Raw genomic sequence first — 115,343 nt, 5'->3', positions numbered from 1 at the left:
CCGCGGCGCTCATTCCAGACCGGCTGCGGCTTTCAGGGCCGCGACCAGATCGGGGTAGTCCTCGGCGTAGTCGTCGTAGACCGAGGCGGTCGCCGCCTGGAAGGCCGCCGTGTCGGCTTCGGCGAACTTGGCACCTTCTTCTTCCATCTTCGGGCGCAGGGTCTCGTCGCTTTCGAGAACCATCTGGCGCTGCATCTCGCCGGCCTCGGCCGTGGCGTCGAGCGCGCATTTCTGAGCGTCCTCGCTCAGGCCCGACCACCACGATAGCCCCGCGACAACCGGCGTCGATTCATACTTGTGGCCGGTCATGGTGACGTAGGGCGTGATCTCGTGCAGCTTGGCCGAGTAGATGTTGGTCAGCGGGTTCTCCTGTCCTTCGAAGACACCGGACTGCAGCGCGGTCGGCAGTTCAGACCAGGCCAGCGGCGCCGGGTTGGCACCGAGCGCCTCGAAGATCGCCAGCGTCATCGGATCCGGGGGCGTGCGGATCTTCATGCCCTTCACGTCCTCGGGCGCCGCGACGTGCTTGCTCACGTGGGTGATGTTGCGGATGCCGTTGTCCCAGAAGCCCAGCACCTTCAGCCCGGCGTTCTGCGCGCGGGTGTCGATCATCTCGCCGACCTCGCCGTCGAGCACCTCCCAGGCGGTCGGCAGGTCCTTGAACAGGAAGGGCAGGCCGAGCAGACCGACCTCAGGCACCACCTGGCTCATCGCGCCCTGGCTGTTGGCGGTGACCTGGATGACGCCCGCTGCCGCCGAAGTCAGCATCTCGGCATCATCGCCCATGGTGGCGGCGGGGGCGTGGTTGACCTCCTCCCCGGAGCAGGCCGCGTAAAGCTCGGCCCATTTCTCCGCCGCGGTGTAGCGCGGGTTGCCGGGGTTGGAGCCGTGGGCAAAGATCACCTCTGCTGATGCGGCGCCGGTGAGCGCCGTGGTGGCGACGATGGTCGCGAGAATGGTCGTTTTCATGATGTCCTCCCTATCGAAAACGAAGTGTGGCCCGTCTCCCCTCGGGCCGTAGGATGGTCAGTGGATCAGCGAGCCTCCGTTCACGTCGACCTCGGTGCCGGTGCAATAGGCCGAGAGGTCCGAGGCCAGGAACAGCGCGCAGCCGGCGACGTCCGAGGCCTCGCCGGCGCGGCCCATCGGGATGCCGGCCAGCACCTGGGCGCGCATCTCGTCGGTGAGCTTGCCGGCGGTGATGTCGGTTGCGATGAAGCCGGGGCAGATGGCATTGGCCCGCACCCCGTCGGGAGCCAGTTCGCGCGCCATCGCCTTGGTCAGCCCCAGCACACCGGCCTTGGCGGCAGAGTAGTGCGGCCCGCCGAAGATGCCGCCGCCGCGCTGCGCCGAGACCGACGACAGGTTGACGATGGAGCCCGCGCCCTGCGCCCGCATTGTCGGGATCACCGCCTGGCTCATATAGAGCGTGCCGCGCAGGCTGACGTCAGTGACCGCCTCGTAGTTTTCGGGCGCGATCTCCATCAGCTTCAGCGGCTGGGTGATCCCGGCGTTGTTGACCAGGATGTCGATGCGCCCGAGCGCATCGGTCACGCTTTGGGCCACCGCCTCGCAGTCAGCCTTGTCGGTCACGTTTCCCACCAGCCCGATATGTCCCGCACCGGGCAGATCTGCTGCGGCGGCCTCGGCAGCGGCGAGGTCTAGGTCGGTGATGACCACTGTCGCCCCGTGCTCGGCAAAGAGCTGCGCCGTGGCCTTGCCCAGCCCGCGCGGGCTGGCCGCGCCGGTGATGATCGCGATCTTGCCGTCCAGCAATCCCATGAGTGTCTTCTCCTCCCTTGTCTTGTGTCCGGGCCTCGTCTGGCGTCCGGCCCGGCGGGCTCAGAGCCAGCCCTTAACCTGCTCGACGACCCTTTTGGTCGAGAGCCCATACATGTCGTGCAGCGTCGGCAGCGCGCCGGCCTCGAGAAATTCGTCGGGCAGGCCGATCATCCGGAAGGGGGCGCTGACCCCGGCCAGCATCAGGGTCCGCGCCACCGCCTCGCCCAGCCCGCCATTCACCGAGTGGTTCTCGGCGGTGATCACCAGACGGCCGCCCTTGCGGGCCTCGGCGACGATGGTCTCGGTATCGAGCGGCTTGATCGTCGGCACGTGCAGCACCGCAAGGCCGATACCGTCGGCCTCCAGCGCCTCGGCGGCATCGAGCGCGCGCATGGTCATGATACCCGAGGAGATCACCAGCGCGTCGCCGCCGTCGCGGATCAGCTGCGCCTTGCCCAGCTCGAAGCGGTAGTCGGGCTTGTGGCGGGTCAGCACGCTCGGCACCTTGCCGCGCAGCAGGCGGGCGTAGACCGGGCCGTCGTGAGCCAGCATCGCCGGGACCATTCCCGCCACGTCGCAGGCGTCGCAGGGGTCGATCAGCACCATGTTCGGCAGACCCCGGAAAATCGCCAGATCCTCGAAGGCCTGATGGCTGGGACCGTAGCCGGTGGTCAGCCCGGGCAGAGCGCAGGCGATCTTGACCGGCAGGTTCTCCTCGGCGATGGCCATGGCGATGAAGTCATAGGCGCGGCGCGCGGCGAAGACGGCGTAGGTGGTGGCGAAGGGCAGGAACCCCTCGCGCGCCAAGCCGGAAGCGGCGGACATCAGCAGCTGCTCGGCCATGCCCATCTGGTAGAAACGGTCGGGCATCGCCTGTGCGAAGACGTGCAGATCGGTGTATTTCGCCAGATCCGCCGAGAGGCCGACGATGCGCGGATCGCGCCGGGCCGCCTCGACGAGCGCGTTGCCGAAGGGGGCCGAGACGGTCTCGTATCCCTCGGCGGCAAGCGAGGCGATCATCGCCGAGGTCGCGGTCTTCTGGGCCGGGCGGGTGCGGCGCTCGTACTTGCGGGCCATCGAGTCCAGGGTCATGCGGGTCGTCCCTCTTCCAGCTTGTCGAGGGCCATGGCCCATTCCTCCGGCTCGACCCGCACAAAGTGGGTGATCTCGCGGGCTTCGAGGAAGTCCACGCCCTTGCACATGGTGGTGTTGCAGATGATCACCCGCGGCTTCGGCTCGGCGAGGCTGCGCGCGGCGTCGAAGGCGGCGACCAGTGCGCCGAGGTCATTGCCGTCGACTTCCTGCGCGTGCCAGCCGAAGGCTTCCCATTTCGGCGCCTCGGCGCCCACCGCCAGCGCGTCGCGGGTCGGCCCATCGGCCTGCTGGTTGTTGAAGTCGACGATGCAGATCAGGTTGTCGAGCTTCCACTGCACCGCCGACATCACCGCCTCCCATGTCGAGCCCTCGCCAAGCTCGCCATCCGACATCAGGTTGTAGACGAAGGCCGGGTTCAGCTTGCGCTTCAGCCCCAGCGCCATGCCCACGGCGATGCCGAGACCCTGGCCAAGCGAACCGCCGGTGATCTCCATGCCCGGGGTGTAGGAGGCCATGCCCGACATCGGCAGGCGGGAGTCGTCCATGCCATAGGTTTCAAGCTCTTCCTCGGGCAGGATCCCGGCCTCCATCAAAGCGGCATAGAGGGCGATGGCGTAGTGTCCGATCGACAGCAGGAAGCGGTCGCGGCCCTCCCATTCGGGATCCTCGGGCCGGTAGTCGAGCGCATGGAAATAGGATGTCGCGAGAACGTCGGAGATCCCGAGCGCCTGGCCGATGTAGCCCTGGCCCTGCACCTCGCCCATGAGCAGCGCCTTGCGGCGGATGTTCCAGGCGCGCTGTTCCAGGGACACGTTTGACAACGCGCCAGTCGTTGGCTGGATGCTCATCCTCTCCTCCCGATGATCGCTCGGCATCAGGGGTAGCACGCCAAATCCCGCTCGAAGATTTCGAAATCTGCAAGAGCTTGTTAGTTTTTCTAAACATACTCAGGGACCTTCTGGACTTAGCCTCACGTGGGCCGCGCGCCGTGCCAGCGCCGGCGCAGGGAGGAAGACAATGGCCGATATCCAGTCGATGGCGCATGCCATCCGGTTTCTCGCGATCGACGCGATCCTGAACGCGGGGGAGGGGCATCAGGGCGTGCCGCTCGGCATGGCCGAGATTGCCGCGACGCTCTATGCGCGCCAGCTGAAGGCCGATCCGGCCGATCCGCTCTGGCCTGACCGCGACCGGGTGGTGCTGTCGAACGGCCACGGCTCAATGCTGCTCTACGCGCTGCTTCACCTTTCGGGCTACGAGGCGGTGACGACCGAGGCACTCAAGAGCTTCCGGCGTCTCGGGTCGGTCTGTGCTGGCCATCCCGAGATCGAACAGCACGCGGGGATCGAGATCACGACGGGTCTGCTTGGACAGGGCATCGCCAGTGCCGTCGGCATGGCGGTGGCCGAGGCACGGCTGGCGGCGCGCTTCGGTTCGGGGCTGGTGGATCACCGCACCTGGGCCTTCGTCGGAGACGGCTGCCTGCAGGAGGGTATCGGGCAGGAGGCGATCTCGCTGGCAGGGCATCTGCAGCTCGGCAAGCTCACCTTCCTTTGGGATGACAACCACATCACCGATGACGGCGACACCGCGCTGTCGATCAGCGAGGATGTCCCGGCCCGTTTCGCAGCCGCCGGATGGCACGTGCAGAGCCTGGACGGCCACGATATCGACACGATCTCGGACGCGCTCGAGGCCGCCTGCGCGGACCCGCGCCCCTCACTACTCGCCTGCCGTACCCGCATTGCCCGCGGCCTGCCACGGCTCGAAGCCACCCGCGGCGGCCATAGCGCGCCGCTGACCGCCCAGGATGCACAAGAGGCGCGGGCGGCCCTCGGTTGGGATGCGCCGCCCTTCGAGGTGCCTGCAGCGGTGCTCGGCGACTGGCGCGGCGCGCTGCGCCGTGGCGCCGAGGTGCGGAGCGCCTGGCAGGACCGTCTCTCGGGGACGGCCGACCGCGCCGAGTTCGAGCGTTGGACATCGGGAGAGCTCCCCGCGGACTGGCCGAAAGTCGCCGCGCGGCTGTTGGGGGTTGCCCAGAACGGCGCCCCCGGTCCAACCATCACGGCATCGGGTGACGTCTGCGACGCCCTCGCCGACACGCTGCCCGAACTCATGGTGCTCTGTGCCGACCTCGAGGCACCGACCAACCACAAACGCGCGCGCACGGCCTTCACGGCGCTGGAGCGTGGCGGCAGCTACGTACATTGCGGCGTGCGCGAGCATTTGATGGGCGCGATGACCGGCGGGATCGCGGCGCATGGCGGGCTTCGGCCGGTCAATGTCACCTACCTCGCCTTCGCCGACTACGAACGCCCGGCCATGCGCATGGCCGCACTGATGGGGCTGCCGGGGATCTTCGCGTTCAGCCATGATTCCATCGGCGTCGGCAGCAACGGCCCGACACACCAGCCCGTGGAGATCCTCGCGAGTTTCCGCGCCATGCCCAACATGCGGGTCTTTCGCCCGGCCGACGCGGTGGAAACCGCCGAGGCCTGGCAAATCGCGCTGGAAACGCAGGAGGGTCCAAGCCTTATGGCGCTGTCGAGACAGCTTGCGGACCTGGTGCGCGACGGCGCAGGTGAGAACATGTCCCGTCGCGGCGCCTACCTTTTGCATCCTGCCGAGCCCGAGCGCGACTTGACGCTTCTTGCCACCGGCACCGAGGTCGCTCTCGCGGTGGCGGCCCGCGAGCGACTCGCAGCGCAGGGGATCCGCGCCGCCGTGGTGTCGATGCCGTGCTGGGAGCTCTTCGAGGCGCAGCCCGAGGCGTACCGCGCCGAGGTCCTGGGCGAGGCGCCCCGCATCGGCGTCGAGGCAGCTTTGGCGTTTGGCTGGCAGAAATGGCTACGCCCGCGGGACGTCTTCATCGGCATGACCGGCTTTGGTGCCTCGGATCGTGCCGAACGCCTCTACGCGCATTTCGGTATCACCGTTGAAAGCATCGTTGCGGCAGGCAGGAAACTGGCCGGTTGATCCGAGCCGGGGTCCAACGAAGCAGTAGCGCCACGGGCGCGCGACCGGGACTGTCCGTGGCATCAGGTGCTGGCCCTTGCGAGGGGCGCAGGACGCGCGTGCCCTGATCAACCGGAAGCGGCGTGCCTGAACGGGAATGGGCGGCTTTGGCGGACGCTGATCTCATGGCGATCGTCGTCACATTTCTGACGCTGATCTAACTGCCGATTTTGCCAATAGGGGCGAAATCCGTGGAAAGGCCGGTCAGTTGCCGCTTCGTCTGTGCTGCCGTTTCCGAGGTCGTGCCGGTTATCCAGGAGCTCGGCCGCAGGGCCGCGGATGCCCGTGATTGCCGCGGTCGGCGGGACTTTCGGGCGGCGTTCTGTGGTGACGCTGGCACACCGACGGTAGACTGTATCGGGCAACGATCCTTGCAAGCGGCGTGCCGAAGGCCCGGCTCAGATCGTACTGGATGTGACTGGAACCTGCGGACGCCGGTGCGCCCGCTGTTCGCGGTGGATCAGATAGAGCCCGGACCCGACGATCAACGCAATCCCCGCCCAGACCATCGGCGCGGGGAAGTCGCCGAACACAAGCCAGCCCAGCACGGTTGCCGAGGCGAGCTCCAGGTAGCCCAGGGGCGCGATCAGCGCGGAGGGTGCGAGGCGCAGCGCATAGGTCAGGAAGATATGCGACAGGCTCGCCGCGAGGCCCATGCCGCCGAGATGAAGCCAGGCCGCACCCTGCGGCCAGGCCGCGCCTCCGCCGAGACTGTCGGGCAGGATCCACAGGAAGGGCAGGCCGAGGACGACCGCGGCGATGGCGGTTGTTGCCTGCTGCGCCACAGGCGCCAGGCTGCGCAATTGCCGCGTGACCAGCATGTAGCCGGCGAAGGCGACCGCGGTGATCAGCGGCAGGATCGCTGCCACCCCGTGGCTCGCGAGCCCCGGCTGCACCACCAGCAGCGCCCCGCCGAACCCCACGATGGAGGCGAGGATGCGCCGCGGACCGACGCTTTCGCCGAGCAGCATCCAGCCAAGGAACATCAGGACAAAGGGTTCGATCTGGGCGATCGCCAGTGCGTCGGCGATCGGCATGCGTACCATCGCCCCGACAAAGCCGATGGTCGCGATCAGCGACAGCGCGGCGCGGGCAACGGTCAGGATGAGTTCACGCGGTGTCAGGCGCAGGCGGATGCGCAGGACCAATGCGAGCGCCACCATGAGGACGCCCTGCACGACGAAGCGTGCCACGGTGATCTCGGCCACGGGAAGGCTGCGTGTCGCGAGCTTCGAGCCAACGTCGATCAGCGGCGCCGTGGCACAGAAGCCGAGCATGAGCACCGCGCCCAGCAGCGGGCGGTCAACCTGTGGCACGGCGATGGAGGGTGTGGAGGACGCGTCGCTGGTTTGCATCCGAATGCCATGCGCAGCGCGCCGTGATTTGGCAAGAGGCTACGTGCGTTCGGACCGGCAGGGCGGCGCTTTCGGCGTGGATCAGACGCGGATGCCGTATCGGCTGATCTTGTCGTTGAGCGTCCGCCGGGCCACCCCCAGAACCTTGGCCGCGCGCTCGGTGTTGCCCCGGCAGCGTTCCAGCGCGAGGCGGATCTCGCGGGCCTCGAAGGCGGCGACCCGGGCGGCGAGGCTCTCGGGCTCGGCTGCCGGGGGGGCGGGTACATCGGGGATGTCCAGCCCGAGCGCGAAGCGCTCGGCGAGGGCCTTCAGCTCGCGCACGTTGCCCGGCCAGGACCGGCGCAGGAGCTGTTGCTTCAGCGCGTAGTCGATGCCCGGCATGTCGCGTCCGTAGCGGGCGGCGGCGAGCGCGGCGTAGTGGCTGAACAGCAGAACGATGTCCTCGCCGAGGCCGCGCAGCGGCTCCACCGCGATCTCGGCTCCGGCCAGCCGGTAAAAGAGATCGGCACGGAAACTGCCGTCGAGGGTCAGCGGCCGCAGGTCGGTCTTCGAAGTGGCGATCACCCGCAAGTCGAGCGGGCGCAGCCGGTTCTCTCCCAACCGTTCGACCGCGCGCTCCTGCAGCGCGCGCAGCAACTTGGGCTGGATGGCGGCGGGCATGGCCTCGACCTCGTCGAGCATCAGCGTGCCGCCCGAGGCGGCCTCGAGCTTGCCGGGCTTGTCCTGCGCGCCGGGAAAGGCGCCGGCGACATGGCCGAAGATCTCGATCTCGAACAGGCTCTCGGGCAGGGCGGCGCAATTCACCGCAACCAGCGGCCCGGCGGCACGCGGGCTGGCGCTGTGCAGGGCGCGGGCGACCAGCTCCTTGCCGGTGCCGGTCTCGCCGGTGATCACCACGTCGAGATCGGTCGGGCCGATCGCCGCGATGCGGGCGCGCAGCGCGGTGATTGCCGCAGATTGCCCAAGCAGCCCGCCCTCGTCGCGGCGGGTGATGCGCTCCTGCAGGCGCCCGATCTCGGCCCGCGTCGCGCGGCTGCGCAGGCCGCGTTCGATCACCGTCATCAGGTGCATGCCGTCGTAGGGTTTCTCAAGAAAATCCTCGGCGCCGGCGCGCATCGCCTGCACCGCCTGCGCCAGTTCGCCATGCCCCGAGATCAGAACCACAGGGCAATCGGGATCGCGATCGCGGGCCGCTTCGAGCAGCTGCTGGCCATCCATGCCGGGCATCCGTAGGTCGGTCAGGATGAGGTCGGGACGGCTCTCGGCGGCCATGGCGGCCCCGCCGTCGGCGAAGGCCTCGGCGCGATAGCCCGCAGCTTCGATCAGGTCGCAGAGCGCGACGCGGTGGTCTCGGTCGTCCTCGACCACATGGATCAGCGGGCTCATTCGGCGGCCTCCTGCGTCTCTTCGTTGCCTCCGTCGTCGTCGATGAGCAGCGGCAGGATTACCGCGATCTCCGCACCCTCGCCGCGGGTCGAGCGGATATCGAGCCTCCCGCCGAACTGCTGGACCACCTCGAAGCTGATCGCAAGGCCAAGCCCGAGCTTCTCGCCGCCGAGCTTGGTGGAAAAGAACGGCTCGGTGATCCGTGGCAACACGTCGGGAGCGATGCCGGGACCGTTGTCGCTGACCAGCAGCGTGACCTCCCCGGCGCTGCGCTCGATAGAGAGCGTCACCTCGCCATGGCCGGGCTCGACCGCCTCGATGGCATTGTGCAGCAGGTTGACCAGCACCTGTTCGAGCCGGGCGTGCCCAGCCCGCACCATCGGCACGGTTCCGGGGGCGTCGAAGTGCAGCTGCACCCCCACCGCGTCGGCGCGCGGCTGGGCCAGCGCCAGCGCCGAGCGCGCGACATCGGTCACCGCGACCGGCGACAGCGGAGCGGCCTCGCGCCGCGAGAAATTCTTGAGGTGCTTGGTCATGCGCTGCATCCGGCGGATCAGCCCGCGCGCGGACTGCAGCCGCGCCGCGGTTTTCTCGGGTGCATGGGACAGGCCGAACTCGGCGGCGGTCAGCGTCGCCTCCATGGCGGCGAGCGGCTGGCTGACCTCGTGGACGATGGCGGCGGACATGCGCCCGAGCGCCGCCATCTTCTCGGATTGCACCAGCGTCGCCTGGGTGGCGCGCAGATCGTCCTCGACCTGCCGGCGGGCCTCGATTTCGCGCGCCAGCTCGGCGGTGCGCTGGCGCACCTTGCGCTCCATCACTTCGGTCTGGCGCAGCCGCAACGCGATCAGCCGCTGGCGGTGCCGCCGCATATCGGCCAGCCCGAGACCAAGAAGCCCGGCCAGAAGCACAAGTGCAGTTGTGGCAAGGGCCGCGGCGCGGGCGGGCCAGACCGGCGTTGCCGCCAGCAGCCGCCAGCCGGTCTCGAAGGGGGTGCCGCGCAGGGTTGTCGCGCGGCCCGCACCACCGATGCCGAGCTCGCTGCCCTTGGGCAGCAGCGGGTCGGCGGCTTCGAGCGCGGCACGGGCATAGAGCCGCGAGGCCTCGAGCCGGGCGAGCGCATCCTCGGGCAGCGGCATCAGCGGGCGGTAGCGCCATTCGGCGACCGAGGAGAGGAACACCACGTCGTCGCGGTCGGTGACGGCGATGCGCTGACCGGTCTCGGCCCAGGCCTGTTCCAGCGGTCGCAGGTCGATCTTGACCACCATCACCCCATGCACCCCGAGGCCGGGATCGTCGACCCGGGCCGAGATGAAATAGCCGGGCTCGCCGGTGGTCACGCCGATGGCGTAGACCGCGCCGTTGCCGGTGGCGCGGGCATCGGTGAAATAGGGGCGGAAGCTGTAGTCATGGCCGACGTAGCTGTCGGGCTCGTTCCAGTTCGACGAGGCGATGGTCACCCCGGCGTCGTTCAGCAGGTAGAGCCGCCCCGAACCCGTCTGCGTGGCGATCTTCTGGAGATAGCGGTTGGCAGCATCGATCGCGGCGGCATTTCCGGGTGCGTCCAGCGCAGCTCGGATGCGGGCGTCTTCGCCGGCGACACGCGGCAGGTAGCGGAAGCGGTCGATCTCGGTCTGCAGGGCACGGTGGCTGACCAGCAGCGCCTGTTCCAGCCCCTGCCGCAGCTCGGCCATCACCAGCTGCCAGGCCAACACGCCGCAGAGCAGGGCGCCGAGCGTGACCAGAACGAAGCGCAGCCTCCATGCAGAACGCAGGCGTGGCAGCAGGGCGGCGCGGCGGGGCATCAGCCCGCGTCGGGGCAGGGCGCGACCTGCACCGGCTGGCCGGAGGTGGCGCCGAGCTGCGTGCAGTCCTCGCCGCAGAGCGTCCATGCCGAGGGCGTTTCGCCCGAGGCGGCGAGGGTCAGCGCGGGCACCGGCGGCAGGTCCGGAGCCCAGACCCACCAGCCGTCCTCGAAATGGCCGCCGGGGCCGGGTTCCATGCCCGCCCCCGAGCCCTTGACCGCCGCCTCGGTAAGATGGAGGCGGTGGTCCTCGGTGACTTCCCAGGTCTCGCGCCAGTCTTCGCGCTCGACCGAATGGGTCCACTCCAGCGTGAAGCTGCCGCCGTCGGCGAGGGCGAGCATCATCGCCCCTGCCATCAGGCAGCCTGTCATGCCGACACCGGGGCCTTGCGCCGCCACAGCAGCAACCCGAAGACCACCGCGAGGGCAAAGCCGATCTCGTCGGTGATCGGCAGCGCCGCGACGAGGGTGAAGGCGGCCGCGACGGCGATCAGCCGCTCCCAGACCGCCAGCGGGCGACCGAGCCAGCCGATCACGCTGGCGCCCCAGAGCGCGAGCGCGATCAGCGCCTTCAGCACGATGTAGGCGACCGCGGGCCAGTAGCCGATGGCACCCGCCAGTGCGCCGCCATCCTGCAGCATCAGCGCCGGGGTGTAGACCGCCATGAACGGCACCACGAAGCCCGCGGCGGCGACCTTGATCGCCTCGAAGCTGATCTTCAGGCCGCTTTCCTTGGCGATCGGCGCGGCGGCGAAGCAGGCCAGCGCCACGGGCGGGGTCAGGTCCGCGAGGATGCCGAAGTAGAAGACGAACATGTGGCTGACGATCAGCGGCACGCCGAGATCGAGCAGCGCGGGTCCGGCGATCGACGAGGTGATGATGTAGTTGGGGATCGTCGGGATGCCCATGCCGAGGATGATGCAGGTGATCATCGTCAGAACGAGGCTGAGGAACAGGCTGTTCTGACCCACCGAGACGATGAACTGGCCGAAGGTATTGGCCGCGCCGGTCAGGGTCATCACACCGATGATGACGCCGACAAGGGCGCAGGCGATGCCGACCGGCAGCGCGGTCTTGGCGCCATCGGCGAGGCTGTCGCGGCAGACCTTCAGCGTCTCGCGCCCGCCCTTGAATGCGGCGCAGGCGGCGATGAGCAGGGCCAGCACCAGCAGCAGCGCGTTGATGCCGAACTTGAAGAAGGCCGAGGCGCAGACACCGAGCACGATCCAGAAGATCACCCGCACCGCGGTCGAGGGCATGCCCATGGCGATCGCCGCTCCGAGGATCAGCATCCCGGTGAGTGCGAGGCCGATGGTGCCGGCAAAGAGCGGCGTGTAGCCCGAGAACAGCAGCCAGACCAGCACGGCCAGCGGCAGGATTAGGTACCAGCCTTCCTTCAGCGCCTTGCGGGCCGAGGGCATCTCGTCGGCGGAAAGGCCGCGCAGGTCGCGCTTGCCCGCCTCGAGGTGGACCATCCAGAAGGCGCCGGCGAAATAGAGGATGGCCGGAACCAGCGCGGCCTTGACCACCTCGATGTATTGCACGCCCAGCGTCTCGGCCATGATGAAGGCGACGGCGCCCATGACCGGGGGCATGATCTGCCCGCCCATGGACGCGGTTGCCTCGACGCCGCCGGCGAAGGCCGGGCGGTAGCCGAAACGCTTCATCAGCGGGATGGTGAACTGGCCGGTGGTCACCACGTTGGCGACGCCCGAGCCCGAGATCGTGCCCATGAGGCCCGAGGACAGCACCGAAACCTTGGCGGCGCCGCCCATGCGGTGTCCGACGAGGCCCAGCGATACGTCGGTGAAGAGCTTGATCATCCCGGCCTTCTCGAGGAAGGAGCCGAAGAGGATGAAGAGGAAGATGTAGGTCGCCGAGACATAGGTCGGGATACCGTAGATCCCCTCGGTGCCATAGGCGATCTGCTCGACCACCTGCTCGAAGGCGTAGCCGCGGTGGTTGAACGGCGAGGGCAGATGCTGTCCGAAGAGCGCATAGGCGAGGAAAAGCCCGCAGATGATCGGCAGGGCCGGGCCCATGAGCATCCAGGCGGCGATGAAGACGGTGACGACGGCGATGCAGCCGAAGACGAGGTCGGTGAGCGTCGGATCGCCCGCGCGCATCAGCAGCGGCGTGTACTCGATCCACTGGTAGGCGGCGACGGCGACACCCGCGGCGGCGAGCAGCCAGCAGAAGGTTCTGAGCGGCGCGCCGAAGCCGCGGCCGAGCGCCAGAAGCGGGAAGCCGAGCGCCATCAGGAAGCCGACGTGCACCGCGCGCATCACCTGGCTGGGCAGGTCGATGACGTGGGCGGCGATGGAAATCTGGTAGAGCGAAAAGGCCACCGCCAGCCAGAAGAGGAAACGCCCGGTCAGGCTCGGCGGAAAGCTCGAAGCCAGCGGGTCATGCAGTTCGGCCAGTTCCTCGGCCCGGCCGTGCTCGGCCGCAGTTTGTCCGGTCATGTGGTCCTCCCGTCGTGCAGGCAGCCCGGCCTTGGCCGGGCCACCGCACAGGTCTGCTTACATCAGACCCTGTTCCTTGTAGTACTTCTCGGCGCCCGGGTGCATCGGGATCGGCGAGTTCTTGATCGCGTTCTGGATGTCGATGGCCCCCGCGGCCGCATGCGCCGCCTTGAGCTGGTCGAGGTTCTCGAACAGCAGCTTGGTCATCTGGTAGGCCAGCTCGTCAGACACGTCGGTGCTGGTGACCAGGATGTTGGTGATCGCCAGCGTCGGGATGTCCGCGTCCTGACCGGGGTAGGTGCCGGCGGGGATCACGCCTGCCGCATAAGGCGCGCCGAGCGTGTCGGCCACTTCTGCGGGGATCGACACGTAGGACACGTCCTGCGTCGACGAGAGGTCCTTCAGCGCCGCCGAGCCGAGGCCCGAGCTCTGCAGGGTGGCGTCGAGCTGGCGGTTCTTCATCAGCTCCACGGATTCCGCGAAGGGCAGGTACTCGACCTTGCCCAGATCGTCGTAGCTCATGCCGAGCGCGCCGAGGATCTTGCGGGCGTTGACCTCGGTGCCGGACTTGGCGGCACCGACCGAGACGGACTTGCCGGCCAGTTCGGTCGCGGTGGTCACACCGGCGTCGGCCGAGGCAGCGATCTGGATGTAGTTCGGGTAGATCGCGGCAATGGCGCGCAGCTTGTCGAGCGGCTTGGAGAAGCCGACGTCGGCATTGCCCTCATAGGCGTCTTTCACCGAGTCGCCGAGCGCGAAGCCGATCTCGCCGCGGCCCTGCTGCAGCAGGTTCAGGTTTTCGACCGAGGCTTTGGTCGACTGCACCTGCGTGCGCGAGTCGGGAATGTTCTTGGCGTAGATGTCCGCCATCGCGACGCCGAGCGGGTAGTAGACGCCCGAGGTGCCGCCGGTCAGCACGTTGACGAATTCCGTCGCCATCGCGGCAGGCGCGGTGACGGCGAGGCTGCCGGCGATCAATGCGCCGAGCCCGAAAGTTCTGATCATGATGGTCCTCCCAAAGACACATTCGCGACAGCACACGTACATGCAATGCCGCTGAGTGCCAGAACCATGGGCAAGCGTGTTGCCCGGGGCAAGATGCTAAGCCTCGCTAGAGCAAAACTTTGTCGCAAAGATCTGCCTCGAGGCTGGCAGATCTTCGCCCCGGTCCGTTCCGCGGGCCAGGAGCCGACCGCCAGCCGGTGCACAGACCGACACCTGCGCAGGGCGCTTCGGGAGTGTCGCGGGACCATGGTGGGCGAAAAAGCGAATGGCATCCATCGCAGTAGGAGTGATCGGCACCGTGTTTTGCCGGGCCGGAGGGGATGTCGTTGTGCGGTAGCGATCCCGCCGAAGCCAGCGCACGAAATTGACCACTGCAATGAGGCACCATTGATCTGGCGCATATATTACGTCCGCCCGATGTGTTTTCGTGTCCCGACGTCGAACTGACTTCAGTCACGGTGGCAAAGGGAGGATGTGCCATGGTTACGGAGCTCAAGGTCGTATCGGTTGAACGGGTTTCCACGAACAGCGATGGGGAAGAGGGCGACGGCTCGCACGGCGAAGCGACCCTCTCGGATGATGGCACCTGGATTGGCTTCCACAGCTTTTCGTCCAACCTGATCCCGGGGCTCGAAATTCCCGAGAGCAATCCCAACTACGGCCAAATCTACGCAAAGAACCTTGTCACGGGCGAAGTGGTACTTGTATCGGCCAACGCGGAAGGCGTGCCGCTAAGCGGCCACGCGCCCGCGATATCACCTGACGGCACGAAGATCGCCTTTCAGAGTGGTTCCGACGCTTACCTCGCCTCGGACACGAATGGGCAGTCTGACATTTTCCTGAGGGACCTCGAGAGCGGCGAGATTACGTTGGTCTCGAGTAACGTCTACGGAAATGAAGGGAATTACTCGAGCCTTAGTCCGGTATATTCTCCGGATGGGACAAAGATTGCCTTTAGTAGCCTGTCGTCGAACTTCGTGGCAGGGGATACCAACGGTGCCACTGATATCTTCGTCAAGGACCTTGCCACCGGCGAGATCACGCGCGTGTCTACAGGGACGAATGGCGAGCAGGCCAACCAGCGGAGCTTCTTCCCGATCTTTTCGCCTGACAGCAGCAAGGTCGCGTTCATGACCTACGCCAGCAACCTGGCTCCGAACGATGACAATGGCCGGGGCGACATCTATCTCAAGGAACTTGAGACCGGGCAATTGACCCTTGTGTCGACCGACAGTGACGGCAACGTCGGCAATGAGGACAACCTGCCGGACGACATCTCTGAAGATGGCACTCGGGTGCTGTTCACCACCTTCACCAGCAACCTTGTCGAAGGCGACACAAACGATGCGCTGGACCTGCTTCTCAAGGATCTGACGACTGGTGAGACGACCCGGGTTTCAGTGGACACCTTCGGGCAGCAATTGAATGGGTCGAGTGTGGATGCACGGTTTTTCCCTGATGACGAGAGCAAGATCTATTTTCTCAGCGAAGCCACCAACCTGGTCGCTCTGGATGGAAACGGGACGCTCGACATCTTCCTCAAGGACCTTGTCACCGGGCAGGTGACCCTGCTCTCCACGACGGATTCCGGAATTCAGGCGAATGGCTTCAGTTCCGGTCCAGTATTTCTGCCGGGTGCGCAGAGCTTCATCTTCGGCAGCTCGGCCACCAACCTCGTGCCTGACGACACGAACGGCACAACAGACATCTTTCTCGCAACGCTTCAGGAGTTTGACGTCGGCGATCTGGTGCAATGGAAGGTCGAAGACGGTGGCAACGGGCACTGGTACGAATATGTGGAAACGCCTTTGCCGTGGGAAGAAGCAAGGGCGGATGCCGAGGGTCGGGTCTTCATGCGCATGCCCGGCTACCTGGCGACCATCACCTCTCAGGCCGAGAACGACTTCATCAATTCGATCACGCCGCCGAACGTCTGGGCGGGAGGCTCGGATGCGGAAGTGGAAGGGACCTGGCGTTGGGTGGGCGGACCGGAAGCGGGCCAGGTTTTCTGGACGGAAGCCAATGGCACGATCACCTATGCCGACTGGGGCGGTCAGGAGCCGAACAATGCCTGGTCGGAGCCCCCGGGTGAGGACTACCTGACGGCGCATGCGCTCTACGCGGATGGGAGTTGGGCCGACAACGGCGTGCCGCCAAACCCGAACCAGGCCTTCGGCTACCTCGTCGAGTACAGTGACCCGACCCCGGTTGTCGCCGACATCGCCGTCGGGCGCACCGAGGCGGAGACGCTCGATATCGAAGCCGGGTTCGTCGTGCGGACCAACCCGCATCCCTCCGGAGATGCCTACCTGCAAGCCTCGGGCGCGGGCGAGCAGAGCGCTTACGGCAGGTTCTCGGGAGAGGCCGGTCTCTACACGCTCACGATTGGCTACTTCGACGAGACCGACGGCGACAGCACCATGTCCGTCGCCGTCAACGGCGAGGTGATCGATCAGTGGGACTGGGACGCCGATCCGGCGGGCGCCATTGTTACTAAAGAAGCGGCCATGAAGCGTCTGATCACCTTCGTCGAGCTGGATGAAGGGGACATCATCACCTTGTCCGGAATGGCCGACGGGGGGGAGCCCCTGCGGACCGATTTTCTCGATATCAGAGAGGCACCGCCTCAGGCGGGCGGCTTCCTCGTCGAAGCGGAGACTTTGGAAATCGTGAAGGATTTCCAGATCGTCACCAACAATGTCGCCTCGGGAAGGGCCTATCTGCAGGCCGGCGGCGGGCCAGAGCAGATCGCGCTCTATGATTTCGACGGGCTGGCAGGCAGCTACGATCTGACGATCGGCTACTACGACGAGAACGATGGTGTCAGCCACATGAGTGTCCGGGTGAACGGCGTCGAGGTCGATGACTGGCTCTGGGACAGCACCACCGGCGATCGGATCGTGACCGACGCTTCCGCCGCCGAGCATGTGATCCCCGGCCTGATGCTCGCACCCGGGGATGTCATCGAGCTTGTCGGGGAGCCCGACGGAGGCGAGCCCCTGAGAACCGACTTTCTCTATTTCGACCCGGTCGACGAGCTTCTTCTCATCTGACCAGTGCCGGTCCTCCCTCCCCTTGCTTGCTCGGGGAGGGGGCGGTGCTGCAATCACACCGAGATGCTCGGGCGCCCACCGAGCGACGTTCTTGCTCGGGGTCTGTGCAGATTTAGCGCGGGGCCTGACAAGCGGCTTGAGGCCGGCACGGCTGACAACCCCGCATCGGAATGCGCGGCCCGCCGTCCATGATCGAGAGCAGAGAGCCGCATTCAGAGCCGCCGGTCAAAGTGAAGCCGAGGCGGCACAGGCCTTCTGCGTCTCTGTCGCTTGGTGCGCAAATGGTCGCAACCTTGTTGCTGCGTTGGATGTGGGGCGCTGAAGAGCTGCTCGTGCCCCACGGGTCAGGTGAGTGCGTGCCTGATCAGGCGCGCCCTCGTTCTGATCGCCCGACGGTGCTGGCGGGTGACCGGCGGGCCATCGCCTGCAGGCTGCGCCATCCGCCACATTGATGCGCAGCGCTACTTGCCAAGGACCAACGGCTCGGCAAAGCGGTACATCGAGCAGAATGGTCACGTCTGAAACAAGGCCGTAAGAGATCCATGTGAGGTTGGGTGGGGAGAAGGATCCTCGATGCGCGTGCATCCCTGACGACGTGTCGCAAACTCTCCTTCCGGCGTGACTGCCCCGTATGAAAGCGAGGCAGCCTGCCACGCACCGCGGCGGTCTTGATACGACTTCAACACGCCCTGAGCGATATGAAAGCATGCTTGAGAGGCTCGATTTGCAAATGCTTGAGGTTTGCAGCGCTTCCGAGGCCGACTTTCGCCCTGAGCCCATGCCGGCTGCGCATTTCATCGAACGGTACCCAGGCAGGGGGCCGTTTTAAATGGGCCGGCTCAGTCGATCATCAGTGCGTATCCCGCGGCCACCGCGAGAATGGAGGCAAGCACGTAGCCGGCGACGATCACGCTGGTCGTCGGATACTGCGGTGCGAGGGGCGTCGCCGAAGCTGAAACGTTGCTGGCAACGACGTCGACATCGGTCTCGACATCCAAGGGGTTCATAGCCATTCCGCGTCTCATAGCTTCAGGGAAGATACGCTGGTGGAACCGCAGGCATCGCCTGTTGGTTCCGCGCCAAAGCTCAGTTCCCGGGATGACCAAGGGTCACCCGTCTTACAGGGACGGCGCAGCGGAAATTTTGATGCGCGCGGAACTTGTGGCTCCCTGATCTTGTTCAGCCAAAAGAAGATCCACATCTTGCTGCTCAGCGAGGCTTCAAATGGCGATCGAACAGCCCATAAAGGCGTCGCACCCGGCTGTCCGGGCGCACGCGTCTTCGGCACATCGCGTAGCGATCGTCGGAGCTGGTCCGACGGGTGTCTACACGCTGCGGAGGTTGGTGACATCCACGTCTGCGCCACTGCACGTAGACATTTTCGAGAAGGCCGGGCACGCGGGGCCCGGCATGCCCTATTCAGAGGAAATGAACGACCCCTGCATGCTGTCCAATATCGCCAGTCGGGAACTCCCGCCGGTGGTGCAGGGGTTGGACGCTTGGCTGAGGGCGCTGGATGTTCGAGAGTTGGCGCGTCTGGGGCTGGCGGTGGATGTTATCAGCGAGGAGGCGTTCTATCCGCGCATTGTCCTCGGCACGTATCTCACCGCCCAGATGGCCGAGCTCGTGGCGCTCGGTCGTCTCGCCGGACATTCGGTCGAACTCCACCGGCGTCACAGGGTGGAGGACGTGTGTCCGGTGCAGGACGGCATCGAGGTGGCCTGGCAGTGTCCCTCCGGAGCGGGCAAGGCTCTCTATGACGATGTGGTCCTGGCGACGGGGCACGCTTGGCCGGATAGCAACCTCGAGGGCGGGGTGCGGCTTGTCTCGCCATGGCCTGCGGAAAAGATCAGACGCCTGCAAGCGCTGAAGGTGGGGGTGCTGGGAACGTCTCTTTCGGCGGTCGACATTGCCGCGACGCTTGCCTCTGCACGTGGGGTCTTCGTCGAAGCAGAAGGCGGCCTCGAGTACCGACCTTCGGCGCAGGCGGGCGACTTCGAGATCACGCTCATGTCTCGCAAGGGGCTGCTTCCAGAGGCCGACTACTGGTACGAGTTGCCCTTGCCTGAGCTGCCGCGGTTCGCCGCCATCGCCCAAGATAGCGGAGGCGATGGAACTGTCGGTCTTTTGGACGACGCGTTCCGTGCCTTTCTGACCGATCTCGAAGCTGCGGACCCGCAGTATGTGGCAACGCTCGGTGCGCAACCATTCTCCCCGAGGCAATTTCACGCGGCCTATTTCGCCGAGCGCCTTGCCTCGGACGCTTTCGACTGGGCGCGGAGAAACCTTGCGCAAGCGAAGTTGAAGAACGCCAAGAAAGAGCCGACGCCCTGGCGCAGTGCGTTGCTCAGGGCGCATGAACTCTTCGAGGAGATGACGCCCCGCCTTGCCGAGGAGGATCTCGTCAGGTTCCACGAAGACCTCAAGCCGGTGTTCACCGATTGCTATGCCTGCGTGCCGCATTCCTCGATCGAAAGGCTCCTTGCCATGAAGCGCGCCGGGGTTCTGAAGGTCGCGCGGATTGGAGAGAACCATGAAATCCGGAAGTCGGGAGCAGGTGTGGTTGTCGCGTATCAGGGTGAAGAGGCGGCGTTCGACACTCTTGTCGACGGTCGCGGCCAAAAGGACCTGACAATCTCTGACCTGGGTTTTCCGTCTCTGTCGATGCGCGATCTCACTCCGGGCTCGCCGCGCTTCGAGACATATTCCTTGCCCCTCAGGGCGGACACGAACGGGCGAATACACTGCCTGTCGCTGCCGGTTCTGCTGCGGCGCCACCCCTTTGCCCAAGGTCTCGTCAATGCCCACGAGATGGGTGAAGCGGCGGCCGGCGTCATCCAGCGTGCGGCGGGCAAAAACAAAAGTCGGCGAACCCTTGCCGACAAATAGCCTGTGCGCCAAATCCTCGCGGAACCAGACCGGAGCGCCGCTGCTTGTGATGATGATACTTTCTAAAAACTGGAGCCGGGTCGCATGCCCTCTGTCCTGATTTGCGAAGACGAAGCCGTGGTAGCGCTCGATCTGCAGTTCATTCTTGAAGACGCCGATTTCCAGGTGATGGGGGCCTACCCGTCGCTGAAGCGCGCGCAATCTGCACTGGGCACGAAGACGCCCGACCTTGCGGTTCTGGACGTGCGGCTTGCGGACGGAGAAGTTTTCCCGATCGCCGAGCGCCTGCGCGCGATGGGTGTGGGGATCGTGTTTCACTCCGGCCACCTGCGGCAGAGCGAAATCTCGGATGACTACCCGGACGCGGAATTCTGCATGAAGCCAGTCGCGCCGGGCACTCTGATCGCCGCGTTGGAGCGGCTAGATGCGCGCAAGTCGCAGCGCGTGGGGTGACTTGCGCGAGGTTGGCTCGGAAAGCGTGACAATTCGGGTACAGGAAGCAAGAGCGCGGTATCCGCTTCGAGCTATCGCTCTATGTTGACCGGCGTCGTCCCTTTGAAAGTCAGACCCTGCGATGCGATTGCCGTTCTACCCCAAACGGAAGCCGGACAGAGCGTCGGGTGCCGACATCTCCGACGACTATGATCTCGCCCAACGAGAGGCCGGCCGCAAGGCGCTCTTCGAGATCATCGATGATGGCTTTTGCATCATCCAGTTCATCGATGGGCCTGACGGCCCGCTCTCCGATTACGTTCATATCGAGGCCAATAGCGGCTATGAGCGTCATACAGGTATCAAGGGCATCGTCGGCAAGACCGTGTTTGACGTTTCTCCGGACGATGGCCGCGAGTGGGTGAAGATCTACGGCGCGGTGCTGGAGTCGGGCGTTCCCATCCGCTTCGAACGGGATTTCGTGGAAGCAGGCCGGTTTATCGAGGTTTCGGCTCGGCGGCTCGAGCCAAAATCGCTGGGGCAGGTCGCCGTGCTTTTCCGGGACATCACCGCACGCAAGCAGGCCGAGGCGGAGCTGCGCGAAAGCGAGAAGACTGCGCTCGAAAATGAGCAGCGCGTGAATATGGCTCTTGAGGCCGGTGCCATTGTCGGAACCTGGGTTGGCCATTTTCCCGAGGAAACATTCATCGTCGACGAGGGCCTTTCGGTCGCCATGGGGTTCGCGTCGAATGACGAGCTTAACAACTCCAAGCTTCCCGAGCTGACCGAGAACGTTCACCCCGAGGACAAGCCTCGCCTGCATGCCGCCGTTGACGCCGCGCTGAAAAATGGTGGCGCGTATTTTCAGCAGTTTCGCGTCATGAGGTCGGATCGCAAGTATCATTGGATCGAAGCCAGCGGGAAGGTCACGCTCGGAGAGCAAGGGCAGGCCGTGAGCTTCTCGGGTGTACTGATGGATATCAGCGGGCGCCGAGAGATCGAAGCCGAGCGTGACCGGGTGAGCGCAGAGCTCTACCGCTTGAACGAGACCCTCGAGCGGCGCGTGGAAGAGCAGACGGCGGAGCTCATGGCCAAAGAGGAAGTCCTGCGGCAGTCCCACAAGATGGAGGCGGTCGGACAGCTCACCGGCGGTCTCGCCCACGATTTCAACAACCTTCTCGCGGCGATTTCCGGTTCTCTCGAGATGGCGAAGTCGCGCCTTTCGGAAAATCGCTACGATGAAATCGAGCGCTATCTCTCCGCGGGCAAGAGCGCAGCACAGCGCGCGGCGAATGTCACACAGCGGCTCTTGGCATTCGCGCGGAAGCAGACCCTCGAGCCAAAGGTGACCGATTTGTCGTTGCTTTGCGAAGGTCTGAGCGAGCTCATCCAGCGCACTGTCGGGCCGGGGGTCGACATCCAGACAAGCTTTGTCCAGGACGCCTGGCCCGCTCTGGTTGACCGGAACCAGCTCGAGAACGCTCTGCTCAATCTCTGCATCAATGCCCGGGATGCGATGAATAGCAGTGGCAGTTTGAAAATTCATGTGTCCAACACGAGCATTCCGGCTGATCGTGCCGAAGGGCTCGATCTGTCGGGTGGCGACTATGTGCAGATCAGCGTGGTCGACACGGGCACTGGCATGACCCCGCAGCAGATCGACCGGGCCTTCGATCCGTTCTACACAACCAAGCCAATGGGGGAAGGCACCGGGCTTGGTCTGTCGATGGTCTACGGTTTTGCCCAGCAATCTGGTGGTGCTTCTGAAATCCAGTCCGAGCCGGGCGTCGGGACTACGGTGACGCTTTACCTTCCGCGTAGTCTCGCGGAGACGGAGGTCGTTCAGGAGCAGCCTTCGGTGAGCGAACGAACGACGCGCGAGGGTGCGAAGAGATCGATCCTCGTGGTGGAGGATGAGGTTCTCGTGCGCATGGTGGTCGTCGATGCGCTCGAGGATCGCGGATTCATGGTGTTCCAATCGGGCACCGGAAGCGAGGCGCTGGAAATCCTGAGGTCGGATGTCCGGGTGGATGTTCTTCTGACGGACGTCGGTCTGCCGAAGGGGATGAATGGACACCAGCTGGCGGAAGCCGCCCGACTGGAGCGGCCTGACCTCAAGATCATTTTCGTCACCGGGTATGACGAAACGGCGGGGCTGGGCAGCAATCTCCCGCCGGGTGACGTCGAAATCGTCCACAAACCCTTCGATCTGGAGGTGCTGATCGGCAAGGTCAGCCGCCTCTCTCATTCCGGGATCTGACGCAGATCGGCAACAGACGTCGCGGCAAGTTACGTGGCCATTGCCGTTGACTTCATCTCCGCTACTTGGCTTACCTGCCACATCAAAATGAACTGGGGTTCCCGCATATGCCGCAAACAGCGACGGCAAATATTCTGACCATCCTCGAATCCGATTTCTCCGGGGTCGTGGAGGAGTGGCTCGGCACCCAGGTGAAGGAGGGCGTGAAGCGCTCCGACCTGTTCTCCGACTCCGAAAGTCGCGCGCAGAACCAGGAACTCCTGAAAGCCTTCGGCAAGGGCGTTCGGGCCGGTGTCGTGAACGAGGAATTCAGCCTCGACGATGACGCCTGGGAAGACCTTCGCGCGGTTCTGGCCGACGTCAGCAAGGAGCGCGTCGGTCGCGGCGTCACGCCGACCGAGATGGCGACCTTCGTGCTTGCGCTCAAGGCCCCGCTCTTCAAACGCCTCGAGGCCATGCCCGGCGTCGAGGGTGGAAAGCTCATTCGCGACGTGCTCATGGTGACCCGCCTCGTCGATGCCTTCGCAATCTACACCAACGAGATATTCATCGGCGAGCGCGACCAGATCATCGAACGTCAGCGCCAGGAAATGCTCGAACTGTCGACACCCGTGGTGGAGCTCTGGGACCGGGTTCTCACGTTGCCACTGATCGGCACGCTGGATTCCGCCCGGGCCCAGGAGGTCATGGAAAACCTGCTCCAGACCATCCTCGAGCGTCAGGCCGAGGTGGTGATCATGGATATCACCGGCGTCGGCACGGTCGACACGCAGGTTGCACAGCACCTTCTGCGGGCCGCCGCCGCCGTGCGCCTGATGGGGGCCGAATGCATCATCAGCGGCATCAGCCCGATGATCGCCCAGACCATGGTGCAGCTCGGCATCGACGTCGGCACCGTGTCGACCCGGTCGAGCATCCGCACCGCGCTGTCCGACGCGCTGCAGAAGGTCGGCTATGTGATCAAGACCAGCGAGGCCTCCTGACGTGTCGGGAGTGACGTCCATCAACCTGGTCGAGAACGCACTTCTCGTCTCCATTCAGGACGACGTCACCGATACCGAGATCGTGGAGTTGCAGGAGACCCTCTCGAACCGGATTGCCAAGGAAAACGTCAAGGGCGTGATCCTCGACATCAGTTCGCTGGAGATCGTCGATACCTTCGTCGGGCGGGTCATCGCCCAATTGGCGGGTATCTCGCGTCTGCTGGCGGCCGAGACCTACGTTGTCGGGATGCGCCCTGCGGTGGCCGTGACGCTTGTCGAGCTGGGGATGTACCTGCCCGAGACCCGAACGGCGCTCAGCCTGACCCACGCGCTTTCCCAGTTGCGGCGTGCCTGATCCCAAAGGGACATCAGGCACGCCCGCGCTCGCGGAGATCACGCTCGCAACCAGTCGGGACGTCGTCATTGCGCGTCAGGCGGTCGCGCGAATTCTCAAGGAACGCGGGCTTTCGGTAATGCGCGTCACGCGTTTCGCGACGGCGGTGAGCGAAATTGCTCGCAACGCCATCGTGCATGGTGGTGGTGGCCGGATTTCGATTTATCTCGATAGTCGTAACGAGTATCTGCGCGTCGAATGCCGGGACGACGGTCCGGGGATCGAAGATGTGACGCTGGCCATGACCGAGGGCTACACGACCGCGGGAGGGCTGGGCAGGGGGCTTGGCGGCGCCAAGCGGCTCTCACATGGGTTCGATGTCCGGTCTGCGCCCGGGAAGGGTACAACCGTTTCCATGAGCGTGAAGCTATGAACCAGTGGGTCGAGATTGATGATCGGAGCGCCATTGCCGTGGTGCGGCGGCTGGCGCGGCGCCATGGCGCCGAGATCGGCCTTCCCGAGACACGGCTGGACGAACTCGCGATCGTCGCGACAGAGGCCACCACGAACATCCTGCGCTACGCCGAGCGCGGCCGGGCGTTGATCGAACTCGTGCGGGCCCCCGGTGCCGAGCTCATCACCATGATCTTCACCGATCGCGGGCCGGGCATCCCGGATATCGACCGGATGTTCCAGGACGGTGAAAGCTCCACGGATTCCGCGGGGCTTGGCCTCGGGGCCATCGTTCGTCTGTCAGACACCTTCGACATCTTCAGCTCGCCGGAGAACGGGACCACCATCGTCTGCACCTTCGGCGGGCGCGGTGACGAGGCGGACATCGGCGTCGAGGCGGTCGGCCTGCGGGTGTGCCATCCGCACGAGGACTCCTGCGGCGACGATTTCCAGATCCGGCAGACCCCGCGGGCGACCGACGTGCTGCTTTGCGATGGTCTCGGCCATGGCCCCGCCGCTGCTGAGGCCGCCGCCGAGGTCACCGATGCCGCCTTCGCCGCGGGCGGGCTGTCCTCCGAGCCGGGCAAGCTGATGCGCCAGATCACCGAGCAGCTCGTCGGCCGGCGCGGCGCGGTGGCGGCGCTGGTGCATGTCGCGCAGCCGCAGATGGAACTGCGCTACACGGGTCTCGGCAACATCTCGACGCTGCTGATCGGGGCACAGGGCGTGCGCCGCATGGCGGTTCGGGACGGCAGCATCGGCGGTGCCGCGACGCGCGGCTACGAGGAGTCGGTGCAGCTGGAGATGGGCGACATGGTGATCCTGCACAGCGACGGGCTGAAAACGCTTCGGGAAGCGCATTTCCCGCCGGGGCTGCTCAAGAAGAGCCTGCTGCTGATCGCCGGCTTCTTTCTGGATCGGGCCTTTCGGGGCCGGGATGACGCCAGCATCGTCGTCATTCGCATCAACCGGGAGCGCGAGCAATGAAGGCGGCCAAGCTTACCACGGTGACGCTGGAGAAGAGCGCCGACGTGGCGCGGTTGCGCGAGGTAGCGATGACGCTGACCAACGTCCTGCAATTCGGCTCGTTCGAGCGAACGCGGACGGTGACCGCTGTCGTCGAGCTTGGCCGCAACGCGATAGAGCATGGCCAGAAGGGGCGCGCGACCTTCTCGCTTACCGAGGTGAACGGCAAGCCGGCGCTGGGGCTTCTGGTGACCGATCAGGGGCGCGGGATCCCGAAAGAGAACCTCGAGCCGGACGGCCCGCGATCTTCTTCGGTGGGCATGGGGCTGGGGCTCCGCGGCGTGCAGAGGATTGCCACGCGTTTCGACGTCGAGACAGGGCATGAGGGCACGCGGATCGACGCGGCGTTCCTGCCGTCGGCAATCCTGCCAGCCAGCCCACAACTGATCGATCAGGCGACGGGCGCTTTGAGCGCACTCAAGGCCAAGGACCCCACCGCCGCGCTCAGCGAGCAGAACCGCGAACTGGCCGAGGGGATCGCCGACCGCGACCTGCTCATGCAGGAGCTTCATCACCGGACCGGCAACAACCTGGCGCTCATCGTCGCGCTGATCCGGATGAGCAAGTCTCAGGCCGAGCAGGAGGAAACCCAACAGGTCCTGACCGAACTCGAGGTTCGCGTCGGATCGCTCGCCAAGGCCCATGAATTGATGCAGCGCGGGACTGACGCCAGCCAGGTCGACCTGTCGGAGATGCTGGACGAAGTCGCGAGGACGTCGGAACGGGCCTTCAGCGGCGGCGGGCTCACGGCCAAGATCGACGTATCCTGCGAAGCGCTGCAGCTCGACAGCAAGTTTGCTGTCGACATTGGACTTATCGTTGGCGAGCTCATCACCAATGCGTTCAAGTATGCCTTCGTCGGCCGCGACAAAGGGCTCATCCGGGTCGAGGTGTCCGGCGATCTGAAACAGGGCATCGCGCTGCTCGTGTCAGACAACGGTGTCGGCCTGCCGGCGGATGCCGAGCGTCCCGAACGGTCGAATTCTCTCGGCTGGCGGATGATCCGGACCCTGACCTTCCAGCACGACGCGACTTTGACCGTGGACGGCTCGGATGGACTGCGCGTGCACATCAACTTCCCTGCGCAATCCTGACGGTTGCCATGACCTTGCGCTGCGGGCGGCAGCACTGCGGCGCTGCGACGCTTGCCCCGCGAGCCGTGCTGTCAGCTCGCTACAGGCCCTGATGTCCGCCCAGTATGGGCGGCGGGCCCATGGCGGTCTCATGCTGAACTGACGGGCGGTCTCCCACAAAGAACTGGCGCGCCGCCCGGACCTTGCTCGGGCCGCGGTAGGGGGCACCCCGCAGCATGGGGCTGTATAAAATGTCCACCACTCGGCGGGGCATCGGGCAGCAATATTCCGAGAGAAGGTGCGGCAGATCTGGTTTGGGCGCGCGATCACCATGCCCTGAGCAGATCAGAAAGCCGCGATGCTCCGGGGGTGGCATACCGGGGCGGGGGAGGTCAGCGCGGGCCATCCTCGCCATCGTTGGCGGCAAGACTGGTAGCGCAGTTTGCGGCGACCACCTCGCCGGGAGGCGTGGTCGCAATACAAGCTGAAAGTCCTCGGCGTCGACGGTTGCTTCTCTGAGTGACGCCGGCTCGAAAGGCGAGGCGGCAGATATCGGAGTAACCTCGCAAGATACTTCTCACAGTGACGTTTTTTTGGGCCCTGAGCGTCACGAAAACCGTGGCTTAGTTCGAAAGTGTCCGAGATCAAGGCATAATACCGCCGTCAACCACGGTTCGTCGATTTTTGTCACGGCCAGACCATAAATTTCCCACTTTTTCTGTGCTAACCGTGCAGCGAGCGAAGACCACCCCTAGAACCCTCACGACTAAGGATTGTAGTGGCAATGGTCATAAAAATAGAGGCGGGGACTTCCTCCGCCGAGATCCAGAGAGCAGTGGATTCCGCTTCCGAAGGGACGGTGATACAACTTGCTGCTGGCGAATACAGGTTCACTTCCACGGTGAAGATCACCACCGATGGCGTGACGATCGAGGGCGATGCCGCTGGCGGCACCGTCATCACTTTGGACGACTCGATGGCGGGAGACCCCGCGTTTCAGGTCGGCGAGAACCTCTTCGAAGAGGACCTTGGGGCCGAGCTCTCGGTGTCGACCGCAACCAAGGGTGCGGACAGCCTTACGTTGGCCAGTGCAAGTCATGACCTTCAGGTCGGCGACGTGATCTGGATCACCATGCCCAACGACGATGCGCTGTACGACGACATCGGGGACACCGCGTGGCAGAAGGACAGCAAGGACCTGCGCACGCAGTTGGTGACGATCACCTCTGTCGACGGGCGGAAGATCGGCTTCGACAACGAGCTTGATTTCGACTTCGACAGCTCTGCGACGGTGCAGCTCGTCGACACCGTCGATGATGTTGCGATCCAAAACCTGTTTCTGGAGGGGGACTACGGCAGTTCCGACCCCACCGATTTCTCGAATACGATCTCGGCCGAAGACGATGGAATGATGATCCTCGTCAACACCTCGTCGGGGTTCTCGCTGAGCAATGTCTCCATGATCGAGGCCGGCTCCAGTGGTCTGGTCATCGCCAAGTCCGTCGACGCCGATATCGATGGTCTCACCGTAGAGGGCTCCCATAACAAGGGCTCGGACGGAAACGGCTACGGGGTGTGGATCCGGGATGTCTATGACAGCAGTTTCAGCGACCTGACGATCATGGACACGCGCCATGCGGTGCTGTTCGCCTCCTACACGTCGGCCTCGGGAAATGATGTCCACGTCACCTACACCAACCGCGACATCAATTTCCACGGCGGCCTCGACACGGACAACACCGTGGTCGTCGACAACTCCATCCGGGACACCGAGGCCGAGCAGCGATCGCTGGGCCTGACCTATTTCGTCAACGACGGAGGGAAGAGCTACGGCGCGCCCACGGATCGGGATGCGAACACGGTGCTGTTCACCAACGTTCAGGGTACTGTGCGGGCCGAACAGATCGAGCTGACCGACGCCGGCGGAGTCGCGTACATGTACGGCAGTGCCGACACGGTCACGGGCGGTGCCGGCGACGATTGGATCGACATGGGAACCGGCTCGGACGTCATCTACGCCTCCGGCGGCAACGACACGCTGATCGGAAACTCGGGCAACGATACGGTCATTCTTGACGGGAGCATCGACGACATTTCCGTCTCTGCTAGCGGCTCCGGCGTGCTCGTCACACATGCCGGTGGATCGATGCTGCTGGATGGCGTGGAGGTGCTTCAGCTTGGCGGGAAGAGCTTCTCGCTCTCCGACAAGCTTGACTGGCTGATCGCAAACGGCGGGTGGTCGGAAGACCGTGCCGATGATGACGTCTCTCTCGATGATGAGGTGCCCGGAGATGTTTCCGAAGATCTCCCAGGGGACGAGGATGCCGCGGAGGGCGAGGGTCAATCGCCGTCGGATGGGTCCGGCGACATCGAAAGCGACCAAGACGCCACCGACGAATCCGTTAGCGTGCCTGATGCGGGGGCTGTTGCGGTCTTCACCGGAACCTCGAGCCGCGACACCCTGGTGTTGTCCGGTGCTGCGACCGAGGTCGATGCGCAGAGCGGTCCTGATACCGTCATTGGCGGAGCGGGGGATGACTATGTCGTCCTGGGGTCCGGACACGATCGTTTCGAGGCATCACCCGGCGACGATACCGTTTTCGGTGGCTATGGAAACGACACGGTGTCCGTCGGGACGGACCTGGGGCCGGTCTCAGTCTCTGAAACCTCGGCTGGCGTGCTGCTCGAGTACGATACCGGCTCCCTGCTGATAGATGAGCGCGTGGAATTCGTAGAGCTGGGCGGCACGGAGTACCGTGTCTCCAAAGACCTGGCCTCTCTGATCTCCGCGAGTGGCTCCGAGACTGAAGCTTCCTCCGGAAGCGGTGCACAGCATTCTGGCCCATCAACCGACGACGATGGCGAGGCTGTTGAGAGTGCGCCGACCAAGGAGGCGGAGAGCTCCAATCTCCCGGCCGAGGTTCCGACAAGCGACCTCACGGGCACGGATAAGCTCACAGGCACGGCGAAGGCCGAGCGGCTGGTTGCCGACGAGGACCAGACAGTTGTCTTCGCGCTTGGCGGCGACGACACGGTGTCTGCATCCGATGTGTCGACCTGGATTGACCTCGGTGCCGGCGATGATCGCGGGCAGGGGCGCAATGGCGCCGACACCCTCCTTGGTGGGGAGGGCGCCGACAACCTGCGTGGCAATAACGGTGACGATTACCTTCTTGGCGGATCTGGCAACGACACCATTTATGGCAACGCTGGTAACGATACGGTTGTTGGGGGCGATGGCGACGACAAGCTCAATGGTGGCTCTGGGGATAATACGCTTGAAGGCGGAGATGGTTCCGACAAATTTGTCATAATTGAGGGCAACACTGTCATCACCGACTTCGATGCCGGTGATGGTGATGTTTTCTACTTTGAAAATCAATCGGATAGCGAGATTCTGGAGAGCTTCTATCGCTGGTTTGAAAGCGGTGAAAGCGCCACGGGTTTGCAGTTCTCCGTGTCGGATGGTGGTCTGACGGTCACTGCCGAGGCCGGGAGCCTCTACCTGGAGAACGTAACCATCGATAACCTCGCAGACTGGTACGAACTCGGCTGACAGGGGCGAGCAGCGCGCCACGCTGCTCGCCGACCAGCGGCACCGGTAGAACCACGCTTCTACCGGTGCCAACCATAATCAATGCCACCCATGCAGAACGCGCCCCATCATGGGGGCGTGAACCGAGTTCTGTTTCAGGTTTGGGCAAATGCGGATGGGCCCGCTTGGCGCTGCCGGATGCACTGGCGGCCTATGGACTTCCCAGTCCGACGCCCGCAGGTCCGGGTAGCTGGAACCGCGCCGACCATGCCTCATCGCCGCGAAGCCGGCGCTATCGATGCGCTTCCTGCTTACATTATCTCAGCGGATCGCAGCCTTATCCCCGCCTCGTTTGGAACATTTTGCGGATACCGCATGCATCCAATAGTTGAAATTGTCGCGAAAGATCAGCCAAATAGGGTGAGTCTGCCGCGAGTAATGCAACCTATGGTAGTGAGTCGAAAAAATTCCAAAATTTAACCTAAGTTTAACAATGACGTGGGGTGAGGTCGCCGTTCTGTTGCTTGATTTCTGCAGGCGCGAGATCACATCGTCCCCCTGCGATATACGACAAGCTCTTGGTGACTTCTAAGCTGCTGCCATTTTAGGGGTCATACTTCTATGAACGAGTACAATACGATCCATAATGTGCTCATTATGGACACAAATCCGGTTTTGGTTGCCGGGATCTCGATGCTGCTCCAGGAAGACGGAAGTGTGGCTGCAAAGGCGCTGACTGTGTCCACAGGTCAGTCCATGCTGGGTGATCTGCTTGCGGCGAACATCGATCCGGAAACCGATCTGATCATCATTGATCCGTGCCAGTTCGGTGACCAGCTCGAAGCTGCGATGGACATCATCGGTGCCGGGCTCTCGAAGAAGCCGCGGTACATTGCTTATTGCGGCGTGATGAAAGCCGGTGACCAGGAGACGGTGCGGTCGCTGCTGACGCTTGGTTTCAGCGGGGTGGTGTCAAAGCAGGTTGACCTGCAGGTGGTCAAGATTGCGGTGGCCTCGGTTCGCCATGGGCTGGTTCATGTCGAACAGGCCTTTGCAGAGGCAATGTTTCAAGCTGCTCCTGACGTCGACGCTGATCCGATCCTCATCGACCGGATCCGGAAGTCCCCGATGGAGGCGGAACTGACGGAACGTGAGGCCTTTGTCCTGCGCGCCGTCGCGTTCGGCAAAAGTATGAAAGAGATTGGTCACGAGTTGGACCTCTCCTCCAAGACGGTGGAGACCTACAAGGCCAGGGGCGCATCGAAACTGGGATTGCGGACGCGCAAGGATATCGTCGGACATGCGCTCCGGTCGGGATGGGTCACCCAGCAGTAGGGCCATCACTCAGAAAAAATATTGATTTGAAGAAAGGCGCCTTTGGCGTCTTTTTTTTGTGCCTGCGGCGGCGCGAAATATCCCTAAACACGCCAGATGCCGGAAAGTTCCCGCCTAAGGATTTTCCTGACATGATTTCGTCATCTTGTCAGGGAAATGGAGCTCTTGTGGGAAAAGTTACCACAAAAAATAAGCGCAATCCTGACACAAAAAGGGTTTCTCCCGACTGTTTTGCATCTGCAGCAAGAATACCTTGATCCTGCAACGTGAAGGCGTGTGGCGAAAATTCGCTGAACCGTGTGAGGCGCAAATGCGTGATGAAACAGTTTCCGGGTAGGCGAATATCTCGCAAATTCGGGTCTGATCAAACCCTGAAAGGAATGCCGAATGGCAAACATCGCAGTAATCGGAATTGGGTATGTCGGGGCAGTTTCGGCCGCCTGTCTGGCACGCGACGGCCACAATGTCGTCGCCGTAGATGTCGACCCGGGAAAGGTCGAAGCCATCAATGCCGGCATGTCGCCGATCGTTGAAGAGGGCCTCCCGGAACTGATCGCAGAAGTCGTGGCCGCTGGAAAACTCGTTGCGACCACGTCCATCGCCGAGGCAGTTGCAAAGACCGAAGCATGTTTTGTATGTGTCGGAACCCCTTCGGCTCCCGACGGTTCGGTCGGTCTGGACTACGTGGCAGCCGCCTGCACCCAGCTCGGAGAAGCGATCAAGGCTCAGGATACCTGGTATTCGGTCATCATGCGCTCGACCATCGTGCCGGGCTCCATGGAAGGCACCTGTATTCCGACCCTCGAGGCAGCATCTGGAATGAAGGCTGGCGTGGATTTCGGCGTAGGTTACTATCCAGAATTCCTGCGGGAGTCGACCGCAATCGAAGATCACAAGGAGCCTGGACTGATCGTCTTCGGGTCCTTGGATAAGGTGACCGGTGCATTCCTGACTGCGCTGAACAAGGATATCAAAGGGTCGATCAATTCCGTCGACCTGCGTACCGCGGAAATGGTGAAATACACCTCCAATTCCTGGCGCGCCGTGAAAGTGTCCTACGCAAACGAAATCGGAAACATCGCCAAGGCGAATGATATCGATGGGCAGTTGGTGATGAAAATCCTCTGCTCCGACAACAAAGCCGCGATGAGCCCTTATTTCATGCGTCCCGGCTTCGCATTCGGTGGTTCCTGCCTGCCGAAAGATGTCCGCGCCCTGCGTGCCCTGGGCGACGCGAAGGGTCTCGATACGCCGATCCTCGATGCAGTTCTGATCGCCAACGAGGCGCAGATCAAACGCGCCGAGCAGATGATCGAGAAGAGCGGTGCCAAGAAGGTCGGCATGGTGGGCATCAGCTTCAAGCCCGGGACCGACGACCTCCGCGAAAGCCCGCTGGCAACGTTGGCGTCGAAGCTTCTGGGAGATGGCAAGGAGATCGCGGTCTACGATCCGTTCGTCAACGAGGCCTATCAGAACAATCACTCCGCGGCCGGTCGCGGCAATGACTATGGACTCGACCTGAAGGACAAGATGGTCGGCAGCATCGATGATCTGATCGCCACCAGCGACATCATCCTTGTCGGCAACAAATATGCCGAAACCGTTGCTCCGCTGGAGACGGCAATGGCAACCCGTCCGATGGTCGATCTTACCCGGATTTCGGCGAAGGCCCGGTCCAACGGCACCTACGAGGGGATCTGCTGGTAAGATGGCCCGGATCGCTGCGCATATTACCTACCTCGCGGTTCTGGTTTGGCTGAGCGTGTTTGTGCTCGCTGCCGATATCAGTTCTGTCTCGAAGGGCCTCGTGGTGGTCGGTCTGATCGGCATCTGGCGCTACAGCTGGGCGGCGGTGAATTTCACGCGCGCAGCGATCTATCTCAACTACGTCTTCCCGCGCCTCCGGGCGCGGGCGGAAAGAGCCTACGGCGCGCTGCCCGCACCGGCCCATGCCTATTTCCTGGTGACGTCCTTCAAGATCGAGCCGGATGTTACCACACGCGTCTATCGGTCGATCTTCCGTGCCGCGGCTGCGTCGCGAGGCGGGGCAACGATCGTGGTCTCGGTTGTCGATCTGGCCGACGAGACGCTGATCCGGAAAATCTGGGACCTGATGCCCCGGGACGTGGACCTGTCGAGGGTGCAGCTTCACCTCGACCGGATACCGGGTACCGGCAAGCGGGATGCCCTTGCGCGCTCTTATCGACTTATCTCCAGGATGAGCCCGACCCGGCATGACATCGTCGTGGTGGCCGATGGCGACACCTGTGTCCCGGTCGATATCGTCGAGACCTCGGCCCCGTTCTTCACCGATCCGCGCGTGGGTGCTCTGACGACCGACGAGATCGCGGAAACTCCGGAACCCGGCCTGTTCCGCGATTGGTACAATCTCCGATTCTCGCAGCGGCAGATGATGATGTCTTCGCAGGGCCTTTCCGGGCGGGTGCTGACTTTGACCGGGCGCATGTCGGTATTCCGCGCCGATCTGCTGACCGACCCGGGCTTCATTGCCCAGGTGCAATCCGACAGTATCGAACATTGGCGCCTCGGCACTGTTAAGTTCCTGACCGGTGACGACAAATCCACCTGGTTCTGGTTGCTCTCCAACGGGTATCTGATGCGCTACCTGCCGGATGTCGCCTCGGTTTCCATGGAAAGCCAGCCCAAGCCCGGCTTCATGGACAGCGCGATAACGCTGATGGTGCGCTGGTTCGGCAACATGCTGCGGACCAACGGCCGGGCCCTGGCCCTGAGCACCTCGACCATCGGATACTACACGAAATGGGCGCTTCTGGATCAGCGCCTGGGCATCTGGACGACCATCGCGGGCCCCCTGTCCGTGATCTGGGGGACGCTCTTCGTCGATGTGATGGTCCTGCCAGCCTATGTCGCGTGGGTCCTGTTCACCCGCTACGTGTTCTGCTGGATCCTCTCGCTGGTCCGCGAGCCCGGGTTTCCGATCACCTACCCTTTCCTGCTTTGGTTCAGCCAGGTCTTCGGAGCCACGGTCAAGAGCTACATCCTGTTCCGGCTCGACCGCCAGAAATGGACCCGCCAGCCAGGGGGGAGTGCCGGCAAGGTGGCCCGTCCTCCACTCGGACAGCGCGTCCGGGCCTACTCCTCGACCTTCGTTCACTCTCTGGCACTGGGCTGGCTCGCGCTGGCCACCCTGTTCCTCTCCGGCGTCCTGCGCTGAACGCCACCAAGACCTTCAAGTCCTCAAATTGCCGTAGCCCGCAAAGGGAGAACCCACCATGTCCATTACACACGCAGAATCCGGCCAAATCGACGGGGGCAGTGGTCACCTGCACGACGTGCCGGCGACAAGTCTGCCCAGCGATCACCCGATGATGGAGCTTCCCTTCGCGGCAGAGATCGACGGACGGCAGTACCAAGGGGCGGGCGTTTCGCTGACCGGCGTCAAGCTGACCGGCCTGGCCGATCCGAACCTCGTCGGGCATGACCGCCTGCTGCGTCTTTCGTTTCCCTTCGAGGCCTTTCAGCTGGCCATCGCGGTCGAGGGGCGCATCACCGACATCAATCCCGGCAACGGCGAGATCGAGGTCACCTTCACCGATCCGACCGGCCCGCATCTGCCGCAGCTCCGGCATGTGCTGAACTCCTATATCGCAGGAGACGTGGTCTCGATGGGGCGCGTTCTGGGGGTGGCTCTGCAGCCGAACAAGCCGTCGAAAGGTGGCAAGCAAGCCGCCAGCGGCGGCGGCAGTACGCTTCGGACCATCGGCAACGGCCTGCTGGTCGCGACCGCGACCATTGCGCTGATCGGCGGGGCTGCATGGCTGGTCCATGACCGCTTCTTCGTCGAGCATGTCGTTGCCCCGGCCCGGGTCGAAACGGCGGGTCGCGCTCTGACGGCAATCGATGCCGGCCAGATCGACTATCTCGATACCGAAGCCGCGATGGGGGAGGTGGCCTTCTCGATCCGCGCAACCTCTGGCGAGACGCTGTCGGTGGCGATGCCCTGCGACGATTGCACCGCGGTCTCGGCGGGTCCGGAGCTGGGCGCTACGGTTCAGGCCGGCCAGCCCGTTCTGCAGATTTCCCAGGCCGACGCTCCGCTGATCCTCAAGGTGCGCGTGGAGCCGGAGCAGCTGTACTCACTGGCCGAGGCGCGCGCCATCGAGGCCCGCTTTGCCGATGGCACGTCGATCACCACCCATGCAGACGAAGCCTCTCTGTCGTCGTCGGCGGCAGACACCTCGGGCCGTCCCCTGTTCATCGACCTTGTTCCCGAAGCCAGCATCGACGCCGGTCGCGCCGGACAACTGGCCCGCCTGACGATCGAACACGATTACCCCTTTGCCAATGGTCTCGACGGGATCCGTGACGCAATCGCAACCAAATTTGCAAGCGTGGAGTAACAAATGACCCATCGTATCATTCCGACGATCCTTTGCGGGGGCATGGGCTCACGCCTCTGGCCGATGTCGCGTATCGATCAGCCCAAGCAGTTCCAGTCCGTCAACGGGGCCGGCTCCAACACGTTCTTTCAGGAAACCATGCTGCGCCATCACGTCGAAGGGTTCGGGGACCCGATCGTCGTGACGAATGCCAAGCAGACGGCCATCGTGGCACGCCAGATGCGCAGCATCGGCATGGATGCGACCATCGTCGGTGAGCCGATCGGCCGGAACACGGGCCCGGCGGTACTGGCGGCAGCGCTCTTTGCGCTACGCAATGATCCGGACGCTCTGCTGCTGGTTCTGCCGTCCGATCACATCATCACCGGCGACATCAACCGCATCATCATGTCGATGGCAGATGCTGCCGACAACGGCCGCATCATCACCTTCGGTGTCGAGCCCAGCTATCCAGAAACGGGCTACGGCTACATCACCGATGGCGGTGCCTTCGGAAATTACGCCGGTCTGCACCACGTTTCGAAGTTCATCGAGAAGCCGCCTCTGGAAGACGCGACGGCGCTGCTGGATGCAGGCGGGTCCTATTGGGCTTCGGGCATCTCCATGCTGCGCGCCGATCTGCTGGTCAGCGAATTTGCCCGCTACGACCAGGGCACGCTTGCGGCCGTCTCCGAAGCGGTGGCCAAGGCGCATTTCGATGAGCTTGGTGCGTCGATCCTCGAGGAGCTGGCCTTTGTCCGGTCGTCGAATGAACCGACTGAACGTCTGATCTTTGAACGCTCCGACCGCATTTCGCTGGCACCGCTGCCGGGGATCAAGTGGGACGACGTTGGTGCGTGGAACTCCGTTCATTCGATTTCCGAAAAGGCCGGCAACGGCAATGTCACCCAGGGTGATGTCATCACCCACGAGACCTCCAATTCGCTGATCCGCTCCGAGGATCGCCTGGTCGCCGTGATCGGTCTTGATGATGTGATCGTTGTCGACACGGCGGACGCGCTGCTGCTGGCAAGCCGCGACCATAGCCAGGACGTCAAGAAGATCGTCGAGCAGCTCAAGGAGCGCAAGCGGGTCGAGGTTTCCAGCCACCGCCGCCGTGACATGCCGTGGGGCCAGATCGAGCGTTTGCGAGATACCGGCAGCTACGAAATGGACATGCTGAGCGTTGAAAAGGGCGGCAAGCTGATGGTGAACGGGACCGGCCACGGGCTCTCGATCCTGACGGCGGTTTCGGGGAATGCCGAATGCGAACTGCCCACCGGCGTCAAGCGCCTGAATGCAGGGGTCTCCGTAGTCATCGATCCGGACTACTCCATGCCGCTGGTCAATGACGGTGAAGAACCCTTCCTCCTGCTGCATGTCACCGTCCCCGAGCTGAAGGCGCTTGCCGAGCAAGCTGTCGAGGTCGCGAAGACCGAAGCCGAGATCGAGGAGCTTGGCCAGATCGAGGCGAAGCTCGACGACCTGACGACCCGCAGCGCTCCCAACGGAACGCTCGGCGCGGCCTGATCGCCCGGGAGGAAAGAGTGATGCAGCAGCGATTGTCCCCCATGCCGCCCTCCATGATCGGCGCGGCCCGCGCCCGCCAAGGGACCTGTGGGGTTCTCATGGGCTTGATGATCGGAACCGCGGTGGTCTTCGGCGGCACAGCTGCTCTGGCCGCCGAGAGATTGGTGCCGATCGTGACCACGCCCAAACCGAGCCTTCAAATGGAGGCTCGCAAACCGGCGGCTGCGTCGCTTGGCGCTCTGTCGAGCGATCGTCTCACGGGCCTCGTGCTCCCGGGGGTTTCCTCCGGCGATCTGTCGGCTCTGTCCCAGTCCTCCGACGCGAACAGCCTTCGGGAAGGTGCGCGCCTCCTGTGGGGCGAGCTCGGCCTCGAAGGGGACGGCGGTGATACGACGGAGCACGCGCCGTCGCAAAGTGTGGCATTCCCGACCATTTCGGGGGTGCCGGAGGTCTCGACAGGTTCCGCGGCCCTGGCCCTGACCCGCTTCACGTCGCTGTCGGGTCCGGTCGCGACCGGAGCAATCGAGTCCGCATCGGACGGTGATGACGCCATCTACCTCGAAAAGGGCGCGGCGACGATCGACGGCTTGGTTGAGGCTCGGACACCGGGGATCATCCGTGCGCAAAGCGGCGTCATCCTGACGCGACCGCTGGTGATCTGGCCGGGGGCCAGCCTGCAGCTCAGCGAGGGCGAGGCTCTTTATTTGTCGCGTGAAGACGGCGCATACCTGCTCGCATTTGGTGAAATGTCGGTCGATGGCGCAACGATCGCGTCGACCACATCGCACAACCCTCGGGTCTCACATTTCGCACCGTTTGTCGCGGTGGCGGGGCAGGGCGTCTTCCGGTCGAACCATGCCCGCTTTGTTGGCCTTGGCGCCGTTTCGGACCGGGATGCCGGACAGGCCGACAGCATGTCGGGGCTCTCGATTTCCGCCGGGCTGCTGTACCGGCCGGATCAGACGTCCCGCATTCTCAACAGCCGGTTCGACGACGTCCATCTGGTCGCAGTCAGCGGCGTTCAGGACACCGTCGTGAGCGGCAATGATTTTGCAGGGCAATACGCTGGCGGCCTGAAGGTCGAAGACAGCCCGCGGGCGCTTGTTTCAGGCAACCGCATGACGACGCCCGGTCTCTATGCGGCGATGCACCTGAGGAACCTCTCGGAAGCGCACATCGAAAGAAACACAATCGCCTCGGCCAAGGGCAAAGGCATTCTGATCGACGGTTTCAGCCGGTCGCTGACAATCGACGGAAACGTGGTCGCCAGCGCCGCGGGGGCCGGGATCGAATTGCGCGGCACAACCTGCAGCGAGCTGACCTCGAACCTCGTCCTGGCATCCGGCGGCAATGGCATCGAACTGAGCCGGACCGGTGATGTCGAAGCACGTCGGAACGTTGCGCTGTTCAACGGCGCGGCGGGTGTTGCGATGTCGGACCAATTGCCGGGAAGCAAGCTGGCTCTCGCGAGCAACCTGATCGGGCGCAATCGCGAAGGCGTGCGCGGCGCGGGGCTGTCCGACCTCACGCTGAAAGGCAACCGGCTGCCGAACCAGATGCCCCGTCTTCTGGGGGGGGAGCTGGGCCTGAACCAGAGCCCATGGCTGGCGGCGCGCAAGGAAAATCAATCTTTCAACTTCTCCAACGGCACACGGCAGGCCGCATCCACCGCGTGTGAAGGGATCTGACAATGGTCTTCGCTTCCGAAACCTTCCTCTTCCTCTTTCTGCCGCTCTTTCTGGTGGCCTACTACCTGACGCCGTCCAAAGGTCGTAACCTTACAATCCTTCTGGGCAGCTACGGCTTCTATGGCTGGTGGCGGATCGACTTTTTGTTCCTGCTCATCGCGACCACGGTCTTCACCTGGATCTGCGGGCGCATGGTCGACAAGCGTCGGGACGAGGGGCGGGCAAAGCCGTGGCTGGTTCTGGGTCTCGTCGGCAATCTCGGTGTGCTGGGGATCTTCAAGTATCTCGGCTTCTTCATGGACAGTCTGACCGGAGCGTTCGGAACAACGCCGGATCAGATCGGCTTTCACTGGCAGATCATCCTGCCGATCGGCGTCAGCTTCTATGTGTTCCAGTCGATTTCCTACCTCGTCGATGTATGGCGCAAGGACGCGCCGGCGGACACCGGCCTGATCGACTTCGCGGCCTTCATCGCGCTGTTCCCGCAGCTGATCGCCGGACCCATCCTGCGCTTCAAGGATCTCGCCGACCAGTTTCGCGACCGTCGCCATACGTCCGAGATGTTCACCGACGGCATGGCGCGCTTCGTGATCGGCCTGTCCAAGAAGGTCCTGTTGGCCGATGCCGTGGCACCGCTGGCGGACCTGGCTTTCAACAATCCTGACCCGGCCTCCCCGCTCGCCTGGCTCGGCGCCGTGGCCTACATGCTGCAGCTCTACTTCGACTTCTCGGGCTACTCCGACATGGCGATCGGCCTCGGCATGATGATGGGCTTCCGCTTCACCGAGAACTTTGCGACGCCCTATATCTCGCGGTCGATCACCGAGTTCTGGCGCCGGTGGCACATCTCGCTGTCGGTCTGGCTGCGCGACTATCTCTACATCCCGCTCGGCGGCAACCGTCACGGCACTGCCCGGACCTACTTCAACCTGTGGATCGTGATGGTGCTGGGTGGCATGTGGCACGGCGCAAACTGGACCTTCCTGGTCTGGGGGGTGTGGCACGGAACCTGGCTGGCCCTGGAACGTGCGCGCTTCGTGCCGCGCGGGGATGGCCCCCTGTCGCTGGCGCGCACCCTTCTGGTGGTGCTGATCGGCTGGGTGTTCTTCCGGGCGGCGGACATGGGGCAGGCCTTGGATGTGTTCGCGGGCATGGTCGGACTGCACGGCATGGTGATGCCCTTCGACATCGCGGTGCAGATCCGGACCGAACAGCTGATCTTCCTGTGCATCGCGCTGCTGATCGCTGCCTTCGAGCCGAGGTTGAACCTCTGGGTGCGGTCCATCTGGGCCAGTGCACCGGGCGGCACGATGGGCGGCGGCGCCCCCGAGGTGGCCGGATCGGGAGGCGCGGCCAGCGTCGCTTCGACCAATACCCTGGGCGCGGTTCTGTCCAGCTTGGTGATCGCAGTTCTGCTGGTCGCCTGCGTTCTCCGCATCGCCGAAGCCTCTTCCACCCCCTTCCTCTACTTCCAGTTCTGAGGCGAGACCTATGATCGTAACGATAGCACGCATGGCCATACCCGCAGCTCTCGTCGCCTACTCGGCGTGGAGTGCCTCGGAAGCGCTGCCGAACGTCGGGGCGCGGATAGAGCAGGCGCATTGGACAGCCAGATCCTGGTTCGACGGAAAGGCAACCGCCGCCATCGACTCGACGTGGAGCGATGCACTGCCGCATCGAGACTTTGCCTCCGGGATCGTCGGCGCCGGGCGCTGGCTGGCGCTGGGAGAAGGCAAGGAGGGTGTGGTGCCCGGCCGCGACGGCTGGCTGTTCACCGCCGAAGAAGCACGCTCGATGCCGGAGCCGCTTTCGGCGAGCCTCGCCCGCATCGAGGTCCTGGAAGAGACGCTGCGCGAAATGGGCGTCGCTCTTACGATCGTTCCGCTTGCAGGCAAGGCCGACATTTACCGCGATGAAACCCGCAACCCGTCGATGGCCAATGATCTGGAAGCCCGCTACGACGAGGTGCTGGCCTCGCTGCGTGCGATGGGCATCGACACCGTCGACAGCCGGACCGCGCTGGTGATCGAAGCCGAGGTCTCGCAGGTCTTCTACGCGTCCGACACGCACTGGACACGCGACGGCGCGGCAGCGGTGGCGCGGGCGATCGCTGCCGACCTTCCGAGCGGCGACGCCGTGTTCGAGCCTGTCGAAACCGGGACGGTCGCGTTCCATGGGGATCTGACCAAGTTCATCACCACCGAGAATTACGCCAACGCAATCGGTCTCAAGGAAGAAACGGCACGCCTGTTCAAGGCCGAGGCCGCCGCGGCGGACAATGGGGAGGATATCTTCGGCTCTGGTGATGATCTCTTTGCGGCCTCTGCCCTGCCGACTGTGCTGGTCGGGACGTCCTATTCGGCGAACCCGGACTGGTCCTTTCAGGAAAGCCTCAAGATCGCGATGCAGAGCGACATCGTGAACTATGCCGAAGAGGGGCGCGGCCCCGTGAAGCCCTTCCTCAAGATGCTCGCCGACCCTGCGTTCCGCGATGCGCCTCCGCAGCGCGTCATCTGGGAAATTCCCGTCCGCTACCTGTCCGACCCCGGCATCTGGGAACCGGAAGAGGCCCAGAAGGATCAGGCGATCCTCGCGGGTGGCATGCTGACCGACGAGTTGGCGCGCATCGACGCGGACGCGCCGACGAGCCTGCAGATCGCAGAGACCCTGCAGGCTGCCTTGACCGACGCCGCAGGGCAGACCGGCCAACTGGCCTCGCTCGATCTGAACAACAAAGGAGAAACCCATGTCGACTGAGACAATCCTGACCCATCGGACCGTCGCGACATGGTCCTCCTTTCCCGAACACACCCGGTCTACTTGTCGGAATAATCCGACCGGTCTTCGCTCAAGGTCGGGTGTGGTGCTTCTCCTCGTTGGTCTGGGCTTCGGCCTCATGGTCAGCCCGGCCAGCGGGGAGAGCATTTCATCGCCATTCGGTATCAATGCGACACGGGAGCTGCCGAGCGCCCGGTTGCGACAGACCCGCCGCGACATGCTTGAAGACCGGCATGTAAGCTACGGACGGCTTCGGAACCTCGCGGATGCGGGCGACGGGCTCGCGGCATGGGCCGTTGGTCAGAAGCTCGAGGCGATGGACCGTCCCGAGCTGGCGTCCGACATTGCGCATTACTACGCCACTTCCGTGATCAGCGGACGCCTTTTCGCGACGTCCCGGCTCGTTGATGCGCTCGATGTCGGGCTCGAGGCCAATGCGTTCGAGAACCAGCCGGCCCGTTTGCGCAGCATCGGCAATGCGCTCGAGTTTGCGGCCAGCAACGGCGAAGCCAAAGCGGCGGCACGGCTTGCCCGCGCCTGGCAGGACGGCGACGTCTTCGGAACGACCGATACCGAGAAGAGCGAGCGCTATGCACGCATGGCGGCAGCCGACGGGCAGAATGATGCCATCGAGCTGATCGTCCGCCAGAAGATCGCGGCGCGCGATATCGAAGGCACCAAGGAAGCCATCAACCTTGCCGGTTCGGTGAACGATCTGGGAATGGTTGCGCTGGGACAAAACCTGCTTCGCCAAATGCAATCTGATCAGGCAGGGGAAATCGAATGACCCTCACTCACCGTTCCAATCTGACCGTTTTCGCCATGGTCGCGCTCGGGCTATGCGGGGCCGCTTCGGCGGCCGCTGCGCAAGAGTCCAGCTTTGGCTGTGCCGGCCTGGAACAATCCAGTCTGGTGCGTGCCGAAGAGGGCAAGGATGGCGTGTTCTATCGCGTCGCGACCGATCTCACGATGGGACAGATCATCAACCACCGCGCAGCTGATGCGGTCGCCCGCATCGCCCGCGCCCTGGAAGAGCAGGGCACGACCCTGATCTTCGCGCCGGTGCCGACGAAAGGGCAGGCCATGCCCGAAGACCTCCCGTCGAAGTTCGTCACCACCGGGTATGACGTCGAAAAGGCCCGTGCCGAATACGCGGTGTCAATCGAGAACCTGCGTGCGAGCGGTGTCGTCACCGCCGACCTCCTGACACGGATGCTGGATACATTCGATCCGGCGGAGGTCGCCAAGTACGGGACGGAAAACACGCCGTTGTTCTTCCGGTCCGACTACCATTGGACCTCTGAAGGCGCGCGCCGTGCGGCGCGGGCCGTGGCTGATCAGATCGTCGAACACCCGGGCTACGGTGATCTTACCCCGAGCAGCTATCAAACGCGGCAGGTCGGCGAGCTCGAAGGCTTTTCCAACATGCGCCGTGCGATGCAGCGCCAATGTCGTGAACCCCTGCCCGAAGTGGAAACCTTGGGCTTTGAAACCAATGCGGACACGACCCCCGAGCAGGACGACGCCGGCCCGCTCGACATCTTTGCGGATGCCGAAGAGCAGAGCCAGGTCGTTCTGCTGGGGACGTCCTTCTCGGACAACCCGACCAACAACTTTGCGGGCTGGATTTCCCAATACTCGGGTCTCGAGGTGCTGAACTATGCTGTGACCGGTGGTGGCCAGTACGGGGCGTTGATCTCCTATCTGACGTCGCAGGACTATCTGGAGCAGCGCCCCCGCTTCATCGTCTGGGAAAACCCGATCTACACCGATCTGCTGCAGTTCGGCACAGGCCCGGTCGAAGAACTGACGGCGGCTGCTTCCGCGGCCTGCTCCGATCCCCTCAAGGTCACCGCCACCTCGGAAACCCTCGAAGCGGAGCTCGGTGGCGCGACGTTCGACACCGATGATGCGATCCTGGCCCGCTTCGGGTCCGAAGGGCCGCGGAACGCGGAATTCACCCTCGTGACCACGGATGGCGTGTCGCGCCGCTACTTCTCGAACCGTGATGACCGCCTGCGGGCGACCGGAAACTTCTGGCTGGGGCTCGGGCCCTACGTCGATCTGCCGATCGAGAGCATCAAGGTTGCTTTCGATCGCCCCATCCCCAACGGCGCAAGCCTGAGCCTCTGCCCCAACTTTGGAGAATGAAGATGAGCGACTTCACCTCGACCAAAATCCGCACTGTAGCTTCCGCGATTGCCATGATCGTATTCGGTCAGGCCGCGGCGGCGCAGGACTCCCAGCTGTATGACAACGCCGCAAATCCCGACGCGGGCTACCTGCGCGTCGTCGCCGTGCGGGATGCGTCGGCCATCATCGCCGGCGAGAATTTCTCGGACCTGGGGGAGGGTGTTTCTCCATATGTGACCATCGAAGAGCCCGGCACGGTCGACGTCTCTGCCGCGGGCATCGACGGAACTGCCGAGATTGCCAAGGGCAGCTGGAACAGCTGGTTGGTCACCGCAGACGGCAAGGGTGTTCTGGTCACCGATCCGCTGGGTCACAGCCCGGCCCAGGCCGACCTGACGTTCTACAACATCTCCGACAAGCCGGCCGTCGACCTTTACGTCCCTGCCGCCAAGCGCGTGGCGCTGGAGGGGGTAGGCGAAGGGAGCGGCGACTGGGTTGCCCTCAAGGCCCCGCTGTCTCTCGATTTCGAGGCGCGCAGCGGGGACGAGACGCTGGCGGCTGCGTCCGACGTGGCGCTGGCACGGCGCGAAGGCACCACCTTGGTGTTCAGCGGGACCAACGGAAACTACGAGCTCGTGGCGCTGAAAGCGTCGCAGGTCAATTGAGCCAGGGGTGGAGCGAATGATGAACGTTACCCCGATGCGCATCAGGCCGCTTCTGCAGAGCGCGCGGTCTGCCTTGCTGGCTGGAACATTCCTGGCTGTCGCCGCCCCGGCGATGGCCGCGGCACCGGTGAAGGTCGATTTCGAACCGCCGCAGATCGATGCGCAGCCGGTCTGTGAAATCCGGGCGCCCGACAGCGTGATCACGACCCGTTGGGACGGTTGGGATGGTCAATCCCTCTCTGGCATGGACTCGACGCTTGTCCGCCGCGACATGCGCCGTCTCATGGCGATCGACCCCGTGAAATGGCTGCCGGTGGGTGAAAAGGTCGTTGCGCTCCTGCCGACGATCGACGCGACCTACGACGGCGACAAGCAGTTGATGGAAACCATCGAGATGCGGCTCGAGGCTGGCCAGGCGGCGGACGTCCGCGCCGAGGGGCTGATCGAGAAAGCTCTAGCCTCGACGGCTGCCGAACAACCGCAGAACCAACGTCGCCTGGGCGAATGGCTGATGCAGGGCAAGGGTGTCGCGCCCGACCGGGACCGGGGTCTGCAACTGATCGTTGCCGCCGCCCGTGGAGGAGATGCCAACAGCCTGCTGAGCATCGCCAGCTTCCAGCAGCGCGGCATCGACGTGCCGAACTGGAACGTCGAACCGAAGATGACGGTCATGATGGGCTTTGCGTCGCAGGTCGGTCGGCTGGACGAGACCATTTGCGATCGTGTCGTGAACATCGCACGCGCCTACCGGAACGGCGACATCGTGCAGGTGGACAATGAGCTGTCCGAACGGTGGTTCCGCTTTGCTGCGGACCTCGGCAGCCCCGACGCCGCGTGGAGCGTTGCGGACATGCACCTGCGTTCGGAGGAGATCTCGAAGGACAACGAGGTGATGCTGCACTACCTTGGCATCGCCGCGACGGGCGGTGATCCGAATGTGCTCATTCAACTCGGTCGCCTGTATGAAGATGGCGCGTTGCTGGAGCGCGACCTGACGCAGGCCGAGGAGCTTTACCAGCGCGCAGCCGCATCGGGTGATCGTGCCGGCATGGGCCGCCTGACGCTGTTTCTCGACAGGCTGCGCGAGGGCAATCCGGCCCGCACCGAGGACTATGACAAGGCGCTCTCAGCGCTTATCGAGAGCGAAAATGCGCCTGGCTGGGCCTATCCCAAAGCCGCGGATCGCGTTTTGGCACGCGAAGGTCGCTGGGCGGGTGAACAGAAGGCCATGGACTATTATGCCAAGGGTGTCGCCCTCGGTGATCCGGAAGCGATCCGGCAACGGGCCCTGCTCAACATCGGCCTCGGGGATGCAGAGTCCTTCTATTCGGGCATCGACGACCTGATCTTCTCCGTGGAACAGATCGGCCGCTCGGGTCCCGTTAACGACTTGGTTCAGGCAAATCTGTGCAAGGCACCCGATGCGCCTCTTGTCGATCGGGTCGGCTATTGGCAGTCGCTGGCCGGGGCCGAAACCGAGGCACCGGACCCCACGCTCGGGGAAACGCTCGTCCAAGCCAAAGATGGCGTTGCCCCCACCTTGCCATTCCACATGATGAGCACGGTCCTCGACCATGCGCAGGCCGTTCTTTCGGTGGATGCCTCGGCCAGCGACCTGATTGCTTTGGCGTCAAACGAGGCAATCTCTGCCGAAGAGCAATCCTACTGGTCCTTGATCGCCGCCCGTGCCGCGGCCGTCTCGCCCACGGATGGTAAAGGATGGGTCGATGCGCTCGGGGACAATCTGGCACTGCGCTTCGTGGACCGCTTCCCGCAAGGCAAGGACGCCGAAGCGATCGCGCTGCAACTGGCCGACCAAGGATACGGTCGTGCCATGACTTTGCTGACGACGATTAATCCCGAGACTTACCCGGACCCCACAACGCTCGCGAGAACCTTTGCCCCGGTGATCGAAGCGCGCGGCGATTTCGAAGCGAGCCTTCTTGGTCTGCGCTACTTGGACAGCCTCTCGGACGACCAGAAGGCCAGTCTGATCCGTCATGCGCGCGCGGCAACCACCTGCACCTTCAGCGAAGGGCTGCAGATGGCCGAAGTGCTCGCGGAACACGGCTCGCCGGATCAGTTCGCGCAATGGGTGCGGATCTCGAAAGAGCTGGTGAAAACCGAAAGCGCATGGTCGCACACGAATCTCGGGGATCTCATCATGGCGCACGCCGATATGCTTGGTGACGATGCCGCCGAGGATGCCCGCAACCTTTGGCTGGCCGGGTATGAAAAAGGTGATCGTCCCGCCGTGTTCCGCCTGATGACCGAGGTCGAACAGCCGGAGACGCCGGGCTACGATCCCGAAAAGGCCGCGGAATACTATGTGGCCCTGGCGGAACGTTCTGCCCCTGATCAGCTGCCTTCGGTGCTGGACAAACTCGCGAATGCGCAGGCGGACATTCGGCAGGACGTCGAGACGCGGGTCGATACCAGCGCTCTGTGGCTCGCGGCTGCAAAAGCCGGCTCTTCGGAAGCCATGCTGCACCATGCGCGCGAGTTGCGTGCTTCTGCGAGCAATCAGGCGGATATCAGCGAAAGCGGCGAATGGCTGCGCCGCGCCGCGAACGCCGGCAGCGCTGCCGCGATGGTCGAGCTTGCCCGTAGCCTCGCCTTCGGCATTGGCGCCGAGGCCGATCCCGAGGCGGCGCGCGACTGGCTTCAGAAGGCTGCCGCCCTAGGTAACGAGGACGCTGTTTCACTGATGAACTCGATGCAGATCGCGGAGGTCGCTACACAATGAAGGGAACTGCACTCACAACGCTGGCGGTTCTGGCTGCGCTCCTGCCAATGAGCCCCTCATTCGCGCAGGAGGACGAAAAGGCCCCCGGGATCGATCCGGTTCAACTGTCCGATACGGACGCGTCGGATCCGGAAACGGAGGAGGAGGCGACCGCGGATGCGGGCGATGAGTCCGATTGCATGGCGCCGGTCGACCCTGTCGTGTCCCTGAGCTACGGCAGCCGATACACCGAAGACAGCGAAACCCGGTCGGATTTCGACGAAGACGCCAATGCTGCGGTGAACGCGGCGCTGGAGCCGGTCGATGATTTCATTTCGGACCTGACGCGCGAAAGCAATCGGGCTCTGACCCGATCGGGAGACCGTGGCGTTGCGGCCGCGGAATGCCTCTACGAACGCCTCTTGCCCTGGGCCGAAGCCGACGCCCTGTCGGATTTGACCACGATGAACGCGAACATCTCGGCTCCGAGCCGATTGGGCGGGATTGCCTTCGCCTACAGCAATGCGCTGACCGTGGCTGAACCGACCGAGGAACAGCAATCGGTCATCGAAGGCTGGCTCGAGGATCGAGCGAAGGCGACCATGACGTACTTCGACGAGGAAGCGCCCCCCCGCGCGTCGCGGAACAATCTGCGGCAATGGGCGGCGATGGGCGTGACCCGGATCGGCCTAACGACGGGAGACGAGGACCTCGTCGAGTGGGGGCGCGAGACCGTCGAATATTCCGCCTGCATGGTGGAAGAGGACGGCGCACTGCCCTTGGAAATGGAGCGTGGCGATCTTGCGCTGCACTACCAGATGCACGCCGTACAGGCGCTGGTAATCACGGCAGCCCTGCTTGCAGAGGAAGATCCCGAGATCTTCGACGCCTGCGATGGCGCGATCAAGAAGGCTGTCGACTACACGCTGGACGGTTTTGACAACCCTGAAAGGATCGAGGCGCGGACCGGCCGCGAGCAAAAGATCGATGACGCGCCGGAGAACTTCGAAATGGCTTGGGCCGTCGCCTATCTTCGCTACCAGAGTGACCCGGACCTCGAGGAGCAGATCGCCGACATCGACAATCTGTCGAACTCCAAACTCGGAGGCGACCAGCGTCTGATCTGGTGATCTGCCACCGGATCCGGATGATGAGGCCCGCGTGAAACTGCCGTCCCGGCGACGGCAGTTTCAAGAATGTCCGGAGCACGTCGCCAGTTTGTTCTCAGTTCCTGTCGACCCTGCAGCGGGGCTTAACCGGGACCACGCGTCGCCTTCATGTATGCGCACCTCGAAACGCGATCCCTATCGCCTGCGTCCGCAGGGGGGAGGAGCTGGGACGAGGTGCTTGGCATGGCGCCCGACACCTTCGAAGCCGAGCCCTTCTGAACCGGATTTCTCCGCGATCTCGTCCGTCGTGGCCTTGGCTGCGTGAAGCTCGTGGGCCGCTGCTCGGCAAGCAATTGCGCGGCGATCTCGCGTGAGAAAGCGCTGCGTATGAGGGCATCAGGGCCGCCACCATCCGGCTCCTGTCCACGACCGTGCAGCGCCGCGTTCGCCACTGGTCTTGGTCTTCATTGCTTGTGCCTTCGCCCGGCCTGGGCCTGCGGCGGGGCAGGCGCAGTTGCGGCTTGTGGCGGACCAGATGCGCGGCAAGCTCGCGAACGCGGCTGGGGGGCATCCTGGCCTGCATGACCTTCCCGACCGAGCCTTGCGCCAAGCTTCCACGCACCACCCCCGATCAAGCGGCAGAACGGTGCCTCAACCGAGAAGCCGTCGCGCAGATCACGCAAAGGGGGCGGTCAGGTCAGGGAGGTGGCCGAGCGGTTGAGTGCAAGGCAGGGCTCGCGCTTTCCATCGAAGAAGTTCGTGAAGACGTCGTCAGGTGACGCTGAGATGGCCGCCGAAAGACGGCGACCATTGCGCCTTAGGGAATGCGCGCTCTTTCGACGAATTTGCGCAGGGCAAATTGCGTGCGCACGTTGCGGACGCCGGGGATCTTCATCAGCTTGTTCTGCAAGACCTGCTCGTACTCCTCGAGGTCCCGGACCAGCACCTCGAGCAGGAAATCCTGAGACCCGGTCATGAGCATGCCCGTCACCACCTCCTCAATCCCGGCTGCGGCCTTCTGGAACCGCTCGACGTCCGCCGCATCGGAGCGCTCCAGTTCCACCGAGACGAAGGCCGTGACACCGAAGCCCGACGCCTTGCGATCGATCTTTGCGACATAGCCGCTGATCAGGCCTGAGTCCTCGAGCCGCTGCACCCTCCGCTTGCAAGGCGTCGGCGACAGGCCGATCTTCTCGGCGAGATCGACGACGGTGATCCGGCCGTCGTACTGCAGGGCCCGAAGGATCCTCCGATCGAGCTCATCCAGCGCTATCGGCATGACATCTCTCCCGTGCGTGCGTCAGGCGCAGAGCGCGTGGCGGTGATTCCGCTAGCCATGGCGACATCTGCGCGCCTTCTGGCGCATGATGGCAGCTAGTGGAGAAAAGGTCTCTACGAATTTCATGTTTCGTGGAGAAAACCTGCCAAGCTTTGGAAATAGCCCCACCACTTTGGCGGAAAGCGCCGCACAGCTCATGCGATACTAAGTGCAATCACCGGCAGAGCGGCTTTGGAGGATCACATGGCACTGAAACTTGTCGAGGAACTGGCCCCCGCGGGCTACGAGCGGCTTGTCTATATCGAGGACGAAGAAGCCGGGCTGCGCGCCTTCGTCTGCATCCACTCCACCGCCTGTGGCCCGGCGGTCGGCGGCTGCCGGATGTGGAATTACGCCACCCTGGACGAGGCGCGGACCGACGTGCTGCGGCTAGCCGCCGGCATGACCCACAAGAATGCCATGGCCGGCCTCGGCCTGGGTGGGGGCAAATCGGTCATCCTCGGAGATCCGCGCAGCGACAAGACCGAGGCGCTCTTCCGCGCCTTCGGGCAGGCCATCGAGAGCTTCGGCGGCAGCTACTACACCGCAGAGGACGTCGGCATCTCGCCCGAGGACATGGCCATTGTCGCCAAGGAGACCTCCTACGCGGTAGGACTCGACGACGGTGCCCACGCCAGCGGCGACCCCTCGCCCTTCACCGCCGAGGGCGTGTTCCAGTGTCTGAAAGTCGGCGCGCGCGCGGTGTTCGGCACCGACGATCTGACGGGCCGCCGCGTGCTGGTGCAGGGCCTCGGCCACGTCGGCTGGAGCCTTGCGGAAAAGCTCCATGCCGCTGGCGCGCAGCTGCTGGTTTCTGATGTCAACGTTCAGGCCGTCGAGACCGCCCGTGACACTCTGGGTGCGGAGGTCTGCGCGCCGGATGAGGTCTTTGCGCAGGAGATGGACATCTTCGCGCCCTGCGCCCTTGGCGGTGTGCTCAACCGCGAGACCGTGGAGCAGCTGACCGCCCGGCTCGTCTGCGGCGCGGCGAACAACCAGCTGCTGGAGCCGTCGGTTGCCGGTGACCTGCTGAAGCGCGATTGCCTTTACCTGCCGGATTACGTCGTCAACGCCGGCGGCATCATCAGCGTGGCCAGCGAAGTGCACCGCGCCGGTCCCGAGTATCGCACCGAGCGGCTCGCCCAGATCGCCAGCCGCGTCGCGCAGATCATCGAGATCAGCCGCAAGGAGCGCATGACGACGATCGCGGTGGCGGACCAGATGGTTGCCGAGATCCTGGCCTCCGCGAAGGGCAAGGTCGCGGAAGCCGTCTGAGGCGAACATCGGGTCTTGCGCGGACCTCATCTGTGGCCCCGTTGCTCCAAAGGCGGCGGGGTCGCAGGCATTGGAGCCAGTGACCGACCCGGCCCCCGGTGCGGCGGGCGCCTGACGACATGGAGCTAGGTCGGACCTCGGTTCTGCGGTATCATCGCATCCGACGTTTCAACCCCGTGGATCGCCGGGCGACGCGCCCGTACGTCCGCGGATGAAAGGAGCCCAAGCATGTCCGAGGGGATTTCCGGCCGCTGGGGCGCGGCCATGTTGAGTGTGCTGCGCATTGTCTCGTCACTCATCTTCCTGCTGCACGGTGCGCAGAAGCTGTTCGGGTTCCCGCCGACGGAGCAACGGCCGCCCTTGTTCTCGCTGATGGGCCTTGGGGGTGTTCTGGAGCTGTTCGGCGGGCTGCTCCTGCTCGTCGGGCTCTACACGCGGCCGGTGGCCTTCGTCCTCTCGGGCATGATGGCGGTGGCCTATTGGATGTTCCACGCGCCGCAGAACCTGTTTCCCACGGTGAACGGCGGCGATGCCGCGATCCTCTATTGCTTCCTGTTCCTCTACTTCGCGGTGGTGGGCGGAGGCACGTGGAGCCTCGACGCGGCGCGCAAGTCCTGAGCTATGGCCCCCCGGGCGCCAAAGCCGGGGTTGGCCCCTCAGGGAACTCCGCCCGTGTCTTGCAGGTGCCGGCGTTACTCAACGCGACTCCAGGTCTGCCCGCGGCAGATGCCGAAGACACAGCCATAAACCTTCAGCCGGTCGCCGGTGAGTTCCATCCTGGAGTTGTACGTCCTGTCGCGGTCGGGGGCCCAGATGCGGCCGGAGTCGTATTTCCCCGCGCCTTCGGGCTGCATGTCCCAGACGATCTGCCGCCCGACCGTGTCGGAGGGGATCGTCGAGCCGTCCGCGCCGAAGGCGCGGCTCAGTGTGCCGCAGATCTTGCTGCCGCAGGGCGCGATGGTGACGAAGCCGAAGTGGCCATCGTCGCCCGGCTGGGTCTGCCAGGTGCCGAGCACCGGATCCGCGGCGAGGGCAGGGGTCGCGACCAGCGCAAGGAGGCAGGCGAAAGAGGTGAAGCGTTTGATCATGGGCAGTCCCCGGAAATCGAGCGTGTGATGCGGTCAGCTGTCTGACGCGACGAAGAGATCGGGCAGCAGCGGCTCGGAGGGGTCGACGGCATAGCCCGAGAAATCCTCGACGCCCTGCGCGCGCAACACCTCCTCGTCGATGAAGAAGTTGCCACTGCAGTCTTTCGCGGGGCGGGTCAGGATCGCATGGGCGGCATCGGCGACGATCTGCGGCGTGCGGCAGTTCTTTGGCTGGACCGCGCCGCCGAGCATGGCCAGCGCGGCGGTGTCGATGACCGTGCGGGGCCAAAGCGCGTTGGCGGCGATGCCGAAGCTGCGGAACTCCTCGGCCCAGCCGAGCACGCAGAGGCTCATCCCCATCTTCGAGATCGTGTAGGCGACATGCGGCCCGTACCAGGCCGGGTCGAGCGAGGGCGGCGGCGAGAGCGTCAGCACATGCGGGTTCGCGGCCTTCTTCAGCGCTGGCAAGCAGGCGCGGGTGACCGCGAAGGTGCCGCGCATGTTGACCTGCATCATCAGGTCGAACCGTTTCATCTCGGTGTCGGGGGTCGGCGTAAGGGAGATGGCGCTGGCATTGTTGACCACGATGTCGATACCGCCGAAGTGGTCCTCGGCCTTGCGCACGGCCTCGGTCACCGCCGCGTCGTCGCGGATGTCGAGCTGGAGCGGCAGGGCGCGCCCGCCGTGCGCCTCGACCTCGGCCGCGGCATCCTCGATGGTGCCGGGCAGCTTGGGGTGCGGGGTGACGGTCTTGGCCGCCAGCACCACGTTGGCGCCGTCACGCGCGGCGCGCAGCGCGATGGCCCGGCCGATGCCGCGGCTGCCGCCGCTGATGAAGAGTGTCTTGCCGCCGAGATTTTCCATTCCGTTCACTCCTTGTCCCACCTGTTCCCGTCCGGCGCTTTCCGGCACCTCGGGCAGGGCACTGCTCCGGTTTTCTGCGCGCCGCGCGGTGAGCGGCGCGCCGGCTGCGCGAGACGCGGGAACCGAGGCTTTCGCCATTCGGTTCCCGCGTCCGGCTCCCCCTTCAGAAGGCTGCTTCGTCCAGCGCCATGAGGGTCTGGCCGCCGGCCATGATCTGCGACAGCAGCGCGCCGGTCTGCGGCAGGACCCGCTCCATGTAGAACCGCGCCGTGACCTGCTTGGCGGCATAGAAGCCGTCGGCATCGCCGCTTTCCCGGCTTTTGGCCATCGCGGTCTCGGCCATGCGGGCCCAGAGATAGCCGAGCGCCGTCAGGCCGAAGAGCCGCATATAGTCGGTCGCCGCGGCCCCGGCCTCGTCCGGGTTGGCAAGCCCCCGCTGGGCGACGGTGCCGGTTGCGGTCTGCAGGCGACCGAAGGCCTTGGCCAGCGGCGCGATGTAAGGCGCCATCTCGGGTGTTTCGGCGTGGCCTTCGATGTACTCCGCCACCGGGTGGAAGAACCGCCGCAGGTAACGCCCGCCGTTCGCACCCAGCTTGCGGCCCACGAGGTCGAGCGCCTGAATGCCGTTCGTGCCCTCGTAGATCTGCGTGATGCGCGCATCGCGGACGTATTGCTCCATGCCGTGCTCGCGGATGTAGCCGTGCCCGCCCAGCACCTGCATCCCGAGGTTGGCGTTCTCGAAGCCGAGGTCGGTGAACAGCGCCTTCACGATCGGGGTCATCAGCGCCACGAAATCCTCCGACGCCTTGCGCACTTCGGGCTCGGGGTGGCGCTCTTGCTTGTCGAGCTCCTTGGCCACCCAGACCGCCATCGCCCGGCAGCCCTCGGTCGCGGCCCGTTGCAAGAGCAGCATCCGGCGCACATCGGGATGCACGATGATCGGATCGGCGGGCTTGTCGGGCGCCTTGGTCCCGGTCAGCGACCGGCCCTGCAGACGCTCGCGGGCATAGGCGACCGAGCCCTGGTAGGCGGCCTCGGCCAGCCCTAGCCCCTGCCCGCCGACCGCGAGGCGTTCGTTGTTCATCATGGTGAACATCGCCTGCAGCCCCTTGTGCGGCGCACCGACCAGCCAGCCCTGCGCCTCGTCGAAGTTCATCACGCAGGTCGAGGAGGCCTTGATCCCCATCTTGTGCTCGATGCTCGAGCACATCACGCCGTTGCGCTCGCCCGGGGTGCCCTCGGCGGTGGGCAGGAACTTCGGCACGACGAAGAGGCTGATCCCGCGCGAGCCCTTGGGGGCATCCGGGAGCCGCGCCAGCACCAGGTGGATGATGTTCTCGGTCAGGTCATGCTCGCCGGCGGAGATGAAGATCTTGGTGCCGGTGACGCGGAAGCTGCCATCGTCCTGCGGCTCGGCCTTGGTGCGCAGAAGTCCCAGGTCGGTGCCGCAATGCGGCTCGGTCAGGCACATGGTGCCCGACCATGTGCCGTCGACGAGCTTGGGCAGGTAGGCCCGCTTCAGCTCCTCCGAGCCGTGGCTGTGCAGCGCAAGGTAGGCACCGTGCGACAGGCCGGGATACATGCCGAACGACAGGTTTGCCGAGCAGATCATCTCGGTCACCAGCACGTCGGCGGCGGCGGGCAACCCCTGTCCGCCATATTCCGGGTCGCAGGTGATCGCCGTCCAGCCACCTTCGCGGAACTGGCGATAGGCCTCGGGGAAGCCGGCGGGGGTGCGGACGACACCGTTCTCCAGCCGGCAGCCTTCCTCGTCGCCGGAACGGTTGATCGGGTGCAGCACCTCGGCGCAGATCTTGCCGGCCTCTTCGAGGATCGGATCGATCAGGTCGGCGGTGAACTCCTCGAACCCGGGCAGCTCCGCCAGATCGTCGCAGCCCAGCAGCTCGTGGTAGACAAAGCGCATGTCGCGCAGGGGGGGCGTGTAATCGGCCATCGTCGTGATGTCCCTCTTGTCTGTGGCCCAAGGCCGGGGTTCAGTTCCGGAGCGGCTTGCCGGTCATCAGCATGGTCTCGATGCGGTCGAGCGTGCCGGGTCGCTTGACCAGCGTGAAGAACCGGTCGCGCTCGAGTTTCAGCAGGTCCGCCTCGGTGAGCGTGTCGATCGGATCGGTGTCGCCGCCCGACAGCACCTCGGCCAGCGCGCCCGAGACGATCTCGTCATAGGGGGTGGCCTTGCCCACCTTGCGGAACTGCTGCACCGCCATCTCCATGGCGACGAGGCCGGACGGCCCCGGCAGCGTGTAGTCCCGCGCCTCGGGAGGTATGTAGCCCTCGACCATCGCGAGCGCGCGCGCCTTGGCGTCGGCCAGCAGCCGGGCGCGGTTCATGGTGATCCCGTCCTCGGGGCGCAGGAACAGCAGCTCCTTGGCCTCGGCGGCGGATTTCGCCACTGTCGCGGTGCTGAGGATCTCGAAGACCTTCGAGGGTGCCGGCATCGGCCCCTTGGGCAGGCGGCCGAACTTCTGCCAGCGGTGCAGCATCTCGGTGCAGCCGCCCCAGCCGGGGATCAGCCCCACGCCGACCTCGACGAGGCCAATGTAGCTCTCGGCATGGGCCTGCACCGCGTCGCAATGCAGCAGTACTTCGCAGCCACCGCCAAGCGCCATGCCGGAGGGCGCGCCGACCACCGGGAAAGGGGCGTTGCGCATATCCTGGAAGGTCTTCTGACCAAAGGACACAAGGCTCTCGATCTGGTCCCACGCCGCGATGTTGGCGGCAAAGAAGGCAAGACCGAGGTTGGCGCCGACCGAGAAGTTGGTGCCCTCGTTATGAATGACGAGCGCCTTGTACTCGGCCTCCACCAGCTTCAGCGTCTTCGCCAGGAGCGCCATGATCTGGTCGTCCATCGAATTCATCTTGGAGGTGAACTCGAAGCAAAGAACGCCATCCCCGATGTCCCAGACCGCGGCGGAGCCGTTCTTGAGCACCGGCTTTGCGCCGCACTTGATGTCGGAGAGCAGCAGCACACCCTCGGGGCGGGTCACCGGATGGTAGGCACCGTCGAGGCCAAGCTGCTCGAGCTTGCCCGCCTCGACGCGGTAGAAGCTGCGCCCGCGGGCGAGGTCGAGGATCGGCGGCACCGTCTCGCCCTCGGCCTCGAGCCGCTCCGCCAGCCAGTCCGGGCCGATCTTGTCCATGAGCGCGAAGGGGCCGTCCTTCCAGCCATAGCCGAGGCACATGGCCTCGTCGATGTCGGCGATGCTGTCCGCGACTTCCCCGGCCAGTTCGGCGGCATAGCGCAGCGTCGCGCCCATGACGTCGGCGGCATAGCGGCCCTCGGCGCTGTCATGCGCCATGAGCGCGCGCGGGCTGCGCCCAGCCTCGTCCATCGCGTCGGACCGGGGTTTGCGGGCTTTGGCGTAGTGCCCGCTCGACAGGTCGACCGCCTCTTTCACCTTCTGCCCGCCCTCGCGGTTCAGACGGTAGAAGCCACCCTTGCCCTTGCGGCCGGTGTAACCCTCGGAGATCATCTTCTGCACGATCGGCAGCGGACGGTTTGCGGTGTGGAAGGCGTCGCTCTGCGGCAGCGCGGCGGCGAGGCTCGCGTTCACGTGGGGCATGAGGTCGAGCCCGACCAGATCGAGCAGCCCGAAGACACCGGTCTTCGGAATGCCGAAGGGCTTGCCGATCAGCGCGTCGGCCTGCTCGACCGGGATGCCGCGCTCGGCGGCCTCGATCACCGCTTTCTGCAGCCAGTAGACGCCAAGTCGGTTGCCGATGAAGCTGGGCGTGTCTTTCGCCCGGATGACCGTCTTGCCGAGGCGCTTGTCGGCGAAGTCGGTGATCACTTCGGCGGCCTCTGCGCGGGTCGCGGCACCGGTGACCAGTTCCATCAGCCGCATGTAGCGGGGCGGGTTGAAGAAGTGCGTGATCAGGAAGTCCTGCGCAAAGCTCTCGGAAAGCCCGCCCACCAGCGTCGCCAGCGGGATGGTCGAGGTGTTGGACGAGACGATGCTGCCCGGCTTCCGGGCGCCCTCGATTCTGCGATATAGGCCTTGCTTGATGTCGAGCCGCTCGATCACCGCCTCGATGATCCAGTCGGCCTCGGCGAGGCGCTCCAGATCATCCTCGAGATTCCCGGTCTCCATCAACCGCGCCGCCTTGCGGCCCATGAAGGGGGCGGGGTCGGCTTTCTGCATCCGGGCCAGCGCGCCATCCGCGAGCGCGTTCCGGTTCGCTGCGCCCTCGGGCACGATGTCGAGCAGCAGCACCTTGGTGCCGGAATTGGCGACATGGGCCGCAATCGCGGCACCCATGACGCCGGCGCCGATGACGGCGACTTTTTCGATGCCGGCCATCACGCGGCCTCCAGAATGGTGGCGATGCCCTGACCGCCACCGATGCACTGGGTGGCCAGCGCGTAGCGTCCGCCCTCGCGTTTCAGCAGGCTCGCCGCCTTGCCGACGATCCGCGCGCCGGTGGCACCGAGCGGATGGCCGAGCGCGATGGCGCCGCCGTCGAGGTTGACCCGTGCCGGGTCGAGATCGAGATCGCGGATGCAGGCGATGGACTGGGAGGCAAAGGCCTCGTTCAACTCGATCACGTCGAGATCGCCCGCCGAAATCGCAGCGCGGTCCAGCGCGGCGCGGGTGGCGGCAACCGGGCCGATCCCCATGACGTCGGGCGCGCAGCCTTTCACCGCCACGGATTTCACGTAGGCGAGGATCGGCAGCCCGGCCTTCTCGGCATAGGCTTCCGAGCAGACAAGCACCGCCGCGCAGCCGTCGGTCAGCGGCGAGGAGGTGCCGGCGGTCACCACGCCCTGCGCGTCGAAGGCGGGCTTGAGCTCGGCCAGAGCCTCCAGCGTTGTTTCCGGGCGCAGGCAGCCGTCGGTCTCGACAACACCGTCCCGGCCGGTGATCGGTACGACCTCGTCGGCGAACAGGCCCTTCTGCAGCGCGGCGGCGGCCTTCTCCTGCGAGCGCAGGGCGAATTCTTCCTGCTCCGCGCGGGTGATCTGCCAGCGCCGGGCCACGTTCTCTGCCGTCTCGCCCATGCCCATGTAGGCCTCGGGGTGGCTGCGGGCGAACTCGGGATGCGGCATCGGGTTGAAGCCCATCATCGGCACCCGGCTCATGTTCTCGACCCCGGCGCAGACGAAGGCCTCACCGGCACCCATGGCAATCGAGCCGGCCGCCACGTGGACCGAGGTCATCGACGAGCCGCAGAAGCGGTTGATGGTGGCGGCGCCCACCGATTGCGGCAGCCCGCTCATCAGCCCGACGAGACGGGCGAGGTTCAGACCCTGTTCCCCCTCGGGGAAGGCGCAGCCGAGCAGCAGATCCTCGATCGCCTCGGGCTCGATGCCCGAGCGCTCGACCAGCGCGCGGACCACTTGCGCGGCCAGATCGTCGGGCCGGACCTTGGCCAGGGCGCCTTTGCGGGCAAGGGTAAAGGGCGAGCGCATGTAGCCCGCGACAACGACACGTGTCATCGGTAACTCTCCGGAGTTGCATGTGGAATGTGATGAGACGGAACCCTGGGGGTTCCGGTTGGCGTCAGGAGGTCCGCGACGCGGTGCGCGCGGCAGCGTTTTCGTGGCGCTCCAGCGCGTCGAGCGACATCTGCTCGATCTCGCGGAGCTCCTTGAGCGTCACACGCAGCGTCTCGAATTGCTCGTCTAGCTCGTGGATGCGCTGACGCACCTTGACCAGAAGCGCATCGATCTGCTCGCGCTGCGTCGGATCGGCGTCGTAGAGGTCGAGGTACTCCCGGATGTCCTTCAGCGTGAAGCCGAGCCGCTTGCCGCGCAGGATCAGGATCAGGCGACCGCGATCCCGGGATGTGTAGACGCGGTTGGTGCCGACGCGCTGCGGCAGCACGAGCCCCTGTTCCTCGTAGAAGCGAATGGTACGCGGAGTCACGCCAAGCTCTTTCGAAAGGTCCGAGATCGAGAAGAGCTTGTCCATTTGAGACCTGTCGCAACTTGGGGTCGGGTGTAACCGGTGTCTGCAACCCACGGAAAAGACTAGCACCAGCGCGAGGGCCACGAACAGAGCCTTCCGTGCACGGAATGACGTTTACGCAGCTCATGAAGCATCCGTGCCCGCAGATTGGGCGGCTTCGGCCCGCAACCGTTCGCCTTCCACGAGGTCCTTTTTCGACAGCTTGCCGACCGAGGTCTTGGGCAGGCTCTCGCAAATCTGGATCTGCTTGGGCATCTCGATCGGCGAGAGATACTCCTTGAGGAAGCCATGCAGCGCATCCTCGGGTGCGTCGAGCGGCGTCTTGAGCACCACGAAGGCCTTGGGCGCGCTGCCGCGATACGCATCTGGCACGCCGATCACCACCGCCTCGGCCACCGCCGGATGCTGGTAGAGCGCCTCCTCGATGACCCGGGGATAGACGTTGTAGCCGCTGCACAGGATCATGTCCTTGATCCGGTCGACGATGAAACAGAAACCGTCCTCGTCGACATATCCGACATCCCCGGTACGCAGCGCGCCGTCAATGAAGGTCTCGGAGGTTTCGTCGGGGCGGCTCCAGTAGCCCTGCATGACCTGCGGTCCGCGCACGCAGAGCTCGCCGTTTTCATGCGGTTCGCAGACCCGGGTCGGATCCGTGAGATCGCGGAACTCCACATGCGTGTTTGCCAGCGGCGTGCCGATTGACCCGTCTCGCGCGCTACCATCGAAGGGGTTGCAGCAGACGACCGGCGAGCTTTCGGACAGGCCATAGCCCTCGCTGAGGCGACAGCCGCTGAGGGCTTCGAACCGCCGGCGGACCTCGCCGGGCAGCGGTGCGCCGCCGGAGATGCAGCAGCGCAGCGAAGACAGGTCGGCAGGGCGCTCCTCGAGCGCACGATTGATCGCCGTGTAGAGGGTCGGAACGCCGGGAAACAGCGTTGGCTTCTGGCGCTCGATCACCTTGATCATTCCCGCGATATCGAAGCGCGGCACCAGGATGATCTCTGCGGCGATGCGGACGGCGAGGTTCATCGCCACCGTCATGCCGAAGACATGGAACAGAGGCAGCACCGCAAGCACCCGCTCGCCGCCGATCTCGGGATCGGGGAGCCGCTGGAAGATCTGCTCGGCATTGGCGACGATATTGGCATGGGTCAGCATCGCGCCCTTGGAGAGCCCTGTTGTGCCGCCGGTGTATTGCAGGGAGGCTAGATCGGTCATCGGGTCGATCGGGGCAGAGGGCACCTCCCCCGCGGTCCGGATCAGCTGGCGGAACGGGATGTGGCGCGCGTCGCGGGGCACGCGGGCGAGGTCCCGGCGCTTCAGCAGCGGGAAGAGCAGCCCCTTGAGCGGCGGCAGCATCTCGGCCATGGGGCAGACGACCAGCCGTTTCAGATTGCCGTGCCCCAATTGCGCCGCCACTTTCGGGTAGATCGCGGCCAGATCGGTGGTCACCATGAGCGAGATGCCCGAGTCCTCGACCTGGTGCTGCAACTCTCGCGGGGCATAGAGCGGGTTGAAGTTCACCACCGTCCCACCGGCCTTCAGTGCGGCGAAATAGCAGATGACGAAGGCGGGCACGTTCGGAAGGCATAGCCCGACGCGGACGCCCTTGGTGACGCCCTGTCTGGCAAATCCGGCTGCCGCGCGGTCGACGAGGGTGCCGAGCTCGCGGTAGGTGTAGCGGCGCCCGAGAAAGTGCATCGCCGGGCGGTCGCCGTGCAGGCGCACGGCCTCATCGAGCAGCGCCGGGATGGGCCGGGTGTATGCAGGCGGCAGGCTGGTCGGCGAGAGAGCGGGCGCGCTCTCTGTCTCCAGATGCGGCATCAGGGTGTCAGGCGCGATGTCATTTGGACACATGAGCAAGGGCTCCGGGTATAGGACGGCTGGTCCGGCGCTCTGGGAACGCAGGCTGCAGGTCTGTCTCGGGAACCAAGACAGGTCACTTGTCTTCGGGGCGGCCGGTGTCGGCCGGGCGTCGCGCATCGCATGTGAAGTGCGTGCGCAAGGCCCGGCAGATAGATCAGAACCGGTAGGTCAGGCTGGCACTCAGGATATCGGCATGGCCTTCGTAGGTGCCCTTGAGGGTCCCGGAGGAGGTGGTTTCCTCGATGTCGGCCTCGTCGAAGAAGATATGCGTGTAGCCGAAGTTGATGCTCCGGTCCGGCGCGAACTCGTAGCTATAGCCGAGCGACGCCCAGTAACGGTCGGCATCCGGGATCCGTGCGGTCCGGTAGTCCTCTGGCACCGGGCTCTGGTCGAAGGCGATGCCGAAATGGATCGTGTGGTTCTCGCGCGGCTTGTAGTCCGCGCCCAGCGAGACGAACCAGGAATCGTGCCAGTTCTCTTCGGTCACGCTGTCGGCCGAACCGTCGTCGAATTTCACCCGCAGTTCTTCAAAGGTCGACCAGTTGGTCCAGGAGACGTCTCCCATCACCGTCCATTGCGGGTTGATCTCGTGATAGGCGCCGATGGACACGACATCGGGCATCGTGACCTCTGCCTCGGCATCCACGCTGCCCCTTCCCGGTACCCCGGTGAACTTGGCGGTGCCTTCGAGCGTGTAGTGTGCCTGGGAGCGGTAGCTCAGGCCCACGCGCGTCGTCGGAGAGACCTCGTAGAGCATGCCCAGGGTGAAGCCGTAGCCGAAACCATCGCCGGTCAGCTCCGATTTGCCGTCCGGGAGACTGTAGAGCGAGAGATTGAGCGCGTTCGACAGCGTCGCGTCGGCATGGCCGATCTGGATCCCGGCCCCGAGCGAGAGCTGCTCGGTCGCCTGCCAGGCGATGCTCGGCGTCAGGACGATGTTCTCGATCTCGCTCTCGATGGCGAAATAGCGGCCCTTCCAGTCGTCGTCGTATTGCGTGGCCAGGCCGAAGGGCACGGTCAGCGACAGCCCCGCCTTGATCGTCGGGGTGAGATCGATGAGACCGTAGAAGGCCGGAACGAGCTTGTTCTCGCCGGCGTCACCGCCGCTGCCGCCCGAATACTGCGAGGCGCCGATCCCGGCCTCGCCCGAGAAGCGAATGGTCGGGACAACATAGTTCAGATCGAACTGCGCCCCTGTTCCCTCGATGCGCATCATGCCAGCGGGGTTGGTGTAAATCGTCGAAAGATCCGTCGCCTTGGCGGTCGCACCGGAAAAGGCCGAGCCGACGCCTTCGGCGCTCATTTCACGTAACTGGAAACCGGCCGCATGGGCCTCGTTCGTCCATGGCAAGAACGCACAGAGCGCCCCTGCCGCCACAATAGCGGAATGCTTCACGCATTCAGACATTGATCGCTCCTCCCTAAAAAACGATCGGATTTCTGAAGTCCGTAGCCTTTGGTATCGACGCATTACGAATGCGTCAACAGGTTTACGTAAACGGTATGCTACGTCATCCTTCCCGGTCAGGTTCGGGACCCGTTGACTGTGCCGGAGCGGGATGGCTCTTCGCGCGAGATCAGCGCGGCAATTTCGGATCTCTGCTGGTTGAGCGACGCGCCAGCAGCCTATGGCCCTTGCAAGACAGGGTGTGAATGCGGCGGTCATCACACCCCCGGGGACGAACGAGGTCCGGTATGTTGGCCTCATGGGCTAAAGCCGTGAGGAAAACAACCTATGGAACACCATACGGGTCTGGAAGTTTCGCTTAAAGGGAATTCGATTTGCGTTGTGGACCGTGATGGCAAGACGATCACGCGCGGTGCTTGCCCGTCCGATCCCGAGGGTGTGGCGGGCTGGTTTCGAAACCGCTCGCGCGTGCCGCGCCGGATCGTGCATGCGAGTGGGAACTTGCCGATTTGGCTGCAGCGCGGAATGACCCGGCTCGGACTCCCGGCCACCTGTATCGATGTGCGCAAGGCGCACAGGAACCTCTCGGCCCGGCTCAACAACTCCGACGCCGCCGATGCCGACGGGTTGGCGTAGCTCGCCCGAACTGGCCGGTTTACTGCGGTGCATATCCGCAGCGAAGAGGCCGACCGGATGCGGTGCCTTGTCGGTGCCCGCGAGAGGTTCATCCGGTTGCGCAAGGACCACGAAGGTCACATCCGTGACGCCCTCAAAACCTTCGGCATCCGCATGGTCGGTACCGACGAGGGACGGCAGAGGCAGGCGTTCCGCGAGCAACTGGCGGCCCGTGAGCGCGTCGCGACGCTGAGCTCTCCGGTGTGGCCCGGCTTTGGTTGCGGCGGGCGCGCTGTGCGGCGTCGCATCCCTCCGGGGTGCCGCAGCTTTCGGCACTTCGAGCCGGGATGCCAAATGAATGCGCAGAAGCGCTGCGCCCGAAGGTGTCTGTTGTTGCCAGACAGCCCCTTCCTGCCTTTAGTGGAGGGGCAAAATAACAACAAACGATGAGAAAACCTATGAAGACCTTCGATGCGGGCGTCGCGCCCGTCCTGTCGGTGCGCGAGCTATCCGTCGCACTTCCGGGAAATCACGACCGTCCTTTCGCCGTGCAGGATATCAGCTTCGACCTGATGCCGGGCGAAATTCTCTGCATCATCGGCGAATCCGGCTCGGGAAAGTCGGTGACCGCCAACACCATCATGGGGCTTCTGCCCGAGGTGATGTCGGTGTCCTCCGGCAATATCGACTTCAAGGGCCGGGCGTTGCTGACGCTTCCAGAGTCCGAATTGCGCAAGCTGCGGGGCAGGGCGGTGTCGATCATCTTCCAGGATCCGCTCTCGGCGCTGAACCCGCTGATGACCATCGGCGATCAGATCCGCGAAGTGCTCGATGCGCATGCCGTCGGGGCCCCGGAGAGCCGCGCCGCGCGCGTCGTCGAGATGCTGACCGAGGTGGGGCTGCCCGATCCGGCGCTGATCCAGCACCAGTACCCCTTCCGGCTTTCCGGCGGCCAGCGGCAGCGGGTGATGATCGCCATGGCGCTGGCGCTCGATCCCGATGTTCTTATCGCGGATGAGCCGACCACCGCGCTGGATGTGACCACGCAGGCGCAGATCCTTGAGCTGATCAGCCGTATTCAGCAACGCAAGGGCATGTCGGTGATGTTCATCACCCATGATTTCGGCGTCGTGGCCGAGATCGCGGATCGGGTGATTGTCATGGAAAAAGGGCTGCTGGTGGAGCAGGGCGATGCGCGGGCGGTGCTCGATGCGCCGCAGCACCCCTATACCCGGAAGCTCATCGCGGCAGTGCCGAAGATGCGCGAGGCGGACCGCCAGCGCGAGACCAAGCGCCCCGTGGCGTTGGAGGTCAGGGGGCTGCACAAGACCTACCGCACCCGCAGCGGCTTTCTGGGCCGGATGCGCGAGGTCAAGGCCGTCGATGACATCAGCTTCACCCTGCACAAGGGCGAAACCATCGGCATTGTCGGCGAGTCCGGCTCCGGCAAATCCTCGATGGGCAAGGTGCTGATGAAACTGATCTCTGCCGACAGCGGCGAGATCCGCTTTCAGGGCGAGAACACGCTGGCGCTGGACGAAGAGAACTTCCGCGCGCTGCGTCCGCGGATCCAGATGATCTTTCAGGATCCCTATGCCTCGCTCAATCCGCGCTTCACCATCGGGCAGGCGATGACCGTGGGGCCGATTTCACACAGCCTGCTGACCCGGCACGATGCCCGGCGCAAGGCCGAGGACCTGCTTGCGCAGGTGGGGCTGGATCCGTCGGCCTTTGACCGCTACCCGCATGAGTTCTCCGGCGGACAGCGCCAGCGCGTGGGCATCGCCCGGGCGCTGATGTTCGATCCCGAGGTGATCGTGGCGGATGAAGCGGTCTCTGCGCTCGACGTGTCGATCCAGGCGCAGGTGCTGGAACTGCTCGACAGGATTCGGCGCGAACGCAAGCTAGCGATGATCTTCATCACCCACGATCTGCGCGTCGCCAGCCAGATCAGCGACGAGATCCTCGTGATGCACCGCGGCAAGATGGTGGAATACGGTCCGCCGTCGCAGATCTTCCACGCGCCGCAGCATTCTTACACCCGCTCGCTGGTCGATGCGATTCCCGGTGCTGCCGCTGCCTGACCGTGCCAACGTATTGAGTTCTCAAGAGGGGCGGCATCTGTCGCCCCTTTTCTTTCCGGACATGCTCCGGAGTCCGAGTCGCATAGATTGCGCGGGCCTAGCCGGCGTGCGGCAGGGCCTCGACCCCTCCCGCGCTGCTTGAATTTCGTATCGAACGTCGCAGGCTGAGTGCGTTCATTTTTTGTGCATTGATTGCTTTTCACAACTATCTAATTGTGAATTACAACCTTTTGCTTGCCTCAGGGGCAACTGTTCGGGTGTCATGAAAGAAATATGACACGGACAGGTTTTTTGCTCCCATGACTTCCCCCGGCGCACCGCAGGACGATCCGATAGTCGAGATCTGCGGCCTCAAGATCGACGTCCTCGAAGGAGCCTTCAGCTGGTACATCCGATCGATGGACGCGGTTGTCTCGCGCGATCTCGACAGGCGGATGGCGCACCTCGAGATCGCCAAAGGCAAAGGCAAGATCACCACGCTGCTGCTGGTCGATGACTACCCCGGCATCCGCCCGTCGCAGATCGCCGAGGTGCTGATGCGCGACCGTCCGGCCACCGGTCGGATCATCGACCGGATGGTCGCCTCCGGCGTGATCCGCCGCGAGGCCGCCTCCGACGATCTGCGGGCCCAGGCCCTGTTTATCACCGAACGCGGTCACGCGCTGTCGCAGGAAGTACGCGAGATCATTCGCCAGCAGGAAACGGAGTTCTTCGACTTCATCGAGCCGGAGGACCGCGAGCAATTCATGCGCATGCTCAAGCGCGCATATCTTAAGATGAGGGCAAAATGGGACTGACTTCCGGACGTGTGGCGCTGATCTCAGGCGCCGGCCGCGGGATCGGCGCAGCCGTGGCAAAGACCTTGTTCGATGCAGGCTGGAGCGTGTCGCTGGGCATGCGGCGGCCGCAAATGCCGGATTGGGCGGCGTCGGCTCCGCAACGTGTGCATTGCTTTGCCTACGAGGCGTCCGACCCCGAGTGCGCCGTGGGCTGGGCCGATGAGGTCATGGCGCGTTTCGGCAGGATCGATGCGCTGATCGCCAACGCCGGCGTGATGATTCCGAAGACCGCGGTCGAGATCAGCGATGCCGAGATGGCGCAGCTGCTCGAGATCAACGTCCAGGCCCCCCGGCGGCTCGCCGCATCCTGCTGGGAGCCGCTGGCGGCTTCGGGGCGGGGCAGGGTGGTGCTGCTCGGGTCGCTCTCGGGCAAGCGGGTGAAATCGCCCGGCTCGGGGTCCTACGCCGTTTCGAAGTTCGCCGTCGTGGGGCTGGCGCACGCCTTGAGACATGCCGGGTTTGATCGTGGGATCCGGGCCGTCGCCGTCTGTCCCGGTTTTGTCGCCACCGACATGGCGGCGGGGCTCACCGACCGGCCGGCGGAAGCGTTGACGCAGCCCGAAGACCTGGCGCGGGTGATCAACTTGCTGATCGACCTGCCCAATGAGGCCAGCGTGGCCGAATTCTGCGTGAACTGCCAACTCGAGGAGTCCTACTGAAATGCCCGGTCCTTTTGTCGTTCCGTTCCATGGTGATGCCGAGCTGCCGGAAAAGGTGGATGTTGTTGTGATCGGCGGGGGCATCATCGGTGCGTCCACCGCCTTCGAACTGGCCGACCGCGGCATGAAGGTTGCGCTCTGCGAAAAGGGCGGGATCGGGCACGAGCAGTCGAGCCGCAACTGGGGCTGGGTGCGCATCACCCGGCGCGATCCGCGAGAGATCCCGCTGATGGCCGAAGCGCTGCGCATCTGGCCGACTCTGGCCGAGCGGACTGGACGTGATCTTGGCTACACGCGCAGTGGCATCGCTTTTGCCTGCGCGACGGAGAAGGAATACGCGCAGCACGAGAAGTGGCTCGACAACCTGCGGGACTATCAGGTCGAGAGCCGCATGGTGACGGCATCGGAACTCGAAACGCTGTTTCCGGACTCACGGCTTGGCGCAGCGGGCGCGCTCTACACCGCAGCCGACGGCCGGGCCGAGCCGCAGCGCGCGGCTCCTGCAATCGCCGAAGCCGCCCGTGATCGCGGCGCGCATGTGCTGACCGAATGCGCAGTGCGGGGGATCGAGACCAAGGCCGGGCAGGTCTGCGGCGTAGTGACCGAGCGCGGCACGATTGCCTGCGAGCAGGTCGTGCTTGCCGGGGGCGCCTGGTCGAGCCTGTTTGCCCGAAACACCGGGCTGCGCCTGCCGCAGCTGAAGGTGAAGAACTCGGTGATCCGCACGAAGCCGCTCGAGGGCGGTCCCGAGAGCGCGCTCTGGACCGAAGGCTTCTCGATCCGCAAGCGCCAGGATGGTGGCTACACGATCGCCGACGGGTTCCGGAACATCGTCGATATCGTGCCGGACAGCTTCCGCTACATGCGCGACTTCCTCCCCGCGCTCGGCGCCGAATGGAAATCGCTGCTCCTGCGCTTCGGTGGCCGCTTCTACGACGAGGCCCGGATCCCGAACCGCTGGTCGCTGGATGAGGCGAGCCCCTTCGAATACTGCCGCGTGCTTGATCCCAAGCCTGCCTTCTCGCTGCAGGACAAGGCGCTCGACGCCCTGCGCAAGGCCTACCCGGTCTTCGAAAAGGCGGAGATCGCGCAACGCTGGGCGGGAGCCATCGATGTCACACCCGATGCGATCCCGGTGATTTCGCCGATCGATGCGGTCCCCGGTTTCTATATCGCCACGGGGTTCTCCGGACATGGCTTCGGCATCGGCCCTGCCGCCGGTCGCCTGGCAGCTGACCTGGTCTCCGGCCGTGCCCCGGTCGTCGACCCCACACCGTTCCGTTTCGGCCGTTTTGCCGATGGCTCGAAGATCGAGATTATCAGCGGCTTCTGATCCGTTCCTGCCCGGCAAGCCGGGCAGGGCGCAGTCTGGCGCGTGAATCGCAAGCGCGCGCCGTCCTTCCTCACCCTTGCGAGACAACAGGGAACGACATCATGACAGACAAGAAGAAAACAGGTCATCTCAACCGCCGCTCGGCGCTGACCCTGATGGGGGCAGCGGGCCTGATCGGCCCGTCGATGATCGGCCGCGACCGCGCCTTCGCAGCCAATGCCGACGCGACCGGCCAGCTGGTGCTCGCCTTCTCGCAGGAACCGACTGTGTTCAACCCGCTCATGCCGCACATCGAGGTGGACGAGGGTGTATACTACGCGGTCTTCGACACGCTGTTCGACTTTGATCCCGACGGCGAATTCTTCCCGATCCTCGCCGCCGAAGTGCCGACCGTCGCCAACGGCGGTATTTCCGAGGACGGCCTGAGCTGGACGTTGAAGCTGAAGGAAGGCGTCACCTGGCACGACGGCACGCCGTTCACCGCCGAGGATGTCAAATTCTCGCTCGAGCTGACCATGGACCCCGATTTCCGCTCGTTCCGTTCGACCGGCTACAAGTTCATGCGCAACATCACCGTCGTGTCGGACACCGAGCTGACCTGGGAGATGAGCGAGCCCTTCGCGCCGATGGCGGCAATCCTCGCCTCTACCTACATCATCCCCAAGCACGCCTTCGAGGGCGTCGAGGACAAGAACAGCGCGCCGTTCAACAACGCGCCGATCGGCACCGGGCCGTTCAAGTTCAAGAACCGCATGGCCGGGGATCACATCGAGCTCGAGGCCAACGCCGACTATCACATGGACGGCCCGTTCCTGAAGACCCTGATCATCAAGTACGTGCCCGATCTCAACGTCATGTACACGCAGTTCAAATCCGGCGACATCGACGTCATCGGCCTGCAGTACATCACGCCTGATCACCTCGCCGAGGCCGAGACGCTGGCAGGCAAGGTGGTGACTGTTGCCGGGACCGCGACCTTCGAGTCGATCGGTCTGAACATGACCCGTCCGCAGTTCCAGGACCTGGCGGTCCGCAAGGCGCTCTATGCCGCGCTCGACAAGACCTCGATCATCGACGCGCTCTACTACGGCGTGCCGACCCCGACCGAGACCTACATGCCGCAGCAGTCCTACTACTACAACGACAGCCTGCCCAAGCATGAGTTCGACCTCGAGAAAGCCAAGGCGCTGCTCGACGAGGCGGGCTGGGTGCCGGGCTCGGACGGCATCCGCGAAAAGGATGGCGTCCGGCTCGAGTTCTCCAACTCGACCACCGCGGGCAACCACCTGCGAGAGCAAGCGCAGCAGTTCATCCAGCAGACCTTCGCCGAGATCGGCGTGAAGATGGAGATCAAGAACTTCCCGCCCGCCGTCATGTGGGGCGACTACTGGATGAATTCCGAGTTCGACTCGGTGGTCGTTGGCCTCAATACGCTGGCCGGCGCCGACCCCGACACCTCGGACTACTTCATGTCCACCATGTCGCCGACCCTGGGCGGCGCGGGGCAGAACACCTTCGCCTACCAGAACCCCAAGGTCGACGAGCTGCTGGTCAAGGGGGCCTCGAGCTTCGTGCCCGAAGAACGCAAGGCCATCTACGAGGAAATGCAGGCGGTCATCCGCGAGGACCTGCCGTTCCTGCCGGTGTTCCAATACGCGGTCATCAAGGGCTGGAAGGACGACGTGACCGGCCCTGCGCCGAACGTCAACAACCGCATCGACACGTGGAACGTGCGCGACTGGAAGCGCGGCTGAGGCCGGAGGCCTGACCTGGCGCGCGGCGGGGCATCGCCGCGCGCTCCCTCTCTCGATGCCGAGAGCCGCCGCCAGCGGTGCCACGGCTTCAATACTCAACGCACATAAAGGGCACCCGGCATGCTGCGCTACCTCGCTTCCCGGCTCGGCCAGAGCCTGCTTCTGCTTCTGATCGTCTCGTTCATCGGTTTCGCCGTGCTCAACCTTGCCCCCGGCGGACCGCTGTCGCAATTCGCGCTGAGCCCGGGAATGACGCAGGAGCAGATCGACAAGATTGCTTCGCAGATGGGGCTCGACCGGCCCTTGCCGGTGCAATATCTCGATTGGTTCTCGCATCTTGTCGTCGGTGACTGGGGCACCTCCTACCGCGACGGGCAGCCGGTGCTGCACGTGATCGGCAGCCATCTCTTCGCCACGCTGCTGCTGATGGGCACCGCGACGGTGATCTCGGTCAGCCTTGGCAGCACCATCGGCATCTTCAGTGCGCTGAAGCGGGGCTCCACCTTCGACTACACGATGACCGTGCTGGCGATGATCGCGCTGTCGATCCCGACCTTCTGGTTCGGCCTTATCGCCATCTACGTCTTCTCGCTCAGCCTCGGCTGGCTGCCGGCGGGCAACATGTACACGGTGGGGGACGGATCGGTGCTCGATTACCTGCGGCACCTGATCATGCCTGCCGTGGTGCTGGCGCTGGTGGATGTGGCGATCTGGAGCCGCTACATGCGCACCTCCACCCTCAACGTGATCAACCAGGATTTCGTCCGCACCGCCCGCGCCAAGGGTCTCACCCGCCGCCGGGTGCTGCTCAAGCATGTGGTCGGCAACTCGCTGGTGCCGATGATCACGCTCGCCGGCCTGCAACTTCCCATGGTGCTGGGCGGTGCGCTGGTGACCGAGACCGTCTTCACCTGGCCCGGCATGGGCCGGCTGTTTCTCGATAGCCTCGGCTACTCGGACTACCCGGTGGTGATGGGGCTGCTGATGGCCTCGGCGCTGCTGGTTCTGATCGGCAACCTCGCCGCCGACCTGATCGTCGCGCTGATCGATCCGCGCATCCGTCTCGATTGAAGAAAGGGTTCCAATCATGACCGCAGCCACAACCGATCCCGCCGCGCGCCGCCCCTTTCTGAAATCCCGAGCCCTGCGCCGTTTCCTCAACCACAGGCTGGCGCTGATCGGCCTGGTGATGGTGCTGACGCTAACCGCTGCCTGTTTCATCGGCCCGCATCTGCTGCCCTATGACGAGCTCTACATCGACCTGCGCGCGCGCTTTGCGCCGCCGGGCACCGGGGCGCATATCTTCGGCACCGACCCGCTGGGCCGGGACATCGCCGCGCGGCTGTTCCACGCCGGGCAGATCTCGATGGCCGTTGGTTTTGCCGTGATGATCATCGCCACCGGCATCGGGTCGGTCGTGGGGGTGGTGTCGGGCTACTATGGCGGCAAGGTCAGCGCGGTGCTCATGCGGATCGTCGATGCTTTCCTGTCGTTTCCGTCGGTGTTCCTGCTGCTGGCTCTGGCCGCCTTCATCCAGCCCGGTCCGGTGATGATCGCGCTGATCATCTCGGCCACCAGCTGGATGGAAGTGGCGCGTATCGTCGAGGCGGAGGTGAAGTCCCTGCGCAACCAGGACTTCGTGCAGGCGGCGCACATGCTGGGCCTGTCGAAGCGCTGGATCATGTTCCGCGAGCTTCTGCCCAACGCCATCGGCCCGATCATCGTCGCCGCCACGCTGACCGTCGCCCGCGCCATCCTGCTGGAAGCCTACATCAGCTTCCTCGGCTACGGGATCCAGCCGCCGCTGCCGAGCTGGGGCAACATGCTCAACGGCGCGCAGCAGTACCTCGCGTCTGCGCCTTGGCTGGCGATCGTGCCCGGCCTTGCAATCACCATCGCGGTGACCGGCTTCAACTTCATCGGTGACGGGCTGCGCGACGCCTTCGACAGCCGTACGCAGGGGCACTGACATGGCGCGCCGCTTCTCCGAGTTCACCGATACGCTCTGGTACGCCACCGCGCCTGAGGGCCCTGACACCTCGGTGCTGCAGGGCGAGGTCTCGGCCGATGTCTGCGTTGTCGGAGCGGGCTATTCGGGGCTGACCACGGCGCTCGAGCTGGCGCGGCAGGGGGTGTCGGTCGTGGTGCTCGAACGCGAGGAGATCGGCTTTGGCGGCTCGGGCCGCAATGCCGGTCATTGCACGCCGACCTTCACCCACTACAGCCTGCCGGAGCTGCGCAAGGTGCTCGGCGCGCCCTGGGCCGAGCGGCTGATCCAGCGCCAGACCCGCGCCAACGACAAGGTCGGCGAGATGGTCCGGCGCTATGGCATCGATTGCGAATGGGAGCAGAACGGCTACGTGCAGGGCGCGCTCTTTCCGTCGCATCTTGAGACGTTGCGCGGGCAAATGCAGAGCTACAACGCCGTGGGCGCACGCACGCGGATGCTGGACCGCGACGAGGTTCAGGCGGTCACCGGCTCGAGCCGGTTCTACGGCGGCTGGCTGCACGAAGAGGCCGGAGGCCTCAATGCGCTCGGCTATGCGCGCGGATTGGGGCGAGCTGTGCTCTCCGAGGGCGGTCGCATCTTCACCGGCTCTGGTGTGTCTGGCTGTCGGCGCCAGGATGGCACGTGGCGGGTCGAGACCGCACAAGGGGCGGTGAAGGCGGAGAAGGTGATCTACACCACCGGCGCCTACACCGTCGCGGGCTGGCCAAAGCTCGAAGAGACCTTCCGCATCATGCGGGTCTTCGTCGCCGCCACGCAGCCGCTATCCGAGGAGAGCCAGGCGGCCGTGCTGCCGCAACGCACCACGATCCAGGACGGGCGCGGCGACATCTACGTCTACAAGTACAACCGCGAGAACCGCATCGTCGCCTCGATGTTCCCCATGGGCGCGCGCGGACGGGACCCGGCCTACACGCGGCAGGTGCTGTCCGAGCGGCTGAAATGGCTGCACCCGGGGCTTCGCGAAAAGCTCAACTGGGACTTCTTCTGGTTCGGCGAGCTCGACATGCAGCGCCGCACGGTGCCGCGGCTCTACGGCCTGGCTCCGGGCGTGGTCGCGATGACCGGCCTGTCCGGGCGGGGGGTACCTACGGGCTCGATGATCGGCGGCATCCTGTCGGACTGGGCGATGGGCGTGCGCGAGCAGGACCTCGACCTGCGCCTCGAACCGCTGAGCAGGCAGCCGCTCTACATGAACGTCGCGCCGCAGGTGGCGCTGCGTGGCTATCGGCTGCGCGACAACCTGCGAGCCCGCCGCCAGAAAGCCCCGCTTCCTCCGCACGCATGAAACCAAGACCAACGGCATCCGATGCGGTGCCGAAACAAGGAGCAGACCAATGCCTGGACCGAAGCCGGATCCGGTAGAAAACAGCGCGGCGCTGCCAAAGCACGCAGACGTGGTGATCATCGGCGGCGGCATCGCCGGTGTCACCGCCGCCCTTGAACTCGTCGACAAGGGCCTGACCGTGGCGGTCTGCGAAAAGGGCCACATCGCCGGCGAGCAGTCGAGCCGCAACTGGGGATGGGTGCGCCTGACGCATCGCGACACCCGGGAGTTGCCGCTGATGGTGGAGTCGCAGCGCCTCTGGCAGGGCATGGACGCGCGCATCGGTGGCGACACCGGCTACGTCCGCTGCGGGGTCACCTATACCGCGGCTACCGAGGCGGCGCTCGAGGGCGAACGCCAAGCGCTCGAGGAGCTGCAACAGTACCAGATCCCCGCACGATTGCTCAGCCGCGAGGAGGCGCTCGCGCAGTTCCCCGGCCTGTCGCTCGACATCAAGGGCGCCTTGTACAATCCGTACGACGGCCGGGCCGAACCGCAGAAGGCGGTTCCGGCCATCGCGCGGGCGGTGCAGGCGCGCGGAGGCAGCGTTCACCAAGATTGCGCCGTGCGGGTCGTCGAAACCGCGGCGGGCAGGGTCTCGGGCGTGGTGACGGAAAAGGGACGCATCTCCTGTTCGGCGGTCCTCGTGGCGGGCGGGGTCTGGTCGCGGCTGTTCCTGGGCAACATGGGAATCGAGCTGCCGCAGTTGCGCACCAAGGGCAATGTGCTACGGACCGATCCGGTCCCGGATGGGCCCGAGGGAACGCTGAAGTTTCGCGAATTCACCATGCGGCGACGTACAGATGGCGGTTACACGATCGCCTCGGCCATGCCGAGCCGCTACCAGTTGACCCCCGACAGCTTCCGGCTCTTCAAGGATTTCCTGCCGACACTCAGGAACGAGTGGCGCAACGTGAGCCTCGGCATCGGGCCCGCATTCTTCGAGGCATTGCGCACGCCGCGGCGATGGTCTGGGGTCGAAGAGAGCCCCTTCGAGCGGATGCGGGTTCTCGACCCCGTGCCTGACGAGGCTCGGATAGATCACGCCCTGGAGGTGGTGAAGTCTGCCTATGCCCCGTTCCGCAATGCCACGGTGGCCCAGAAATGGGCCGGCTATATCGACGTCTTGCCCGACATCGTTCCTGTCATCTCGAGCACGGAAGGTGTCCGCAACGGAATCCCCGGGCTGTTCGTGTCTTCGGGATTCTCGGGGCATGGTTTCGGTCTGGGAACCGGCGCGGGGCGGCTTGCGGCGGACCTCATCACTGGCACAACCCCGGTTGTCGATCCGGAACCGTTCAGGCTGCACCGGTTCAGCGACGGGTCCGAGATCCGTGCCAAGGAGGGCGTGATCCAGCGGTGACCTGAACCCCGCGGGTCGAAGAGCGACCTGCGGGTGTCAACCGTTCCATCGCTTGGCTTTCATCTCTCTGCCAGCGCTTCGTTCCGAATGGGCAATATCGACTTCCGTCTTCCTCGGATGTCGGCCCCGACGAACGAGAGGTTGGGCGGAACGCCTTGCGACGTCGCGACAATTGCCCGACGACAGCCCGACGAACTGGGCTCGCCTCGGTTTGCCCGGGGCTCCTATCAATTGGTTGGTGCACGTGCGACTCCGAGCGAGGGCAGGGAGGTCGCGAAGGCTGTCAATCCACGGCTTCAGGAGCTCGCTGTCGACCCAGTTCCGCAAAGGAGCGGCCGGGCTCCTCGCCATCCGGATCAAGCAGAATGGGGGGAAGAAAAGACCAAGCCGGGCGGCACTCCGCCTCCGCATTGCGTCAGGTTTCACGCCTTGAGATGTCGCCGCGCGCGGAGACCTTTGCTCTGCGCACACCTCATGCGACCAGATCTGGCGTGCGAGTTGGTAGGCGTCGAGAAGTGCCGAGTGCAGGTCGCGCGAGGCGATGCTATTGCCGACACGCAGCATGGCGAGCCCGTGGCAGGCGGCGAGCAGAGCAGAGGTTCCCGGCTGGCTGTTTCGCTGCTTCGAAGAGCGTGACGCCGTGGCCGCGTAGGGCGGAGACGCGAGCGGGCTCGCGCCCGGGGTCTTCTCGCGCAGCCGCCGGTGAACCACTCTCTGGCGGCAGAGAGTGCCGTCCCCATCCCTACACGCGGCAGACGCACCAGCACCTCTGCGCCGATCCCGTGCGGGTCACGGTGGCGCTGCCGGCTACGACCGTCCGAGCATCCTTTCGGTCGGCCCGCCGGGACCGCGCATGGGGCAGGACGTCCTGATCCGCGCGCTCTGCCACGCATCGCCACGCCAGCGCGATACTGGGGCGATCATGGGGAGGGTGATCAAGAGGCCTCGGACCCACACTCGGGCCCATGAGGCGTCCTTCTCCTGTGGATAACGTGCAACATCCGCTTTCACAAAGATTGCGCCCCTTGAATATCTTTGCGCGAACTCCGGTGCACGACTTAGCCTTGGAAGATGGGGGACAGGTGAGACAGGGAGTGTGGTATGAAGAGGATCGTGGCGCTTTCAATGATCCTGGCGCTTGGCGCGTGTGAGAATGCATCGTTCAGTGACCGGACATTGTCGACGAAGGACACTTCGAGCCTGAGCTTTTATCCGGATGATCAGCTATTGGTTTCGGCCAAGATGCAGTTCCGGGACGGCAATTACGGTAAATCCTACAAGATGTTCAAAGAGGCGCTGGACGTGGTGCCCGACGACACGGCGGCATGGCTGGGCTTTGCCGCAAGTGCGGACATGCTGCGGCAGTTCGAACGGTCGGATTACGCCTATCGCCGGCTGCAGCCAGTGATCGGCCACCGCGTCGAGTTTCTCAATAACTATGGCTACTCGATGCTGCTGCGCGGCGAGCTGGTTGCCGCGCGGAAATACTTCCTTGCCGCCTACGAGAAGGACCCGTCCAACCCGGTCACGGCGAACAACCTCGAACTTCTGCGCAACTCGGTGAACTCGCCGAAGCGCGCGTCCGGAGACCTGCGGGGCATCTGACGGGCAGGGCGCAGCATGGGAACGCTTTCGCTGATCGCGCAGCTTGCAGCGGCCGCGCTGATGGCGGGGATCGCGCTGCGGGATGCGAAACAGTTTCGCATCCCGAATGCGGCGGTCTTGGCGATGTTGGCGCTCTATCTCGTGGCACAGGGCGCGCTGCTGTTTCCCGATTGGTCGGGTGACCTCTTTGCCGGTGTCCTGCTCTTTGGACTCGGGCTGGTGATGTGGCTGCTGCGCGCGCTCGGAGCCGGCGACGCCAAGCTGATGTTTCCGCTGGGCCTTTCGCTTGGCATCAGCGGTCTGATGCCCTTCGCCGTCCTGCTGATGCTGGTCTCGATCCTGCTCTACGCCGCGATCCTCACAAGCCAGATGCTGAAGGCAGAGCGCGGACTGGGCGGGTGGTTCTCCCGCATGAAAACAGACGGGCGCGTGCCCTATGGTGTGCCGCTTGCGCTGGCCTCGGTTCCGGTACTGATCGCGCAGGCACTCTGGATCAGTTGAAATTCGTAAAAACTCGTGTAAGGTATTCGGTGTTTTATATGTGATTTGCACGGCCAGCTGCGCTCTGCCTCGCTCGCCTTGCGTTTGAATGAGTTTTGGGAGGGGTGATGCTTAAAGAGTTTCACGAGTCGGAAGACGGGGCGATTGTGATCCTGTCTCTCCTGCTTCTGCCGATTTTGCTCGGCTTCGGACTGATCCTCATCGATGCGGGGCGGGGCAACAGCGCCCATGGCGATCTGCAGGCTGCTGCGGATGCGATCGCGCTGGCGGGCGCGCGCGAACTGGACGGGGGCGCGGATGCGCTCGACCGGGCACGCACAGCGATGGCGCTGATCGACAATTCGGTCAGTCTGCTTGCGGTCCGGGACGACGACGGCACCGTCGATGAGAACGAGTTGCGCCTCGAGATTGCCTACGACGGGACCGACGCGCCGTTTCTCGTCCGCTTTCTGGACGCCATTCCCGATGACGACACGACGCCAATCACCGCAAGCTGGCTGACCGATCACGCCACGACCGATCCGTCCGACGCGCAATATGTCTATGTCTACGCACAGTCGCGGAACCTTCAGACGATCTTTGGCGCGCTCCTGCCCAAGCTGTCGCGGGGCGAGACAGCGGCGGTGGGCAGCCTGCCGGTCGGCGCAACCGCCGTGGCGAAATCGGAATCCGCCGCCTGCGACATCCCCCCGCTCTTTATCTGCAACCCGTTCGAGTATGACGCGTCCGGCAATTACGTCGGCGACGGTCTGCAGATGGCATTCCAGCGCGGCGATCTGCATGGCCGGATGATCCGGCTGCATCCTTCGGGCAACGAGACGCCGATGCCCGGAAACTTCGGCTTTCTGGATGTGAGCGATGCAGATGTCTCCGCCGATGCCGACCCGAGCGGCGGCGGGGCGCGGTCGATCAACGACTATTTTGCCGGTCAGCGGAACCGCACCTGCTACGGCACCGGTCTGGTGCGGACCAAGCCGGGTGCCAGCAATGGGGTGCGGACCGGGATCAACGCCCGTTTCGACATGTACGGCGGGCGCTACCAAAGCGGCGGCGTCAACGGGCAGGACGCATTCACGGTCCGCACTGCGCTGAACGTGCGAAAGGGCATCATGCCGGGCTCGCAGGGCAACAACATCGACGATTGCGTGATGCAGGGCAACTCCCTGGCGAATGGTACCGTGGTCGGGGACGATCACGTCTGGACGCCGGACGGGTTCAACGCCAACGGAGAGACTGATCCCGCCTACGGGTTGCCGGACAACCTCACGATGAACGCCCCGAACACCGGCGGGTTGGTGACCAGCGACGATGTTGCCGGGGCCTACATCGGTATCGGTGAATGGGCCGGTCAGACATATCTCGATCGCAACTACGGCGTGGATTTCATAGACTACGAGAGCATCCCGAGCTCGTTTCCGGGGGTCGCCGAGGGCTACAGCGGGCCCGGCACGGTCCAGGCCTCGCGCTACGACGTCTACCAGTACGAGCTGGAGACCGATGTCACCGTGGATGGCGTGACCATGCCGCTCTATCAGGTGCGCGCGCCGGGCGATGCCGATGAAGCCAACCCGACTCCGACGGGCGAGTCCGGCGAGGCGCTATGCCTCGCCCAAGGCAATGGCAACGGCAACAGCGGAGGCTCCGTGATCGTCACCGATCCGGACCCGCGCGTTCTGGTCGCCGCAATCATCGACTGCGGCGAGAACGCCGACGAGACCGGGCGCTCGGACCTGCCGGTCAACAGCTACGCCAGCATCTTCATGGCGCGGCCGATGATCAGCTACGCGCCGGGAATGGATATGACCATCGACGTCGAGGTGATCGATATCACCGGGTACGGCGGCAATGGCACGCTAGAGACCTTCATTCGCGAGGAATCGGTCCTCGTTCGCTGAAAGTAAGGGTTCTCCATTTTAATAATCGTGTGATTCGAATGCTTGTGATCCTGGCCTGATATCGATCCGTTGCACCGATTTTTGGTCAGGTCGAATTTAATTGCGGCATTTCTCTGGCTATAATTAGGGGTATTCAATCTTACGCCTTCCCGCTTTGGTTGAGTACCGTTTTCATTTTCGGGATAATTCCATCCTGCAGGTCGATTATCTGGAGAATTCTCGTCATATCGAACTTAATCCTTTTTTAATCTCGTCAAATGTGGCAGTTTGATGGATGAGGGGCAAAGAATTCGCATCCTTATAATATTAGCTAGAAGTCTGTCGAGTTTTCATGAGTGCGCTCATTTTGGGTGCTGTTCTTTTTTTGGGAGAAAGTTATGAACTTCGCTATCGTTTCTGCATATTGCGCAAACACTTTCCGCCGCCTTCGTGACGAGGAAGACGGCCTGGCTCTCACCGAATACCTGCTGCTGCTTGGCCTGCTCGTGGGCGGCATTATCGCTGCCGTTGGCCTCTTCGGGCAAAGCCTCAACGTCGGTTGGACAGGTTGGGCTGAATGGATGGAAGAGCAAACTGCGTCGGCATCCACAGACGCAGACGGTAACCCGATCGCGGCCGGTGGACTCGCCGCACCGGAATGATCGGGTCGAGCGTTGCTCGATAGTCGATAGCCCATGTGCGATTTCCATCGCGAGATGGATGTCTCAAAATTGGTAAACATGTGTGACCCTTTCTAGAGCTGGGGTCACACAAACCAAGTCAATCAGTTCATTGGAGGCCTGCCGATACTTGGATGTCGCGTGTATTGTGAATTCTCGCCTCACTGATCGCGCGCAGCGAAGCGTACGGCTTGGCACGCAGACGTTTTGGGAAAGCTAGGTTCTGCTCATGCGCATCTCAGTTTTAGTAAGTTTGTTCATTGCAATCTGTCTTGCCGTGATGGCCGTGGTCGGAGCGAAAGACTTCCTTGGAGAGCAGCAGCGCCGCCTGCTCTCTGACAACCGGCCCGCTGTTCCGCCCAAGCCAGAGCTGACCATCGTCGTGGCCTCGGAACCCATCAGTTTCGGCGAGCGTCTCGGCGCCGCAAAACTGCGCACAATCGCCTGGAGCAGTGACATCACGCCCGAAGGATCCTTCACCTCGATCGAGGATGTGGTGGGTCAAGATGACGATAACTCCGCCCGCTTCGCGCTGACCACCATGGCTCCCGGAGAGCCCATCCTCGCCACCAAGATCACGCTTCCCGGCCAGCGGGCTAAGCTGTCCACCGCGCTCACACCCGGCATGAAGGCCGTTTCGATCCGCGTCAACGACGTGCTCGGTGTCGCGGGCTTTGTCCTTCCGGGCGACCGCGTTGACGTGATGCTCACCCGCGCGAGCCGTGGGACGGAACCCTTCGTCGATATCCTGCTTCAGGGCGTCAAAGTCCTCGCCATTGACCAGATCGCGGACGAACTCAAGGACAAGCCCAGCGTGGTGCGCACGGTGACCTTCGAGGTGAACACCACCGAAGCGCAAAAGCTTGTTCTGGCTGGAAATGTCGGAACTCTGTCGCTGGCGCTGCGCAATGTCGGCTCTAACGATATCGAGAACAATGACCGCATCACCATGGCCGATCTGACCGAGTTTGACGTGGCCGAGGACCTGGCCCCGGTGGCCGTGAAAGCCGAGCCGAGCGTCGAAACGCAGAAGCTGGATGCCATGGAGGTGTTGCTGAAAAGCACACTCGACGGAATTTCCGACCGTCTGACCAGCGTCGAGGATAAAATTCAGAAGCCAGAACCCACCGAAATTGAGAAAATAGTAGAGCGTGTCGTGATTGCGCCCCCGGTGCCCACGAAAAAGGCGACGGTTGGCGTGATCCGCAATGGAAGACGTGACGTGTATAAGGTCGAACCGAGCTCTGCAGGCTCATATGGCGCGGAACCGCAACTCGCGCCAGAGTTGGTAAAAGTCCAGCTGGAAAACTAATAAAGAGAGTCTGCAGACCGGAGGGCAGAGCAGTATAAACACACAGGAGGGGTAGAATGCCACGGCGCATATCAATCTTGAAGAGGGCGAGCAGGCGCGCTCGGCAGGCCGCCGCCATCGCCGCAGTGGGAAGCCTCGCGCTTATTGCCGCGCCCGACGATCTCGCAGCACAAAGCCGCGACATCTATATCGATGATGGCACCGTGTCAAAAGTGGTTCTAGCACCCAGCACCACGCTCACGCTCAATACCGATGGCCCCTTCGCAGATATCGTCATAGGCGATGCGAACATTGCCGACGTTTTTCCTCTGACCGACAATTCCCTTTACATTCAGGCCAAGAGTTCCGGCCTGACGAACATTACGCTTTATTCGACCGAGAAGCAGCTTCTCGAGGTAATCGACGTGCGCGTGCAGGCGGACTTCAGCGACCTTGAGAACATCATCCGCCGCGCCGTGCCCAGTGCCCGGGTGGACGTTCTGAATGTGAACAACCGCATCCGCGTTTCGGGTGTGGTGAAAGACAATGTCGATCGTCAGCGTATCCTGCAGATCGCGTCTCAATATTCCCCCGATCCGGTGGTGGATGCGATCAAGGTCGCCAGCGCGCAGCAGGTTGAACTGGATGTGCGCATCCTCGAGGTCGAGCGCAATTCCGGCCGCAGCCTCGGGGTTGATCTGACCGGCACCCGGGAGAATGGCTCGACCGCCTTCCAGACCAACGGCGCAAGCTTCACCGCGCAATCGGGCACACCCTTTGGCTCGGCGGTTGGGGAATTGCTCGAGATTTCCGGCTTCCAGATCGACGTGGTGATCAACGCGCTGGAGCAGAAGGGGCTCGCACGCCGTCTTGCCAACCCCAAGCTGGTGACCACCAGCGGCATCGAGGCCAACTTCGTGGTCGGCGGCGAGGTCCCGATCAGCGTCGCCCAGGTGAACGAGAACGGCACAGCGGTGCAGAGCACCGATTACCGCGAATACGGTGTGCGCCTGAACTTCGTGCCGGTGGTGCTGGATGACCAGCTGATCTCGCTGCGCATCATGCCCGAGGTCAGCGATATCGATCCGTCGGTTTCGGTGAACGGCCAGCCCGCCTTCATCTCGCGCAAGGCCGAGACCACCGTCTCGCTGCGCAACGGGCAGAGCTTCGCCATCGCCGGCCTGCTGCAGGCCAACAATGCGCGCAGCGTCGATCAGGTGCCGTGGCTCGGGCAGATCCCGGTGCTGGGCACGCTGTTCAGCTCGCGCAGCTTCGAAAAGCGCGAGTCCGACCTGGTGATCCTCGTGACGCCGCGTCTGGTGGCGCCGGTGGGTCCGGACACGCCGCTGCGCTCGCCGCTCGACAACACCCGCTCGTCCAACGACATCGAGCTTTTCCTGCTCGGCATGCTGGAGGTCGATCGCGGCCTGCTGCGCCGCTTCCGCGAGGGCACCGGCGTTGTCGGTCCCTATGGCCACATGATCGATCTGGAGTTCGACGATGCCGTCATTGCAAAGAAGTAAGCCTCTCTTCGCGGCGATCCTTGCGGGGCTGACGCTCTCGGCGTGCGGCTCGGCGGATTACCTGAACAACTGGGATACGTCGGCGGCCCGCTCGGGCGACGCAATGATGGCCAATACCGCGATCCAGGAACTCGAGGCATGGCCGCCCGCTGCCTACAAGACCACGGTGGGCTCCGGCGGCTGAGCCGCCCCGCAAGATCAGCGGCTCCGGCGCCTAATTTCAGCCGGGGCCGCATAGCTTTTTAGTTTGTTTACACATGTTTGAAGGCGAGTATTTGCAATGCCTGCGCGCCGAGCATCAGTTTTCATCAAGGACGAGCGGGGCACCGTCTTCGTCGAGTTCCTGATCGTCTTCCCGGTCCTGACGTTCCTGTGTCTCGGCTTTTTCGAGTTCGCCAACATCCTGTGGGAACGCCAGCAGATGCAGGTCGGCTTGCGCGACGCCGCGCGGTACTGGTCTCGTTGCCGAACTGAGATTTCGGGCGCGTCCGCGACATGCACGGCCGACATCGCCCGCAATATCGCGTTCTACGGCAACCCGGCCGGCAGCGGGCGCCTGCGGGTGCCGGGCTGGGACGAGCCTGCGGAGATCAGCTTTGATCCCGAGCAGGACGAATTGCCGAACCGGGCGGTGCTGCCCGGAGAGCCGCCGGTGCGTCCTCTGGTCACCGTCAGTGGCAGCGTTGGCTATTCCGGCTTGCCATTCTTCTCGACGCTGCTCGATCGGTCGATCACGATCCGCCACAGCGTACAGATGAGGTATATCGGATGGTGACACGCGGCTCCCCCCGAAGCCTTGCCCGGCGGCGTTTCTGGGCGGAGAGTTCCGGCCTTGCGCTGACCGAGATGTTGTTGGTGTTCCCGATCTTCATCTTCGTCGTCGGGGCCATGATCGAGTTCGGCACCATGATGTTCCAATGGAACCAGACGGTGAAGGCGATGCAACTGGGCGCGCGGCTCGCGGCGGTGTCATCGCCGCTCACGGATATCTCGGCGCTCAACATCTACACCGCCGCCGTGGCCCCGGGTGATCCCGCGCCGCTGGAGGGCTTGTCGGTCAGTTGTGGCGCGGGCACCACTGCCTGCGATGCCACAGAGCTTGCCCGCCTGCTGACCGGCGGAGACGGGTGCGGTGATCTGAGTACCGGGGTGAGCGGGATCTGCGACGTGGCACCCTTCATCGGGGCCGAAAACCTGCGCATTACCTACTACAGGTCCGGGCTCGGTTACGTGGGCCGTCCGTTCGGACCGGTGGTGAGCATCACCTTGGAGGTCCGGAACCTCAATTTCGACTTCCTGCTGCTTGACGATCTGTCCCGCTTCTTCGCGCGTGACGAAGACCCGGTGCTGGGTGCCATCGCCATTCCCGCGCACCCGGTGACGATCACCAGTGAAGACATGTCGAGTTGCGCTGACCCGGAGGATTGTGAGGCATGAACATGAACGTGGAAAGCCCCAAGGCAATGGTCAACATCCCGATGACCCGAATGCTGCTGCTGTGCGGGGAGGGGGCGCAGCCGAGCGAGGTCGAGCCATTGGTGGAGTTCTCGCCACGCATCGTTGTCTCGCCACTCGATCCTGCGCGGCTCAAGGAGCAGCTTTCCGGCGGCAGTGCCGATCTTGTCGTGGTCAACCTGGCGCGCCTGTCGGAGGCGGAACTGTCGGTACTGGACGATATCCGGGCTCTTGCCGGACACTTGCCACTGATCGTGATTTCGCCGCAGCTGTCGCCCGAGGAGACCAGGCGCCTCTTCTCGCTCGACCTGCAGGACTGGTTGCCCAAGCCGCTGGAGGCAGGCGATCTCATCGACAGCATCCAGAAGGCGATGCGCAGCCGGCCCGTTACCACCAACCGCGTTCACGCGGTGATCTCGGCGGTGGGCGGTGCAGGGGCGACGACGCTCGCGGTGAGCATGGCTGATCTTGCGGCGACCCATTTTGTGAAGAAGCATGGGTCGGTTGCGCTCTTCGATCTCGATTTTGCGCTCGGGGACTGTGGGTACACGATCAACCTGATGAATGACTTCAACCTCGGCAGCGTCGCCTCCGCGCCGCGCCGCGTGGATTCCGAGTTCATTCGGGTGATCCAGAAGAAACACCCGAACGGCTTTTTCCTCTATTCTTTCAAGCGACCCGAACTGAACACCGAACTGAACGGATATGAACTGGTGCTGCGGATGCTGGATGCGGTGAGCGTCGAGCATGACCACACCTTCCTCGATATTCCCTACTACGAGACCGAGTGGCGCGAAGATGTCTTCTCGGCGGTCAACAGCTTCACGCTGGTGAGTGAACTGCACCTTCCGGCGATCAAGCACACGCTGGATCTCATCGAGCGCATCCGTGCTCTGCGCGGCCCAGAGGTGCCGGTGCATGTGGTGTTCAACAAACATCAGACCCGTCTCTTTGGTCAGCAGATCAGCAAGAGGCGCCTCAAGGAACTTTTTGAAGAGACCCCCTTTCACTTCGTGCCGCAGGCGCAGGGGCAGATCAGTCAGGCGACGGATCGAGGCGTGTTGCCCAGCGATGTCTCGCGGAGATCCGGGTTTCTCAAGGCGCTGACCAAGTACATGAAGGCGGTGCAAATGTCGGTGGAGGTCTCCTCGTGACGCAGCGTGCCCTCTCCCGGCGCAGTGTTCTGGCGCTCTCTTTGGCGACGCTCGTGCCCGCGCCGCTGCTGCGCGCGGAGACGGCGAAGGTTCCCCGCAGTCACGGCCCGCGCAGCATGCAGATCGTGCGCTACGGCGGCGGCGAGCCGCCGGGAACCATCATCATCTCGAATGCCGAGCGGACGCTGCTTCGGGTGCTGCCCGGCGGCAGGGCGGAACGCTACACCGTGTCGATCGGGCGCGAGGGCTTTAGCTGGACCGGCACGACATATGTCGGACGCAAGGAGGAGTGGCCGGGCTGGCGCCCGCCCTCCGAGATGCGCCAGCGCGACCCGTCCCTGCCGGGCTACGTGCCGCCGGGTCCGTATAACCCCTTGGGGGCACGGGCGCTTTATCTCTACAGCGGAGGGCAGGACACGCTCTACCGTATTCACGGAACGAACTCCGCCGGCACCGTCGGCGGATACGAGACGTCGGGCTGCTTCCGCCTCAGCAATGCGGATGTGCTCGATCTGTTTGGAAAGGTTGCGACCGGAACGAAGGTGATCGTGCGTTAACGAGGGAGTTGGTGATGGCAGGACGGTTTTTCAGAAAGGCACAGCTCGAGGCACCGGTGGCGAGCTCGGCCGAGGTGGTGGAGCTGAAGGCACCAGAGGCGCTGGCGCCGGCGAAACCCGCCATGGCGCAATACGAGGCGCCGGATTTCGTCAACGAGCGGGTCACGCTGCACCGGTTCCTGATCGACAAGATCAACCTGTCGATCCTCGACACGATGGAAGAGGATGAGATCCACGAGGAGCTGCGTCCGCTGGTGCGCAGCTATGCCAAGGAGCACAACTTCCCGCTCAGCGCCTCTGAGCTTGACGCGCTGATCGTCAGCATAGGCGACGAGATGCTCGGGCTCGGCCCGATCGAACCGCTGTTGGATGACGACACGATCAGCGACATCCTCATCGTCGGGGCGGGCACGGTTTTCGTCGAGCGTTTCGGCAAGCTCGAACAGGTGAAGATCCGCTTCAAGGACGAAGACCACCTGCTGCGCATCATCAACAAGATCGTCGCCTCGGTGGGGCGGCGCGTGGATGAATCCTCGCCGCTGGTGGATGCGCGCCTTGCCGATGGCTCGCGCGTGAACGTAGCGATCCGCCCGGTGGCGGTGGACGGGCCACAGGTCTCGATCCGAAAATTCGCCAAGCGGCCCTATTCGCTGGACCGGCTGGTGGACAACAACGCGCTGGCGCCGGGCATGGCGGCGCTGCTCGCCGCGGCAGTCGCGGGCAAGGTGTCGATCGTCGTTTCGGGCGGCACGGGCTCGGGCAAGACCACGATGCTCAATGCGCTGTCTTCTTTCATTCCTCATGACGAGCGTCTGGTGACCATCGAGGACGCGGCGGAACTGCAACTGCAGCAGCCCCACGTGGTGCGTCTCGAGACGCGCCCGCCGACGGTGGACGGGCGCAATGAGATCCTGCAGCGTGACCTCGTCAAGAACGCGCTGCGGATGCGCCCGGACCGCATCATCATCGGCGAGGTGCGCGGCGGCGAGGCCTTCGACATGCTGCAGGCAATGAACACCGGCCACGAAGGCTCGATGTCCACGATCCACGCCAACAACCCGCGCGATGCCATCGCGCGCATGGAGCAGATGGTGGGCATGGCGGGCATGCCGATGAGCCAGACCAGCATCCGCTCGCAGATCACCTCGGCGATTGATCTCATCGTGCAGCTCGAGCGTCTGCGCGACGGCACCCGCCGCGTCACCTCGATCGCCGAGATCACCGGCATGGAGGGCGACGTTGTGCAGCTGCAAGAGATCATGGCGTTCAAGCGCAGCGGCGTCGACGAGAACGGCAAGGTCCTCGGCAGTTTCCGGGCCACCGGCATCCGCCCGCGCTTCCTAGAAAATCTGCAGTCCTTGGGGCTCAAACTGAGTTCCGATCATTTCGATCCGTCGAAGGAGCTTTGAAATGCTGAACGCTCCCATCGTCATCTACGGGCTGGTCTTCGTCGCCGTGCTGATCCTTGCCGACACGGTGCTGCGCGTCGTCTTCGGCATTCGCCGCAACGCGCTTGAAGTGCGTAACCGGCTTGAAGCTTTGAAGCTGAAGTCGGGCGCGGAGGCGGCCCATACCGAACTGCTACTGCGTCGTGGTTCTGCCAAGCAGGGGGCGAATGCCTCGCTGCTGCAGGCGCTGCGCAGTTTCTACGCACAGTCTGGGCTGGAGATGACCACGCCGCGGCGCCTCCTTTGGCTGCTGGGTATCTACGCCCTTTGCTACTTGGCGGTTCACCTGTTCCTGCGCACGGGGCTGGCGGTCGATCTGGGCATCGCCTTCGTTCTCACCGTGGTGACGAGCGGGTTGCTCGTCTATCGCAAGCGCGCGGCGCGTATCAAGAAATTCACCAGCCAGCTTGCGCCCGCCATAGACATCATCGTGCGCAGCCTCAACGCCGGGCACCCGCTCAACGCGGCGCTGGCGCTGGTGGCCCGAGAGATGCCCGATCCCATCGGCTCGGAGTTCGGTATCCTGAGCGATCAGATGACCTTTGGCTCGGATCTCGATCAGGCGATGCTCAATATGATCGACCGGGTCGGCGCGGATGAGCTCAGCCTTCTGGCGGTGACGGTGAGCGTTCAGCGCGGCACCGGCGGCAATCTGTCGGAGATCCTGGAGAACCTCGCGCAGATGATCCGCGACCGCCTGATGATCAAGGCCAAGATCAAGGCGATCTCGGCGGAGGGACGGATCACCTCGTGGATCATGCTGCTGTTCCCCTTCTTCTTGTTCAGCATGATCCGCACGCTGGTGCCGGAATATTTCGACCCGGTCTGGGAGAGCGGTTACGGCACCATCGTGGTGTCGACCTGTCTGGTGCTGATGGGTCTCGGCATGGTGATCCTGCGCAAGCTGGTCAATTTCGATTTCTGAGGCGTCATGCCGAGGAGGTAAAACGATGAACGAGTATCTGGTTCTGGCGGCGGTCTTCACCGCGGTTCTGATCGCCACATTCGCGGTCCTGAACGCCCTGACGCAAAGGCGCGACGTCGAGCGCAATATCGAAAGTTCGCGTCGGCGCCGGCGCAGTGACACAGAGATCGACGAGCTTCTCGGGACCGGAAACGAGCGCCTGCGCTACTATCTCGACGTGGTGAAGACCAAGAAGAAGGACAGCCTCGAGATGCGTCTCGTTCAGGCGGGCTTCTTCTCGAAAAGCGCGGTTGCGAAATTCAACCTGATCCGGATGCTCGCCGCATTGATTGCCTTCGTCGCGCTGCAGGTGACGCTTCAGAAATTCGTGCCGAGTGCCAGCCGGGTGACCTTGCTGATCCTCGCGGCGCTGGCCGCGGCGCTTGTGTTCATCCTCGCCTCGGTGGTCCTCGAACGCATGGCCAAGAAGCGGATGCGCGAGTTCCGCAAGATCTTTCCCGACTTCATGGACCTGCTGCTGGTCTGTGTCGACGCCGGGCTCAGCATCGACGCGGCGGTGGACCGGGTGACGCGCGAGTTCCTGCAGACCGTCCCCGACTTCGGGGTGCAACTGTCGATCGTGAACCTCGAGATCCGCGCCGGGCGGCCCATGCACGAAGCGCTCTACAATTTTTCGGACCGGGTTCAGATCGAAGAGGCCCGCACCCTTGCGGTGCTGTTCCGCCAATCCGAGGAACTGGGCTCGAGCGTCAGCCGCACATTGCGCAGCTTTGCGCGCGAGATGCGCCAGATGCGCATCGTGAAGGCCGAGGAAAAGGCCAATGCGCTGCCGGTGAAGATGCTGTTCCCGATGGCGTTCTTCATGTTCCCGGTCAGCCTGATCATCGTTCTGGTGCCGATCACGATGACGGTCATCGAGATCCTTACCGGGCTCGCGCCGAAGTAGTCGGACACCCGCCAGGGCAGAATGTATACTGGCATCGCAGGTCACCGGGCCCCGATCCTATGGATACGGATATGCGGTCACCTGAAAATGACAAACGCCGGGCGGAATGCCCGGCGTTTCTGTTTGAGAGTTTTCGCTTTCAGCGCCGGTCGCGCCGTTTGCTTGCCGCGACGTTTCGCCAGGCCAGTTCCAGAAGGTCGAGCGACAGCTCCGGCTCGCGATCGAGGTAGCGGCAGGCGGCCAGGATGTGCCGCATCAGGAACCCGGGATGCGCGCCTGAGGTGACAAAGCCCGCCTCCTCGTATTTGCGGGCAAAGAAAACCTCCATCACCTCTGGCTGCCATGCGATCTGCAGGCTGTCGCAGGTGTCGCGAAAAATCTGGAGGTAGTCTTCCTTGGTGGGCGAGGGGACGTGGATCTTGAAGTAGATGCGGCGTAGCGCGGCGTCATCGCCCATCTCTTCGGGCAGCATGTTCGACGAGAAGACCACCAGCTGATCGAAGGGTACGCCGAACTTCTTGCCGGTGTGCAGCGACAGGATGTCGAAGCCTTTCTCCAGCGGCACGATCCAGCGGTTGAGATAGGCCTGCGGCGGCTCTGCCTGCCGGCCGAAGTCGTCGAGAACGAAGACCCCGCCGAGCGCCTTGAGATGCATCGGCGCCTCATAGAAGCGCGCCGTGTGCTCGAAGGAGAGGTCCAGCATATGCAGCATCAGCTCGCCGCCCGCGATGACCACCGGGCGATGGCAGGGCACCCAGCGCAGGTCGCCCCGCGGCTGATCCTCGGGCAGGTCCGCGGTCTGGTGCAGCGTCTCGTCGTAAAAGCGAATGATCTGATGGCCGACAAGGATCGCATAGGGAAAGCTTAGCACGTCGCGGAAGGACATCCCCAGCGCTTCGGCAAGGGACGTCTTGCCATTGCCCGGCTCGCCATACAGCAGCATCGAGCGCCCGGAGTTGGCCGCAGGCCCGAGCTGCGCCTTGAGAATATCCGGGATGACCAGATGCGACAGCGCTCGGTCGAGCTCCGAGCGGTGGATTTCCTCGTGGCTGATGGACTGGCGCCGGATCTGCGCCTCGAACGCCTCGAGGGTCACCGGGACGGGCCCGATGTATTGCGACAGGTTGAGCGCATCCAGCGCCCATGCCTTGCCGAGATCGGTCAACGTGTAGCGGATATCGGACTTGATGTCGGCGCTGTCGAGCCCCTGCGCCTCTACCAGCATCAGCGCGGTCATCTGCTTGATGAGCTGACGGCAGACCAGCTTGGGCAGTTTCACCACGTCGGCGATCTGCGCCGGGGTCAGCGTGCCGCCCGCGTGCAGGACCTTGCACAGGTGGTTGATCAGAAAACTCTCGGACAGCCCGGTCTCTTCGATGGTCTTGGGTGCGGTGCCGGGAAGAAAGAACTGGCCTTCGGGGTCTGCGGCGATGTCGTGGGGCTGCGGCGCGCTGGCTGCGTCGATCTCGGCCGGAATTGTCGGGAATGGCTGTTCTGAAACGGTCTCCTGAGGAGACTTCGAAAACAGTTTCACGATGGAATCCTTTCCAAAAATGTCACTCGCTAAGAAATGGTCGGTGAAAATACAGTCGCAGCAGTGTACCCCGCATCGGCGCATTTACGTAGCGAAAACTGCATGCATCGCGCGCGGGCTTGCGTTTTGGATTGCAGAACACCTCGAAGTAGTCGAACACGTCCCGCCGCGCCTCTTGGCGGGTCCGGTAGGCGGGGCGCCTGATCCTCTCGCGCTTGAGGAGGTTGAAGAAGCTCTCGGCGACGGCGTCGGTCGACTGGCGCGATTGCATGGACCATGCGACCACTCGGCACGAGAGCGGATCAATGACAACCGCCAGGTAAGCAAAGCCCTCTGGCGTGCGTATGCAGGTGATGTCACTCGCCATTGTCCTCGGACCGATTGCGGAGGATGTCTCGTCCGAGACCTTGTCCGGTTCCGCCACGTCGAGCTGCCGATCCAAGGTGTTGTCGAGCACGACCGAGGGTTTGCCACGATACTTCGGGGCGGCGCTTGCAGCCGATCTGTGCGGTGATCGCGGCCAGCCTGGTCAGGCGGGCAAAACGGTTCAGGCAGACGCTTTCGCCTTGCTCGAGAGGATCGTCATGCAGCTTGCGGTGGCCGCAGACCTTGCCGCTTCCGACAAAGGCCTGCTTCAGCAGTTCGGTCTGGCGGTTGTCATCCTTTGTGCGTTTGCTAAATTGCACCCTCACCCACGCATAGGAAACCGGTCGACACGGAGACCAATGAGCGGTCGAAACGTTGACGGTCCTTGCGATCCGCGCGTCAAGCAAAGAGCGCGCCGGCGCAGGTCGCCGGCGGGCTCGCAATTGGGACTACTTTCAGCTTTTAGGCGGTCGTTGCCTGATCGTGGCGCTCGCGGTGCATGGAGACGGCCTCGAGCAGAAGCTCAGGATCCTCTCCTGCCGGGCACACTTGCTGAGCGATATCGAAATCGGAAACCCCCTGTGCGAGCAGCTGCTCGATGGCGGTGGTTTGTGCTTGGTTGAAAATACCCATGTGAATGTTCTCCCTATTCAAGCCCAGCCATGCAGTCACCAAGGGGCGATTGGGCTCGTCCTCTGAGGAGTGTTGCATGTTCGGGGTAACCGCCAATTCTTGGCGGAGCCCCTTGCTAGCACAAAAAGAGAACAAGGCCAAGCAACTTGGAGGCGTCCGCAGTGCGGCATTTTCCCCGGCCGCGGCGGACGTCAAAGCGATGCAGTTGCACGAGGTTCGGATCGGTGTATCAGCCCGGAAAAAAGCGCGTAGAGATGCAGCCTCAGGGCGCTGCAGCAAGACAGACTAGGTCATATATGTAGGTATATTTGCCAGACGGCTGCCACTGCTGACAGGACGAACCGCAGGCGGCATGAACACCGAGCTTCGCATCTTCTGTGGCCGCTTGACGCGACGGATTGACCGGCTCGTCACCGCCAGACAGCTGCGCGGCTATATGGATCACACCGCCTTCCACTTGATCGAACAGCCCATCGACGGAACTTGTTCCTGCGGGCCGGTGCCGGTCTTGGCGACCTGCTTCATCGCTTCGAAGAGGTCGCGGCGGGTGCCCTCGGGCGCGGCATCCCTGCGCGAGGCGTCGAGCCGGCCGCGGTACTGCAGGCCGAGACCCGTATCGAAGCCGAAGAAATCCGGCGTGCAGGCGGCGCCATAGGCGCGTGCGACCTGCTGGCTCTCGTCATGGAGATAGGGGAAGGAAAAGTCCTTCTCCCGCGACATTTTCTGCATGTTCTCGAAACTGTCGCTGGGGTAGGCGGCGGCGTCATTGGCGTTGATTGCCACCACGCCGACGCCGAGCTCCTGCAACGCGCGGGCGTCCCGCAGGATCCGGTCGAGCACCGCCAGCACGTAGGGGCAGTGGTTGCAGATGAACATGACCAGCGTGCCCTTCGGGCCGCGCAGTTCTTCGAGGCTGTAGGTCCGGCCATCGGTGCCGGGCAGGGAGAAGCCGGGCGCGGCCCAGCCGAAATCGCACACGGGGGGAGAGACGGCCATGGCTTCGGCTCCTTGGGGCTTGCACGGGGTGATGTACAGGGTCTTGGATGGGTCAGGCCGCGTCGCGCGTGCCATGCGCGGCGGCGCGAATTGCCTGGATATTCTGCCCGTAGGGGGCCGGATCGTCCACCGTGCCGCCCCGGAACACCGCCGAGCCCGCCACCAGCACGTCGGCACCGGCCTCGACCACCAGCGGCGCGGTGGCGGGATCGACGCCGCCGTCGATCTCGATGTGGATCTCGCGGTCGCCGATCATCTCGCGTATCTTGCGCACCTGGGCGATCTGGCTGTGGATGAACTTCTGACCGCCGAAGCCGGGGTTGACGGTCATCAGGCAGACGAGATCGCAGAGATCCAGCAGCGGCGCGGCGGCTTCGACCGGCGTGCCGGGGTTGAGCGCGAGACCGGCCTTGGCACCTGTCGCGCGGATCGCCTGCAGCGTGCGATGGGTGTTCGCGCCGGCCTCGAGGTGGGCGGTGATGACGTCGGCGCCGGCGTCCGCAAAGGCCTCGATGTAGGGATCGACCGGGGCGATCATCAGGTGCACGTCCATGACCGTCGAGATATGCGGGCGGATCGCTTTCACCAGCGGCGGGCCGAAGGTGAGATTGGGCACGAAATGCCCATCCATCACGTCGACGTGGATCCAGTCGGCGCCCTGCGCCTCGACGGCGCGGATCTCGGCGCCGAAATTGGCAAAATCGGCGGAGAGGATCGAGGGGGCGATCTTCACGGTGCGGTCGAAGGGGTGGTCAAAACTCATCGGACGGCTCCTTTTGCCGAGGGTGCGGGGGGCGCTGCCCCCGTCCGCGTGCCGCGGACTCCCCCGGGATATTTCTGCCAAGTGGAAGCGGTCATTCGGCGGCCTGCCGCATCCGGCGATCCGCATCGAGCCCGCCGCGGAAGACGCGGGAGGCGCGCAGGTCGGCCTCGGTGATGGTCGAGAGCGCCTCGGTGCCAAGCGGGCCCTTCGCCTCGTTGAACAGCCGGTTGGCCTGGCGCAGCCGGGCGCGGTCTAGCGCATTGCGGATCGAGCGGGCATTGGCGAAATGCGGCTGGTGGCGGCGGGCGGCGATGTAGTCGGCCATGGTGGCGCGGGCGCCCTCGTCGAAGGCGTAGTTCTGCGCGCCGAGCATGATCTGCGAGATCTGCAGAAGCTCGTCGTCGCTGTAGTCGGGAAACTCGATGTGATGGGCGATGCGCGAGCGGAAGCCGGGGTTGCTCTCGAAGAAGCGGTCCATGCGACCCGCATAGCCGGCGAGGATCACCACGAGGTCGTCGCGGTTGTTCTCCATCACCTGCAGCAGGATCTCGATCGCCTCCTGCCCGTAGTCGCGCTCGTTCTCGGGGCGGTAGAGGTAATAGGCCTCGTCGATGAAGAGCACGCCGCCCATGGCCTTTTTCAGCACCTCTTTGGTCTTGGGGGCGGTGTGGCCGATGTATTGGCCCACGAGATCGTCGCGGGTGACGGTGACGAGATGGCCTTTGCGCACGTAGCCGAGGCGGTGCAGCAGGTCAGCCATCTTCAGCGCCACGGTGGTCTTGCCGGTGCCGGGGTTGCCGGTAAAGGACATGTGCAGGGTCGGCGTTTCGGTGGCGAGCCCCATCTGCCGGCGCGCCTTGTCGACCAGCAGCAGCGCGGCGGTTTCGCGGATGCGCGCCTTGACCGGGGCGAGGCCGATCATCGTGGCGTCGAGCTCGGCCAGAACCTCGCGCACGCCGCTGCCCTCGAAGGCGGCGGCGAGATCGACGGTGCTGGGGCGCTCGGGGTGTTCTGCGGGGGCTGGTTCGGTGTCAGTCTGCGGGGTCTCGGTCATCTCGGGCTCCGAACTCGGGGGGCTGGGGTGGGGCGTCCTGCTTGGACTGGAAGAGGACGCCCCGCTGCCCGCGCCCAAGGAGGTTCGGGCGCGGGAAGGGCTCGGGTGTAGAAGGGGCCTAGGCGTAGCGGCGGCCTTCGGGCGCGCGCACGGCGTAGCTTTCGATCGTGTAGCGGATGCTGCGGCCCTCGCCCTCCTGCCGCACGACGCGGAAGCCGGGCTCTTCGGCGGGACGGCCCGCGATGAAGCTCATGCGGATCGACTCCCAGCCGGCCGAGCTGTCGAAGGCGATGACGCGGATGTATTTCCCGCCATGCTCCTTGCGGCATTCATTGACCTCGAAGACCACGGCGGCGGCGTCGCGATTGTCGAACATCGGATGGCCCCACATCTCCCAGTAGGTGTTCCGCGGGTGCGGATCGTCGGTGTATTCGACCGACACGGCCCAGCCCTTGTCGATGGCGTATTGGGCCTGCGCGTGGATGTCGTCATCCGTCAGGTCGGGCAGGAAGCTGAACTGTCCTTGTCTCAGGCGCATCGGGGATCTCCTTTGGCGATCTGGCTCTGCCGGGGCGGCAGCGTGGCGGGATGAGGGGCCGAGGGCGCATGCGCCAGCGGCAGGGGCGGCGCGGCGCCCGGGGCGAGGGGCAGGCGGCTCATGCCGAGACCTCGGGGGTCGGCGCGAAGTCGGGCGCGTCGGTGGAGGCGTAGTTGAAGCTGACGTCCTTCCAGGTATCGAGCGCCTGCTTGAGCGGGGTGCAGCTGCGCGCGGCATCGCGCAGGATATCCGGCCCCTCGTTCCAGATGTCGCGCCCGGCGTTGCGGGCGAAGACCATCGCCTCGAGCGCCACGCGGTTCGCCGTGGCCCCGGCCTCGATGCCATGCGGGTGGCCGATCGTGCCGCCGCCGAACTGCAGCACCACGTCCTCGCCGAGATAGGTCAGCAGCTGGTGCATCTGCCCGGCGTGGATGCCGCCGGAGGCGACGGGCATCATCTTGTTGAGCGAGGCCCAGTCCTGGTCGAAGAAGATGCCGTTCTCCAGCGCCATCGGGTTCTTTTCCTCGCGGAAGATGTCGTAGAAACCCTTGGTCGTGGCGGGATCGCCCTCGAGCTTGCCGACCACGGTGCCCGCGTGCAGGTGGTCGACCCCGGCAAGACGCATCCACTTGGCGATGACGCGGAACGACACGCCGTGGCTGCGCTGGCGGGTGTAGGTCGAATGCCCGGCGCGGTGCAGGTGCAGGATCATGTCATTGTCGCGCGCCCATTTCGCCATGGACTGGATCGCGGTGTAGCCGATGACGAGGTCGATCATGATGATGACGCTGCCGAGCGACTTGGCGAACTCGGCGCGGGCGTACATCTCCTCCATCGTGCCGGCGGTGACGTTCAGATAGGTGCCCTTCACCTCGCCGGTGGCGGCAGAGGCGCGGGCCACCGCTTCCATGCAGTAGAGGAAGCGGTCGCGCCAATGCATGAAGGGCTGGCTGTTGATGTTCTCGTCGTCCTTGGTGAAGTCGAGCCCGCCCTTCAGCGCCTCGTAGACCACGCGGCCGTAGTTGCGACCGGAGAGGCCGAGCTTGGGTTTCACCGTGGCCCCGAGCAGCGGGCGGCCGTAGGCATTGAGCCGCTCGCGTTCGACCACGATGCCGGTGGCCGGGCCCTGGAAGGTCTTCACGTAGGCGACCGGCAGGCGCATGTCCTCGAGCCGCAGGGCCTTCAGCGGCTTGAAGCCGAAGACGTTGCCGATGATCGAGGCGGTGAGATTGGCGATGCTACCCGGCTCGAAGAGATCGAGGTCATAGGCAATATAGGCGAAGAACTCGCCCTCGGAATTGGGCACCGGATCGACGCGGTAGGCCTTGGCGCGGTATTTCTCGCAATTGGTGAGCCGGTCGGTCCAGACCACGGTCCAGGTGGCGGTGGAGCTTTCGCCAGCGACGGCGGCGGCGGCTTCGACCGGGTCCACCCCATCCTGCGGCGTGATCCGGAAGAGCGCGATGATGTCGGTGTCGGCGGGGGTGTAATCCGGCTCCCAGTAGCCCATCTGGGCATATTTCATCACACCGGCGGCGTAGCGCTTCTTGGCGTCGGTGACTGTGGACATGTCGTTCATCGGGGGTCCTCCTCAGGATGGTTCAGGCCGCGCGGTCGGCGGCGATGCGGGGGGCGAGCGCGCCGCTTGCGTAGCGCCGGGCCATGTCGTCGAGGCTGATCGGGGTGATCCTGCCGGCCTGCCCGGCGGTGCCGAAGCGCTCGAAACGGTCTGTGCAGAGCGCTTCAAGTTCCTTCATCGCGGGGATCATGAACTTGCGCGGGTCGAACTCCTCGGGCCTGTCCATCGCCACCTTGCGGAACTGGCCGGTCATCGCCATGCGGCAGTCGGTGTCGATGTTCACCTTGCGCACGCCCATGCGGATGCCGCGCTCGATCTCCTCCACCGGCACGCCGTAGGTCTGTGGCATGTGTCCGCCGCTTGCGTTGATCAGGTCCTGCAGGTGCTGCGGCACCGAGCTGGAGCCATGCATGACCAGATGCGTGTCGGGCAGCTTCTCGTGGATGGCGGCGATGGTCTGCATCGACAGGATGTCGCCGTCGGGCGCGCGGGTGAACTTGTAGGCGCCATGGCTGGTGCCGCAGGCGATGGCGAGCGCGTCGCATTGGGTGGCCAGCACGAAGTCCACCGCCTGATCGGGATCGGTCAGCAGCTGCGAATGGTCGAGCTTGCCTTCCGCGCCCGAGCCATCCTCTGCCGCCGCCTCGCCCGTTTCCAGCGAGCCCAGAACGCCCAGCTCTCCTTCGACGCTGGCGCCGACGGCATGGGCGGCGCGGGTGACCCTCGCGCTGATCTCGACATTGTATTCGTAAGACGCGGGGGTCTTCATGTCCTCCTCCAGAGAGCCGTCCATCATCACCGAGGTAAAGCCGTGGCGGATTGCCGAGAGGCAGGTGGCGTCGTTGTTGCCGTGGTCCTGATGCAGCACGATCGGGTTGCGCGGGTACATTTCCGCCAGCGCCTCGACCATGTGGCGCAGCATGATGTCACCGGCGTAGCTGCGCGCGCCGCGGCTGGCCTGCAGGATCACCGGTGCGTCGCAGGCCTCGGCGGCGCGAAGGATCGCCAGGCCCTGCTCCATGTTGTTGATGTTGAAGGCGGGCACGCCGTAGCCCTGTTCGGCGGCGTGATCGAGAAGCTGTCTGAGCGTGATGAGTGCCATGGGTCTCCTCCCTTCGGCGGTCAGGCGTCTTGCAGCGAGGCGCGAGCCTCGGCGCCGATGAGCTTGCCCATCGCCACGGCGGTGTCGGCCATGCGGTTGGAAAAGCCCCATTCGTTGTCGTACCAGGACAGGATCCGCACCATCCGCCCGGCCATGACCTTGGTCTGGTCCATGTGGAACACCGAGCTGTGCGGGTCGTGGTTGAAGTCGGTCGAGACATTGGGCTGATCGGTGTAGCCCAGCACGCCCTTGAGCGGCCCGTCGGCGGCGGCGCGGATCGCGGCGTTGACCTCCTCGACCGTGGTGTCGCGCGAGGCCTCGAACACCAGATCGACGACCGATACATTGGGCGTCGGCACCCGGATCGCCACGCCGTCGAGCTTGCCGTTCAGGTCCGGCAGCACGAGGCCGACGGCCTTGGCGGCACCGGTGCTGGTGGGGATCATCGACTGCGCGGCGGCGCGGGCGCGGTAGAGGTCCTTGTGCATCGTGTCCAGCGTCGGCTGATCGCCGGTGTAGCTGTGGATCGTGGTCATGAAGCCCTTTTCGATGCCGATCGCGTCGTTCAGCGCCTTGGCCACGGGCGAGAGGCAGTTGGTGGTGCAGGAGGCGTTCGAGACGACAACGTGTTCAGCGCGTAGCTCGCGGTGGTTGACGCCGTAGACCACCGTCTTGTCCGCGCCCTCGGCGGGGGCCGAGACCAGCACGCGCTTTGATCCGTTCTGCAGGTGCAGCGCCGCCTTGTCGCGGTCGGTGAAGAGGCCGGTGCATTCGAGCGCCACGTCGACGCCCTCCCACGGCAGATCCGCGGGGTTGCGCAGCGCGGTCACCTCGATCGGCCCGCGCCCGAGGTCGATGGTGCTGCCGCGTACCGTCACCTCACCGGGGAAGCGGCCGTGCACGCTGTCGAAGCGCAGCAGATGGGCGTTGGTCTCGACCGGGCCGAGGTCGTTGATCGCGACCACCTCGATGTCGGTGCGGCCCGATTCCGCGACGGCGCGGAGCACATTTCTCCCGATACGGCCGAAGCCGTTTATGGCTACCCTGACTGTCATCCCTGATCCTTTTCCTGATCTACTGCAGGTTCTTGGCGAGGCGGGTGACCGCCTCCGCGGTGATGCCGAAATGGCGGTAGAGGTCCGGGGCGGGCGCCGAGGCGCCAAAGCCGGTCATGCCGACGAAGCCGTCCTCGGGGCGCAGCATGAGGCACCAGCCCTGGCGGACCGCGGCCTCGATGCCGATGCGCGGGGCCTCGCCGAGGATCTCGGCGCGATACTCGGGCGGCTGCTGCTCGAAAAGCTCGAAGCAGGGGGCCGAGACAACCGCGGCGCTGATGCCCTCCTCGGCCAACAGATCGGCGGCGGCGAGCGCCAGTTCGACCTCGGAACCGGTGGCGATGAGCGTCACGTCGCGCTTCGCCCCCCCCTTCAGCACGTAAGCGCCGCGGGCGGCGAGGTTGGTCTCGACGTGGCGAGTGCGCACGGTGGGCAGCCCCTGCCGCGACAGGCAGAGCACCGAGGGCGTGCGCTCCTGCTCCAACGCCAGCGCCCAGGACTCGGCGGTCTCCACCGCGTCGGCGGGGCGGAAGACCAGCATGTTCGGCATGGCGCGCAGGCTGGCGATGGTCTCGACCGGCTGGTGCGTCGGGCCATCCTCGCCGAGGCCGATGCTGTCATGGGTCATCACGTAGGCGACGGGCACACCCATCAGCGCCGAGAGCCGCATCGCCGGGCGGCAGTAGTCGGCGAAGGCGAGGAAGGTGCCACCGTAGGGCTTCAGCCCGCCGTGCAGCGCGATGCCGTTCATCGCCGCGGCCATGCCATGCTCGCGGATGCCGTAGTGGATGTAGTCGCCCGAGTAATCGGCGGCGCTCACCGGGCGCATTCCCTTGGTGCGAGTGTTGTTCGAGCCGGTGAGATCCGCCGAGCCGCCGACGGTATTGGGCAGCGTGCCGTTGACGACCTCGAGCGCCATCTCGCTGGCCTTGCGGGTCGCCACCTTGGGGGCGTCCTGCGAGAGGCGATGCTTATGGGCGTTGATGGCGGCGTCGAGCGCCTTGGCATCCACCGGGGCAAAAGCGGCGCGGAAGGCTTCGGCCTGCGGGTCATCCCCGAGCCTGCGGGTCCAGGCCCGCCGCGCCTCGCCGCCGCGCGCGGCCACGGTGCGCCATGCGTCCGTGACCTCAGGCGGGATCTCGAAGGCCGGGAGGGACCAGTCGAGGGCCTCGCGCGCGGCGGCGATTTCTTCGGCACCCAGCGGGGCGCCATGCACGTCGTGCGAGCCCTGCTTGTTGGGCGCGCCGTAACCGATCACCGTGCGGCAGGCGATCATCGAGGGACGCGGATCGGCCCGCGCCATCTCGATTGCGGCGGCGATGGCTTCCTTGTCGTGGCCGTCCACTGCCTGCACATGCCAGCCCGCGGCGCGGAAGCGCGCCTGCTGGTCGGTCGAGGTCGAAAGCTCGGTGCCGCCGTCGATGGTGATGCGGTTGTCGTCCCAGAGCAGGATCAGCCGTGACAGGCTCAGGTGGCCGGCGAGGTCGATGGCCTCGTGGCTGATGCCCTCCATCAGGCAGCCGTCGCCCGCGATGACATATGTGTAGTGGTCCATCAGCGCATCACTGAAGCGGGCGTTCAGCATGCGCTCTGCCAGCGCCATGCCGACGGCGGTCGAGATGCCTTGTCCGAGCGGGCCCGTGGTGGTCTCGATGCCCTTGGCGTGGCGGTATTCCGGGTGTCCGGCGGTGCGCGATCCGAGTTGGCGGAAGCGCTTGATCTGCTCCATCGGCATGTCGTCATAGCCGAGCAGATGGTGGATCGCATAGACCAGCATCGAGCCATGCCCGGCGCTCATCACGAAGCGGTCGCGGTCGGGCCAGCGGGGCTCCTTCGGGTCGAGCGTGATGAAGCGGTTGAACAGCACCGTCGCCACGTCGGCCATGCCCATCGGCGCGCCGGGATGGCCCGAGTTCGCCTGCTGCACCGCGTCCATGGTCAGCGCGCGGATCGCATTGGCCATGAGGTCTTCGATGGCGGTGACCTTGGTCTGAACGTTCATGTCGTCTCCTCCAATCAGGCGCGCTTGCTCTCGGTGACGAGGCGCTGGACCATGGGCGTGAAGATGAGCTGCATCGCCAGATCCATCTTGCCGCCGGGGATCACGATGGAATTGGCGCGGCTCATCCAGCTGTTCTGGATCATCGAGGTGAGATACGGGAAATCGATCCCCCGGGGGCTGCGGAAGCGGATCACCACGAGGCTCTCGTCGGCGGTGGGAATCCAGCGGGCGATGAACGGGTCCGAGGTGTCGACCACCGGCACGCGCTGGAAGTTCACGTCGGTCTGGATGAACTGCGGGCAGATGCAGTGCACATAGGCGTGCATCCGGCGCAGGATGGTGTCTGTGACTGCCTCGGTGGTGTAGCCGCGGCTGGCCTTGTCGCGGTGGATCTTCTGGATCCATTCAAGGTTGATTACCGGCACCACGCCGATCTTGAGGTCCGCCAGCGCTGCAAGGTTGACCTCGTCACTGGCCACCGCGCCATGCAGCCCCTCGTAGAAGAGCAGGTCGCTGCCCTGATCGAAACTTTCCCAGTCGGTGAAGTTCCCCGGCGGGGTGCCCCAGCGCGCGGCTTCGCCCTCGTCGTGCACGTAGTGACGGGTGCGGCCGGTGCCGGTCTCTCCGTAGGTGCGGAAGATGTCCTCGAGCTCCCCCAGCTCATTCGCATCATAGGAAAAATGCGAGAAGGTCTCGTCCCCGGCGGACTTGCGCGCTTCCAGCTCGGCCTTCATGTCGGCGCGGTTGTAGCGGTGGAAGGCGTCGCCCTCGATGCTGACCGCGGTGATCCCCTCACGACGGAAGATCTGGTCGAAGGTCGCCTTGACCGTGGTCGTGCCCGCGCCCGAAGAGCCGGTGACGGAGATGATGGGATGCTTCTTGCTCATGGGTCATTTTGGTCCGTGAAACTCGGGTCTGGGTCGCAGGCTCAGGCGCGGAACAGGCCGCGGTTGCCGAAGAGGGCAGAGACCTCCTGGTCCGGCAGGTCGTGGTAGGCGGTGACGTGATCCACCTTGCCCGCCGAGCCGAAGACGAAAGGCGTGCGCGCGTGCAGGCTCTGGGGGATCAGGTCGAGAATGCGGGTGGTTCCGTCGGTGGCGCGGCCCTGCGCGGCCTCGATCAGCAGGGCGATCGGGGCGCATTCATAGACCATGCGCAGCCGTCCGGCCTCGTAGCCGGGGCGGGCGTCGGACGGGTAGAGGAACAGCCCGCCGCGCATCAGGATGCGGTGGGTCTCGGCCACCAGCGAGGCGATCCAGCGCATGTTGAAGTTGCAGGCGCGGGGCCCCTCGGCCCCGGCGAGGCAATCGTCGATGTAGGCGCGGATCGGCTTCGACCAGTGGCGGTAGTTCGAGGCGTTGATCGCGAACTCGGTGCTGCCGCCGTCGATGGTCACGGCCGGATCGAGCAGGATAAAGGTGTTCGTTTCGGGATCGAGAATGTGATGCTGCAGCGTGGCGCCGAAACTCAGCATCAGCATCACCTGCGGGCCGTAGATCACGTAGCCGGCAGCCAGTTGTTCATGCCCGGGGCGGAGGAAGGTCTCCGCCCCGGTCTCGCGGGCGGCACGCAGGGAGAAGATCGTGCCGATGGAGACGTTGGTCTCGATGTTCGAGGAGCCGTCGAGCGGGTCGATGGCCAGTGCCAGCGTGCCCTCGGGGTTGAGCAGGACCGGCTCGGTGCGCTCCTCCGAGGCATACCAGCGCACGTCGGTGCCGCGGATCGCTTCGGCAAAGGCCTCGTCGGCGATCACGTCGAGCGCCTTCTGCGCGTCGCCATCCGCGTTGTCGCCGACGGGGGCGTGCATCTGGCCTTCGAGCGGGCCCCGGGCGATGCGGTGGGCAAGGTCGCGGGCGACCCGACCAATGGCCTCGAGGGCAGGGCGCAGGGCAGCCGGGATCGGTGCCCCCGCGGGGAATGCTTGGGTGTCGGTCATCAAGGCCTCCTCTCCTCGACGGGTGACATGGCCTTGATCTTGCGGAAGCTTGCTTGTTAGAAAATTTAAAATTTCTGACTTCAGATTAGAGAAAATCTAATGCGTCGACTTGCCTCTCTCACGCTGAAACAACTGCGGGCTCTGGAAGCTGTTGAAAGAACAGGGTCAATTTCGCGGGCGTCCGAAGAGCTCGGGCTGACAGCCCCGGCGGTACACAGCCAGTTGCGGGCGCTGGATCAGACTTTCGGATGCGTCCTGCTGTCGCGGGAAGGCGCTGGAAAATTCCACGCGACCCCCGAGGGTGCGGCGCTATTGCAGGCCTGGGCGACGGCGGAGGCAGGTTTCCGCCGGGCCCTGCAGAGAATCGACGCGCTGCAGAAGGGCATGGCGGGAAGCGTGGTCCTGGGCGTGGTCTCGACGGGAAAGTACTTTGCCCCGGGGATCGTCGCGCGGCTGCGCAAGGCCTGCCCCGAGATCGAGATCGTGCTCGAGGTCGGCAACCGCGACACGATCATTGCGGCGCTGCAGGATGGGGTGCTCGATCTGGCAATCATGGGGCGCCCGCCCCGAGAGCCGGCAGTCGAGGCGCTGTCGATCGGCGACCATCCGCATGTGCTGATCGCGCCGCCGGATCACCCGCTGGCGGGAAACGGCGATCTCACGGCGGACGATGTGCTGGGCGAGACGATCCTGATGCGTGAGCCGGGGTCGGGGACGCGCATTCTCGCCACCCGCTTCCTCGACAGGATCGGCGAGGGCAAGCCTTATGCGCGGGCCGAGATGAACTCCAACGAGACGATCAAGCAGGCGGTGATCGCGGGGCTCGGGATAGCGCTCATTTCCTACCACACGGTGGCTGAAGAGTTGCGTAGTGGGCGGCTGGTCACACTCGATTTGCCCGGCCTGCCAATCATGCGGCACTGGTTCCTGCTGAACCGGGCCGACCGGCCGGCGACCGGCGCGACACGCACCGTCCGGGACTTCATCGCTGCCGAGCGCGCGGGCTTTCTTCCAAATTGGCCGCCCGTGCGTACCGCAGCCGCCGCGCCGGGCCGTGATGCGCGCACCGAGTGAGGGTCCTGCGGGCCCTGAAGCCCGGGTCTTCGAGAACATCGGAAATCACCTGGCTTTGTCGCGGTGGCGTTCGCACGGCAAAAAGTCGGCGCTGGACGTCAGCGACCACCGTCGCCTTCAATTGGATGTGGCTTCTGATGAGGGTGTTCGCCGCCGAGAGAGGCGGTGACCAGACTTCTCAGCAGCGGGTCGATCCGTCGGTGGCCGTGGCGGACATACTGCCGGGCCAGCTCGATGACGTTGGCGGTCAGCTGCTCTTTGTGTTCCCGGCCTTCTGGCGGTTTGCGCAGAGTGGAGCGACGCCGAACGAGCACTGAACAGGCCCCGGCGCTCGGAGATGCCGAGTGTTCGCGCACAGGCTCCAGACAACGACGGCGCTGCGAAGGGCTCAGGTCCTCTTTCTCGAGTTCTTACAGCTCCGACAGCTGTGCCCGGTTCATTCCGCCATACCGCTTTCTCCACCAGCAGAGGGAGTTCAGCGATATCCCGAGTTCCCGCAGCGCACCGGTCATCGATGGGCCGGAAGCGCAACCTCTGCAGTCGTCCGCTGAGCGCAGCCAAGCGGGCCTGCAAGGTGGAGCGTCTCGCGTGGGCGTACCCCGGTTGGCGGGCACAAGCGGCCTGCCGGAAGTCATTTGTTTCAGGGGTCGCCGATGGCGACGTCGGGACATCGCGCCTTTTCGCGGGTCTGTCCGCCGCAGGCGTTTCCCCTGGCGCCGATGGGCCGATGGGCCGATCCTGACAGGCCGGGCAGGGAGGAACGCCTCGGACGGAGTCGCAGTCTAAAATAATGTAATTGCGCGCAAAAAAGCGAGGCTTCCGGCTATTCGGCGGGTGTGGCTACCGGCTTTCCGGGCGCGCTGCGATAGGTCAGCGGCGCCTCGGCGGCGGCATGGGCGTCGGCACGGGCCCGAAGGTCCAAATGGCGCGGGGACTTGATGCAGACCGGGTCGGTCGCCGCCGGATCGCGCGCCAGCGCCATGGCCTGGCAGCGGCATCCGCCGAAATCCACAGTCTTGCGTTCGCAGCTGGCGCAGGGCTCCTGCATCCAGTCCGTTCCGCGATAGGCGTTGAAGGCGGCACCCTCGAACCAGATCGCCGCGAGCGGTCGGTCGCGCACAGTCTCGAAGCGCAGGTGCGGGATCGTCTGCGCCGCGTGGCAGGGCAGGACCATGCCGTCGGGCGCGACGTTGAGCCCGGTCGAACCCCAGCCGCCCATGCAGCGCTTGGGGTAGTCGGAATGATAGTCGGCGGGCACGTAGTCGATCACCAGCTGACCCTTCAGTCGTGCGCGGGCCTCGGCGACGATACGGGTCGCCTCCTCGGCCTGGGCCTTTGTCGGCATGAGCGCATCGCGGTTCTTCAGCGCCCAGCCGTGGAACTGCACCGTCGCCACTTCGATCCGCCGCGCACCCATGTCCAGCGCCATCTCCAGCGCGCGCGGCAACTGATGCAAATTGCGCCGGTGCAGCACCGCGTTGAGCGTGAGCGGAAAGCCGATCTGTCTGATCCATTCGGCGACCTGCAGCTTGCGGGCAAAGCCGCCGCGGTAACCGCCGATCTCGTCGGCCATCTCGGGGGTGGTGCCCTGCAGGCTGAGCTGGATGTGGTCGAGCCCGGCGGCGTCGAGCGCGCGCAGCCTGCGTTCTGTGAGGCCGATGCCCGAGGTGATGAGGTTGGTGTAGAGCCCGGCGTCCCGCGCGGCGCGCACGAGGTCTTCGAGGTCGCGCCGGGTGGCGGGCTCGCCGCCCGAGAGATGTAGCTGCAGCACGCCCAGATCGGCCGCTTCGCGGAAGACCCGGCACCAGTCGTCGGTGGACAGTTCCGCCTCCTGTCGGGTCAGTTCGAGCGGGTTCGAGCAATAGGGGCAGGCGAGCGGGCAGCGGTGGGTCAGCTCGGCAAGCATCGCGATGGGGGGCTTGGCTTTGCGCGTGGTCATGGCGGGCCTTTGAACAGCGGAGCGACCCTTTGCTGGTGGCGGGCCGTGCGTATTTGGAAAGAGAAGAAGGCTCAGGTCGCGAGATCGAGAAAGCGGCGGGCCTGCAGCGCCTGCAGGAAGCCGGCGGCGTCGGCGGTGATCTGTTCGCGGGGGGCGGCGTAGCGGGTCGCGAGGGTTTCGGTGATCTCGGCGAAGCTGCGGGTGCCGTCGATCTCGGACAGGATGGCGTGGGCGATCGGGTCGAGGGTAACGGCGCGCTCCGGGGCGAGCAGGACCCATTGGTCCCGCACGCGGTCACGGTGCAGGCGGACGCCGCGCGGCAGGGTGGGGATGGCGCCGGGGTCCATGCCGGGGTCCATCATGCCGCCTCGGCGCCGGGGGCCAGCCCCTCGCCCGGTCGCCAGGCACCCGGGGGGATGCGCGCGGGATCGACATAGGCACCCCAGAGCGCATCGAGCTGCGACCACAGGACATCGGTCTTGAAGATCAGGGCACGGGCGGCGTGGTCCTGTTTCTCTGCGGTGTCCGCGTGGTCGAGCACCCAGGCGAGGCCGAAGGCGACATCCTTGGGCGCCTCTTTCAGCCGGTTGCGGAAGTAGCTCAGCGCGGCATCGTCGGCGAAGGCGTAGTTCTGCAGCAGCCCCTCGATGCGCGAGGCGTGGATCTTGGGCGCGAAGAGCTCGGTCAGCGAGGCGGCGACGGCCTCGAGCAGGCTCTTGTCCCGTACGAAGCGCACGTAGGCATCCACGGCGAAGCGCGTGGCGGGTAGAACGCCCTCGCAGGAGGCGACGTAATCGCGGTCAAGTCCTACCGCCTCGGCCAGCCGCAGCCAGCGGCGGATGCCACCCTCGTTGGTCTCGGTGCCGTCATGATCCTCGATCCGCGAGCGCCAGGCGCGGCGCAGGTCCGGATCCTCGACCCGGGACATGAAGGCGGCGTCCTTCATCGGGATCGAATGCTGGTAGTAGTAGCGGTTGATCACCCAGGCGCGGACCTCGTCGGGGCTGCAGTCCCCGCCGTGCAGGCGGTGGTGAAAGGGGTGCAGGTCGTGGTAGCGCTCGGCGCCGATGCGGCGGAGACGGGCCTCGAAATCTGCGCGGGAGAGTGCGTCGGTCATGCGGTCAGCTCCAGTCCATCCTGTCCGATGATCCAGCCCGCCGCCTCGGCCTCGGCCCGTTCGGGGGCATCGGGGCGCAGTACCGGGTTGGTGTTGTTCATATGCACGAAGACCTTGCGTCCCACGTCGAGCCCGTCGAAGGCCGAGATCGAGCCTGACGGGCCGCTCATCGACATGTGGCCCATGCGGCGGCCGGTCTTCTGCCCGAGCCCGGCGGCGATCATCTCGTCGTCGCGCCAGAGCGTGCCGTCGAAGAACACCAGCGCGGCGCCGGTCAGCCGGGCGCGCAGGGTCTCGTCGAGCCGGGCGCAGCCGGGGATGTAAAAGGCGCGGGCGGCGCCCACGGTCAGCTCGACGCCGACGGTCTGCTCGCCCATGAGCGCGGTTTCGACCTCACCGTCCTCCATGTAGAGCGGCACCTTCCCGGGCACGGCGAAGAGCGTTGCGGTGAGGCCGGGCGCGATCTCGGCGGGCGTCTCCAGCGCCAGCGCGGCGCGGGTCACCACGGTGGCGTTCAGCGCGGCGAAGACCGGGTTGCCGGCGATCACCTTGTGGATGCCCGGTGTGGCGAACAGCGTGAATGGCTGCATTTCGCGCAGGGTCAGAAGGCCCGCGACGTGGTCGATGTCGCCGTTGGTGACGAGCACCGAGCGCAGCGGCATCTCGCGCAGCCCGGTGGGGTGCAGCTCGGGGCTCGCGGCGAGCTGCACGCGGATGTCCGGCGAGGCGTTGAGGATCGCCCAATCCGTGCCGTTCGCCGAGACGGCCAGCGAGCTTTGGGTCTGGGCGGGAATGTCGCCTGCACGGGCCATCCGGCAGTTCTCGCAGCCGCAGTTCCACTGGGGCAGGCCGCCCCCGGCTGCAGCGCCGAGAATTCGCGCGCGGAACTGTTGCATCACGTTCTCCGCGCGCGGCTGTTCAGAACAGCACCCCGTCGTCGTGCTCGGGTCCGTACATGTTGATTTCCATGCCGCACTCGATTTCGCGGATCACGGGTTTGTTCCAGGCCATGAATGTCTCCTCCTTTCGCGGGTTGCGATGGAGAGAGTGTGCCCGGCAGGGGGGCATAGGGGCGACTCTTATGTTCTAAGAAGACCCTAGACGAAAGTCGGTGACGGGGGCGTTTCCGATTTTCTTCAGCAGGTTGGCGCAACGCCTTCGAGGCAGAAGCCCTTCTGCCGGATGGTGACGATCTCGAAACCGAAGTCGGCGGCGGGCTTCAGCTTCCGGCGCAGATAGCCGATGTACACATCGACGACGTTTTCCGAGCTCGAGTCCCCGGCCCAGAGCCGGTCGAAGATTTCGCCGCGTGACAGCGGTGTGGCGGAATGCGCGGCAAGCAGTGACAGCAGGGCGAACTCGCGGTCGGTGAGCTGGACTTCGCGTGTTGCGGTGACGAGCATGTGATCCGCGGCGTGGAGCCGGGCAGGCACCGGGCGGAGGGCAGCGGCGCGGTGCTGCTGAACCTGCAGCCGCGCAACCAGCTCGTCGAAGGCGAAGGGTTTCACCACGTAGTCATCGGCGCCGGCGGCCAATCCGGCGGCGCGATGCTCGACCTCCGACAGTGCCGAGAGCATGACGATGGGCAGCTGCGCCCCGGCGGCGCGGGCGGCGCGGACCAGATCGATGCCGCTGTCGGCGCCAAGCATCACGTCGATGACGGCGGCGTCGAAGCCGGGCGCGCTCAGCCGGGCAAGCGCAAGGTCGGCGCGGTTGCAGGTCTCGACCGCATAGCCGTGCATCCCCAGCCCGCGCGCGAGGGCGGAGCAGATCTCGGGGTCGTCGTCGACGACGAGGAGGCGGGGCAGCTCGCTCATGGCGGCAGGCTATCCCGCGGCGCGCGGCAGGCGAACCGCGATCTTGGTCCCGGGTGCCTGACCGAGCGCGGTCTCGCGGGGCAGGGGGCTCTGCGCAGAGATGCCGCCGCCCTGCTGCTCGATCACCCAGCGGGCCAGCGGCAGGCCGAGGCCGAAGCCCTGCGCCGCGGCCTTGCCCTTTCCCTGGGCGAAGCGGTCGAAAATCTGCGACTGGATTTCGGCCGGGATGCCGGGGCCATTGTCGATGATGCAAAACTCCGCCTCGGCTCCCGCCTCGCGCAGTTCCAGCCGCAGCGCTCCGCCCGCGCGGGCGTGGCGGATGGCATTGCGGATGAGGCCGGTCAGCACCTGCCGCAGCCAGTTGCGGTCGGCCGCGACGACCAGCGGGGCGGGGAGCGGTCCCGGGCCTTCGAGCCGCATTCCGGCGTTGGAGAGCTCGGCGGCGGTTTCGGTCACCGCTTCGCGCGCCAATTCCGCGAGGTCGACCGGTTCGGGGTCGAGCGCCAGCTGCCCGGTTTCGGAGCGGGCGATGCGAAGCAGGTCGTCGATGCGCCGGCTGAGGCGGCTGGCGCGGCTTTCGATCGTGGCAAAGGCGGCTCCGGGGTCTGGCGCGCCCTGCCGGCCAAGCTGCGCCTCCATCAGGATCACGGTGAGCGGGGTGCGCAGCTCGTGGCTGATGTCGGCGAAAAAGCGGCGGCGGTCCTCGTCGGTGCGTTCGAGCCGGGTGTTGGCCGCGCGGAGCGCCTCGGTGCGCTGCTCGATGAGCTCGTTCAGCCGGGCGCGATCCTCGGCCACCGCCTCGGCGCGGCTGGCGAGTGCTTGCGCCATGCGGTTGGTCTCGGCGTAGAGCGCGCCAATCTCGTCCTGGCGTGTGCCGGGCAGGGCGATGGCAAAATCCTCCTGCCCGATGCGCCGGGCGGCGGTGCGGAGCGCCTCGAGCCGCCGGAACTGTGGGCGCAGGAGGCCAAAATAGAAGCCCGCGGACAGCGCCAGGGCGACGACCGCCATGGTCAATGCGGCCAGCACCAGGCGCTGCCGAAGCGCGTCGATGTCCTGCAGGATCTCGCGGCGCAGCCGGCGCTCTTCGTTCACCGCCTCGGCCAGCAGCGGCTCGACGCCAGAAGCAAAGGTATCGAGGTGCGCGCGCAGCCGGGCCGGGTCGTCGGTCTGCGAGGTCAGCCCGGCCTGCGCCGAGCGGAACAGCGCCTCGATCCGGGCAATGGCAAGTGAGAGCGTGGCGCGGCGACTCTGCGCGTCGAGACCTCGGGCCGAGGCCACCTCATCGTCTAGACCTGCGCGAAGTCTTGCGAAGCTCTGCCGCAACGTCTCGGCGAGGCCCTGGGTGCGCGCGGCGCGGGTTTGCTGGGGCTGGCCGCGCTGGATCAGCTCGGCGGCGACGACGATGTAGGTGGAGACCTGGGTGGAAAGCGCGGCGTAATCCTCGAGCCTCTGTTCGGCGGCCAGGGCCGAGTCGAGCCTGTCCGAGACCCGCGACATGCCGAGCACGATGATGGCGGCGGTGAGCAGCGTCGCAAACCCCAAAAGGCCTGCGCCAAGCGCAAGTCGGGCCCTGAGGCTCAGGCCGGTTAGCCCGAAAATGCGGCACTCATCTTTCATGTCTGCCCAAAATAAGCCCAAATGCCCAAGGAATGCGCGTCATTCTTGGGCATTGCTGCGCCGCAGCGTAAATGACACAAATCTTAACCCCTGAATTTATCTTTCAGGGGGATAATGGCAGGGCATCACGTTCAAACCTACGAGGCAACCATGATTGAGCTTCTCTTTATGGCGTGCTTGTCGGCAGCGCCCGACGAATGCCAGCAGCGCAGCCTTCTTTACACCGATGTCACCCCCATGGCCTGCATGATGGGCGCACAGCCGGAGCTGGCCCGTTGGGTCGAAGAGCACCCGGCCTATACGATTTCCAACTGGAAGTGCCGCCCGGTGCGGTCCGACGAGCTGGAAGCCTGAGCCGCCGACCGCTTCTGCCGGACTGGACCACGACGGATTTCATTTGTGACTTTTTATCACCTGACTTTTTATCACCTGAATTGATCAGACCGAACCGCTCCCAAAGGAGCAATTGACGCGGGCCGACTCGACCTGCACCCTGTCCCGTCGGAGAGGGAGTATTTCGTGCAGGGCGACGGAACCGCGACCCGCTTCATCGGCAGGGGCATGAGCGGACAGCATGACGATGCGCGGCCAGGTGCCGCGCGACGTGGGCCGGGACGGCTCGGCGTCACGGTGATCTCGCTTGCCGGGCTTCTGCTGCTATGGGTAATCGCCGCGCAATTGACTGGCGACCCGCAGGTGCTTCCGCAGCCGTGGGCGCTGGTGCGGCCCTTCGCCGAGGCGCTGCGCTCGGGCGAACTGCCCTACCACCTCGCGCGGACGCTGAGCCGGGTGGCCTGGGCCTTCGTGTTGGCCATGGGCTGTGGCATCGCGCTGGGTATGGTGATGGGCCGCTATCCCGCGCTCGACCGCTGGCTCGATCCCTGGCTGGTGATCTTCCTCAACCTGCCGGCGCTGGTGCTGATCGTGCTGTGCTACCTCTGGATCGGTCTCAACGAGACCGCCGCGATCCTTGCGGTCACCCTCAACAAGATACCCAATGTCGCCACGGTCATCCGTGAGGGCGCGCGGGCGCTCGACCCGGGGCTCGACGCCATGGCGCAGGTCTACCGGATGCCCTGGCTGCGGCGGATGCGGCACGTGGTGCTGCCGCAGCTTGCCCCCTTCATCACTGGCGCGGCGCGCTCGGGCGTGGCGGTGATCTGGAAGATCGTGCTGGTGGTGGAATTCCTGGGTCGGTCGGACGGTGTGGGCTTCCAGATCCACCTCTATTTCCAGCTCTTCGACGTAGCCATGGTGCTCGTCTATGCGTTTTCCTTCATCGCGGTGATGCTGGCCGTGGAGTGGCTGGTGCTGCAGCCCTGGGAACGGCGCACGCGCCGGTGGCGGGGGTGACCGAAGGATCCGAATGACTGCCCTGAACGTCTCCGACCTGCGCTACAGCTACGGGCCGAAACGCGCGCTAGACGGGGTGAGCTTTGCCCTGAGCCCCGGGTTCACCGCGCTGCTCGGTCCCAATGGCGCGGGCAAGTCGACGCTTTTCGCGCTGCTCACCCGGCTCTTCGTCACCCGCGAGGGCCGGATCACCGTGGCCGGGCACGACATTGCCGCCGAGCCGCGCGCGGCGCTGTCGAAGATCGGCGTGGTCTTCCAGCAGCCAACACTCGACCTCGACATGAGCGTGATGCGCAATATGCGCTATTTCGCGGCGCTGCATGGCATCGCGGGGCGCGAGGCGGTGCGGCGGGCAGAGACGGCGCTGGCGCAGCTCGGCATGGCCGAACGGGCGGGCGAGAAGGTGCGCGATCTCAACGGCGGGCACCGGCGGCGGATGGAGATCGCCCGCGCCCTCATCCATCAGCCCGAGGTGCTGCTGCTCGACGAGGCGACCGTGGGGCTGGATTTCGAGAGCCGGCAAGCGATCGTGGCACATGTGCACGGGCTCGCCGCCTCGGGGCTGACCGTGCTCTGGGCCACGCATCTGGTCGACGAGATCGAGGATGGCGACGACGTGGTCGTGCTGCACAGGGGCCGGGTGCTGGCGCATGAGAGCGCAGCGGCGCTGCGCGGCGACCGACCCTTGGCCGAGGTGTTCATCGAGATGACAGGCGCGAGGGCCACCGGGGTGGAGGGCGGCGCATGAACGCCTGGCTCATCGCCATGATGGCCATCATCCGGCGCGAGGCGCTGCGCTTCGTGCACCAGCGCTCGCGCTTCCTTGCGGCGCTGGTCCGGCCGCTGGTCTGGCTGGTGGTCTTTGCCGCAGGGTTCCGCGCCGCGCTGGGGCTGTCGATCATCCCGCCCTACGAGACCTACATCACCTACGAGGTCTACATCGTCCCCGGTCTCTGCGGGATGATCCAGCTATTCAACGGTATGCAGAGCTCGCTGTCGCTGGTCTACGACCAGGAGATGGGCTCGATGCGGCTTTTGCTGACCTCGCCGCTGCCGCGCTGGTGGCTGCTGCTGTCCAAGCTGTTGGCGGGGGTCGCTGTCTCGGTGCTGCAGGTCTACACCTTCCTCGCCGTGGCGGCGGGTTTCGGTATCGTGCTGCCGGCCTGGGGCTATGTCTGCTTGCTGCCCGCGCTGGTGCTGTCGGGGTTGATGCTGGGCGCGCTGGGGCTGCTGATCTCCTCGACGATCCGGCAGCTGGAGAATTTCGCCGGGGTGATGAATTTCGTCATCTTCCCGATGTTCTTCCTGTCGACCGCGCTCTACCCGCTGTGGAAGATGGAGGAAAGCTCGGCCCTGCTGCGCGACATCTGCGCACTGAACCCCTTTACCCATGCGGTCGAGCTGATCCGTTTCGCCCTGTATCAGAGCCTCAGCGGATGGGCGCTGCTCTGGGTGGTGTTGGCCTTCGCCGTCTTCTTTGGCCTGGCGTTGCTGGGCTACGATCCGGCGCATGGGATGACCCGTCGCCGCAAGGGAGGGTGAAGCCCGCGCACCCTCCCCCGGGGCGCAGGACGTCGCGCCCGATGAGAAAACCTCATGCTGAAATCCGGCAAGGTGCACGCCATGTCGTGCGTGCCGAACTGCCTCGCGGTGACATCTCGTCGATGTGGAACCGCTGACCTCAAACGAGGCCGACGACGACAGGGGCACTGCCCGGCAGCGCCAAAGGATTGCGGTCTCGGGCCTCAACAAGCTGGCGTCCCGGACGCCCGACGAGAGCACGCCGCTGGAGCCCGCGCCTTAGCCGCCCGCCTTGGGCAGCACGGTCTCGAAGGCGTTGCCTTCGGTGTCGGTCGCCCGCACGGTCAGCGCCGGCACGCCGTTGTCGGCATAGCTGAACCGGAAGGCGGGATTTTCGGAGATCGAGATCCCGCCATCCATGGCAAAAAGCATCTCCTCGCCCTGCCAGACCTCGAGATGGTCGATGAAATGGGCGGGGATGAACAGCTGGGTGATCTGGTCGCGCTGCAGCCCCGAGAAGTTGGGGTGGCGGATCTGGATCTGCGCCTCGCGCCGGGCCTGCGACTGTTCGTGCGAGGGGGCGGGGCCGAAGAGCCGCAGCCGCATCTGCCCCAGCCCGGCGAGCGCGTCGGCTCCGGCCTTGCTCGCCGGAGCCGAGCAGCCGCCCGATGCCTTCACGTAGTGCCCGTCCATGCGCAGCCCGTCCGGCGTTTCGGCGATCACCCGAACGTTGGAATAGGCATTCACGCGCACCCTCAGCTCGAAGTCCAGCGGCGCCATTGCGGGTGAGAAGGTGAAGCTGCCGGCCACCGGCGCGGGGTTCTCGTCTATCACCACCATCGCCCGTTCGATCGGCACCGAGGGGTCGGTCTGGATTACATGTATGGGCACCGTGGCGGCGTCCTCGGCGCGGTAGGGGGCATCGACCGTGAACAGCCCGTCCGCCGGGGCGATGGCCGCCTCGCCGGCCACATCGGGGCGCAACGCGTCCCACGTGGCGCTGTCGACGAGTGGCGCGGCGGGTGGGTCCGCGGCCCGAGAGGGCGTGGACGGCAACGTCAGCAATGCGGCGAGCAGGGCGGGGGCGAGTTGGATGGCGATGGTCCTGCGAGGCATGGGTCTCCTCCTTGCAAAGCCGCGGCGCGGGCGGCGGAGCCTGGGCGGCAGTCTGACAGGCCGCGGGCGCGCGGGCTACCGAGCGCATGGTCGGTATGGATCGCCTCGAGCCGCGGCGCGAGGCTGGCGCGGGGAATGCCGGGCGAAAGGGGCGATATGTTTGAAGCGGTGGTCATGCTGTGCGCGGGGCTGGGAGGGGAGCCGCCCTGCCGGGCGGTCCTTGTGCCGGGGTACGAGGCCCGCAGCCAGGCCAGCTGCGAGGCAAGGCTGGCGGCGGCACCGGTGACGGGCGCCGAATGCCGCAAAGCTGGCGCGCCGCTCGAGGTCTTCGAGGTGGCCCCCGGTGTCTTCGTGCATCGCGGCGACGTGGCCCTGCCGGATGCGACAAACCGTGGTGACACCGCCAACCTCGGCTTCGTCATCGGCGAGACTTCGGTTGCGGTGATCGACAGCGGCTCTGCGGCCTGGATCGGCGAGGCGCTCTGGCGGGCGATCCGCCTGCGCACGGATCTGCCGGTGCGCTACGTGGTGCTGACCCATGTCCATCCCGATCACCTGCTTGGCACAAGGGTGTTCAGCGGGGCCGAGATCGTCGGTCATGCGGCGCTGCCGCTGGCGCTCGCGGCGCGGCAGCAAACCTACCTTCAGCGGTTCGAGGCGCTGATCGGTGCGGAGACCTTTTTGGGCACCGCGCTGCCGGGCCAGATGCGCGAAGTCGAGGACAGGACCGAGCTGGACCTCGGCGGGCGGGTGCTGGAGCTGCGCGCCTGGCCGCAGGCGCATAGCGGCACCGACCTGACGGTGCTCGACAGGACCACGGGCACGCTTTTCGCCGGTGACCTGCTGTTCGACCGCCATGTCCCGACGCTCGATGGCAGCCTGCGCGGCTGGCAGCGGGTGCTGGGCGAGATGTCCGGCGTGAAGGCGCGCCGGGTCGTGCCCGGCCACGGCGGTCCGGTTCTGGCCTGGCCGGAAGGCGCGGCACCGGTACTGCGCTATCTCGATGTGCTGGCGCGGGATGCGGCGGCGGCGGTGGCGGCGGGTGAGCGCCTGTCGCAAGCGGTGATGCATGTCGCCGGGGAAGAGGCCACCCAATGGGAACTCTTCGAGGCCTACAACCCGCGCAATGCCACGGTGGCCTTCACCGAGCTGGAATGGGAGTGATGCTTGCAACACGGGCCTTCCGCCCGTGGAAGGCTGCGTATTTGGAAAGAGAAGAAGGGAGGCGGCTTCTTCTCTTTCCAAATACGCCTGCCCGCCCCCGCAACCGGGCACAGCGTTGGTCTGGGATCAGCCGCCGTCGGGTGCGGCGTCGGCCTCTCCGGCCTCTTGTAGCATCTGCGCGATGGCATAGAGGCGCTGCTCGAGCAGCTGCGGTGTCTCGCAGAGATAGCGGATCGATTGCTGCCGGTCGGTGAAGATGCGCTGGTCCCAGTCGATCTGTTCCTCCAGCGCGTCGACACGGTCGTAGTCCGGGGCATCGGAAGCCATCTGGGCCTCCATCTCGACGCGGGCGGCGTCGATCTTTTCCGAGAGCTCGATCTGCCCGAGGGAAAATTTCCCGATGCCCTTGATGATCCGGTCGCGGCGGGCGGAGAGCCGGTCGAAGGCCCCCGAAAAGACCGCGCCCATGAGCTGCAGGTCGTCGCCCTGCGCCTCGGCGAAGGTCGCGAGCTCCGCGCGCCCCGTCTCCAGGTCGACCCTGCGCAGCGACAGCAGCTCGGCGAGCTCCTTGACCGCCTTGCCCTGCGCCCCCTCCGGGGCCGCCTCTTGCAGCGGCGCGGGCCACATCAGGCCAGGTGACAGCACTTCGACCTTGCGCTGCACGCAAGGCCAGGTCGGATCGGAGAAATCCGCCCCGAGACCGGGTGTTGCGGCCAGCGACAAAACCGCCGCCGTGGCAAGAAAAGCGTGTCGCGTCATGGTCTTTCACTCCTGCTCCGCGCCGCTTTCGGCGGCGCGTCTCGCATGTCGCAGGCTGCGCTTTCGAGGGCCCCCGGGGAATACCCACCATTGGCTGTATTGAGAGGTATGCAACGGCGCACCCATACTCCCCCAAATCGCCGCAGGGCGTCGAAACAGGAATTCTAAACTTGGAGGGAGACTGCATGAGAACCCGTGCAGCCGTGGCGCTCGAGGCCGGCAAACCGCTTGAGATCATGGACGTGGAACTCGACGGGCCGAAGGCCGGCGAGGTGCTGGTCGAGATCAAGGCCACCGGGCTTTGCCACACCGACGAGTTCACCCGCTCCGGCGCCGACCCCGAGGGGCT

At 64.9% G+C, this 115,343-nt stretch carries 100 protein-coding genes and 3 pseudogenes (1 of these 103 running past the window's edge); 60 read left to right on the top strand and 43 right to left on the bottom strand.

Going from position 1 to position 115,343, the window contains the following annotated elements:
- The 5 genes in view from BM397_RS12025 to BM397_RS12005 are tightly spaced (at most 60 nt apart) and all read right to left on the bottom strand, a layout consistent with a single transcriptional unit that may run on beyond the window.
- Positions 1–13: the 5' portion of a TRAP transporter small permease gene (locus tag BM397_RS12025; protein ID WP_092424274.1), read on the bottom strand. Its footprint begins 539 nt before the window's first position; only the first 13 of its 552 coding nucleotides appear in the window; its start codon is at positions 11–13; its stop codon lies off the left edge, out of view.
- On the bottom strand, positions 10–969 hold the full coding sequence (locus BM397_RS12020) for a TRAP transporter substrate-binding protein (RefSeq protein WP_092424272.1): 960 nt from the start codon (positions 967–969) through the stop codon (positions 10–12). Before BM397_RS12020 ends, BM397_RS12025 begins: the two co-directional genes overlap by 4 nt.
- 57 nt (positions 970–1,026) lie before the next feature.
- On the bottom strand, positions 1,027–1,782 hold the full coding sequence (locus tag BM397_RS12015) for an SDR family NAD(P)-dependent oxidoreductase (RefSeq protein ID WP_092424270.1): 756 nt from the start codon (positions 1,780–1,782) through the stop codon (positions 1,027–1,029).
- A 60-nt stretch (positions 1,783–1,842) separates the two neighbouring features.
- On the bottom strand, positions 1,843–2,874 hold the full coding sequence (locus BM397_RS12010; RefSeq protein ID WP_092424268.1) for a transketolase family protein: 1,032 nt from the start codon (positions 2,872–2,874) through the stop codon (positions 1,843–1,845).
- Positions 2,871–3,725: a transketolase gene (locus BM397_RS12005; RefSeq protein ID WP_092424266.1), complete on the bottom strand. Its 855-nt coding sequence runs from the start codon at positions 3,723–3,725 to the stop codon at positions 2,871–2,873. The genes BM397_RS12010 and BM397_RS12005 overlap by 4 nt, the downstream gene beginning before the upstream one ends.
- 169 nt (positions 3,726–3,894) lie before the next feature.
- Between BM397_RS12005 and BM397_RS12000 the strand changes: the two genes are divergently transcribed.
- Positions 3,895–5,853 (top strand): transketolase family protein, encoded by a 1,959-nt coding sequence (locus BM397_RS12000; protein WP_092424264.1) that lies wholly within the window; start codon positions 3,895–3,897, stop codon positions 5,851–5,853.
- Between the two features lie 437 nt (positions 5,854–6,290).
- On the opposite strand, the gene BM397_RS11995 is transcribed toward BM397_RS12000, so the two are convergent.
- The 6 genes from BM397_RS11995 to BM397_RS11970 form a co-directional block, all read right to left on the bottom strand.
- Positions 6,291–7,247 carry a DMT family transporter gene (locus tag BM397_RS11995; protein WP_092424262.1) on the bottom strand — a complete coding sequence of 319 codons (957 nt, stop codon included), beginning with the start codon at positions 7,245–7,247 and terminating at the stop codon, positions 6,291–6,293.
- A gap of 81 nt (positions 7,248–7,328) precedes the next feature.
- Entirely contained in the window at positions 7,329–8,633 is a 1,305-nt protein-coding gene (locus tag BM397_RS11990) for a sigma-54-dependent transcriptional regulator (protein WP_092424260.1), read from the bottom strand.
- Entirely contained in the window at positions 8,630–10,438 is a 1,809-nt protein-coding gene (locus BM397_RS11985) for a sensor histidine kinase (protein ID WP_092424258.1), read from the bottom strand. Before BM397_RS11985 ends, BM397_RS11990 begins: the two co-directional genes overlap by 4 nt.
- Positions 10,438–10,809, bottom strand: a complete 372-nt coding sequence (locus BM397_RS11980) for a DUF1850 domain-containing protein (protein ID WP_092424256.1) — start codon at positions 10,807–10,809, stop codon at positions 10,438–10,440. The genes BM397_RS11985 and BM397_RS11980 overlap by 1 nt, the downstream gene beginning before the upstream one ends.
- Positions 10,806–12,902: a TRAP transporter permease gene (locus BM397_RS11975; RefSeq protein WP_092424254.1), complete on the bottom strand. Its 2,097-nt coding sequence runs from the start codon at positions 12,900–12,902 to the stop codon at positions 10,806–10,808. The genes BM397_RS11980 and BM397_RS11975 overlap by 4 nt, the downstream gene beginning before the upstream one ends.
- Positions 12,903–12,959: 57 nt before the next feature.
- Positions 12,960–13,907 carry a TAXI family TRAP transporter solute-binding subunit gene (locus BM397_RS11970; RefSeq protein WP_092424252.1) on the bottom strand — a complete coding sequence of 316 codons (948 nt, stop codon included), beginning with the start codon at positions 13,905–13,907 and terminating at the stop codon, positions 12,960–12,962.
- Positions 13,908–14,386: 479 nt separating this feature from the next.
- Between BM397_RS11970 and BM397_RS11965 the strand changes: the two genes are divergently transcribed.
- Complete coding sequence (locus BM397_RS11965) at positions 14,387–16,960, top strand: lectin-like protein (RefSeq protein WP_092424250.1); 2,574 nt, start codon at positions 14,387–14,389, stop codon at positions 16,958–16,960.
- Between the two features lie 839 nt (positions 16,961–17,799).
- Here BM397_RS11965 and BM397_RS29310 read toward each other — a convergent pair.
- Complete coding sequence (locus BM397_RS29310; RefSeq protein WP_176806612.1) at positions 17,800–17,973, bottom strand: hypothetical protein; 174 nt, start codon at positions 17,971–17,973, stop codon at positions 17,800–17,802.
- Positions 17,974–18,184: 211 nt separating this feature from the next.
- Here BM397_RS29310 and BM397_RS11960 point away from each other — a divergent pair, with 211 nt between their 5' ends.
- The 23 genes and pseudogenes from BM397_RS11960 to BM397_RS11850 all read left to right on the top strand — a co-directional run.
- Entirely contained in the window at positions 18,185–19,849 is a 1,665-nt protein-coding gene (locus tag BM397_RS11960; protein WP_092424248.1) for an FAD/NAD(P)-binding protein, read from the top strand.
- An 84-nt stretch (positions 19,850–19,933) separates the two neighbouring features.
- Positions 19,934–20,302 carry a response regulator gene (locus BM397_RS11955; RefSeq protein WP_092424245.1) on the top strand — a complete coding sequence of 123 codons (369 nt, stop codon included), beginning with the start codon at positions 19,934–19,936 and terminating at the stop codon, positions 20,300–20,302.
- Positions 20,303–20,423: 121 nt separating this feature from the next.
- Positions 20,424–22,541, top strand: a complete 2,118-nt coding sequence (locus BM397_RS11950) for an ATP-binding protein (protein WP_092424242.1) — start codon at positions 20,424–20,426, stop codon at positions 22,539–22,541.
- Positions 22,542–22,648: 107 nt separating this feature from the next.
- On the top strand, positions 22,649–23,524 hold the full coding sequence (locus tag BM397_RS11945; protein ID WP_092424240.1) for an STAS domain-containing protein: 876 nt from the start codon (positions 22,649–22,651) through the stop codon (positions 23,522–23,524).
- A gap of 10 nt (positions 23,525–23,534) precedes the next feature.
- Positions 23,535–23,879, top strand: coding sequence for an STAS domain-containing protein (locus BM397_RS11940; RefSeq protein WP_224907190.1), 345 nt, complete (start codon positions 23,535–23,537; stop codon positions 23,877–23,879).
- Positions 23,872–24,291, top strand: coding sequence for an ATP-binding protein (locus BM397_RS11935; protein WP_245696058.1), 420 nt, complete (start codon positions 23,872–23,874; stop codon positions 24,289–24,291). The genes BM397_RS11940 and BM397_RS11935 overlap by 8 nt, the downstream gene beginning before the upstream one ends.
- Entirely contained in the window at positions 24,288–25,298 is a 1,011-nt protein-coding gene (locus BM397_RS11930; protein WP_092424236.1) for an anti-sigma regulatory factor, read from the top strand. Before BM397_RS11935 ends, BM397_RS11930 begins: the two co-directional genes overlap by 4 nt.
- A complete protein-coding gene (locus BM397_RS11925; RefSeq protein ID WP_092424234.1) occupies positions 25,295–26,431 on the top strand; it encodes an ATP-binding protein in 1,137 nt (378 codons plus the stop codon). Before BM397_RS11930 ends, BM397_RS11925 begins: the two co-directional genes overlap by 4 nt.
- A 763-nt stretch (positions 26,432–27,194) precedes the next feature.
- A complete protein-coding gene (locus tag BM397_RS11920) occupies positions 27,195–29,966 on the top strand; it encodes a calcium-binding protein (protein ID WP_143187062.1) in 2,772 nt (923 codons plus the stop codon).
- A gap of 600 nt (positions 29,967–30,566) precedes the next feature.
- The gene (locus BM397_RS11915) at positions 30,567–31,280 is read left to right on the top strand and encodes a response regulator transcription factor (RefSeq protein WP_092424230.1); all 714 of its coding nucleotides are present in this window, start codon (positions 30,567–30,569) and stop codon (positions 31,278–31,280) included.
- A 387-nt stretch (positions 31,281–31,667) separates the two neighbouring features.
- Positions 31,668–32,987, top strand: a complete 1,320-nt coding sequence (locus BM397_RS11910) for a nucleotide sugar dehydrogenase (RefSeq protein ID WP_092424228.1) — start codon at positions 31,668–31,670, stop codon at positions 32,985–32,987.
- Position 32,988: 1 nt separating this feature from the next.
- The gene (locus BM397_RS11905) at positions 32,989–34,476 is read left to right on the top strand and encodes a glycosyltransferase (RefSeq protein ID WP_245696057.1); all 1,488 of its coding nucleotides are present in this window, start codon (positions 32,989–32,991) and stop codon (positions 34,474–34,476) included.
- A gap of 58 nt (positions 34,477–34,534) precedes the next feature.
- The gene (locus BM397_RS11900) at positions 34,535–35,662 is read left to right on the top strand and encodes a hypothetical protein (RefSeq protein ID WP_092424226.1); all 1,128 of its coding nucleotides are present in this window, start codon (positions 34,535–34,537) and stop codon (positions 35,660–35,662) included.
- Positions 35,663–35,665: 3 nt separating this feature from the next.
- On the top strand, positions 35,666–37,171 hold the full coding sequence (locus BM397_RS11895) for a mannose-1-phosphate guanylyltransferase/mannose-6-phosphate isomerase (protein ID WP_092424224.1): 1,506 nt from the start codon (positions 35,666–35,668) through the stop codon (positions 37,169–37,171).
- A gap of 20 nt (positions 37,172–37,191) precedes the next feature.
- Entirely contained in the window at positions 37,192–38,859 is a 1,668-nt protein-coding gene (locus BM397_RS11890; protein WP_092424222.1) for a right-handed parallel beta-helix repeat-containing protein, read from the top strand.
- 2 nt (positions 38,860–38,861) lie between these two features.
- Positions 38,862–40,340 carry an MBOAT family O-acyltransferase gene (locus tag BM397_RS11885; RefSeq protein WP_092424220.1) on the top strand — a complete coding sequence of 493 codons (1,479 nt, stop codon included), beginning with the start codon at positions 38,862–38,864 and terminating at the stop codon, positions 40,338–40,340.
- A 31-nt stretch (positions 40,341–40,371) separates the two neighbouring features.
- Positions 40,372–41,616, top strand: coding sequence for an alginate O-acetyltransferase AlgX-related protein (locus tag BM397_RS11880; RefSeq protein ID WP_176806610.1), 1,245 nt, complete (start codon positions 40,372–40,374; stop codon positions 41,614–41,616).
- Complete coding sequence (locus BM397_RS11875; protein ID WP_143015367.1) at positions 41,606–42,424, top strand: hypothetical protein; 819 nt, start codon at positions 41,606–41,608, stop codon at positions 42,422–42,424. Before BM397_RS11880 ends, BM397_RS11875 begins: the two co-directional genes overlap by 11 nt.
- Positions 42,421–43,788 (top strand): alginate O-acetyltransferase AlgX-related protein, encoded by a 1,368-nt coding sequence (locus tag BM397_RS11870; protein ID WP_092424214.1) that lies wholly within the window; start codon positions 42,421–42,423, stop codon positions 43,786–43,788. The genes BM397_RS11875 and BM397_RS11870 overlap by 4 nt, the downstream gene beginning before the upstream one ends.
- Positions 43,789–43,790: 2 nt before the next feature.
- Complete coding sequence (locus BM397_RS11865) at positions 43,791–44,435, top strand: alginate O-acetyltransferase AlgF (RefSeq protein ID WP_092424212.1); 645 nt, start codon at positions 43,791–43,793, stop codon at positions 44,433–44,435.
- Positions 44,436–44,451: 16 nt separating this feature from the next.
- On the top strand, positions 44,452–47,181 hold the full coding sequence (locus BM397_RS11860; RefSeq protein WP_092424210.1) for a tetratricopeptide repeat protein: 2,730 nt from the start codon (positions 44,452–44,454) through the stop codon (positions 47,179–47,181).
- Entirely contained in the window at positions 47,178–48,290 is a 1,113-nt protein-coding gene (locus BM397_RS11855; protein ID WP_092424208.1) for an alginate lyase family protein, read from the top strand. Before BM397_RS11860 ends, BM397_RS11855 begins: the two co-directional genes overlap by 4 nt.
- Positions 48,291–48,500: 210 nt before the next feature.
- Positions 48,501–48,917: pseudogene (locus BM397_RS11850) on the top strand (IS256 family transposase); the annotation flags it as partial.
- Between the two features lie 169 nt (positions 48,918–49,086).
- On the opposite strand, the gene BM397_RS11845 reads toward BM397_RS11850, so the two are convergent.
- Positions 49,087–49,548, bottom strand: coding sequence for an Lrp/AsnC family transcriptional regulator (locus tag BM397_RS11845; protein WP_092424206.1), 462 nt, complete (start codon positions 49,546–49,548; stop codon positions 49,087–49,089).
- 243 nt (positions 49,549–49,791) lie between these two features.
- Between BM397_RS11845 and BM397_RS11840 the strand changes: the two genes are divergently transcribed.
- Positions 49,792–50,862, top strand: coding sequence for a Leu/Phe/Val dehydrogenase (locus BM397_RS11840; protein WP_092424204.1), 1,071 nt, complete (start codon positions 49,792–49,794; stop codon positions 50,860–50,862).
- Positions 50,863–51,090: 228 nt separating this feature from the next.
- Entirely contained in the window at positions 51,091–51,480 is a 390-nt protein-coding gene (locus BM397_RS11835) for a DoxX family protein (RefSeq protein ID WP_092424202.1), read from the top strand.
- Positions 51,481–51,554: 74 nt separating this feature from the next.
- On the opposite strand, the gene BM397_RS11830 is transcribed toward BM397_RS11835, so the two are convergent.
- The 8 genes from BM397_RS11830 to BM397_RS11795 all read right to left on the bottom strand — a co-directional run bounded on the left by BM397_RS11830 (position 51,555) and on the right by BM397_RS11795 (position 62,018).
- Positions 51,555–51,950, bottom strand: coding sequence for a DUF2147 domain-containing protein (locus BM397_RS11830; RefSeq protein WP_092424200.1), 396 nt, complete (start codon positions 51,948–51,950; stop codon positions 51,555–51,557).
- Positions 51,951–51,983: 33 nt separating this feature from the next.
- On the bottom strand, positions 51,984–52,814 hold the full coding sequence (locus tag BM397_RS11825; protein WP_092424198.1) for an SDR family oxidoreductase: 831 nt from the start codon (positions 52,812–52,814) through the stop codon (positions 51,984–51,986).
- A 163-nt stretch (positions 52,815–52,977) separates the two neighbouring features.
- Positions 52,978–54,768: an acyl-CoA dehydrogenase C-terminal domain-containing protein gene (locus tag BM397_RS11820; RefSeq protein WP_092424195.1), complete on the bottom strand. Its 1,791-nt coding sequence runs from the start codon at positions 54,766–54,768 to the stop codon at positions 52,978–52,980.
- Between the two features lie 40 nt (positions 54,769–54,808).
- Positions 54,809–57,133, bottom strand: coding sequence for a 3-hydroxyacyl-CoA dehydrogenase/enoyl-CoA hydratase family protein (locus tag BM397_RS11815; protein ID WP_092424193.1), 2,325 nt, complete (start codon positions 57,131–57,133; stop codon positions 54,809–54,811).
- Complete coding sequence (locus BM397_RS11810) at positions 57,133–58,269, bottom strand: thiolase family protein (RefSeq protein WP_092424191.1); 1,137 nt, start codon at positions 58,267–58,269, stop codon at positions 57,133–57,135. Before BM397_RS11810 ends, BM397_RS11815 begins: the two co-directional genes overlap by 1 nt.
- A 64-nt stretch (positions 58,270–58,333) precedes the next feature.
- Positions 58,334–58,744 (bottom strand): MerR family transcriptional regulator, encoded by a 411-nt coding sequence (locus BM397_RS11805; protein ID WP_092424189.1) that lies wholly within the window; start codon positions 58,742–58,744, stop codon positions 58,334–58,336.
- 120 nt (positions 58,745–58,864) lie between these two features.
- Positions 58,865–60,601 (bottom strand): long-chain-fatty-acid--CoA ligase, encoded by a 1,737-nt coding sequence (locus BM397_RS11800; protein WP_218124875.1) that lies wholly within the window; start codon positions 60,599–60,601, stop codon positions 58,865–58,867.
- A gap of 163 nt (positions 60,602–60,764) precedes the next feature.
- A complete protein-coding gene (locus tag BM397_RS11795) occupies positions 60,765–62,018 on the bottom strand; it encodes an OmpP1/FadL family transporter (protein WP_092424187.1) in 1,254 nt (417 codons plus the stop codon).
- Positions 62,019–62,345: 327 nt separating this feature from the next.
- Here BM397_RS11795 and BM397_RS11790 point away from each other — a divergent pair, with 327 nt between their 5' ends.
- The 25 genes from BM397_RS11790 to BM397_RS11675 all read left to right on the top strand — a co-directional run bounded on the left by BM397_RS11790 (position 62,346) and on the right by BM397_RS11675 (position 87,959).
- Positions 62,346–62,654 (top strand): hypothetical protein, encoded by a 309-nt coding sequence (locus BM397_RS11790; RefSeq protein WP_092424185.1) that lies wholly within the window; start codon positions 62,346–62,348, stop codon positions 62,652–62,654.
- 27 nt (positions 62,655–62,681) lie between these two features.
- Positions 62,682–63,083, top strand: a complete 402-nt coding sequence (locus BM397_RS11785; RefSeq protein WP_143015365.1) for a hypothetical protein — start codon at positions 62,682–62,684, stop codon at positions 63,081–63,083.
- 8 nt (positions 63,084–63,091) lie between these two features.
- On the top strand, positions 63,092–64,717 hold the full coding sequence (locus BM397_RS11780; protein WP_092424181.1) for an ABC transporter ATP-binding protein: 1,626 nt from the start codon (positions 63,092–63,094) through the stop codon (positions 64,715–64,717).
- 299 nt (positions 64,718–65,016) lie between these two features.
- On the top strand, positions 65,017–65,514 hold the full coding sequence (locus tag BM397_RS11775) for a MarR family winged helix-turn-helix transcriptional regulator (RefSeq protein WP_092424179.1): 498 nt from the start codon (positions 65,017–65,019) through the stop codon (positions 65,512–65,514).
- On the top strand, positions 65,505–66,215 hold the full coding sequence (locus BM397_RS11770; RefSeq protein ID WP_092424177.1) for an SDR family NAD(P)-dependent oxidoreductase: 711 nt from the start codon (positions 65,505–65,507) through the stop codon (positions 66,213–66,215). Before BM397_RS11775 ends, BM397_RS11770 begins: the two co-directional genes overlap by 10 nt.
- Position 66,216: 1 nt before the next feature.
- Positions 66,217–67,548, top strand: a complete 1,332-nt coding sequence (locus tag BM397_RS11765; RefSeq protein ID WP_092424175.1) for an NAD(P)/FAD-dependent oxidoreductase — start codon at positions 66,217–66,219, stop codon at positions 67,546–67,548.
- 101 nt (positions 67,549–67,649) lie between these two features.
- Positions 67,650–69,302 (top strand): peptide ABC transporter substrate-binding protein, encoded by a 1,653-nt coding sequence (locus BM397_RS11760; RefSeq protein ID WP_092424173.1) that lies wholly within the window; start codon positions 67,650–67,652, stop codon positions 69,300–69,302.
- Between the two features lie 120 nt (positions 69,303–69,422).
- Positions 69,423–70,373 carry an ABC transporter permease gene (locus tag BM397_RS11755; RefSeq protein WP_092424171.1) on the top strand — a complete coding sequence of 317 codons (951 nt, stop codon included), beginning with the start codon at positions 69,423–69,425 and terminating at the stop codon, positions 70,371–70,373.
- A 16-nt stretch (positions 70,374–70,389) separates the two neighbouring features.
- Complete coding sequence (locus tag BM397_RS11750; RefSeq protein ID WP_092424169.1) at positions 70,390–71,271, top strand: ABC transporter permease; 882 nt, start codon at positions 70,390–70,392, stop codon at positions 71,269–71,271.
- Position 71,272: 1 nt separating this feature from the next.
- A complete protein-coding gene (locus BM397_RS11745; RefSeq protein ID WP_092424167.1) occupies positions 71,273–72,598 on the top strand; it encodes an NAD(P)/FAD-dependent oxidoreductase in 1,326 nt (441 codons plus the stop codon).
- 49 nt (positions 72,599–72,647) lie between these two features.
- Positions 72,648–74,000, top strand: a complete 1,353-nt coding sequence (locus BM397_RS11740; protein WP_092424165.1) for an NAD(P)/FAD-dependent oxidoreductase — start codon at positions 72,648–72,650, stop codon at positions 73,998–74,000.
- A 1,101-nt stretch (positions 74,001–75,101) separates the two neighbouring features.
- A complete protein-coding gene (locus BM397_RS11735) occupies positions 75,102–75,605 on the top strand; it encodes a tetratricopeptide repeat protein (RefSeq protein WP_092424163.1) in 504 nt (167 codons plus the stop codon).
- 15 nt (positions 75,606–75,620) lie between these two features.
- Positions 75,621–76,106, top strand: coding sequence for a prepilin peptidase (locus tag BM397_RS11730; RefSeq protein WP_092424161.1), 486 nt, complete (start codon positions 75,621–75,623; stop codon positions 76,104–76,106).
- 107 nt (positions 76,107–76,213) lie between these two features.
- Positions 76,214–78,001 (top strand): pilus assembly protein TadG-related protein, encoded by a 1,788-nt coding sequence (locus BM397_RS11725; RefSeq protein WP_092424159.1) that lies wholly within the window; start codon positions 76,214–76,216, stop codon positions 77,999–78,001.
- Positions 78,002–78,378: 377 nt separating this feature from the next.
- Positions 78,379–78,642, top strand: coding sequence for a hypothetical protein (locus BM397_RS11720; protein ID WP_092424157.1), 264 nt, complete (start codon positions 78,379–78,381; stop codon positions 78,640–78,642).
- 247 nt (positions 78,643–78,889) lie between these two features.
- A complete protein-coding gene (cpaB, locus tag BM397_RS11715; RefSeq protein ID WP_092424155.1) occupies positions 78,890–79,972 on the top strand; it encodes a Flp pilus assembly protein CpaB in 1,083 nt (360 codons plus the stop codon).
- 77 nt (positions 79,973–80,049) lie between these two features.
- A complete protein-coding gene (locus BM397_RS11710; protein WP_218124873.1) occupies positions 80,050–81,474 on the top strand; it encodes a type II and III secretion system protein family protein in 1,425 nt (474 codons plus the stop codon).
- Positions 81,461–81,658: an outer membrane protein assembly factor BamD gene (locus BM397_RS28965; RefSeq protein WP_143187060.1), complete on the top strand. Its 198-nt coding sequence runs from the start codon at positions 81,461–81,463 to the stop codon at positions 81,656–81,658. Before BM397_RS11710 ends, BM397_RS28965 begins: the two co-directional genes overlap by 14 nt.
- A 96-nt stretch (positions 81,659–81,754) precedes the next feature.
- Positions 81,755–82,249, top strand: coding sequence for a TadE/TadG family type IV pilus assembly protein (locus BM397_RS11705; RefSeq protein WP_092424153.1), 495 nt, complete (start codon positions 81,755–81,757; stop codon positions 82,247–82,249).
- The gene (locus BM397_RS11700) at positions 82,243–82,911 is read left to right on the top strand and encodes a TadE/TadG family type IV pilus assembly protein (RefSeq protein ID WP_092424151.1); all 669 of its coding nucleotides are present in this window, start codon (positions 82,243–82,245) and stop codon (positions 82,909–82,911) included. The genes BM397_RS11705 and BM397_RS11700 overlap by 7 nt, the downstream gene beginning before the upstream one ends.
- Before the next feature lie 26 nt (positions 82,912–82,937).
- Complete coding sequence (locus BM397_RS11695) at positions 82,938–84,083, top strand: CpaE/TadZ family protein (RefSeq protein ID WP_143015363.1); 1,146 nt, start codon at positions 82,938–82,940, stop codon at positions 84,081–84,083.
- Positions 84,080–84,640: a L,D-transpeptidase gene (locus BM397_RS11690; protein WP_245696056.1), complete on the top strand. Its 561-nt coding sequence runs from the start codon at positions 84,080–84,082 to the stop codon at positions 84,638–84,640. The genes BM397_RS11695 and BM397_RS11690 overlap by 4 nt, the downstream gene beginning before the upstream one ends.
- A gap of 14 nt (positions 84,641–84,654) precedes the next feature.
- Positions 84,655–86,049: a TadA family conjugal transfer-associated ATPase gene (locus tag BM397_RS11685; RefSeq protein WP_092424147.1), complete on the top strand. Its 1,395-nt coding sequence runs from the start codon at positions 84,655–84,657 to the stop codon at positions 86,047–86,049.
- A 1-nt stretch (position 86,050) separates the two neighbouring features.
- A complete protein-coding gene (locus tag BM397_RS11680) occupies positions 86,051–87,013 on the top strand; it encodes a type II secretion system F family protein (RefSeq protein WP_092424145.1) in 963 nt (320 codons plus the stop codon).
- 25 nt (positions 87,014–87,038) lie between these two features.
- The gene (locus BM397_RS11675; protein ID WP_092424143.1) at positions 87,039–87,959 is read left to right on the top strand and encodes a type II secretion system F family protein; all 921 of its coding nucleotides are present in this window, start codon (positions 87,039–87,041) and stop codon (positions 87,957–87,959) included.
- A gap of 139 nt (positions 87,960–88,098) precedes the next feature.
- On the opposite strand, the gene BM397_RS11670 is transcribed toward BM397_RS11675, so the two are convergent.
- The 13 genes and pseudogenes from BM397_RS11670 to BM397_RS11610 all read right to left on the bottom strand — a co-directional run bounded on the left by BM397_RS11670 (position 88,099) and on the right by BM397_RS11610 (position 101,517).
- A complete protein-coding gene (locus tag BM397_RS11670; RefSeq protein WP_092424141.1) occupies positions 88,099–89,493 on the bottom strand; it encodes a DUF8689 domain-containing protein in 1,395 nt (464 codons plus the stop codon).
- Positions 89,494–89,515: 22 nt separating this feature from the next.
- A pseudogene (locus BM397_RS11665) lies at positions 89,516–90,194 on the bottom strand (IS3 family transposase); the annotation flags it as partial.
- Between the two features lie 127 nt (positions 90,195–90,321).
- On the bottom strand, positions 90,322–90,492 hold the full coding sequence (locus BM397_RS29305; RefSeq protein ID WP_176806608.1) for a hypothetical protein: 171 nt from the start codon (positions 90,490–90,492) through the stop codon (positions 90,322–90,324).
- Positions 90,493–90,933: 441 nt separating this feature from the next.
- Complete coding sequence (locus BM397_RS11655; RefSeq protein ID WP_092424139.1) at positions 90,934–91,488, bottom strand: thioredoxin family protein; 555 nt, start codon at positions 91,486–91,488, stop codon at positions 90,934–90,936.
- A gap of 52 nt (positions 91,489–91,540) precedes the next feature.
- Positions 91,541–92,251 carry a ribulose-phosphate 3-epimerase gene (gene rpe / locus BM397_RS11650; protein ID WP_092424137.1) on the bottom strand — a complete coding sequence of 237 codons (711 nt, stop codon included), beginning with the start codon at positions 92,249–92,251 and terminating at the stop codon, positions 91,541–91,543.
- Positions 92,252–92,342: 91 nt separating this feature from the next.
- On the bottom strand, positions 92,343–93,305 hold the full coding sequence (gene cbbX / locus BM397_RS11645) for a CbbX protein (RefSeq protein WP_092424135.1): 963 nt from the start codon (positions 93,303–93,305) through the stop codon (positions 92,343–92,345).
- Positions 93,306–93,423: 118 nt separating this feature from the next.
- Positions 93,424–93,843, bottom strand: coding sequence for a ribulose bisphosphate carboxylase small subunit (locus tag BM397_RS11640; RefSeq protein WP_092424133.1), 420 nt, complete (start codon positions 93,841–93,843; stop codon positions 93,424–93,426).
- A gap of 118 nt (positions 93,844–93,961) precedes the next feature.
- Complete coding sequence (locus tag BM397_RS11635; protein WP_092424132.1) at positions 93,962–95,422, bottom strand: form I ribulose bisphosphate carboxylase large subunit; 1,461 nt, start codon at positions 95,420–95,422, stop codon at positions 93,962–93,964.
- A gap of 22 nt (positions 95,423–95,444) precedes the next feature.
- The gene (fba, locus tag BM397_RS11630) at positions 95,445–96,524 is read right to left on the bottom strand and encodes a class II fructose-bisphosphate aldolase (protein WP_092424130.1); all 1,080 of its coding nucleotides are present in this window, start codon (positions 96,522–96,524) and stop codon (positions 95,445–95,447) included.
- A gap of 20 nt (positions 96,525–96,544) precedes the next feature.
- Positions 96,545–97,579: a type I glyceraldehyde-3-phosphate dehydrogenase gene (gene gap, locus BM397_RS11625; protein WP_092424128.1), complete on the bottom strand. Its 1,035-nt coding sequence runs from the start codon at positions 97,577–97,579 to the stop codon at positions 96,545–96,547.
- Between the two features lie 19 nt (positions 97,580–97,598).
- On the bottom strand, positions 97,599–99,581 hold the full coding sequence (tkt, locus tag BM397_RS11620; protein ID WP_092424126.1) for a transketolase: 1,983 nt from the start codon (positions 99,579–99,581) through the stop codon (positions 97,599–97,601).
- Positions 99,582–99,595: 14 nt separating this feature from the next.
- Positions 99,596–100,468, bottom strand: a complete 873-nt coding sequence (locus BM397_RS11615) for a phosphoribulokinase (RefSeq protein WP_092424124.1) — start codon at positions 100,466–100,468, stop codon at positions 99,596–99,598.
- Positions 100,469–100,509: 41 nt separating this feature from the next.
- Positions 100,510–101,517, bottom strand: a complete 1,008-nt coding sequence (locus BM397_RS11610) for a class 1 fructose-bisphosphatase (RefSeq protein ID WP_092424122.1) — start codon at positions 101,515–101,517, stop codon at positions 100,510–100,512.
- A gap of 99 nt (positions 101,518–101,616) precedes the next feature.
- Here BM397_RS11610 and cbbR point away from each other — a divergent pair, with 99 nt between their 5' ends.
- Complete coding sequence (gene cbbR / locus BM397_RS11605) at positions 101,617–102,591, top strand: LysR family regulator CbbR (protein ID WP_092424120.1); 975 nt, start codon at positions 101,617–101,619, stop codon at positions 102,589–102,591.
- A 137-nt stretch (positions 102,592–102,728) separates the two neighbouring features.
- A complete protein-coding gene (locus BM397_RS11600) occupies positions 102,729–102,908 on the top strand; it encodes a hypothetical protein (RefSeq protein WP_143015362.1) in 180 nt (59 codons plus the stop codon).
- 506 nt (positions 102,909–103,414) lie between these two features.
- Here BM397_RS11600 and pqqE read toward each other — a convergent pair.
- The 7 genes from pqqE to BM397_RS11565 form a co-directional block, all read right to left on the bottom strand.
- Positions 103,415–104,530, bottom strand: coding sequence for a pyrroloquinoline quinone biosynthesis protein PqqE (gene pqqE, locus BM397_RS11595; protein ID WP_092424116.1), 1,116 nt, complete (start codon positions 104,528–104,530; stop codon positions 103,415–103,417).
- Positions 104,531–104,601: 71 nt separating this feature from the next.
- A complete protein-coding gene (gene pqqD / locus BM397_RS11590; protein WP_245696055.1) occupies positions 104,602–104,892 on the bottom strand; it encodes a pyrroloquinoline quinone biosynthesis peptide chaperone PqqD in 291 nt (96 codons plus the stop codon).
- The gene (gene pqqC, locus BM397_RS11585) at positions 104,889–105,647 is read right to left on the bottom strand and encodes a pyrroloquinoline-quinone synthase PqqC (protein ID WP_092424114.1); all 759 of its coding nucleotides are present in this window, start codon (positions 105,645–105,647) and stop codon (positions 104,889–104,891) included. The genes pqqD and pqqC overlap by 4 nt, the downstream gene beginning before the upstream one ends.
- Entirely contained in the window at positions 105,644–106,543 is a 900-nt protein-coding gene (gene pqqB, locus BM397_RS11580) for a pyrroloquinoline quinone biosynthesis protein PqqB (protein ID WP_092424112.1), read from the bottom strand. The genes pqqC and pqqB overlap by 4 nt, the downstream gene beginning before the upstream one ends.
- Before the next feature lie 22 nt (positions 106,544–106,565).
- On the bottom strand, positions 106,566–106,658 hold the full coding sequence (pqqA, locus tag BM397_RS11575; protein ID WP_007802657.1) for a pyrroloquinoline quinone precursor peptide PqqA: 93 nt from the start codon (positions 106,656–106,658) through the stop codon (positions 106,566–106,568).
- 125 nt (positions 106,659–106,783) lie between these two features.
- The gene (locus tag BM397_RS11570) at positions 106,784–107,464 is read right to left on the bottom strand and encodes a response regulator transcription factor (protein ID WP_092424110.1); all 681 of its coding nucleotides are present in this window, start codon (positions 107,462–107,464) and stop codon (positions 106,784–106,786) included.
- A 9-nt stretch (positions 107,465–107,473) separates the two neighbouring features.
- The gene (locus BM397_RS11565) at positions 107,474–109,081 is read right to left on the bottom strand and encodes a sensor histidine kinase (protein ID WP_092424108.1); all 1,608 of its coding nucleotides are present in this window, start codon (positions 109,079–109,081) and stop codon (positions 107,474–107,476) included.
- A gap of 150 nt (positions 109,082–109,231) precedes the next feature.
- Between BM397_RS11565 and BM397_RS11560 the strand changes: the two genes are divergently transcribed.
- The 4 genes from BM397_RS11560 (at position 109,232) to BM397_RS11545 (ending at position 111,976) form a co-directional block, all read left to right on the top strand.
- Positions 109,232–109,435: a hypothetical protein gene (locus BM397_RS11560; RefSeq protein ID WP_092424106.1), complete on the top strand. Its 204-nt coding sequence runs from the start codon at positions 109,232–109,234 to the stop codon at positions 109,433–109,435.
- A gap of 165 nt (positions 109,436–109,600) precedes the next feature.
- Positions 109,601–110,434, top strand: a complete 834-nt coding sequence (locus tag BM397_RS11555) for an ABC transporter permease (RefSeq protein ID WP_425425932.1) — start codon at positions 109,601–109,603, stop codon at positions 110,432–110,434.
- Between the two features lie 13 nt (positions 110,435–110,447).
- Positions 110,448–111,182, top strand: coding sequence for an ABC transporter ATP-binding protein (locus tag BM397_RS11550; protein ID WP_092424104.1), 735 nt, complete (start codon positions 110,448–110,450; stop codon positions 111,180–111,182).
- Entirely contained in the window at positions 111,179–111,976 is a 798-nt protein-coding gene (locus BM397_RS11545; protein ID WP_092424102.1) for an ABC transporter permease, read from the top strand. The genes BM397_RS11550 and BM397_RS11545 overlap by 4 nt, the downstream gene beginning before the upstream one ends.
- 258 nt (positions 111,977–112,234) lie before the next feature.
- On the opposite strand, the gene BM397_RS11540 is transcribed toward BM397_RS11545, so the two are convergent.
- Entirely contained in the window at positions 112,235–113,071 is an 837-nt protein-coding gene (locus BM397_RS11540; RefSeq protein WP_092424100.1) for a quinoprotein dehydrogenase-associated SoxYZ-like carrier, read from the bottom strand.
- A gap of 156 nt (positions 113,072–113,227) precedes the next feature.
- Between BM397_RS11540 and BM397_RS11535 the strand changes: the two genes are divergently transcribed.
- Complete coding sequence (locus BM397_RS11535) at positions 113,228–114,235, top strand: quinoprotein relay system zinc metallohydrolase 2 (RefSeq protein WP_092424098.1); 1,008 nt, start codon at positions 113,228–113,230, stop codon at positions 114,233–114,235.
- 126 nt (positions 114,236–114,361) lie between these two features.
- Here the strand turns inward: BM397_RS11535 and BM397_RS11530 are convergent, their stop codons facing one another.
- On the bottom strand, positions 114,362–114,994 hold the full coding sequence (locus BM397_RS11530) for a hypothetical protein (RefSeq protein WP_092424096.1): 633 nt from the start codon (positions 114,992–114,994) through the stop codon (positions 114,362–114,364).
- A gap of 185 nt (positions 114,995–115,179) precedes the next feature.
- On the opposite strand from BM397_RS11530, the pseudogene BM397_RS28960 reads away from it, so the two are divergent.
- Positions 115,180–115,343, top strand: a pseudogene (locus tag BM397_RS28960) (S-(hydroxymethyl)glutathione dehydrogenase); the annotation flags it as partial.

The sequence above is a fragment of the Alloyangia pacifica genome, assembly GCF_900116195.1.
In the GTDB taxonomy this organism is placed as follows: domain Bacteria; phylum Pseudomonadota; class Alphaproteobacteria; order Rhodobacterales; family Rhodobacteraceae; genus Salipiger; species Salipiger pacificus.
This window is presented reverse-complemented; position numbering and strand designations above follow the sequence as displayed.

Excerpts from the sequence above, each read along its gene's own strand:
- BM397_RS12020 (WP_092424272.1), bottom strand. The coding sequence starts at position 969 with ATGAAAACGACCATTCTCGCGACCATCGTCGCCACCACGGCGCTCACC.
- BM397_RS12015 (WP_092424270.1), bottom strand. The coding sequence starts at position 1,782 with ATGGGATTGCTGGACGGCAAGATCGCGATCATCACCGGCGCGGCCAGC.
- BM397_RS12010 (WP_092424268.1), bottom strand. The coding sequence starts at position 2,874 with ATGACCCTGGACTCGATGGCCCGCAAGTACGAGCGCCGCACCCGCCCG.
- BM397_RS12005 (WP_092424266.1), bottom strand. The coding sequence starts at position 3,725 with ATGAGCATCCAGCCAACGACTGGCGCGTTGTCAAACGTGTCCCTGGAA.
- BM397_RS12000 (WP_092424264.1), top strand. The coding sequence starts at position 3,895 with ATGGCCGATATCCAGTCGATGGCGCATGCCATCCGGTTTCTCGCGATC.
- BM397_RS11995 (WP_092424262.1), bottom strand. The coding sequence starts at position 7,247 with ATGCAAACCAGCGACGCGTCCTCCACACCCTCCATCGCCGTGCCACAG.
- BM397_RS11990 (WP_092424260.1), bottom strand. The coding sequence starts at position 8,633 with ATGAGCCCGCTGATCCATGTGGTCGAGGACGACCGAGACCACCGCGTC.
- BM397_RS11985 (WP_092424258.1), bottom strand. The coding sequence starts at position 10,438 with ATGCCCCGCCGCGCCGCCCTGCTGCCACGCCTGCGTTCTGCATGGAGG.
- BM397_RS11980 (WP_092424256.1), bottom strand. The coding sequence starts at position 10,809 with ATGACAGGCTGCCTGATGGCAGGGGCGATGATGCTCGCCCTCGCCGAC.
- BM397_RS11975 (WP_092424254.1), bottom strand. The coding sequence starts at position 12,902 with ATGACCGGACAAACTGCGGCCGAGCACGGCCGGGCCGAGGAACTGGCC.
- BM397_RS11970 (WP_092424252.1), bottom strand. The coding sequence starts at position 13,907 with ATGATCAGAACTTTCGGGCTCGGCGCATTGATCGCCGGCAGCCTCGCC.
- BM397_RS11965 (WP_092424250.1), top strand. The coding sequence starts at position 14,387 with ATGGTTACGGAGCTCAAGGTCGTATCGGTTGAACGGGTTTCCACGAAC.
- BM397_RS29310 (WP_176806612.1), bottom strand. The coding sequence starts at position 17,973 with ATGGCTATGAACCCCTTGGATGTCGAGACCGATGTCGACGTCGTTGCC.
- BM397_RS11960 (WP_092424248.1), top strand. The coding sequence starts at position 18,185 with ATGGCGATCGAACAGCCCATAAAGGCGTCGCACCCGGCTGTCCGGGCG.
- BM397_RS11955 (WP_092424245.1), top strand. The coding sequence starts at position 19,934 with ATGCCCTCTGTCCTGATTTGCGAAGACGAAGCCGTGGTAGCGCTCGAT.
- BM397_RS11950 (WP_092424242.1), top strand. The coding sequence starts at position 20,424 with ATGCGATTGCCGTTCTACCCCAAACGGAAGCCGGACAGAGCGTCGGGT.
- BM397_RS11945 (WP_092424240.1), top strand. The coding sequence starts at position 22,649 with ATGCCGCAAACAGCGACGGCAAATATTCTGACCATCCTCGAATCCGAT.
- BM397_RS11930 (WP_092424236.1), top strand. The coding sequence starts at position 24,288 with ATGAACCAGTGGGTCGAGATTGATGATCGGAGCGCCATTGCCGTGGTG.
- BM397_RS11925 (WP_092424234.1), top strand. The coding sequence starts at position 25,295 with ATGAAGGCGGCCAAGCTTACCACGGTGACGCTGGAGAAGAGCGCCGAC.
- BM397_RS11920 (WP_143187062.1), top strand. The coding sequence starts at position 27,195 with ATGGTCATAAAAATAGAGGCGGGGACTTCCTCCGCCGAGATCCAGAGA.
- BM397_RS11915 (WP_092424230.1), top strand. The coding sequence starts at position 30,567 with ATGAACGAGTACAATACGATCCATAATGTGCTCATTATGGACACAAAT.
- BM397_RS11910 (WP_092424228.1), top strand. The coding sequence starts at position 31,668 with ATGGCAAACATCGCAGTAATCGGAATTGGGTATGTCGGGGCAGTTTCG.
- BM397_RS11905 (WP_245696057.1), top strand. The coding sequence starts at position 32,989 with ATGGCCCGGATCGCTGCGCATATTACCTACCTCGCGGTTCTGGTTTGG.
- BM397_RS11900 (WP_092424226.1), top strand. The coding sequence starts at position 34,535 with ATGTCCATTACACACGCAGAATCCGGCCAAATCGACGGGGGCAGTGGT.
- BM397_RS11895 (WP_092424224.1), top strand. The coding sequence starts at position 35,666 with ATGACCCATCGTATCATTCCGACGATCCTTTGCGGGGGCATGGGCTCA.
- BM397_RS11890 (WP_092424222.1), top strand. The coding sequence starts at position 37,192 with ATGCAGCAGCGATTGTCCCCCATGCCGCCCTCCATGATCGGCGCGGCC.
- BM397_RS11885 (WP_092424220.1), top strand. The coding sequence starts at position 38,862 with ATGGTCTTCGCTTCCGAAACCTTCCTCTTCCTCTTTCTGCCGCTCTTT.
- BM397_RS11880 (WP_176806610.1), top strand. The coding sequence starts at position 40,372 with ATGGCCATACCCGCAGCTCTCGTCGCCTACTCGGCGTGGAGTGCCTCG.
- BM397_RS11875 (WP_143015367.1), top strand. The coding sequence starts at position 41,606 with ATGTCGACTGAGACAATCCTGACCCATCGGACCGTCGCGACATGGTCC.
- BM397_RS11870 (WP_092424214.1), top strand. The coding sequence starts at position 42,421 with ATGACCCTCACTCACCGTTCCAATCTGACCGTTTTCGCCATGGTCGCG.
- BM397_RS11865 (WP_092424212.1), top strand. The coding sequence starts at position 43,791 with ATGAGCGACTTCACCTCGACCAAAATCCGCACTGTAGCTTCCGCGATT.
- BM397_RS11860 (WP_092424210.1), top strand. The coding sequence starts at position 44,452 with ATGATGAACGTTACCCCGATGCGCATCAGGCCGCTTCTGCAGAGCGCG.
- BM397_RS11855 (WP_092424208.1), top strand. The coding sequence starts at position 47,178 with ATGAAGGGAACTGCACTCACAACGCTGGCGGTTCTGGCTGCGCTCCTG.
- BM397_RS11845 (WP_092424206.1), bottom strand. The coding sequence starts at position 49,548 with ATGCCGATAGCGCTGGATGAGCTCGATCGGAGGATCCTTCGGGCCCTG.
- BM397_RS11840 (WP_092424204.1), top strand. The coding sequence starts at position 49,792 with ATGGCACTGAAACTTGTCGAGGAACTGGCCCCCGCGGGCTACGAGCGG.
- BM397_RS11835 (WP_092424202.1), top strand. The coding sequence starts at position 51,091 with ATGTCCGAGGGGATTTCCGGCCGCTGGGGCGCGGCCATGTTGAGTGTG.
- BM397_RS11830 (WP_092424200.1), bottom strand. The coding sequence starts at position 51,950 with ATGATCAAACGCTTCACCTCTTTCGCCTGCCTCCTTGCGCTGGTCGCG.
- BM397_RS11825 (WP_092424198.1), bottom strand. The coding sequence starts at position 52,814 with ATGGAAAATCTCGGCGGCAAGACACTCTTCATCAGCGGCGGCAGCCGC.
- BM397_RS11820 (WP_092424195.1), bottom strand. The coding sequence starts at position 54,768 with ATGGCCGATTACACGCCCCCCCTGCGCGACATGCGCTTTGTCTACCAC.
- BM397_RS11815 (WP_092424193.1), bottom strand. The coding sequence starts at position 57,133 with ATGGCCGGCATCGAAAAAGTCGCCGTCATCGGCGCCGGCGTCATGGGT.
- BM397_RS11810 (WP_092424191.1), bottom strand. The coding sequence starts at position 58,269 with ATGACACGTGTCGTTGTCGCGGGCTACATGCGCTCGCCCTTTACCCTT.
- BM397_RS11805 (WP_092424189.1), bottom strand. The coding sequence starts at position 58,744 with ATGGACAAGCTCTTCTCGATCTCGGACCTTTCGAAAGAGCTTGGCGTG.
- BM397_RS11800 (WP_218124875.1), bottom strand. The coding sequence starts at position 60,601 with ATGTGTCCAAATGACATCGCGCCTGACACCCTGATGCCGCATCTGGAG.
- BM397_RS11795 (WP_092424187.1), bottom strand. The coding sequence starts at position 62,018 with ATGTCTGAATGCGTGAAGCATTCCGCTATTGTGGCGGCAGGGGCGCTC.
- BM397_RS11790 (WP_092424185.1), top strand. The coding sequence starts at position 62,346 with ATGGAACACCATACGGGTCTGGAAGTTTCGCTTAAAGGGAATTCGATT.
- BM397_RS11780 (WP_092424181.1), top strand. The coding sequence starts at position 63,092 with ATGAAGACCTTCGATGCGGGCGTCGCGCCCGTCCTGTCGGTGCGCGAG.
- BM397_RS11775 (WP_092424179.1), top strand. The coding sequence starts at position 65,017 with ATGACTTCCCCCGGCGCACCGCAGGACGATCCGATAGTCGAGATCTGC.
- BM397_RS11770 (WP_092424177.1), top strand. The coding sequence starts at position 65,505 with ATGGGACTGACTTCCGGACGTGTGGCGCTGATCTCAGGCGCCGGCCGC.
- BM397_RS11765 (WP_092424175.1), top strand. The coding sequence starts at position 66,217 with ATGCCCGGTCCTTTTGTCGTTCCGTTCCATGGTGATGCCGAGCTGCCG.
- BM397_RS11760 (WP_092424173.1), top strand. The coding sequence starts at position 67,650 with ATGACAGACAAGAAGAAAACAGGTCATCTCAACCGCCGCTCGGCGCTG.
- BM397_RS11755 (WP_092424171.1), top strand. The coding sequence starts at position 69,423 with ATGCTGCGCTACCTCGCTTCCCGGCTCGGCCAGAGCCTGCTTCTGCTT.
- BM397_RS11750 (WP_092424169.1), top strand. The coding sequence starts at position 70,390 with ATGACCGCAGCCACAACCGATCCCGCCGCGCGCCGCCCCTTTCTGAAA.
- BM397_RS11745 (WP_092424167.1), top strand. The coding sequence starts at position 71,273 with ATGGCGCGCCGCTTCTCCGAGTTCACCGATACGCTCTGGTACGCCACC.
- BM397_RS11740 (WP_092424165.1), top strand. The coding sequence starts at position 72,648 with ATGCCTGGACCGAAGCCGGATCCGGTAGAAAACAGCGCGGCGCTGCCA.
- BM397_RS11735 (WP_092424163.1), top strand. The coding sequence starts at position 75,102 with ATGAAGAGGATCGTGGCGCTTTCAATGATCCTGGCGCTTGGCGCGTGT.
- BM397_RS11730 (WP_092424161.1), top strand. The coding sequence starts at position 75,621 with ATGGGAACGCTTTCGCTGATCGCGCAGCTTGCAGCGGCCGCGCTGATG.
- BM397_RS11725 (WP_092424159.1), top strand. The coding sequence starts at position 76,214 with ATGCTTAAAGAGTTTCACGAGTCGGAAGACGGGGCGATTGTGATCCTG.
- BM397_RS11720 (WP_092424157.1), top strand. The coding sequence starts at position 78,379 with ATGAACTTCGCTATCGTTTCTGCATATTGCGCAAACACTTTCCGCCGC.
- cpaB (WP_092424155.1), top strand. The coding sequence starts at position 78,890 with ATGCGCATCTCAGTTTTAGTAAGTTTGTTCATTGCAATCTGTCTTGCC.
- BM397_RS11705 (WP_092424153.1), top strand. The coding sequence starts at position 81,755 with ATGCCTGCGCGCCGAGCATCAGTTTTCATCAAGGACGAGCGGGGCACC.
- BM397_RS11700 (WP_092424151.1), top strand. The coding sequence starts at position 82,243 with ATGGTGACACGCGGCTCCCCCCGAAGCCTTGCCCGGCGGCGTTTCTGG.
- BM397_RS11695 (WP_143015363.1), top strand. The coding sequence starts at position 82,938 with ATGGTCAACATCCCGATGACCCGAATGCTGCTGCTGTGCGGGGAGGGG.
- BM397_RS11685 (WP_092424147.1), top strand. The coding sequence starts at position 84,655 with ATGGCAGGACGGTTTTTCAGAAAGGCACAGCTCGAGGCACCGGTGGCG.
- BM397_RS11680 (WP_092424145.1), top strand. The coding sequence starts at position 86,051 with ATGCTGAACGCTCCCATCGTCATCTACGGGCTGGTCTTCGTCGCCGTG.
- BM397_RS11675 (WP_092424143.1), top strand. The coding sequence starts at position 87,039 with ATGAACGAGTATCTGGTTCTGGCGGCGGTCTTCACCGCGGTTCTGATC.
- BM397_RS29305 (WP_176806608.1), bottom strand. The coding sequence starts at position 90,492 with ATGGGTATTTTCAACCAAGCACAAACCACCGCCATCGAGCAGCTGCTC.
- BM397_RS11655 (WP_092424139.1), bottom strand. The coding sequence starts at position 91,488 with ATGGCCGTCTCTCCCCCCGTGTGCGATTTCGGCTGGGCCGCGCCCGGC.
- rpe (WP_092424137.1), bottom strand. The coding sequence starts at position 92,251 with ATGAGTTTTGACCACCCCTTCGACCGCACCGTGAAGATCGCCCCCTCG.
- cbbX (WP_092424135.1), bottom strand. The coding sequence starts at position 93,305 with ATGACCGAGACCCCGCAGACTGACACCGAACCAGCCCCCGCAGAACAC.
- BM397_RS11640 (WP_092424133.1), bottom strand. The coding sequence starts at position 93,843 with ATGCGCCTGAGACAAGGACAGTTCAGCTTCCTGCCCGACCTGACGGAT.
- BM397_RS11635 (WP_092424132.1), bottom strand. The coding sequence starts at position 95,422 with ATGAACGACATGTCCACAGTCACCGACGCCAAGAAGCGCTACGCCGCC.
- fba (WP_092424130.1), bottom strand. The coding sequence starts at position 96,524 with ATGGCACTCATCACGCTCAGACAGCTTCTCGATCACGCCGCCGAACAG.
- gap (WP_092424128.1), bottom strand. The coding sequence starts at position 97,579 with ATGACAGTCAGGGTAGCCATAAACGGCTTCGGCCGTATCGGGAGAAAT.
- tkt (WP_092424126.1), bottom strand. The coding sequence starts at position 99,581 with ATGAACGTTCAGACCAAGGTCACCGCCATCGAAGACCTCATGGCCAAT.
- BM397_RS11615 (WP_092424124.1), bottom strand. The coding sequence starts at position 100,468 with ATGAGCAAGAAGCATCCCATCATCTCCGTCACCGGCTCTTCGGGCGCG.
- BM397_RS11610 (WP_092424122.1), bottom strand. The coding sequence starts at position 101,517 with ATGACCGACACCCAAGCATTCCCCGCGGGGGCACCGATCCCGGCTGCC.
- cbbR (WP_092424120.1), top strand. The coding sequence starts at position 101,617 with ATGCGTCGACTTGCCTCTCTCACGCTGAAACAACTGCGGGCTCTGGAA.
- BM397_RS11600 (WP_143015362.1), top strand. The coding sequence starts at position 102,729 with ATGAGGGTGTTCGCCGCCGAGAGAGGCGGTGACCAGACTTCTCAGCAG.
- pqqE (WP_092424116.1), bottom strand. The coding sequence starts at position 104,530 with ATGACCACGCGCAAAGCCAAGCCCCCCATCGCGATGCTTGCCGAGCTG.
- pqqD (WP_245696055.1), bottom strand. The coding sequence starts at position 104,892 with ATGATGGACCCCGGCATGGACCCCGGCGCCATCCCCACCCTGCCGCGC.
- pqqC (WP_092424114.1), bottom strand. The coding sequence starts at position 105,647 with ATGACCGACGCACTCTCCCGCGCAGATTTCGAGGCCCGTCTCCGCCGC.
- pqqB (WP_092424112.1), bottom strand. The coding sequence starts at position 106,543 with ATGCAACAGTTCCGCGCGCGAATTCTCGGCGCTGCAGCCGGGGGCGGC.
- pqqA (WP_007802657.1), bottom strand. The coding sequence starts at position 106,658 with ATGGCCTGGAACAAACCCGTGATCCGCGAAATCGAGTGCGGCATGGAA.
- BM397_RS11570 (WP_092424110.1), bottom strand. The coding sequence starts at position 107,464 with ATGAGCGAGCTGCCCCGCCTCCTCGTCGTCGACGACGACCCCGAGATC.
- BM397_RS11565 (WP_092424108.1), bottom strand. The coding sequence starts at position 109,081 with ATGAAAGATGAGTGCCGCATTTTCGGGCTAACCGGCCTGAGCCTCAGG.
- BM397_RS11560 (WP_092424106.1), top strand. The coding sequence starts at position 109,232 with ATGATTGAGCTTCTCTTTATGGCGTGCTTGTCGGCAGCGCCCGACGAA.
- BM397_RS11550 (WP_092424104.1), top strand. The coding sequence starts at position 110,448 with ATGACTGCCCTGAACGTCTCCGACCTGCGCTACAGCTACGGGCCGAAA.
- BM397_RS11545 (WP_092424102.1), top strand. The coding sequence starts at position 111,179 with ATGAACGCCTGGCTCATCGCCATGATGGCCATCATCCGGCGCGAGGCG.
- BM397_RS11540 (WP_092424100.1), bottom strand. The coding sequence starts at position 113,071 with ATGCCTCGCAGGACCATCGCCATCCAACTCGCCCCCGCCCTGCTCGCC.
- BM397_RS11535 (WP_092424098.1), top strand. The coding sequence starts at position 113,228 with ATGTTTGAAGCGGTGGTCATGCTGTGCGCGGGGCTGGGAGGGGAGCCG.
- BM397_RS11530 (WP_092424096.1), bottom strand. The coding sequence starts at position 114,994 with ATGACGCGACACGCTTTTCTTGCCACGGCGGCGGTTTTGTCGCTGGCC.